This is a genomic window from Microbacterium proteolyticum (assembly GCF_029639405.1).
Classification (GTDB): Bacteria; Actinomycetota; Actinomycetes; order Actinomycetales; family Microbacteriaceae; genus Microbacterium.
Genome location: NZ_CP121274.1, coordinates 2171359 through 2278744, shown reverse-complemented (window position 1 = coordinate 2278744; position 107386 = coordinate 2171359). Strand labels below are relative to the sequence as shown.

Genomic DNA, 107386 nt, shown 5'->3' with positions numbered 1-107386 from the left:
GCGCCCGATGACGTCGGTGAGCGTCGGACCCGCGATGAGCTCCATCGCGAGGTACGTGGGCGTCGACGACAGACGGGCGTCGTACAGGGTGACCAGGGACGGATGCGACAACGAGGCGAGCAGTCGGATCTCCGACCGCACGCGCGCGGCATCCGCCGGATCGGCGCCGTCGCCGATCATCACCTTCAGCGCTACGGTCCCCCCGAGGGACGTGTCGACGGCCTCGTAGACGCGCGCGTATCCTCCTGTTCCCAGCACACGGCCGAGGCGGTAGCGCCCATCGAAGAGGTCGGCGGCGGCAGGATCGGCCGGTTGCGTCGTATCGGTGTCGGTCATAGGTGTCCTCAGGGGTCGTACGCCCCCCGCGGAAGGGTCAGACGAGGTCGTCGTTCGACGACCGGGTGGTCGAACGGGTGACCTGCGCGCCGCCGACGCCCTCGGTGCGCGTCACCGTGTCGGTCTGCCGACGGCGCACGAGGAGCACCAGTCCGATGATGAAGACGACGGCCCCCGCGCCCATCATGATGTGACCGATCGTCGTGAGATCGACGTAGTCGTTCGGAAGATCCACGGCGAACGCGAGGATGGCGCCGATGACGATCAGCGCGATTCCGGCTCCGATGCTCATGACAGTCCTTTCGGGAGGGTGAGGTCAGGATGCCAGTCCCACGCCGATCGGGCGGAAGGTCTTGACAACGGCGAGCGCGGCGGTCGGAGTCGTCGTGTCACGAGAACAGGGGATGTAACGACGACAGGCGGTTGTCGGCCGGATCGGCCTGTTCTCGACGCGGCGCCTGTTCTCGGCGCGGCGGCGGTCCGCGGCGGTCGAGACGCCACCGAAACACGAAGGCTCCGACCCTCGCGAGCGAGTGATCGGAGCCTTACCGGTGGTGCCCCCGACAGGAATCGAACCTGCGACCTTTGGTACCGGAACTCAACGCCTGATCTACACTGATCAGACAGAACGTGATCAGACCGCGTGATTCCGCGGGAGTTGCATGGTGTCTTCGGGTATACCCGGGCACACAATGGGCACACCACAGGGCACGCTCTTGTTATCAGCACGGATCAGGCGTACCATTTCCATATGGATAACAAGGTGCTAAGGACCGTCGCTGAGATCGACGACCTGCCGACGCGTTCTGTCGTGATGGATGGTAGCGGCGAGGTGTGGCGTCGGGCCGTGACGGGCCTGTGGGACAACCTCGACACGAGCGGTGATCCGCCGCTCGAAGAGTCCGAGACCATCCTCTGGCAGTCGACAGAATCCGGCGTGAGGGTTCTCTGGCTGGGCAGTGAGGACTATAAGATCCCCCCGCCCGATGCCCTGTCTTCCCCGCCCACCGACGACGTACGCGAAGCACTGGCGCGAGTGATCTGGGAATGCGATCACCACGAACGTGCCGTCCTTGCCGATTGCCGGGGCATTGCCGAAGTGATCCTCGCTGATCCCCGGTTCGAGGTTCGTCTACGCGGGACGGTCACCGAACCGACCGAAGTCAAGCGCGCGGAGACGTCCGCAGGGTTTGCGATCTGGCGCATTCCCAACGCGGACTACACCGGGCAACCGGTGCGCACGATCACGGTGCAGGAATCATCGCTCGCCACAGAGTTCCGAGTGTGGCTCGGGTACGACGACGAGCGGCGGATGCACCTAACTGCGGATGCGGCTCGCGAGGTGCGCGAAGCTCTCACCGCGTGGCTGCGCGAGTTCGGCCTGGACGGGGTTCTCGGGTTCCTGGTGGTCGTGGAGCTGGGTATCGCCGTGGCGGTGACCCGTTGAGTGCCGACTGGCAGGTCACTGCGGCCCCGTACCGGGACGACCGGTTCCAGGTGTCCATCGAGCGGGGTCAGTTCGTCACCGGGTTCGACGTGACTCGTGCCGAAGCTGAGGGCGTCATCGAGGCGCTCCGGGACGTGCTAACCGGATCGGTGCTGTCGTCGTCGGCTTCCGGGTTCCTGTCTTCCCCGCCCGCCGACGACGTACGCGAAGCACCCGACAGCGATGTGAAGGCGCTCATGGGGCGCCTGTGGGCGGCAGCAGACAATGCGGGCATCAGTCGTGAGGCCGTCGAGTTCGAGTGGCCCGAGTGCCACAAGCCGAAGTGCCAGGGGTCGCACGGTATGCCCGACGTCGCGATGTCGTACATGAAGCGAGCGATCATGGCGGAGATCGAGGCGGAGTTGCGTTACCGCACCACCACGCGACCCGATCACGCTCCCGACTCGGACTCGCCCGAGCAGGCCGCACAGCTGAACCTGGCGATCCTCCTGAGCAAGCACAACGTGCACGACGAGGGTACGTTCGCCCGTGCTGCTGATCGGATCATCGAGGCGTATCCCGAACTGGTGCCGGTGTTCTCGGGCGAGGTTCGCCTACGCGGGACGGTCACCGAACCGACCGACGCCCAGGTAGATGCCGCCGCGCACGCCATCGCCAAAGACGATCCCGAGTACCAGAACGGCACCTACGGCATCGAGGACTACCGAAAAATGGCGCGCGCCGCACTAGAAGCCGGTCGAGGCGCCTGATGCTCTCCGGGTTTAAGGCGCGGAACCACCCGCAGCAGACGGGCGCACGCGGCGCTCTCGATGAGGTGGACGACAGGGGAACCGACCCACAGTTCGTTCGGGATCTTGAGACCAGGTACGGCGAGCCGTTTACTCTCGACGTCGCGGCGGCCCCGCACAACGCAAAGGCGGCGAGGTACTACACCCGCGCGGACGACGGTCTCGCTCAGTCGTGGGCTGGCGAACGAGTGTGGTGCAACCCTCCCTACTCAGACCTGCACGCATGGGTTTCGAAGGCATGGCAGGAATGGCCGGACACTCGCGGGATTGTGATGCTACTTCCCGCAAACCGGCCGGAACAGCGTTGGTGGCAAGAACTTGTCGAGCCATACCGCGACAAGGAGTCCTCGCCGCTCCGCACGCGCTTCCTGCCCGGGCGGATGCGATTCAGCAGGCCAGACGCCGTGATTGGCCCAAAGGGCGATCGCCCGCCATTTGGATGCGTGCTGCTGACGTGGACGGCGCCACAATTTAGTCGTCCATGTGACACCGGCACCCCGGACAAGCCGTGCGGAGGGTGTCCAGACTGCAAGCCTGGCGCTGCTGTCGACCTATTCAACGAATGGCACGGCTCGAGTGAACGGGAGTCTGGTGGCACGCGGTAAAGGCGAAGGCTCCCTCGCGTTCGATGAGGCGAAGGGGCTGTGGGTTGGTCGGCTCGAGCTTCCCCCACGCGAGAACAACCCGGACGGCACACCGAAACGTCGGCGCCGTGTGATCCGCAGTAAGGACAAGGCGAAGGTCATCCGTGAGATGAACGCCTTCCGAAAGCAGCTTGAGGAGCGCGGCGACCTCCCGACCGCGTCACAGACCACCGCCTCCTGGTTGAACTATTGGTTGCGGGAGATCGCACCGCATGAGCGTCGCCCGAAGACGATGGTGTCGTACCGGTCTGTGGTGGCAACGCATGTGATCCCGGTGATCGGTCGGACGCGCCTGGACAAGCTGACGCCGACGGATATTCGCAGGGTGACGGCGAAGATGCAGGCAGATGGTGCGTCGTCAACATCGCAGCGGAACGTGTTCAGTGTCCTGTCTGCGGCGTTGCGTCAGGCGGAACGTGAGGGTCGCATCGGCCGTAACCCGTGTGAGCTGATGGACGCGCCACGTAAGGCTGTAGCGCGCCTGGACGTGCTCACCGTGGATGAGGCGCGCCGGCTCGTGAACGCGCTCGATGGGACCGTGGAGGGTGCGCTGTGGGCGACATTCATCCTGACGGGTGCGCGGCGTGGTGAAGTGCTGGGTTTCGAGTGGGACAGCATCCACTTCGATGGTTCGCCGCGCATCGAGTTGTCGTGGCAGTTGCAGCGGCTCGGATGGTCGCACGGGTGTGAGTCGTCGCGCACCGGATACTCGTGCGGGTTCATTCGTGGGCACGCGTGCCCTGACCGGTGGCTGGATGTGCCCGCGGATTACGAGTACCGGCACCTGTCGAACGGGCTGTATTTGACACGGCCGAAGTCGAAGGCTGGGTGGCGTGTCATCCCTCTTGTCGAGCCGCTGTATTCGCTGTTGCAGTGGGTGCTGGCCAACACTCCGGGGAATGAGTGGGGACTGGTGTTCACGAACCCGGATGGCAGCCCGATCGACCCGGATAAGGCGTCGAAGGCGTGGCCTGCCGCGTTGAAGCAGGCGGGGATCAGTAAGCCGCGGGTGAGGTTGCATGATGCGCGGCACACGACGGTGGATCTGTTGTATGCGGCGAACGTTCCGGAGGATGTGATTCAGCGGATTGTGGGTCATTCGTCGCGTGCGATGTCGCGGTCGTATGCGTCGGGTGCGGATGATGCGCGTGCTCGGGATGGTATGACGCGCGTGTCCGGTCTGCTCGGGTTCCCGATGCTGCAACAGTGACTTGTGATCCGGACGGATCATGGCTAGTGTGATCGACATGGAAACGAACTCCCCCAGGCCGGTGGCGGTGACCCAAGCACTCAGAAGATGTCACGCAGACAACGGAGTCTGCGCCAACGGCAACGAACAGATGTCAACGAACGAAGGCGCTGTGATGGATCAGGGTGCAGCCAAAGTGCTCGTGATTCCCCTCTTTCATGAGGCATCCGGTCGGATCACGCGGCAGACGTGGCGCGCGACACTGGCACCACGTCTGGGTGATGAGCCGTTCGCTCGATGCGAGCACAGTCACGGCCACCGGACAACCGACGCTGCCGTCAAGTGCGGCACGGCGATGTGGCTCGCCCTGCCCGCCACCACAGGAGAGAAGGAAGCACGATGAGCGATGCAGAGACTGACGAAGCCGACGTGGACACAGAGCTTGCGTCCATGCAGGCCATCGTCGATGCGCTCGAACCCCTCAATGAGGTAGTACAGAAGCGCATCTTGCGATGGGTTGAGGCGAGGTATCCGTTCTGATGAACGCCATGCGGCCCGCAACAAGGGATGATCGGTGACATGCGCGACAAAGGAATGGCATGCTCGGCGTGCGGTACCGATTTCGGCACCTCGCGATATTGGTGGACACTCGAGATCCGCTCGTGGTTGCACGACAGACTATCTGGCCCTCTTCACGACGAGCAGGTGCGGCTGTTCCAAGAGGAACTAAGGCGGGCCGGGTGATGAGCCTGCATGAGGTCATCTACGGCGACGTGAAGCATGTGCGCGAGGTGCGCGTTCAGGCGCAGGGTCGCATCGCGTGGCGTCGCATCAAGTACGAGCTTGTCTACCGGTGGCTTGAGCCGATGGTCGCGTGGCTCGTCCGAAAGCTCGACAGGTAGGAGCGGCTTATGCATCCGGTCATATAAGCCGTCCGCTGATTACCTCGCCCCTGTGCACAGATCCGCTGATCTGGCTACGGTTCGTGTAGCCCGCGCGAATCGTATTAATTGTGTTCTATTGCAAGTGGAACCGGTCCCGGCTTGGAGTGTCACGCGGCAACTACAAGTCGGCTGCGGTTCGTGTCGGTGGTCGCGCGTATGGTCGCCGGCATGGGTTCGACGAAGGTCACGGATGGGAAGCTCGAGCAGACGCTTGCAAGGTTGGCGCCGTGCACGATTCCTCAACCGGCGTGGGGTTCGCAGCCGGTGGAGTGGTTCAAGGTTCCGCGTCCTGTGTGGGTGTGGGTTCCGTGGCGTGACAGGCCGTCTACTCGTGAGCCGGGTGTCGCTGTGGGTGCGAATGATCGGGTTGTGATCGTGGCGGTGGATGTGGGTGGTGATCATTGGGAGCCGGTTGTGTGGCGTAACGCGGTGACCATCCGAAACGACCCCTGACCGTCCCCGGCGGGGTTACCATCGAACCTTCCTGGGGAGGCTCCACCATTCGTTCCATCATCCTCACGGCCTGCGGTGCAGCGGTCGTAGTGAGCATCATCGCTCTCGATATCCACGGCCTTCTCGGCCTGATCCTCGGTGCGGGCGGTGTGCTGCTGTTCGCGTTCGCTCTGGTCCCGCTTCTGCCGTCGTCGTGGAAGGCCACGTACCTGCGGTTACTGCGCGGCACGGAGGAGGGCCGGTGCAGGTTGTGCGACATCCCCACGATCGACGGGTCCGTGTACTGCTGTGAGGAGCACGAGATCACGGACCAGCAGAGCCGCGCCTGGTGAACGACGAAACGCCCCCAGCGACCTCGGAATGAGGCGCTGGGGGCGTTTCGTTCGTGGGGCGTCAGCAGACGCGAAGTGCGGCGTCGTCGAATGCGATCACCGAACCGGTGGTGTTGTTGATGAGCTGCACCTTCGCGGCCGACATGCCGGGAAGGATTCCGAACGGCATGCGGATCGTTTGCCACCCCGACCCGGCCGTGAGAGAGAGGGTCTTCTGCACGTTAGCGGCATTCGACCCGTCAGGGTTGCCTCCGGTGTACTGCACGAGCAGGCGAGCCGTGCCGGGCGAGGTGCCGCTGATGTGCTTCACTCGGGCGGTAATCTCCATCGACCGGTATCCGTCGACCGCGCGGACGTACTGGTAGATGCCGTTCCCAATACCCGATGCCAGGGCCACCGCGTTACCGGAGGTCTCCCCCGCGGTCGACGACGATCCCGTGCCGCCTAGCCACTCAGACTGCGCCGGGGTTGTGGTGAACTTCTCGAAGCTCGCGTCACCGAACAGGTTCAGCCGGGCGCCAGGGCGGGCGAGCAGCGCGGCGGACTCCGTCATCACGTACAGCCGGCCAGCGTCGCGCTCCGCGGCGAGGTAGTCCAGCCACGCGGTGTACGTTGCCGTCGACACGCTCGAACCAGTCGACGCGTCCAGCGTGTACCCGTGCGTCAGGACCTGCATCGACGACGGCTGCGACCGCGCCTTCAGCTTCTCGATCTGGTTCGTGATGTCCGACAGGGTGTTCGTTTCCCACGTCGTGTGATGCGCGGCGTACTCCGACATCGCGGGAATCGGCCGCGGGTCGCCAGTCAGGCCCGTCATCGAGTCGAGGAGGTACGAGTCGCTGGTCTGGTAGATCGACCGCAGGTAACGCCCCTCTGGGGTGTCCAGCTTCTTCAGGCTGTCGAAGTAGTACGGGCTGTTCGGGTCCGTGCCCCACGGGCCGGGGGCGATGTGGTGGTCGACGATCAGACCCGCGGTCATCATCTCCTGGCGCGCGGTGTAAACCTCGTCGAGGAACGCGGCGAAGTTCGCCGGTGCGACACCGTGCGAAGTCGCCGACCGCGCGTGCACGGCAAGCTGGTGACCGTTCCGCTGCATCTCGAGGTACTGCGCGAGGGTCGTTCCGGTGCCGTCGAGCACCCGCTGCCAGATGATCGCGAACGTGCCGACGAGACCGCGGGCAGTCATGAGCGTGGCCATCGTGTAGTCCGGCGTGCTGGAGTCGTCCACGCGGAGGGAGACGACGGGCTTGTCTGCATAGTGCAGATTCACCCGACCCGAGCGGGGGGTGAATCGCTGGTAGTTCGCGTCAATGCCCGCCTGTAGGGGAGAACCAAGCGTGGTCACCGCCGACCCCATCGCGGCGGCGAGATTCGCAAGGGTGACCGCAGGAACGTCGAGGAGGCCCATGTCAGCTCACCACAATCTGCGGAACGTTCGTGACGGCGCCGGCCGTGTTCCGCGTGACCGTCGGCTGCGTGAAGGTCTTGGTGACGGGCGAGCCGTACGTGATCTTGTATGAATCGACAGCACCAGGGAACGCCGTAGACAGCACCAGAGCAGTAAAAGTGCCAGGGGTCCCATCCGGCCAGACGACGGCAGCCGACGTGACCGCCTGATTCGAGTCTCGAGTGATACTGCCAGCAATCAGCAGGTCCGGGTTCTTCGCGGCAGCGGTGAGCGATACGAATGTGGACTTAAGGGTGGCATCCGACAGGCGGCCGGCGATGGTCGCGCTGACCGCATCGACACCATCCGCGGACGCCTTGACGCCATCTTCGATGTGAGTGAGGCGGACCGCGTTCAGAGGCTTAGACGCGTCGTTGTTCACCCACGACTGGGTTACATAACCGATAGGCATTCAGGGGTTCCCTTCATGGGCGTGGGTGTAGCGCGGGTACGTGAAGGCGGCGACAGTCCAGAACAGGACCGCCGCCGCCAGAAGAATGCGGATCACTCGTTGTGAGCGCCCGTGCCGGGGAAGATGTCGGTGTGCGGGTCACCAGACCCCGCAGGGTCTGCCGGCGCGACATACACGGGCTGACGGGGCACACCCAGCAGCCACCCGAACTTCGGCGCCACATACTGCTCGAGCAGGCGAACAGCGACGTAGTACACGCCCTGGAACGCGCCCGTGATCACAAGCGTCAGAGCACCCTCGAACTGAGGGTCCAGGTTGATGCCCTGAGTCACCGCCCAACCAATCACCGCGCCGACGATGATCGGCGACAGAGTTCGGACGATGGAATCGAACAGAGCCTTCATGGTTCCCTCCCGGGGAATGAGAAAGACCCCGGGGTGTCCGGGGTCAGGTGTCGGTGCGACGGGTTCGACGTGTTCGCCCGTCCGTGTCTTCGAGGTCGTCGATGCGGTCCTCTTGCGCGATCGAACGCCGCATCAGAAACGCCACGTCACGCTGGATCGTGCCGATGAGCTCAAGCGCCCGGTCGAGTTTCTTCGCGTTCTCGTCGTGCTTCTCGTCCAGGTCATCCCTCAGCAGCATCGGTGTGCCGTCAGGCTTCTTGTGGTCGTTCGCGACCTGATCCTGAACAGCCTTCATTCGGGCAGCGATCTGAGACCCGAACCGCCAGATGACCAGGCCGACAACCACCAGCGCGCTGATCACGATGACCAGGATGCCGATGATGATCAGCCCGCCCTCAGTGATGCCACCCGTGATCGGGATCGTCACGTTGTCACCGGCGGAAAGCCAGCGGGTCATGCGCCCTTCGACAGACGCTCGCGTGCCCGACGGTCCTGCTCATCAGCGACGGCCGAAGCGATCGCGGCGAGGTCAACGTCACCCGCATCAGCGAGTGGACGGTCACCGCCGTTGTCGAGCTTCCCGATCGCCTGCAGGATCCCCACCTTCGGGTCGAGGATCAGGTTGCGAACCTCGGACGCGATGTTCGCCGCGTTCCCAGCCCGCTCGCTCGCCTCAACCGCAGCCACCGCGACACCGTGGTTCGGGTCACCGACAGCGTTCTGCAAGCCAGCAAGAATGTTCTCGATGTTCTTGGCTCGCGCCCGGTCATCTTCACTGAACATGTCGTCCTCCTCGAACGGCTTCACGCTGATACCAGCGAAACCGCCAGCATCGAAAAATGGTTCAGGGTCCAACGTCCCCGACGTGCCGAACACGTAGCGTTGCGTCGGCCACAGCGTCATGTGGACGTGAGCGCCACCGGTCTCGGCGACGTTCCACGACCAGTCCTCTTCGCCGTACCCCGAGGCACCGGAATACGCGACGGTCTGACCCCGACTGACCCGGTCGCCGATCTTCACAACCCGGCGCGACAGGTGCAGGTAGCGGACGCGGCGGCCGTCGTCGAGGTCGATCGTGACGTACCGGCCGGTGGCGGGTGCGATCGAGTCGCCCGTGTCCACGACACGGCCCGCCGCCGCCGCAAGAACAGGTGTGCCGATCGGGCAGAACATGTCGATGCCCGGCTCCGTCGACGGAGGATTGCGCCGCTTGTGCGCCGCCCACGACGTCGACCGGGTGTACGGGACAGGTGCTTGATAACCCATGCGAAACCCCTCCCCGCTTACGGGTACGCGACCCAGAAGAACTCGACCGGGTTACCAGCGAGCGGGCTGCCACCGTTCCACACGACAACGGTGAACGTCGTCGAGTTCGCCCCGACATAACCAATCTTGCGAGTCGAGTCAGCGCCCGTCCCATTCGACTTGTCCGTGATGATCACCGCCGACGGGATCACACCCAGACCATGCGCCACCGTCACCGTTCCCGTGCTCGACGTGCCCTGAGCGGTCAGCCCGTAACGCGGCTCAGCAGGCTTGAAACCCGTACCGTTATGCCGCTTCAGAATGTTCTCGGTCGTGTCGTACGCGGACAGACCCTTCCGCTGATACGGGTAACCGGCGATGTACGCCGTCGAGCCGACAATCATGTTGCCCACCTCGGCCGCATAATCCGCAGCCTCCTGCGGATCCTGCTTGATATCCGGGGCATCCGCGTCACGAAACAGGGGCTTCCCCGTCGTCGAATCCTTCGCGTAAGACGTCATGTCACACCTTTCACATGGTCCCCGCGAACCGCAGAGCACCAGACCAAGAATCGAAACGGACCGCCTGCCACCGGTTGTAGCCACCACCCGGCGCCCACACCCCGATACCGCCGACGTTGTCCCGCAACCAGTTGCCCCACCACTGCGGCAACTCCACCCACCCGGAACGCGCCGGCATCGGGTAACCGTCATGAATGTCCGGGAAACCACCCGGGATAGACCCGTAGTTGTGCAGACCGATCGACGCGTTACCCAGCGACTCCACCAACGACAAGTTGATCTCGATGCGGGTCACGTTCGCGTCACGCAGCGTCTCCCGGATGCGGTTCTCATACGTCCAAATACCGCGGTTGTTGTTCGACGCCCACGGTTCCGGCCCCCACCACGACGTCTGAAACCGGCCCGAGTTCGCCGCCTTCACCACCAGCTCACGGAACGGTTGCGGCACATTCCCCGCCTCCGGGGGTGTCTCCGGTGCGTCCTGCCCCGTGATCGCGCCCTCGATGATCCCCGTCTGCCAGTTCACCGTCACCGTGTCACCCAGCGTCGGCGTATACCCGGCACGGATGAACAGCAGGTAGTCGACACCATCGACCTGCACCGTCGCCCGAGGGGTCCCCGCACCAGTGATCACACCCACCGGGTTCAACGCCCGCGCAGGCCCCGACACGACAGGGAAACCGTCACGCCACTCCACCTGAACCGTCATCCCCGCCACCGGAGGAACCCAACCCACGTTCGCGACACGGATCGTCGACAGCCCGACGTTCACCACCGCGTACGCACCCTCCATCCGCACGAACACGGCCGTCTCCGACCGCACCGACGGGATAGACGCGGCAACACGCGCGATCTGCTCACCCAGGCTCACAGTGCACGCCTCACCGACAGGGTCACGTTCATCAACGCCGAATCACCCAACGTCACCTTCACCACACGCCCCACCAGCGGGCGAACCCACCCCTCAAGCGACACCACATCCCCCACCTCGATCAGCGGGTTGATGTGACACTGGATCGGCACGTCATACACCTGAGCGCCCGTCGACAACGCCAGAATCGCCTGCACCGCCGACTCCGCAGCCTCCTGCGTCTTCACAAACGGGGACGAGTAGTAGCGGGTCGTCTCGAGGTACAGCGAATCGGGCCGCAGATCACCAGCCTCAACCTCAGCGATCGCGTAGATCGGGTTACGGTCGTCATCCTCGAACTGGCCGACGACGACGTTGTACACCGTGTCCGTGTCGATCTCATTGCCGACATCGAGGACCGTGCCCCGCTCCCCCAGGTGCAACGACGCCACCGGTTCGCCCTGCTCATCCGGCACCAGAACCCACGCGCCCGCACTGTTCACCACAGCCGTCGCCGACATCTGATCAGCAAGCTTCTGCACCGCATCCAAACGGCCGCCCTGCTTCGCCTCCCACGTCGGATTCCCCGAAATCGCCGCATCCGGCACCGACTCCAACACAGGCATACCCGTGATACGACGCAACTCCCGGTAACACGAATCGGTCTGCGGCGGCTGCTCCGGGAAACGAAACCCGCGACGCCGCACATCCTCAGCCAGAGAAGCAAACCCGATCTTCACCCGCGACGACACCACACGCGACACACCATCCACGTCAGCCGTGTAATCACGCGCCTCAGGGACCGTCACCACCCGGAACAAGCCCAGGCTCACACGCTCCCGGAACCCGCCCGCACTGACCTCCATCACCAGCTCCACGCGCGCACGGAACGGCGACAGAACACCCTTCGTTCCCTCCGGCGATAGCGACTCGCCCGAAACGGACGGGTACACCACCACACCAGACCCAGACGTGCCCACCGCCGAATCAAGGTCGCTCTCCAGCGACCACGACTCAAACGCCAGATCCGTGGCGACCCGGTCGGTCCCATGGAACACATTCACCAGGACACGCCGCGTGAAAGAACCCGCCAGCGCATCCAACAGATCATCCGTGTGCTGACGCATACCCCACCCGTTCCTGTTACGCCGACGCGGCCCCTGCGAGGTCGTAGCGGCGGTTCAGATCGATCGCCCGCGCGTGCTGCGAATTCAGCAACGCCGCAGACGCAAAAGACACGTTGATATCCGCCGCCGTCAGCAACGGAACAAACAACCCAGGAACCGGCGGGTCAACCTCGTCACCCTGCATCTTCTGGATCGTGTTCTGCCCACCCCAACGGACATCCACACCCACCTCCTCAATGTTCAACACACCAAGGAACAGCGGTTGCGGCACCCTCAGCCGCGCATCATCCACACCCAGACGGACGCACACCACCGGCGTCAAGTCACGGTCCGGTGTGCCAATCAGCGCCTGCACACGATCAGCCGTGTCCAAATCAGACGCGACCACATCGAACACCAGCCCAGTGACACCCTGACGCGGCTCAGTGGCTTTGTCAACGTCTTGTGGCCCAGGGGGGACGGCCTGATTTGGCCCATCCAAGATGGTGTCTTCTGAAGGGCTGTGTTCGTCAGGCTGGATGGTGCGCGTTGCCGGATCGAGTTTGCAGTATCGCGCGGAGGACATTGATCACGTCGTCGTGGTCCGTGTTCGTGGCGGCGGCTTCGTCGACGAGTTCGCGGATTCGCCGGATCACCGATTGAGGCAGCACTGCGGCGGAGTCTGCCACGCGCGTCCCGGCCGCGGTCCGGGTGACGACGAGTCCATCCTGCTCGAGCATCTTGTAGGCCTTCGCCGCGGTGCCCTGCGCGACTTTGAGGTCTGCGGCGGTCTGGCGCACCGTGGGAAGCCGCTCGTTCGCGCCCAATTGGCCTGAGACGATGAGCCCGCGAAGCTGCCGGTAGATGTCGATCGCTGGGTTGCTCTCTTCGGGTGTGGTGACGACGACGTGCGATGTCATCGCGTTGCCTCCAGGGTCGCCGGTGTCTCGGTCGGAGCCGATGGTTGGCGGGTCGCTGGGCGGCGTCGCAGGCCACTGCCAGCGACGAGGAGTAGCAGCACGAACCCGGTGATCTCGAGAATGGGAGCGCACCATCCCGCGGCGACGGCGAGCTCGGCGTATCGCCAGGCGGCGTCGTAGGGGTTGTCCCCGTTCTGCCCCGTGACGGTCAGGTGGGAAACCGATCCCGAGTTTGCGATGAAACGCCAGGCGCCGGCGAGTGTGAGAAGAACCGCCGCCGTTGTCACGCGTGTGACGTTGCGCGCGGCCTCTCGACGCGCAGCCCGCTCGGCGATGAGGGTCTCGGTGTGGAGGTATGGGCGCGCCGCATTGCGATCGAACGCGGACCAGGCGACGGCGAGCAGGGCACCCAGGCTGGTGAGCACCGGCAGCCCGTAGGTCCACCCGTAGAAGGGCAGACGGATCGGGTCGATCGTGCTTTCGTTGGGGATGGGAATGACGAGCCAGACGTATTGGCCCTGCACGTTGGGTGACGATGCGAGACCGGCAGCAACGGTCGTCACCACGAGGATCAGAGCCGTGAGCCCCAGGCTGATGAGCGCGAACCGGGAGCTGAAGCTCACCCAGCTTCGACGTTCGGCCGAAATCACGGGAACCTCCGCCGGGGTCGTCCCCCTCGTCACGATGAAAGCGAGGACGATGCCGAGACCGATGATGGCGCACGCGATCGGGGTGGTGAATCGCCACCAATGAAGACGATCCGCACCAGTGAGGATGTAGCCGCGGATCACGTAGTCAACGAAGAAAAAGACGAGCACCCCGGCCGCGGCCCATCCAATCGCACGCCGCTCGGGTGCGTATCGCGCTCGAACTGATCGCGGCTCTGCGGTAAGCGGCCGTGCAGCAGCAGAAGCCCGTGACGTGTAGAGACCTATACCTGCCGCAAGGACCAATGCCACGAAGAACGAGACTGCAGGTAGCGAGAACGCTCCTGCGATCAACTGGGCTGGGTCGAACATGCGCGCACCGCTCATCAACATCACTCATCCAATCTCTTGTGCCACTTGTCTATCACAAGTTGTACCAGATGAGGAGCACAAGATCTGGATGCTGGCGGCCGTCTGGACCGCTAGCGCGCTGGCGTCTTCCTGGTGTGGTTGAGTCGATATGAGTCGGTCCCGGTCTCGATGATGGTGCCGTGGAAGGTGAGTCGGTCGACGATCGCCGCGCAGAGTCTCGGGTCGGTGAATGTCTTCGTCCATCCGCTGAAGGCTTCGTTGGTCGCGATCGCCACGGATGCCTTCTCTTCTCTCTCGGTGAGGACTTGGAACAGGAGTTCGGCGCCTCTGCGATCGAGTTCCATGTAGCCGAGTTCATCGATCAAGAGCAGGTCGACGCGACCGTAGCGGGCGATGGTGCGGTTCAGTTGCATATCGTCGGCGGCTTCGACGAGCTCGTTCACGAGCCGGGTCGCGAGCGTGTATCGGACCCGGTAGCCCTTTTCGGCTGCGGCGGTGCCGAGCCCGATCAGGAGATGCGACTTGCCGGTGCCGGAGTCGCCGATGAGGCAGAGGGGTTCCCCGCGGCGGATCCAGTCGCCTTGCGCGAGGGTGTGGATGGTGGCGGGGTTGATGTTCGGGTTCGCGTCGTAGTCGAAGTCGCCCAACCATTTCTGCCGCGGGAAGCCGGCGTTCTGGACCCGGCGCGTGATGGAGCGGCGGTCCCGGTCGTCGACCTCGGCGAGGAGCAGCTCGGCGAGGTAGCCGAGGTAGGACAGTTGCTCCCGTTTCGCGGTCTGCGTCGCCTCTTCCATCACCGCCCGGATCGTCGGCAGCCGGAGCCGTCGGCAGGCGGAGTCGACGGCGGCCGCGGCGGCTTCCTCAGTCAGGCCGCGGCGGTGGCGGAGCGTGGTCGTAACGTTCGTGAGGGTCGGACTCATGCGCCGGAGGCTCCTTCACTCATGGATGCGGTAACCGCGTGTTTCGCGGCTCTCTTGGTCAGCAATGCGTCGTAGCCGGCGACGGACGGGAGGGGCCGGTTGTCTTGCGGGAGGCCGGCGATGACCGCGGCCGGGTCGGTGAGACGACGTTGCGTGAGCGACACCACCTTCGGCAACGTCGGCGCCTCGATGAGCGCGATGTCATTTTTCTCGAGCTGGGCCGCCGCGAGGCGCGCTTCCACGGCGACGACGTCGGCAGTGACCGCGCCGACGGTGAGCGCGGCACTGATTCCAGCGAGCACCGCCGGGGTCGGCATAGTGCGGTGCAGCAGGAGCACGTCGATGAGCTCTCTCGTGCCGGCTGCATCACCGTTGACCTTCCTCGATTCCGCCCAGAACCCCTCATGCAGCCCAGTGAACGCGCCCGTGTTGCGGGCGTGGGCGAGGGCGGTGGAGCCGCCGAGAGCGCCGGGCTTGTGCTGGAGCACCTCGAGGTAGTGATCGAGCTGGACGGATTGCCCGTAGCGTTCGATGACCCGCTCATGCCGGGCCACGACCTGCCGGCCGTCGAATACGACGAGCTCAGACGCGCGCAGCGAGACGCGGAGTTTGCGGCCGATGAGCCGGACCGGGACGGAGTACTTCGCCTGCCGCACCGTCACCAGCCCGGACCTGTCGACCCGCGGGTAGAGCTCCAGGCCCGGGTCGAACCGATCCCTCGGCAGCTGCGCGAGATGCTCCCGATCGGAGGAGAGGTCCTGGGCGACAGTGCTGATCTTCTGCCCGATCCGCCGTCTCTCATCCCGCAGATCCCATTCACGGATCCGGGCGTTGAGCTCGGCGAGGGACGCGACGACGGGCATGGGTGAGAGCCAGGTGCGGCGGAACCTGCCAACCTCGCCCTCGATGCCGCCCTTCTCGTGCGCCCCGTTGATCCCGGGCTCGCAGTAGAACGCGTCGAACCCGTAATGCGATCGGAACAACGCCCACCGTGTGGTCTCTACCCGCGCCCGGCCGGAGAGAACCTGCGTGACTGCGGGTGAGAGGTTGTCGTACTTGATCTGCAGCGTTGGGACACCGCCGAGTTCCTCGAACGCGTCGATATGGCCTTCCAGGAACGCCTCCAACGCCTGCGTCGGGTAGACGCGGTGCACGGCACGCCCCGAGTGGGAGAGGCGGAACGCGAACATGTAGCACTTTGTCTTCACCCCAGCGAGGATCACCCACAGCTCCCCGAAATCGACCTCCGCCTCAGCGCCGGGCGCGTGTTCCTGCGGGACCATCGCTCGCGACACCCCGCTGGTGCCAAGGATCTCCGGCCGCCGCCACCGCACGTAGTCACGCACCGTCGGGTAGCCGACATCGGCGCCGTGCTCGTCCAGGAGCCGGTGCCAGATCCGGGTCGCGGTCTGCCGCTGCTTCCGCGGCGCGTCGATGTCCTGCCGCAGCATCCCGTCGATAAGCTCCCGCACCCCATCGAGCTTCGGCGCTGCCCGGACCGGGGTCTTCCGCGCCGGCGGCTCTGCGGACTCCAACGCCTGACGGACCGTGCGTCGATGCACTCGGAACCGTTTCGCCAGCGCGTTGATCGACAACCCCTCGACCCGCGCCGCACGACGAATCTCGGCGAACTCTTCCACCCTCGACCTCACAGGCCCCTCCTCGCTCGATACCGAACGAGGACACCCTCAGCCCTGGGCCAAATCAGACCGACAACGACACCCCGGCAGCCGACGAGCTGGGCCAAATCAAAGCGACAAGCCTGGGCCAGCTAAGCGTGACAGAGCCAGCTCAGCCAACATCACACCCACACGTCGACCACGCGGGCGCGACACCACACCAGCCGCAGGGCTCGAGATCGACTCACCCGTCGTCGGGTACAGCTCTACCGGGACAGCACCCTGCGGAAACAGCGGGTTGTGCAGCCACGTCGACTGCACGATCAGACCCGTACCCGCCACGAACTCGCCGGGCACCAGCGAATCCGACGGCGCCAGAACCTCACCCGGCGGCAAACCCTCAATCACATCACCGAGAGTGCCCACATCTGTGAACCCCAACGAGATCCCATCTGCATCGAACATCTCAGCCCGATACGACAACAGCGTGTTAAACGGCGCCTCAAAATCGATGCGGGTGAGAGCGCCAGCCGTGGCCGCATTCACGGCACCACGAACCTGACGCTCCCGCCCGAACGCCGACCGGTACACCGTCACCGTCTCCGTGCCAGCAGCGAACTCCTCAAACAACACCTCAACACGAGGCGCCGGGTCAGCATCCACATACCCAGTCAGAACCGGTGCAGCAACCATCAGCGATTCACCTTCCCGCGCGACAAAGCACGCGAATCCGCCTCCTGCGCCGCAACAATCTGCCCGCGAATCACGCCCACGAGACCATCACCGAGATCCAAAGACCCGCTGATCTGCGCGCCCACGATCGACACCGACGGGGCAGCAGCAGTCGCACCAAGACGCCGACCCGTCTCCTGCCAAATACCGATGTTCTCGGCGCGCTTATCTGGCTTCGGGGAGATGTACGCCTCCCACGGAAGCGTCTTCTCCGCGAACTTGTGGATCTCAGCGCCACCGCGGTAGATCCCCGACGGGAACCCACCGTTGACGAACGCCCGCACGCCGTTGCTGTAGAACCCGCCCGACTCGTTACCGTTCGCATTCAGATACGCCTGCGCCTGAGCCGTGTACCGCGCCGCAGACGCGGCAGCAGCGCGGTTGCCGCCCGACGAATCCAGGAACATCTCGGCCCGGATCTGCACACCGTTCCACCGGTTCAGGAAGTCCGACACCTGCTGGTTGGCCGTCGCCGTATCGGCGATCACCTTCCACTGCGTCTCGGACGGAATCCGGTAGATCTGATCCGCAAGGCCCTGCGCCTGTTCGGCGTTCATGCCAAGGTCCGTCGCGCGATCAATGAGCGCCTGACGCCCATCCTCAAGACTCTTCTTGTAAGCGGCAGTGTTCCCATCCAGCGCGAACTGCTTCTCAGCGGCGTCCTGCGCCTGAGAAGCCAGATCCACAAGCATGGCCGTGTTGTCGCGCCCCGCCTGCGTGCTCGTGTCCATCGTGAGCGCGTAACCATCGGCTCCATCACGGGCCTTCTGGATCGTCTCATCGACCTTCGCCAGCGCATCCTGGTAGTCCAGGTTCGCGGACACAGCATCCTGACCGACACCGTTCGCCTCGTTGACCGAATCAATCAGCTTGCGGATCTGATCATCGAGCGCGGAAGCCTTATCCGCCGTCTCCTGGTACGCCTTGGCGGCATCCTGTGACGAACTCTTGCTACCGTCCGTCGCCTTCGAGTTCTCACCCATAGCAGCGGCCAGCAGGTAGGTGTCGTCCGCGGTGATGCCAGCAGCCGTAGCCTGATCGAGCAGCATGTCCCGATACGCCGGCATGTTCTTCAACAGCTCAAGAGCCTGCGCGTCGTTCAGCTTGTATTGCTCACGGAGCGAAGCGAACGACGCCTGAGCGCGCGGCATGTCCGTAGACGCCACCTTCGCCAACGCGTCACCGTACTGCTTGATCGAATCGAGACCACCGATCTCGTTCCGGCTCAAGTCCAGCCAGTCATTCGTTGAAGCAGCCGCCCGATCCAACAGGCCCGGAAGATCCTTCAACTGGTCGGCATAGTTGCCCCACAGGGCAGTCTCGAGTCCCCCGCGCTGAAAAGCCGCCTGGAACGCATCGACCGACTTCGTGGACGCGGCGATCTTGTTCTGCAGCTCAGCCTGGACCGGCTGACCGTCCTCGATCGCTTTGTTGAACCCGATGGTCGCCGCGGTGGCCACAGCCAGCGCAACACCCCACGGCCCACCCAGGAACCGAACCAGACCTCGAAGCCCACCAGCCACCTTCCCCCCGGAGAGGTTCAGGGTTTCCATCGCGTTCTTGAACTCTGCGATCTTTGGCACCGCGAGCAGCATCCCGCCGCCCAGGAGGGCAACACCCGCGATCAGGGCAACCACGCCGAGAGTCGTCTGCTGCAACCAGTCGGGCAGATCATTGAACCCATCAACGAGATTCGCGAGGCCCTGCACAAGCGAACGCAGCGGACCGTTAGCGCCCTCACCCATCGTGATGAACGCGGTCTCGAGCGCACCGTGCAGCTTCTCCACGTCACCGGAAAGGTTGTTGAGCTTCGTCGCCGCCGTCTCGGCCGCGTAACCCTGATCGTCAACCTCGGACGTCCACTTGCGGATACCAGCGGTGCCCTCGTCGAACAGCACGTTCGCGCCACGGATGGCGTCCTGACCGAAGATCATGGCCAGGCTCGTGTTGCGCTGCTCCTGCGTCAAACCGCCCAGAGACTTCTGCAACTGGCCGGCCAGGTTCGCCATACCCACGAAGTTGCCGCCCGCGTCATACGCGTTGATCCCGAGATCCTTCATCAGCGCGGCGGACTCATCAGTCGGGTTCGCCAGACGCAGCAGCATCGTGCGGAACGACGTACCCGCATCAGACCCGAGCAGGCCAGCCTGAGCGAACGCCGCCAGCGTGCCCGTCGTCTCCTCAACCGAGATGCCGAACTGCGACGCCACAAGACCGCCCTGGTTGAGCGCCTGAGCCATGTCGGTGACATCGCCCATCGCCTTGCCAGCACCGGCGGCGAGAAGGTCGGCTACGTGCGACGCGTCCTTGCCCTCGAGCTTGAACTGCTGCAACGTCGTCGCGGCAATGCCGGACGCCTCAGCGACACCCAGCCCACCAGCGGCGGCAAGGTTCAGGGCACCAGTGAGACCACCGCCGAGGATGTCCTTCGCGGACACACCCGCCTTAGCCATCTCCTCGATCGCGTTCGCCGCCTCCGAGGCAGAGAACACCGTCGACTGGCCCGCGTCGATAGCGGCCTGACGCAGCTCGCCCAGGTTGTTCCGAGCATCCTCACCCGTCGCCGCGACCGCCGACATGGCCTTGTCGAACTGAGCAAACGAGTTGATCGCTACGCCAACACCGGCAGCGAGAGCAGCACCCATGCCGAGCGCGGCACCACCGAGCAGGTTCAGGGATTCCTTAACCTGAGCCAGCTTCTCGCCCTCAGTACCAACGGCCCGAGTGGCGTTGGCCGCCTCGAGCATGTTCGCTTTGTACTCGGCGATCTTGGCCCGGAGAGTGATCGATACAACCCGATCCGCCATAGCAACCTCCGGGTCATGTCGGTATGCTTCAGCGCATGAAGCGGTTCGCGTTCGTCGTCTACGTGCTCTTTGGCGCGCTTGCGGCGATCTGCGGCGTCGGCGCACTCGGCGCCCTAGTGTTCGGCGCGTGGCCACTCGGCATCGCCGCAGCCGTAGCCGCGGGGATCCTGTGGGTCATGTCTCGGTCGGTGGGGAACCCGTACCGGCAGAACGCTTGACCTGCCACAGCAGCGATTCCGGATCCGGCAGGACCTCGCCAGCGTCCTTGCGCTTCGCGTACATCTCCTGCGCCATGTTCAACTTCTCTTGGGCGAAATCTGTGGTCGGCAGGGGAACGACCCAGTCATATTGATGGGCAGGGTCAATCGCCTCGTCCAGCGGGATGCCATGCTTGCCGCGCGGGCGATGCTCCTCGAGATGGGAGGCGAACCACGCCGCGCGATCCGCGTCACTGAACTCGGGTTCCCGCACGGTCACCCAACCGGTGACCTGACCGTTGGCGTCGCGAATGACTGTCGTTACTTCTGCCGGCTCCCACCCTTGGAAGCGGCGCGGCGAGACGCCCGATTGCCGGGAGATGTCTGCAACAGCGCCGCCCGAGCTTTTCCCAGCTCCGCGAGACGGTTGATCGCGTCCTGAACGTTCACCTGCCAGATACCGAGAGCCAGCAGGTTACGGCCGACACCATCGAGCACCTCATACAGCTCGGCCCACGTCTCGACGTCGACCGGCTCACCGTCCACGGTGACGTGCTCGAGCGGGTAGTTCAGAGTCACCGCACGCTCGTTGTAACCGATCGTGAAATCAGACACCACGTCCTCGCGGGCCGGGTACTCAGCCACAAGCGCCTGCCACGCGTCGCCCCGCAGCTTCTCAAACGTGACGTCAGCACCCGACTCCCCCAGAGGAATCGTCTTTGTCACCGTCGGCTGTGGGCCTTCAGCCTTCGCGCGCTCCTGCGCGATCAGCTTCTTAAGATCCATGTTCTCCACCTGATCCACCTGTGGAGGGAACCTGTCGGGCGGGCAGGTGGAACCCGCCCGACAGGAGTCGATTACGCCGCGACCGCGACGTCGCGCTGCACGGTGCCAGTCACGAACAGCTTCTGCATGCGCTGAAGCAGCGTGTTCGCGGTCGGCGCGACCTTCCGCTGCACGCCCGCGCGAATCGGGATCACGTCGACCTTCTGGCCGGCGGCGGGTGCCGTCTCATTCGGAACACCGAGGCGGTGCACGATGAAGCCCGTCACACCCTCCGTCAGCGCGGTCTGCGCGGGAGTGTCCGAAACGTACTGAACCTCGAGCGTGTCCGACACGGTTCCAGCGAGCTCGAGAACCTGCTTGAGCGTGTAGCGCCCATCGGTGATGACGTTCTCCGTGGTCTCGTGACGGAAACCATCCGGCACCAGCGAGTACGTCAGCGCCTTCACGGTGCCCGCGTTCAGCTCGGCAGCCGTCGGCGCTCCGGGGTTTGCGATGGCCGGGACGAACAGCACCAGGCCGCGTCCGTCAGATGCCTGTCCAGCAGGCACGGCTTCAAGAGCCATAGTCCCTCCAAAAGGGGTTCATGCCCCTGGACAGGGGCTAGTGATGCCGCCGGTCGACGGCACGCGTTAACGACGAACGCCACCACCAAAGGCAGGGGCGTTACAGTCGGGAAACTTCTACTTGCGGGGCTTCACCGGCTCCACATAAACGGGCGGGAAGGATTCGTCATCTATGCCCTTACCCACGCGGGAATACACGTCACGGTTTGCCTCGTACTCAGCGAGCGAGACACTGAAAACGTGCTGCGGGTCTGTCTTCACCGCCGACTTCACACGAACAAACGGCATCATGCGCTCCTTGAGGTGAAAACGAACGTGGCGTCGATGTAGAACAAACGCGCCGACTTGTCGAACTGCATACCCGCACGATCATTCGCCGTACGATCGACCCGGATCGGATCACACACGCGACCCGGAATCGTCAACACACGAAACAACATGTGCTCGAGCGCGGCATCCAGCAGGAGCAGCACAGCATCAGCCGTCGTGCCCACAAAGCGCACATCGAACTCGCACAACTCAGCAGAGTTCGCCGTCTGCGGCGCCGTGTACCGCTTGTCATCAAGCTCGGGAAGGTACGGAATCGTGACCGCATAGTTGTCGCGGACAAGCTCGCCCGCATCCGTTACGCGAACGGCAGTGAACACCCGGTTGTTCAGCACGGACGGAACGGCAAGTTCAGCCTTGAAGGCGTTGAATTCAGCCCTCATTCGATGGCCTCCCGCGTCGCGTCGAACAAGGCGATCTCAATGCCCTTGATGAAGTCTTGCTCATTGTCGCGCAGAGAATCACGCGCAGCATGCTGCGGCCGAGAACGAACATTCCCCCCGCCGTCCTCGACGAGACCGAACGAACCTGAATCACCGATTGTCGGGCCGATCTCAACCTCAATGAGGCCAGCGGGAGTCTTCACCTCGTAGTCGATGTCGGCCGAATACTTTCGCAGACCCGTGCGGTTCGCGCGCTTACGCCAATCCCGCTTGATATCGAACGCCGTCTTCTGCAGCGCCTTCTTGATCAGTGGTTGCGCCTTAGCAGGCGCCTCGGATAGGTCAGCAGCAAGCACCCGAAGCTCAGAGAAGTCATCAGCCACCGCACACCCCCTACGACAACTCGGTCACGGGGTAACGATGCGCCGTCGACTGCCCCAACGTCGCCACACCATCCACCGTGTACGACCGACCCACCAACGCCGGATCCGACGAAGAAGCCGTCACCGTAATCACCGTGCCCTCAGGCAACGTCACATTCACATACGGCCACACACCAACCGACGGCAACTCACCCTCACCAGGCGTCACCGTCGCAGGCTGCGTAGGAATCGACACCACAACCTGCTGAGTCGTCACCAACTGCGACGCACCCACAGCGTTCTGCACCGCATTCGCCGTGTACTTCACACGCGCAGGACCGACATACAACGGGTCACCCACCAGGACACGCGTTGGATCACCCGTCACCTCATCCACACCATCCGTGAACCGACCAGCCGTGATCGACTCCGTCATACGAGACACGGCCGCGGCGCGACCAAAACTCAGGACACCGCTCATGTGGACGGCACCCACCGATCCGGCGTCTCCCACCAACCCACAACAGGCTTACGGGAACCATTCACCGTCCACGCCCCATCCGACTCGCCGTCACCAGCGCCCAGAAGCGCCAACTCGGCGTCCGTCAGATACAGCGCACCCGTCGAGGTCGCCGAGTCGAGACGATAACGGTAGTCGTCGATCTGCTCCTCGAGCTTCCCTTCCGGGTTCCGCAGCACGCGCAGCACAACAGCGCACTGCACCTGCACCACAAGCGCCTTGAACGCGGCGTCTGCGATGCGGTCAGCGGCAGACGGGCGCTGCGAGAGGATGAGATTCCACGCATCCTCAAGCAGCACAACGCCGACCGTCTGCTCCTGTTCGGAGAGGGGACGCAACGACCTGTTCGTCAGGTCTTGCAACACGGCAGGACTGGACATTGCGTCCCCCTCTCGTCAGGGTCAGGAGATGGTCGCGTTGGTGATCTTGCGGAAACGGGCCAGGTCGCGGACGACGAAGCCGATCTCCACCTCGACCAGGACAGCGAACATGTTCTGCTGCCACAGGTTGATCACGTTCGGAACGGTGACCGTGCCCGAACCGCCGCCACCGACAGCGACCGACGTGGTCCCATCGACGATCGACGCCTGGTTGGAGATGTCGACCTTGATGCCCTCGACCGTTCCCCAGTACGCCGAGTCCCACTCGCCAGCGAAACCGATGGTGGCGGGAGTGCCGGCGGCGTAGACACCATTCGAGTAGTAAACCTGCTCGCCGAGGAGGTTGCCGACCGGCGAACCTGCCTGGATGTCGTTGAACAGCAGCGGGCGACCCACCGTGTCGACCTGTCCGAGGAGGAGGCCCTTGGCCTGCGAGGACAGCGCCCAGCCGTCGAGCGTGCCACCGGCCGCAGCGATGTCGGTGTATGCCTTCACGAGGCCGCTGTACGTGTTCTTCTTCACGTCGGTCGCGTGCGGGCCGATCGGGACGGCCGTCGCACCACCGAGGGTGTCGAAGTTCGAACCAGGAGCCGAAGAACCGAACACGGTCGAGTCGAACTTGCGCGCGATCGCGTTCGGGAGGCGGCGACGCAGCTCGTCGTACACAGCGGGAAGGTCACGACGGAACTCGTTCGAGAACGGCTCGATCACGGCCAGCTTGTACGGGGTGAGCTGCTTCTTGTCGAGAGTCGCACGCGAAACAGGCTTCGCCGCGGTCTCAGCCACCCAGTCCGCCGAAGCGTCACCGGTGATGATGGGGATGGTCAGGCCAGAACCGGGAACCCGGATCTGACGAGCGAGCCGCATGACAGCGGACTCCTCCTGGACGCCCGACCAGATCTCAGTCGAGATCTCCTTCGGGAGCAGAGATGCGGCGTTCGTAGTGCCGCGAGAGAGATCAACCATGAGGTTGTCCTTTCAGGGTCAAAGTTTCTTGGCCGCGAAATCTGCGAACAGATCCGCGGTGGATGGCTTGCCCGCACCGCCGCCGGCACCCTGTGACGGGTCGGCCTTCGGGAAAGGGCTGTCGGAGCCAATGAGCTTGAGAACCTTCTGCGCCTTCGCTTCCAGGTCTTCCTCCGTCGAACCGACCACGAACTCGTGGTAGTCGGCGGGGATTTGGTGGCGTGCGATGACACTCAGGCGAAGCGTCTCGGCCTTAACGGAGTCCCGTTCGCGTTCGGCTTCCGCCGCCCGCTGCTGAGCCTTCTCAAGGTCGGACTTGCTGGCCGCGTCAAGCTCATCGAACTTGCTCGCCTTGGCCTTCAAGTCGCCGTAATCGGCGTACTTCGCCTTCTCTCGGGAAACCCGCTCCGCGATGATGCGGTTGAGTTCCTCCTGCGATGCGGGGGGCGTCCACCCGCTGTTGTTGCCGCCGTTCTCGTCGCCCGAAGGCGCGTTCTCGTCGCTCATTTTGCGTCTCCTGTGTCCGCGCATTGACCGCTGCGCGTAGGCGTAGCCCCAGACGGGGAAGATGATGGTTAGCCGACGAAGATGCCCTTGGAGCGGTAGAACGCGTCCGCTTCTTGCCGGTCTGATTCCTGCTGCCGGAAAAGTTCGCGCGGCTGAGCCGGCGAGGTGAGATAGCCGGCGTCACGCAGCAGAACGCGGCGCATTTCGACGTCGTCCGTCAAGTCGACGATCGTCTCGGGCATGAGACGTGGCCGCTGCACTCCGTTGAGGCGCTTTCCAAGGCGTGTCTTTCCCTCGACCGTTGCGTAGCCAAGGACAGGAGTGCCGTCAGCGTTGCGTCCGATAACAGAGCGCTGAATACGGGCCGGGCCATACTGGACGACCCGATCGAGACGTACCCGAGTGGACCCACGTCGGGCATTCACGACCTTGATAGGGTCGGCGCCAGCGTGGATCGCCTCCGCACCAGACTTCGTGTACACCCGTTCCTGCTCGGCGGGGCTGAGTGACCAGAAGTGATCCATTGGGCTGGCGTGTAGACCATCCGGGATACTCATCCCCTTCACGGGGACTGTCGAGCACCTGCAAGCCGGGTGACGCTGGAAGTTCGACCTGTACCGGTCAGAACCGGCCAAGATCGCGCACCTCGAGCACGCGCCCGGGTTCACCAGGCGCACGTAGCGGACGTACCCCTTGCCAGTTGCCGCGGCAACACTCGATGAACGCTCGACATCGGCGACCGCCGTCTTGACCAGCAGCGTCAGGTACGTCCCGCCGGCCATCATTGCGTCAGCAAGAGACGCGCCACCCGCAAGCGCCTGCTTCGCGGTGATGATCCCGCCACGTAGGGACTGCGCCAACGCAACACCGGACCCCGTTACGCCTGCGAAAGCACGAGGGTTCAACAGGTCGCCAGTCAGGCCATCAGCGCGAGCCGTTCGGTTCGTGAACGCCCCAACCGTGCCCGCGTTCGCGACGGTCGCAGCGGAAACCGCAGCCTCGACGGTCGGAGACACGGCATCCCAAGAACCATCAAGGTCAGCCGCATCAACCCGACGCCACAACCGAACAGACAAGTTCGCAGCCCGATCAGAACGTGCAATCGCCGCCGCCTGAGTAGCCTGCGCGTCCTCCGCGACACCCACGATCAGACCCCCTGAACGAAGTTCTGCACCCCAGCCGTCATCGCAGACTCAAGATCACCCTTGCGGCGCTCACGCATCTGCTCAATCGCCACCGGAGTCTCCCCCATGCGTTCCTGAGCCGTCTCCCAATCGATCAGACCCGCCTGGTAGCGCTTCACGATCGCGTCAGTCACCTGAGCCACCGTCGGCGTACCAGCGTCACGCCAGATCGTCTCGAGCTTGCGTGCCTCATCCGACCAAGCACCGGTCTTGAACCGGTACACAAGACGCTGCACCGACTCCCACGAGTGACCGAACGACGTCTGCTTGCGCTCCGCGTTCTTGATCAGCCGGGTCTCCCCCGCGCGCTGACCCTCAGCAGACGGGGGATTCTGCGTGTTCAGGCCGTAGTAGTCCGGCGGGAGGCCTCCCACAGACGACGCCTGACGCGCATACACGTTCACGATCGTCTCGATGTTGCGCATCTCCGCAGCATCGAACTGGAACGTCTTAGCGTCCTTGTTCGCCAAAGCCCAGACGGAGCCGAAATACGTCTGCCACGCGGACAGTTGCTCGCCGTTCTGGTCAATGAAATCGCCCTTAGTGGCACCCAGGACGCCACGAGCCGGCGCAACCATCGTCTCCTGCAGCAACTGCGCATTCGTGATCGCACGAGACGCCGAAGCGGCAATCGGGATGATGTCCGTCATCTCCGAAACACCCTCAAGGATGCTGTCGCGGCGACGCGTGGACCGGTTCCGGTTCACCATCGCCACAACAGGCACAGCACCCAGGTTGTGAAAGTCTGGCTCAAACTCATCGACCCAGTAGCCGTTCTGGTTACGAATCAGCCACCGCGTGACATTTTCGCGGTACCACGTCAAACGCTGATCGTCGCCATCCTTCGCGTCATACGAACGAATAGCAGACGTAATCCGGTGCGTGCGCGGGTCACGAAGAGCGATCATCTCCCGAGGAGACTCCACCGTGATAAGTGGAAAGTCGCGGTCCTTATCGTTCGTGCCAACGCACACATACGACCGCTCAAGGGCCAGCGCATCAACATGAGCGAACGTCTGCCGCTCATCCATGTTGTTGTACTGCCAAACATCCCACAGGTACGGATCCGGCTTCCCGTCACCAGCACGGAAGCCCTGCACATCCAAGCGACGCTCAACCGCATCCACGGTCACCCGCGGCCAATTCAAGATCACCGAAAACTGCTCAAGCTCCGGCGGAATCGACAAACCCAACTGCTCGAGCTTTTGCACACCCTCATAGATGTCGTTCAGCTCATCAGTGTGCCGACGGGCACGCAGGAGCGTATCCCGCATATTCGTCAGCATCGACAGTTCCGTCACAGAGAGGTCAGCCAAGGTATCCCCCTCATCGGAACACAATCACACGGTTATCGGACGGCGCGCCGAGGGCTGCGCCAGATGTTCGCACGTGAGCGAACGTCGCCAAAGTCACTGCAACAAGAGGGGTTATGTCGGTCGTGTCGCGCCGATGCCAACCCCACAGGCCGGACTCACCTAGCGGACGCTTACGAGCCGACTCAAGAGCCGCACGCAGGCCCGACTGCCCCTCGTGAACAATCCGCTTTTCGTCCACGGCAGCCTTGAATGCGCCGCACGCCTGCCCGTACTGGGTTGTCGTAACAACATCGACCTCAACGCCGCGCTCCGCGAAAGCTGGAAGCAATGAACCGGCGGGGCTGATCGCGTCCAGCGTGATCGACGTAGGCGACCACTTGTCACGCAGCTCCTCCACGCGGTCGACGACCCAACCAGTACCGCGGCGCCGGTCAACGACCGTGCAGAACAATCGGCCGTCAGCGGCGGCGCCCGCTACTGCGATGCTTGTGAAGCTCGAGTCCGGGTTCACGTCAATAGCGAAAGCAACAGGATCAAACGGCTGCACCCCGACCTCGACAAGCGAGTCCCAGACCTCGAGATCGACGACACTCGCGCCCTCGTTCTCGTCCAGGATTCCCAGACGTTCGCGCGCAAACGCGACCTCGGACATGCCGGCGCGTTCCTTCTGCATGTACTCAAGCGAAGGAACTTTGCGCCGCGACGAAGCTCCCGGATTTGCCTGCAACCGGGCGGCCGGGTCGTCAAGATCCGCCTTCGGATCAGCGCTGTACTCGATGTAGCAAAGGTTGGGATCCTTGTCGGGCTGCGGTTCATCGCGATGCTCCGGCTCGCGGCGTCCCCGCCGCATCACCCGCCGCAGAACAATGCCGTACTGGTCGCCTCGCGGCGCCGATGAGGCATAGATCACAGACGGGTTTGGTCGCGCCGACAAGGCCGGGAGCGAAGCCGCCACCGTCTCCTCGGGAAGGTGATAGGCCTCGTCGTACCCGAGCCGATCGCACGAGAAACCGCGGCCGGAACCGCTCGATCGCGCCAAGAATCGCTGGCGAGCGCCATTCAGCAGCTCGATACCTTCTTCGCCGTGGGCTGTCGAAACACGCTTGACCTTCTTACGCAGCCAGTCCGTGTTCTCCACCCAAAACAGCAAGCGCCGGAATGCCTCCTGCGCCGTCTTGAACTCATGGGCCGTGTGGATGGCCAAGAAGTCGCGCTGCGCCGACGAGAAAAGGAACAGGTCGGACAGTTGCACGATCTCGAAGATCGTGCCCTTCCCGTTCTGTCGAGGCACGATGACCGCAGACTCGAAAGAGGCCCATTTGCCAGCATCATCCTCGCCGAGGATGTCGTATACCGCAGCCGCCTGCCAGTCATCCGGCTCGAGACCGACCGATTCCGCAAGCTCAACAGCCTCAACGCCAGACGTGAACGAGTATTCAGGAACCGACCTAACCCGCGGCGGAACGGCGAGCTGCTCGCTTAGCTGCAAGGTCATCGCTCACATCCCCAGTCGCAACCGGCTTAGCGGACACTTCACTCATCAGAGCCCGCAACTCCTTCGCCGTCGAAGCGTTCGGAGAATCGTCCATGGCAGCCGCCAGAGCAAACGCCGTCTCGCGCTTCCACCCCGGGAGAGAGACGCCTTCAAGCTCACGCTTCACCTCATCCAGGACGGCCACAGAAGACCTCCTAGAGGGTCGGATTTTGCGTGGGGAGAGAAGGGTCGCCTCCCCGGTGGTCCACCGCGTCGAGGGGGGCCTGACCTCGGCCCCCACCCCTATGCGGCGAGGGCATGGGTCGACATGACGAGGTGCTTGTAGCGCTCGTCGTCGGGTGCCCATGCGGTGTGAACTGGGTCGAGGTGCCGCCGCTCCCTGTCGAGTGCCCACTCGTGGAGCAGCAGGTCTCGCTTGTCTGAGTTGCAGCGTTTGCATGAAGGCAGGAGGTTGGTCGTGTTGTTGGCGCCGCCCTTGCTGAGGGGTATGACGTGTTCTGCTTCGATGTTCGTCATCGGTACGGACAACCTGCAATATGCGCAGCACTTATCGAACTTGAGCCAGAGCTTGACTATGTCTGCCCATGAGTATGTCCCGGGCGATCCGGCTTGTGTTCCTCTGCGCTTAGTCTGCTTGAACTTCGTCCCACATCTAGAAGTACAGAATCTTGAGCGCACAGTCTTGCGCGTAAACTCTTCGCCGCACCACCCACACTCGAGGGTTTCCGGCATGGGCGGGTACCATTTCTCGCTTCTGCCGTACCAGCGCGCCCAGTGATCTTTGGGTAGCACGCAATCAGTAGGCCCGAATCGGAAATGGTCTCGGCACAGTAGTGAGCAGAAGGTGTTGGAGTAGCGCGCTTGACGCTTCTCTTTCTCGCATTCGGCTCCGCACTCGTCGCACGGCACGAGGACTTTGGGATGGCGGTTCGGGTTTGCCTGGTTGTAGTGGGTCTTACAGAGTCCCTTGGCTACGTGCTTCCGGTCGCATCCGTCGATAGTGCAGGTACGCATTGATGCTCCCCATGTCGGTGGGTACGAGAAATGCCCGCCACGACGGGGATCAATCCGTCTGCGGGCTCTCACCCCCGACAGGGTGAGCAGTGTGTTACCAGCGGCGCGTTGTCGGGTAGTCGCCTCGTGAGGCGTTGCCGCGGGATGAGTTACAGCCGTGGGTAGTGCGCCGGCTTGAAGTTGGCGCGGCGCACTGCATCACCACCGAGTGAGGTGGGTGTCACGTGGTCGACGCTGAATGACATCGGCGTGCGCGGTTCGGCGTCGTATTGGATCGGCCCTCGGGCGTTGTGGCAGATCCAGCAGGGTGCGCTCCTGCGCGCACATTCAGCTTTGAATGCTGCGGCCTCGCGGTTCCATGGTCGCCCTTTGGCGGGCATTAGGGCCGCCCGGTGAAAAGGTCGCGTACCCATTGCCAGAGCCTGCGTCGTCGCATGCGGCGCCAGACTCGTTTGACTGCGGCGATTTCGTCTGGTGTGAGGTCGCCCCAGTCCATCAGCGCGCCTCGGTCGGCATGGATGGGCCGGTGTAGTCGGGTTCGGTGAACTCGCGACCGTCGAGTGAGTGGTGGATGATGTGCCAGCCGATTGACCCGTCGTCGCTTTCAACGGGCTCTGTCGATGGCCCGCACTGGCAGTCCTCGCCGTCCGTGTTGTGTTCGATCAGGTCGTTGACCGGGTACGTGTGGACCGTCGACATGCCTCGTCCTTAGTTTTTGCCGAGTTCGTAGTTGCGGGTGAAGGGTGGGAGGTCGTCGAATCCTTCGCAGCATTGCGCGGCGGCGAGTACGGATTGGTAGGTGTATCCGCAGCCAGCGCATTCGTAGCCGTCAGTCATCGGAAGCGATCTCTTTCGCCGTTTCGAGCGCGCCACCTTTGCCGCCGATGGTGACGATGCCTTGGGATGCGAATCGTTCGAGCCACCGGATCACGACTTGCGCTTCCTCAATCGTCGTCATCGTCGTCGCCCCAGGTGGTGGTTTCGCGGCCGTATTGGAGGAGGCCGATGGTGACGTGGATGGGTTGGCCGGTTTTGCCTTCGAGCCAGTAGCGGGTTGTTCCGGTGCCGATGTTTTCGACGCTGGTGGTGGCTGCGATGAGTGCCCAGTCGGTGACGAGTCCGCCTTCGGTGACGTCGGTTATGTGGGCTTCGAGGGCTTTGTAGAGCGCGGCTTTGGTTGCGTCGCTCACTGTTGCTCCTCGTCGTCGCTGAGGTATTCGCTTACGACGTCGCAGCAGATGCCCCAGGTTGGTTCGCCGCAGATCCCGCAGCGTGGCATCAATCCGTTTCGGGGATCCATTCCGCGCCATTCAGGTTCGGTGCGATGCGGCGGTTCACTCCGTCGGTAATGATGTGCACGGGGTCGCCATTCGACCAGTGTCCGCGCAGTTCTTGCTCGCTCATGCTCATGCCTTCCCGTTTCCGAACAGCCACCAGAGGAGTGCGGGGATGCGTGGTCTGGTGTAGATGGTGGCGGTGATGCCGAGGATGAATGCGAGTGTGGGGTAGATCACACAGCCGACGTTGTGGGTTTTATGCCGCATCAGTCTTCGCCGACTTTGCATTCGGTGGGCAGATCCCATGCGCCTTCTTCGGTTGCGGGTTCGGTCCAGTCGACGCGGCGGCGTGGTTCGAGTACGGCTTCTACCCCGAACGTGTCCCGTTCTTTTTGTACGGCAAGGAGATTACGTGCGAGCCATCGCGTGGGCGTCTCGGTCGCCTCGCTGAGTGCAGCGGCCTCTAGTGCATCCTGGTTCGGCTCTCCGGTTTTCCGCGTTGAATGCGTCATTGCCCGGTCCTTACCCTCCAACTCGAAGAGGCTTACGAACGCGCCACGCACCGGAAGCCATTGCCAGCGTCGGAACAGCCCACGACGCCGTACGAGCCAATAGCGGCCATCACCGATAGATGCTCGGCGCTTTGCTGAGTGCGTTTCGGTGCGCCCAGCGTGGCCGGGAATGTCAGGCCGCGTTTCCTTGATCATGACGGGGACTACGGTCGTGCGAGCCATCACCCCTCCAACGCGTGTAGCATGGGATTCGCCATACCCCCCACGCCTCTCACGGAAGCGCACTTGGGGGGTTTTCTCATTCGAGCGTGTATGACAGGTCGAAGATGATTGCCCCGGCCGCTTGTAGGGCCGGGGTGTGGTGTTTGCCGTGGTGAATGCACCAGGACAGTTCGCCGCCGTTTGCGAGTTCGACGAAGATGTACGCCCGCGCCGAGCATTGGTCACATGAGACGTATTCGTCCATGCGCGCACCTTTGCTTCGGTGTTGACCACACTTACGCCGGTTAGCCGTCTGCGTGCGCGGTATTCGGGTGTGCTCGGTGCGTTCGTCCGGACGCGGCCCGAGCAGCCCTACCCCACCGTCGCAACGGGAGGATTCATGCGGCACGGTTGAGCTTCCAGACGCGCCACTCCATAACCGACTTGTTCGACTTCGACAGGTTGCATGCGACACACGCTGGGACAATGTTCGATATGCCAGTTACGCCGCCTCGCGAAACGGGCCAGACGTGGTCTAGATGCATGCCTGCGGTGAGAGATCCGCCGCAGTATGCGCACGCGTTGCGAAACCTGCTGAGAAGGCGCCGCATGTCACGGTCGGTTTGGGCGTACCGGACCGAGTCGCGCCGCTTTTTGGTGTGCTCGCGGACGCACGCGCGGCATACAACTTGGCGCCATACGGACGGCCGGAAGTCTTGATCGCACTCGAGGCAGACCTTGACGGGGTGCTTGTGGTGCGGGTCGCCGTGGCTTCTCTTGCGCTTGAAGTGCCGCTGACACAAACCACCCGTTGCTATGACGCGGGAGCAGTTATCGATCGTGCATCGGGGGCCGTTGTCCGTCCGCCACTGAGAGTAGTGGCGTCCGCATAGGCCGCGCGCGTCGCTGACGCCAAGCGCCTTTTCGCAGCCATCTTTAGCGCACCTCAGGCCGGCGTTCTTGCCGCGGGTGGGCTCCAGGTTCCCGAACTGCCGCCAGTGTCGGTAGTGAGACTGGCATAGACCTTGCGCGGCGTGCCCGTCTAGCGTCTTTGGGCAGCCGGGGAACCGGCATGGCTTGCCGGAGTTCCGATGGCGCAACGGGGTGAACTCGGCGCCTCGCCATTGCTGGCTGTAGTGGCCGCGGCACAGACCCTTGAGGGTGGCCGCGCGGTCGCAGTAGTCGAGCTTGCAGGTAGGCTGAGTCACAGCCGATCTCCTTCTAGCCAAGGTGATTCGGTCAGGCCCGGCGAGTGTTGGTAGCACTCGTTCGGGCCGTTCTCATTCTATCGCCTCGGGCGTCAAACTCCCCGGACTAGGGACATACGCTCGGGCTCGATGGAGAGTCGCGAGTATCCGCCGCAGCTCGTGCACTTGCGCATCGAGTAGGAAAGGACGTTGGCGATGTAGCGACGCCCAGACGGTACGGTTTCGTTCCCACAGCGGTTACAGACGGTGAGCTTGTCTTTGCCATCCACGAACAGGTGCGGGTGGGTCTTCATGTGCGGTCGGAGGGCGTCGAACAGACCTTGGGTGGCGATGACGTCGCCGGCACAGTAGTCGGTGAGTCGCTGCTGGTCTTCGACGGATCCGGCGACTGCGCGGTCCATCGCGTCACGGTCGTACGCGTCGGTCTTGGCGGGTATGCCGAGAATCTGACAGAGCGCGTCGAGGCCCTTGAATGGTGCACCCGACTTGAATTCGCGGCGCATGACCTTGAGCGTGTCGATGGTCTTGAATGGCGGCAGTGGGGGCAGGTTCGGCTTGTGCTTGTGTCCGATGCGCGGGATGTAAAAGTCACCGAGCAGCCACGGCACATCGGCTCCATCGACGTTGTGACCCACGATGATGTCCGCAGATGCCATGAGCGCATGCACGCGCTTGAGGAATGTTCCGCGCCCGCCACGGCCCCATTCGGCGAGGCGGATCACTTCATTGTCGTGATACCACTTGGCGCAGACGATCGTCGTGCGCGGTTCACGGATCACCGTTTCGTGGTGAATGTACCGTTTCTGCAGATCCTTGCGGTCCCACCAAGCCTGTTGCGTGATGCCGGATACTCGCTCGACGTCGAGGATCAGTATCCGGTTTCGGACGGCTGGGTTGATCGTGAACTTGCGTTCAGCGAGTGCCATGTGTGCGCCGCCACTCTGCAATGGTGTCTTTGTTGGCCGGGTAGCCGGTGAAGTTGTCGTCGGGGTCGTCGTCGCGGATCATCTGTGCGATGCGGGCGTTGGGGATCGTCGTGTCTTCGAGCCAACCGTGCACGATGAGGTAGTTTTCGGGGGCGAGTCCGTCGAGCCAGGTTTGGAACTTCGACTTGGGTTCGGTTCTTGCGTACCGTTCTGCGAGAGCCACCGGTGTTACGTCCGTTCGAGTCAGCCAACGAAGCCATCATTCAGTTGTGAAGAGTTGCCCCAGGCCGTCGTACGCGCTACATCGGCCGCTCTCCCGCGCATGGTCGGGATCACTTGGGGTCTTTGGATGTGGTGCTATTTGTCTCTTCCAACTCCTTCGGAGGCGCCCAATTACGGAAGACCCGGCGTCACCACTCCGGACTGGTCTCTTTTTCAATGTGGAGCTGCGCGGAGTCGAACCGCGTGTATCCGACCGAACGCGTCTATTGCGGCGCATCGCCACGACTGGATCGCTCGTGCCGGGCTTTCCTGTCAGCCCCGTGTGCGCCTCAGCCGTTCCTGGCTCGCACGTTTGACGCGGTTAGGCCTGCACTCGGCCATGCGTGTTTGTTCGGTGCACCCTCGCCGGTGCACCGTTTTCGGCCGCGATTGGTCGGCCTTCCTGCGACCCGCCACACGCCCCGCATTCATCGCAGGATCGGACGGGGAGGTCTTATGCGCGCGTTCTTTGGCCGCACAACTCCGGCGTCGAGGGGGAACGCGCAAGCCTCGCCTGTGGGTGGTTCTGCGTTCCACACTCGCTCTGGCAGCTTCAGGAAGGGCAGGTGGTCACGCGATGCGTGCCTCGTGCGGGTTGTTGGAAGCGTGCGGCGGGTGGAACGAAGCATGTTCCGGGGATGACGAAAGCCCCCCACGTGATGTGGAGGGCTTTGTCATGGAACCTGGATAGGCGTAAGCCTACCAGAAGGGTGCGAACGAGTCACGCACCGAATCCGCGGCTACGAATCGCCTCGCCTCCACGCCGAGAATGGATGGCCGCACTGATTGGCTGACCACACGATCCATTCGCGCCCGCAGTGGCCGCACTGCCAGATCGTTCCGTCCGCGTACCACTCGGCGGGAGGCATGCCATCGCACTGGCCTCGCTCACATCCCGCCGGCATTCTCGGCTCGGAGGTGACTGGCCCGCCCATCACAGGCCACCATCCGCGTGGTTGGTGTTCTCAATGTCGGATGCTCGGAAGTACGTGTGCACGTTCCCGTCCCCCGCTCTCAATCTCGCGACCGGCGTCAACCGGCCTTCCTTGACCCACTTCTGCACGGCCCGGACGGTCACCCCTGCCTGTTTCGCGGCTTGCTTGACGTCCAGCAGCGGGTCGAACCACTCCCGCACCGGCAACGCAACCTCCGCGTCCGGTTCGTCGTCGGGGAACACGTACCGGTGCGGTTCCGGCTTGTCCTCGAGACCCCACCGGTCCATCACGTCCTGCACCGACCATGACTCACGCGTCCCATCCGGTGCAGGCTTATGACGGTCGAGGATAAGTTCGCTAAGCCACTCGACACCCGAGTCCTGATTCGCCAACCAGTCGACGTCGGCGCCGATGACCTGTTCGACGGCCATGATCGCGTCGAGGTGGTCCGCGTCGATCACATGCGGCGGGTGAGCAGGCCTCGTGCGCTGATTCTCCCCACCATCACGCCTCGTCCGCGGATCCGTCTTCGAACGCACACGCTCGAGCAGTTCCGGTGCGTCCGACACGAGCCGGCGTGCACGACCCAGGCACCCCGCGCAGATTAACGCACCGTCCGCAGCCTCACGCACCACACACCCACGGCATTCGGTGTCGGTGCATGCGGCCCAGTGCTTCGGGGTGCGTGTGCCATCCTCCGCGACATCGAACGTCCGGCAACCACGCAGGCACTCACGCGCGCCCGTCACTTGCCGTCCCACCCAACACTCTTCGACCCACCCGGGAACGAGATAACCACCTTGCCGTCGTCGATCGTCCACGTCAGCTCCTCAGCGTCCCCGTTCCAGTCGATCGCCTTCGACGTCATGTTCTGAGCGGCGGCGACAAGTTCACCGACGTTCCCCGGGCTGACATGCGCCTCGAAGAACTCCCGCTCGGTCTCCCAGTAGCTCGTCATTTGCTCCACGCTTTCCGTTCGGCCCGGGTGAGAACATCCGCGCACGACCTGCACAGCGCCGTCGAACGCCGAGCCTCACGCGGCACACCACACCTCGGGCACGGCTTGTACGACGTGATGCGCTCCTCAGAACGGGATCGGCTCAGCAATGCCATCACCGCCCCACGTGCCCTGTGCCGGCGGGGTCGACCACGAACCATCCGACGAGACCGGCGCCGACTGACGCTGACCACCCGATGACGACGCGGCACGAGTCACCACAGCCGTCGCGTGACGCAGAGACGGCCCGATCTCATCAACCTCAAGCTCGAGCGTCGTCTTCGTCGCACCCTCACGGTCCTGGTACGAACGCTGCTTGAGCCGCCCGGTCGCGATGACACGGGAACCCTTCGTCAGCGAACCGGCGACGTGCTCGGCGAACTCCCGCCACACACTCGCCCGCAAGAACAGCGGGTCGCCGTCCTTCCACTCGTTCGCCTGGCGATCGAACGTGCGAGGAGTCGACGCGATGGTGAAGTTCGCCACCGGAAGGCCGTTCTGCGTGTAACGCAGCTCGGGATCCGCGGTCAGGTTGCCAATGACGGTCAGGGTCGTTTCGCCGGTCATGCCGACACCTCCTCGATCGTCACGACGTCCTCGAAGTTGACGGTCAGGCCGTCGTCATGCGTGCCAGTGATGAGGGCCGAAGACAGCCACTTGGTGCGCTCGAAGTAGAGCGTCACCGACCGACCACGGTGCGTGATCTGCTCGAGCTTGTCCGTGACCGTGCTGGTGATCAGATCCTTCTTCCACGTGACCGACACCTTCCGGCCGACGTGTTCGCTGGTGAGGTTTCCGGCCTCGATGGTCGTGCTCATTTCTGGTTCTCCTTGGTAGGGGTTTCGGTTGTAGATCTGGAAGCCGGGGCGGTCATGCAGCCCACCCCAGCCGTGAAAGACGACGCGACATCTGCCCGTACTGGCCCGCCTGAGACTTCGACCACGCGGGCACATCCGGGAACCAACGACGGATCGTCTGCTCCGTCACGCCGACCGTGTTCGCCGCTTCCCGAAGCGACGCGCCCTGCTCGATCAGGTCGAGCGCGGTCTGACGGTCAGTGTCGGGGTGACGCGTCTGCCGCTCCTGCTTCAGCCGGCCGGATGCTTGACGCCAACGGGTGACAGTGCGTTCATTCACATGCAGCTCGGCGGCGATCATTCGCGCCGACCAACCCATGTCATCCAGTTCGATGAAGCGCTCGTAGTTGCCGCTCATGCGCTTAGTCCGTTCTCGTCGGCCGCGCACCGATCGCAAGGAAGCGGGTACTCGGCGTGGATCTCGCAGGTCTTCTCTCGGCGGGGCGTCGGGGTCGGCTGTGTGCGCTGTTCCTTCTCCCAGGCGGTACGTGCTCGCCGGTAGTCGCCGCATGCTCGGCAGGGTTGGTCGGTGCCGTTGGGGTGGCTGGGGCAGTACAGGGGGGGCGCGTCAGCGTTCTCCCCTCCTTTCCTTCCTTTCCCTTCCCCTCCCTTCCCTTCCCTCTGAGTTCGTGAATTCCCGCCGTAACTCGCGTGAGTTTCTGCGAGTTCCTGCGAGTCGAGGTGAGCGCACACGGGGCAGCGCGACGTCCAGCGGGTGTCGATGCGCTGGTGGTCACCGAATCTCGGGATGACCAGGAACCCGCGACCGTCCTCGAGAGACATGCGACGCACCCTCCCGGCCTGCACGAGCTGTTGGATCAGGTCGGCGCCGTCGATCGGGTCGGCCGGCATGATCTTGAGCTTGAGGCCGAACGGGTCGTCGGACAGGTGCCCACGGTCGCACGCGTGGTTCCACATGCCGATGTAGAACAGCCGGGTCTCGTACGGCAGCGAGATGATCGCCCCGTCCGTCCAGAACTCCGGCTTAATGGTTCGAATTCTCGGCATCGACGTACACCTCCCCGTCGCGCCAGAAGATCTCTAGGTACTCCGTGATCTCGCCTTCGGGACCATCTGCGCGGAACGCTTCTGAGCGCCTGTTGAAGATCGGTCGGCCGTCCCTGATGGCGCGCGCCTCCTCCGCGGTCGCCTGTTCTCTGGTCGCATACTGGATGACGTATCCGTCATATGCGATCGGCCACCATCCGGCATACTTCTTGTGCTCGCGCATCCGCTTGAATACGTTTGCCGACATGCCGACGTAGAGCAGGCGATGCTGTTCGTCGCATACGTGGTAGACGTCGGTAGGCATGTGGCGCAGGAATCTACGAACCATTACGCACCCCCTTCTCCTTGTGGCAGTCGCATTCCTCGTTCCGGCCGCACCAGGAGAAGGGCAGCCAACAGCAGGAGGGTTTGCAGGGTGTGCGGGGTTTGTCTCGCGGCTGCGTTTCGGGTGCCCACATCACTGGTGCACCTCGCAAAAGTCATCGCAGTCGCCACCCCATGGGTTGAATCCGACCATCCATCCGTGGTCTCGAGCCGCGCGGATTCGGAGTTCGTAGATCGATTCCCGGTCGCGTTGGTGGATGGTTTGCGTGCATCCGGTGGTGTCGCAGGTGATGCACCCGGAACCCGTACTCATGCGGCACCTCGCGAGATGAGAGGTATCGGTCCAACTCGAGGCCATCCGCGGCGCTGACGTCGGTTCGCCACATCCGGCGCGTTCACATCCATTCAGCGATCGCTTCGCGCACTTCGGCGTCGGTCGGCACAAACGGGTCGATCACCTCACATCACCACCCAGCAGCACTGCGAGGTCGGCGAGCGTCATGAAGACGACTTGTTCGGCGGGGTTGGTGGTGCCGCGTCGTTTGGCGACGACGACGGACATGACCGCGTCGTCGTTGCCGCGTTCGATTTCGGCTTCTTTGAGCCAGGGTCCGACCTTGTACTGTCCGCCGTAGTTCTTCGTTTCGATCACGAGACGTCCGCCGAGGGGTGTGCGAACGCCGGTTACGTCGCCTCGATCGTTGGCCCCGTTCTTTGCCCTGCGTTCGATGCGGTCGTCACCCAGGACGGCGGCGAGGTAGCGGACGATGCTGGTTTCGTGGTCGGTGCCGGCTTTCTTGGCGCTGGATCTGTTGCGTCTGGTCCGTTTGGTGCTGGCATCATGAGTGGTGCTCATGGTTCTGGTTCCTTTTGGTAGGGGTTTCGGGGCTGTTGGGTGGGGCTGGTTCGTGTTGGCGCACGAACCAGCCCGTCTCACGAGAGCTAGAGGAGTGAGTAGCCTTTCGTCCAACGCACGGCGCTGATGACCGCGTGCTGCCATGTAGAGCGGTACATTCCCTGCTCCCGGTACCGGCCGTGTTCGTCGATGGTCAGCCGGCGAGTCTTAAACGCAGCCCACAAGCCGCATCCGCAGCGGCACTTGGCGACGTACAGCTTCTGGCGTTGCGTGGTCATGATTCGTTCCTTCCGTTCGTCTTGGCCCATTCGTCGGCTCGCGCGCACCATTCCCGGTATGCGGCGGGTTCGAAGTAGCGGGATGGTTGCCGTTCAACCTCGATCGAGTAACGGCGCCGGCTCTCACCCACAGTCGTCACGAGCCAGACCCCCGTCCGCTCGGACGGGTAACCGCTCGACCGATCTCGAACGTGTGGAGCCCGTCGTGCAGTGGCTCGCGGAAGCATCCGGCCGTCTGTTCCGGGTTCACCGCATCGCACAGGCCGTGCGAGTCGAGACATCCGAAGTTGCCGCACACGTCGCACGCATTGCAGGTGTGCATGGTCGCGTAGGTGGTCGGGATGACCTTCACGGGCGCGGTCATGACGCACTCCCGTCCGGGTGGTTGGTGGCTTCGATCACGTGTACCCATTCCTGTCGTGTGACTTTCGCAAATGACACGTGCCCGGAGTCGAGGAACACGTGGAGGATGTCGCGGAGGTTGGCGTGTTGCGGCTTGATGTGCGACACGACGCCCTCAACACCGTGGTCGATGATCCGGTCGCCGACACGCACCCATTCGACGGGGATGAAACCGGGGACCAGACCACCCAACACACGCCAATCGATCGCCGTGATCTCATCCACCGCCTCGTCGAAGCATGTGCAGCGCCCGTACACGTCGGGGTGAGTGCACCGCCACGAGTGGATGCCGTCGTCGTACTTGTCTGGTTCGTTCGTGATGCCCAGCGAGAGGAGCGCATCGGCTACTTCGGCCCGGGCTGCTTGCGTGCTCATGCCGTCACCCCCGTTCCCGAGGTCAGTGCGGCTTTCCGTGCGTCCTTGACCTGGATCAGCTCGGGCAGGTTCGACTTGCCCTGTCGTGTCACCTGTTCCCACGCGGCTTTCAACGCGTCGAGAGTGTCGGCGGATTGCAGGAGTTCGATGAGCGGGTCAGCCTTGAGCGGTTCGACGGTGAATACGTCCCGCTTGCCCCGTGTCACCTGCAAGGCGACGCGCAACGGTCCATCGATGTGCGACGCGTGCGACAGTCGAATGTCGCCAATCTCAACGCCGCCCCACTTCACCTTGGGATCGCCGAACAGCGTGACCTTGCGGCCGGGGTAGACGCTGGCGTCGCTTCCCCAGCACGCCACCAACAGGCGGCGGACGGTCTTTGCTGGCCTCCACGGTCTGTCGGCTTCGATGAACACGACCTCGATCGGCTGCTCGTCGGACGGACCTTTGCGAACCTCCTGAACGGTCAGTGTCTTGGGTCCGCCGAGGAAGTCTTCGTAGTCGAGCTGCGCCGACTTCGGTGCGAGGGTTTCGGAGATGTCCAATTTCAGATCCTGATCTCATCGAGTTCGGGGCGGCGTTCGGTTGCCGGGTAGCCTTCGGATGCCCGGTGGAATCGGTCGACGATGACGCCGACTTCGGTTTCGAATCGTTCGGCTGTCGCGGCGATCGCTGCGTGCCAGGCGGGGTCGGGGTAGACGCGCTTGACGTACAGGGGCAGGCCGGCGCTGTAGCTCACGTAGTCGATCCATCTGCGGCCGGTGACGAACAGCGCCGCCTGTACCTGGGCCATGTTGGTGGTCGGTACCTTGTCGCTGAGGAAGGCGAGGATCTGACCGTTGGCGCGGCGGCTCTTGATCTCGATGAGACCGTCATCGCCGACGAGACCATCCGGCGAGTATCCGATCCGGTACGTGTCTTCCTCGCGGATCACGAACCCGACTTCGGTGACGGGTGCGTAGTGTTCGGCGTACTTCTCGCGGGCGAACGGCCCGTCGTCAGTGCCCCTCTGCATATCGAAGGAGGGGTGGACGTATTCGACGTGTCCCGTGATGCGCTCGGCGGCGAGGGTCATGATGACGCCGCGTGAGGTGTCGTTGTCTGCGGGCTTGAGCGTGGACGGGGTGATCATTTTTCCGATGACGGATGCGGTGAGGATGCCACGTCTCGCCTCGAGCCATTCGTCGGATCCCTGCACGAGATCCGGGAAAGTGCGGAGTGTCATGACTCGTCACCGTCCAGCCACTTCTGGATCTTCGGGAGCGCCGACTGGTACAGATACTCGGTGTCAGCAGACCCGTCGAACTTGCGGCGGAACGAGCCGACCTGAATGGTCACCTCGTAGTCGCTCTCGGATGTCCACTCGGAATAGCCCACCTCGGTTTCGCGCTCGATGAAGTGCACCGCTCCGGATTCCCCAGTTCTTGCGCGGATGAGGTCGGCGAGGTGTCCAGTGATCAGGTAGTCGCTGTACCGGTCCGGAGGTGGCCACGATCCTTCGTCGTCTTCGTCGGCGGAGGGGTCGGGCCATGAGTTGACGAGTTTTGATTGGGTTGCTTCGGTCATGTCAGTCGTTCTCCTGGAATTCATAGGTGCAGGTGGGGCAGATTCCCTCGATGTCGAGGAGTCCCCAGACGTTGCAGCGGGGGCAGCGTGTCCAGAACGTCGGGTCGCCGGATTTGAGGGGCCAGTAGATCGAGCCGGCACCCTTCCGCAGCTCGGCCAACAGCTCACCCGCGGGCATGTTGTCGATGTCGTGTTGCAGGTTCAGGACGTACTCGATGCCGGCCCACCAGGACGCACGGTGGTACTGCTTCGCTGTTGTGCCGAGCCCGTTCGTGTGGCCGCTGGAGTGCCACATGGCGTCTTCGTGGCGCTGTTGTGCGCGTCCGTGGTCTTCACGGATGCGGGTCATGTCCGCTCTCGGCGCGGTCATTTCTCCACCTCGGCGCAGAGTTGACGGGCGAGTTCGTCCCGTTCGTCCGCGATACGAAGCAGCAGGTCGAGGTCTTCACGACGGACGGAGGCGACGGGAGCCAGATCGCGGCCCTTCATCCACGCGCGAATGTTAGCGAGTCTGCGGGCGTCGCTCTCGGCGCTCACGACCGGGCCTCCCAATCAGGATCAATGACCTTGCCGCATGTGCCGCATACGAGTCCCTCCGGACGGACCAGCGCTTCGCGGTCCTCGCAAGAGCAGTCGTCGGGAGCCTGCACCTCGGGTCCCTGCACACTCGCTCGGTGGGCCTCGTCGTACGCGGCGTTCATCCGACCCGCCTCGCGCACGACGGCCATGGTCTCGGCGTCGAAGTGACGTTCGCTCCTCTCGCCAACCACGGCCCCGCACACGTAGCAGTGTCCGCACTCGTTCGTCCCGCGCCCGTGCTTGCACACGTACTCCGGGTCAATCTTGGCGAGAGCGACAGGGAAGGTGGCGTGCCCCAAACTCACCACGAGGCCGACACGGCCCTTCTTCGCCTTCGGCATCCACATGCGCTGAGGCCACCCGAGGTAGGTGTCCACGAGGCATAGCGCGTCGCCGTCCGCGTCGATGACCCACTCGCCGGGGGTAAGGGCGTCCAGTCCCTCGACGGTCTTGATCACGTTCTCATCGGTCATGTCGTGCTCCTGTTCGCAGGCTCGTAGTTCATCCCGTGCCCCTCGCGTCCGCACGACGGGTGCGTCAGGCCATCGCCATGCCACTCCGCGAAGCCGGTGTGCTGCTCAGGGCACCACTCGCACGGTTCGGTGACCGTCCCGCGTAAGCGAACCTCGAACCGGGAGAACAGTTCGGACGCGAGCAGGTCCGCGTCCTGCACGCCGTCGACATTGACGCCTCCGGTGTGCAGCAGGAACCGCACCGCTTCGCGTACGTCGTCGGCGGGCGGGGAAGGCAGGGTGGCGAGAGCGTCGGCGTCGTGCGCGGCCAGCCACTGATCGAACTGCCGCCCGGCGTACTCGACATCGGCTGCGGTCGGCATCTTCGCGATCGAACCGTCCTCGAAGTATGCGGTCGGGCCATGAGAGTAGTGACGACGCACATACTCGGTATTCACCCGGGTCGGGCTTGACGTGCTCATGACTTCCCCTGCTTCCGGTAGATGCGCGCGCCGATGGTGATGCACGCGGCGGTGACGAATGCGACACACGCGAGGACGGCCGCAACATCGACGTGTCCCCGCATGATCGCGACGGTTGTGAGTGCGCCACCGAGGAGGAGCGCGTACAGGACGGTCTTGCCGGCGTCGTTCACCACGGGATCACCGCCGCACCGATGAGCAGGCTGAGTGCGGGGATGAACGCGGCTTCGGCGAGACGTTGCGTGATGTTGCGGTTGAGACGGAGCGCGGTCACGGCGGCCTCGTGTGCAGCCTTCGCAGCCTTGGGTTCCGGGATCGGGTCGAGGATGTTCACGACGCCACCACCAGTCGCTCAGACTTCACATGCCTGTCGTAGATGACGATGGATCCTGCTACCGCAACGTTCATCGATTGCGGCTGAGGGGTCGGTATTTCGATAAGCGCGTGGCACATGTCCCGCACGTGAGACGGGAGCCCAGCGTCTTCGGCACCGAGTAGATACGCCGCTCGCTCGGGGTGCTGGAACCTGTCAACACGTTGCCCGCGCGGATCAAGCTCGACACCCACGAGCGGGCAGGAGTCGGGAAGGTGGTTGACTGCATCGTCGATCGTCTCGAAGTGAAACAGTGGGATGTGTCGGGGAGTTCGCGGGGTGTCGCTTGCTTGCGGGCGGTATCGCCTGCCGACTGTGAACACGTACGCCGCGTCGTACAGGTACGCAGTTCTCAGCAGAGAACCGACATTTGCTTCCGTCTTCGGGCGGTAGATTCCGACCGCAAAGAATCCACGGTGATTTCGAGATTGTTCGCTGCGGGTCACGACGCCACCGCCTCTCCCAGAGCCGGGATGACGACGTACTCGCGTGCCACACGTGCCGTTGCGACGAACTCGATCACGCCGAGATCGCCGACCGCGAACAGCCGCGACTGTGCATCCTCGACGAGTTCCGTTGACGGAGCGTCGAACAGGTCGGCGTACTTCTCGACCGTCGCACGATCCTTCACGGGGAACATAAACCGGATACCAGCGTCGTCGCCCAGGTTCTCGGCGATCCAGGGGTTCTCGCGGACCAGTTCGGTGAATCCGCGGAGTGCGACGATGATGGCGTCCACGGTTCGGTTGACGGGTACTCTGTTGTTGGTGGGCATCTGTACTGCCCTCCTTCCTTTACGGTCCGCCCCTGGCTGCAATCCGGGGGCGGGTCTGTGTATGGGGTCAGGCGCGATCGGAAGCGTCTTCGTCAAAGCCGACGGGCACGTACTCGCGCCACGGGTGAGCCTCGCGGAGCGCGCGCAGGTTCCACTTGGCGGTCTCGACATCATGGAAGTAATGAGTCCACGTATCGCCCTCTGGGTAACCCTCGATGATCGCGAACTGCGTCATCACGCGACCTCGAAGCTGTCGATGTACGCGTCCAGGTCGGCGACGTCGATGAGGATGTCTCGCCCGTTCTTGCGCGCCGGGATGGTGTTGTTCCGCACGGCGTTCGCGATCTTGTAGTACGAGATGCCGCAGTACTCCGCGGCTTCTTCACGCGTGTACATGCGCTTGCTGGGGGCGGTCATCGTGCCGCCGCCTCGAGCAGGTTGGTGTCGGTTGCTGCGGAGAGCTTTCTCAGCTCTGCGAGGGTCCAGGAGCCGTCACGGAGACGGCGGTCGAGGGTGGTGTAGGGGATGCCGGATGCTGATGCAGCGGCTCGGATGGAGGGGAAGTTGTCCTCGATCGCGGTTCTGACTGCGTCAGTAACCGGGTCTGTGATCTGATCCATGCAGAGCACACTACGCCTGCTCTCTACAGAGCACAACCCAAATGGGCTGAAATGGCTACCATGATCTGTATGGAGAAGAGCAAGCTGAACGACGCCGACAAGGCGTACGCCAAAGCGGTAGGTGCCGCGCTCAAGGTCGAGAAGGACCGAACGAAGCTCACCTTCGACGACCTCGCCGAGATCTCCGGCGTCCCCCGTGCGACGGTTTCACGCACCCTCTACGGCACCGGCGACTCGAAGATCTCAGACATTCGCCGTATCGCTGAGGCTCTTGATGTGCCGCTGTCGAAGATCTGGGCAGCGGCCGACAAGGCGACCGGGAAGAAGTAGCGAACCCTACTGAGCTACGGCGTTCGCCTCTACCCCGTAGGTGGCTTCGTCGTCGGCGCCGAAGATCGACGCGTACATCTCCCCCGGTGTCACTCCCACGGCTCGGGCGGCGCGGATCAGTTCGGTCAAGGTTGAATCGTCGTTGATTCTGGTCACAGTGTCCCCCTGCTGTGCTGTCCCCTCGGGCGAGGGATGACGGTTGTTTCTGGTGTTACCCAGGGCGAGACGGCTAACTGTACGTGACTGCACGGACATAGAACAGATGTTCGATCGAAAGTGAACTGTTCTATGTGCTGGCTATGTGCGAAAGGGCGGTAATGGTGTATGGCGGGCCAGGATTGGCGAAAATGGTTGGCTGAGACAACAAAGGGCGAGTCTCACCAGTCCATCTCACGCAGGATCGGCCTCGGCGCGACAACCGTGGGTAGGTGGGTGCGCGCCGGTCAGATCCCCGCCGACGGTGCAATATTGATCGCTCGTGCGTACGGTGCAGACCCCGTGTTGGCCTTGTTGCGCACGGGCTGGTTGCACGAGACGGACTTCACCGAGGGCGGGTTGCGTAGCGCCGTGTCTGTCGCGCCGTCGAGCTTCCTGACCGAGGAGCTGCATCTACGCGCGCAACGGCTGGGAGACGACAAGCCGGCGTTGTGATCAGTGTGGATCACGGGTAGTGTGATCTGTATGGGAATGCCCGGGGAGTGCGTGAACACTCGACCCGGGCCTGCCGACCATATCGACTCAACCGAATGGAGGGCTGCCATGCAGTCTACCGAAACCCTGTCCACACATGAGCAAGGGGCGCGCAACTAATGGGCCGCGAGGTTCGCCGCGTTCCGGCGAACTTCGATTGGCCTCTCGACAAGGTCTGGGAGGGTTTCATGATGCCTGAGTGGCTTCGCGCGGACTCGTGCCCAGACTGCGAGCACGGCCTGTCCGCCGATGGCAAGCGACTCCAAGACGAGTGGTATGGATACCGCCCGTTCGACCCGGCCAGCACGGGCTCATCGCCCTACACCGTCGAGACACCGGCCGTGCGTGCCTTCGCAGAGCGGAACGTCGAGCGTTCACCGGAGTTTTACGGTTCCGGCGAGAGTGTGATCGTCCGCGAGGCCGAGCGCCTGCTGGCCCACTGGAACAAGCAGTGGATGCACCACCTCTCGCAGCAGGACGTCGACACACTCGTGGCCGAGGACCGCCTGTGGGAGTTAACACGCGTCTTCGTTCCCGGGTCCGGCTGGCAGGACCGAGAGGAGCCCTACCACCCGACCGCCGCCGAGGTGAACGCGTGGTCCCTGGGCGGCTTCGGGCACGACTCGATCAACGCTCACATCGTCATCCGCGCGCGGTGCGAGCGCGAAGGGCTGACGTACGTATGCGGCACGTGTGGCGGTTCCGCCAGCCGCGAGCGGTTCGTGGGCCAAGGGGCGATCGCTGAAGCCTGGAGCGCGATCGAACCGCCGACCGGCGAGTGGTGGCAGATCTGGGAAACAGTCAGCGAGGGTTCGCCCATCACCCCCGCCTACGAGAGCGCCGAGGATCTCGCCCGCCACTACGCGATCAAGAATCACGGGGATGTCGCGGCTACCCTGGCGTGGATCACCGGGGATGGGTGGGCGCCATCCGGCATCGCGCAGGGCGGGGCATTCCACTCCGCCGATCAGATCATCACCCAGGCGCACGGCGACTGACACTCGACGACGAAACGCCCCGGCTGACCATGATGGTCGCCGGGGCGTTCTACGTGTGCCCCCGGCAGGGATCGAACCTGCGGCCCTCGCCACCGGAAGACGATGCTCTATCCACTGAGCTACGGAGGCAAAACACATTGGGCACCAGTTGGGGTACTCCGTGTTTGGTTTTTCTGCGTGTTTCCGCCATAGTACAGGCATGAACGTTGGTACCGGAAACCAACGCTCTATCCCCTGAGCTACGGAGGCGGACCGGTCAAGGTTAGCATCGTGGCAGACGCGCCCCCGACCGGGGAGACGGGGTCACTCGTCGCCGATGACCCCGATGCCGGTGGCCTGGTGGTCGGCGTCCGGGTCGTCGCCGGAGGGCGCCTTCGACTGCTCGTCCACGTCGTTCGTCTGGCTGGGCGCCACCGTCTGGTCGTCGCCGAGGTCCTCGGAGTCGTCGGCCGGGCCGGTGTTCTGCGGATCGCTCATGGTCGTTCCCTTCGTTGGCGGATCCCCAGCGTCGCAGGGTCGGCCGCACGGGCGCAGAGGCTTGACCCGCCGGTGGAAGACCGTTCAGCGACCGCCGCGCACCCACCCGCGGAGTCGGTCGGCGATCGGGCGGACCAACGACACGCGGCGCCCCGCGGCGGTGACGGTCAGCCGGTCGCCGTCGATCACGGCCTCACCGCGCACGGAGGCCGCGCCGACCGCGACGTAGGTCCGCAACAGCATCGCCGCCTCCGCGCGCGTGGAGGTGGCGTCGTCGAGGCGCGCGCGGTGCCCGGAATGCACGCGCACCGAGAACCACCGGGTGCCCGGGGTCGAGACGATCGCCCACCGTTCCCCCGCCGACAGCCGAACGAACGCCTCTCCCTCGGACAGCCCCGTCTCCGGAGACAGGTCGGCGTACTCCGCGACCAGTTCTTCCAGAGCCGTCAGTGCCTCGGCGGCCGTGACGAAGTCCTCTCGCCCGGCGCTCAGCCCGCCCCACTCGAACTTGCGGTCGCGGGTCATGGCATCCCCCGAGAGTCGACGGTGATCGGCATGACGCGAGCGTAACCTCCGCCGCACCCCGGAGGACGCGGTCGTGCCCCTACGATGAGCGGCATGCTGACCTCCTCGCCGAACACCATCTTCGACCAGACGTCGATCTTCGCGCTGAACACCACCAACTCGCTCATCGGGCTGGCGATCTACGTCCTCGCGGTCGTCGCGCTGTGGCGCATCTTCACGAAGGCCGGATACCCGGGCTGGCTCGCCATCATCCCGATCGTCAACGCGATCTTCCTCGTGAAGATCGCCGGGTTCTCGGGCTGGATGTCGCTGCTCTACCTGATCCCGATCGTGAACATCGTCTTCCACATCATCGTCGCCATCCGCCTCGGGCGGGCCTTCGGCCACGGCGGGTTCTTCTCGTTCTTCCTCCTGGTGGTGTTCTGGGTCATCGGCTACCTCATCGTCGGTTTCAGCGACGACAAGTACCGTCCCGAGCGCATCTGAGCGCCCGGCGTCACCCGGCGGCCGCCGCCTTCTCCCGCGCTGACGCGCGCAGTCCCGCCGCCAAACGTGCTGCCCGGGCGACGGTCAGCCCGGGCGCGTAGCAACGCATCAGAGCGAGTCCGACGGCCGGGAGCTGCGCGGGGTCGGGGTACACCATCCACATCGGGGCGAACTCCGGCTGGAACTTCTTCTTGAAGTTCGCCAGCGACCGGAAGCCGTACGCGGGCTCCAGCAGGACGCTCAGCTGACGGAGGAAGCGCTCGACGGCATCCGACTCGGCATCCACCTCGTCCCGGTGGAAAGCGAGGGGCGAACCTGACAGGCTCAGCACGGCGCACCCCTCGCCGCGAAGGCGTTCGACCACGGCGCCGATGACGAACTCCATCACGCCGTTCATCGCGTCGTGCCGGCGACGCATGACGTCCAGGGCATATCCCTGCACGAGGGATGCCGCATACACGGGGATCCAGCTCGTCACCGCGACCACGCGGTGCTGCGCGTCGCGCGCGATCATGAGGCGGACCGCGGGGTCGGTCATCTGCTCGACGCCGCCGAGGGTGAACTCCATCTCGGGGATGGTCTTGTCCGCGACCCACGCCTCCGAGATCTCGCGGATCTGCGCCCGGTCCCGGAACGAGAGCTCGGACCACCGGGTCCATTCCGCCCGCACGCCCTCCCGTGCGGCGCGGTGGGTGGCGGTGCGCACATCCTGTCGCTTCTTGCCCGCGGGGGTCCAGGTCGCCGGGTCGAGGCGGGCTTCCTCGGCCACCTGGGTCCTTCTCCACCCGAGCTCGTCGAGGGTGGCGCTCTCGGCGTCGTCGACGCTGTAGAAGACCGGTGTCCAGCCGCGTTCGCCGCAGAAATCCACGAACGCGCGGGCGACCCCCGGATCGGTGCGATCACGGCCGAACGCGCCGCCGAGCGTCACCGCGATGCGGCCGCGGACGCGGTAGGCGATCGCGGCGTCGACGCCGGGGGCGAACCAGTAGGCATTGCCGGTCCACGTCGTCATGAACGACAGCGCCCCGCCACCGCCCCGTTCGAGCACCGCGCGCGCCCGTGCGCGATCACCCGCATGCGCCGCCGACCCCGGGCTCAGGACGAACCGCACGGAGGCGACGACGCAGACGGCCCAGAAGACCGCGGACGGCAGGTACCAGAGCGCCTGCGCCCACCCCGTCACGGGAACGAAGGCGATCGACTCGCTCGGCAGGAGCGACGGAGGGACCAGCCGCAGGACGGTGGCGCGGAGCACGGCCCCGGCCCCGGGCTCAGGGCTGAAGTGGTGCGAGAACGCCATCGTCCCGACGAGCGACGTGACGAAGGTGCCGACACCGGCGAGACCGACGGTCCCCAGGAACAGCGACCGTGCCCCGGGAGCCGATCCGATCCGCGCGGCCCGGCGGAAGACGAAGAGCGTCACCGCGACCGCGAGCGGCACGAGCGCCCCCACCGCCACCCCGACCAGGATCTGCCACACCGCCGACGCGGCATCCGCGTCGCGAGTGACCGCGAGCGCCGCCAGCGTGTCGGGCTCGGTGACGGCGAAGACGTACATCATTCCCGCGAACACCAGCAGGTTCACCGCGATCGCGATGCCCAGCGCGCCCCGGCGCCCACGGAGGATGCCCCAGGATGCCACGAGCAGCACCGCCAGCGGGAGCGCGGCGATCCATCCGGCGTTCGCCTGCAGCGGGCCGGTCGACCATCCCGCCGGGGAGCACGCGAGGAGCTCCGACCCCACGACGCACACCTGTCCGTCCACCACGGTGAGCGGGTCGTAGGACAGCCACCCGTAGACGGACAGCAGACCCGCCCCGCTCCCCCACAACGTCGCGACCACCGGGCCGACGGCGGTCACCGCGGTCAGCGCGGCCAGGAGGACGCGCGTCTCGTGGTGCGAGCTGCGGTGGACGCGCAGCGTGACCGGGCGACCGCCGAGGAGAAGGCCCAGCGCGAGGCCGACCGGGAGGGCGAGGAGCGTGTACAGGTCGCTCGCCGACGCCGAGTACAGGAACAGGGTGAGGGCGATCACGGCGCTCGCCCACCGCACGCGCCGGCGCCACAGCGCGCCGACGAAGCCGCTCGCGGTCATCGCGACGACCAGGAGCGCCGCGATCGGGGGCGCTCCCGTGAACACCTCCGAGTTCAGCGGCAGGCCCGGAAGGACGGCGCTCTCGACCGCGCCGATCAGCAATCCCGCCACGGACGTCGCCAGACCGCCGCCCATGAAGGCCACGAGCAGGCGACGGGCACCCAGGACACGCTCGGCGAGACCGCCACCGACGAGGACGGCGACGAGGACGATCGGCAGCAGCACCGGTTGATCGACCGTGAACAGACTCCGCACCAACTCCCGGACGTCGAACGGCCCGTCGCCGAGCAGGACGCTGCCGCGGAACTGCACGAGACTGACCAGCAGGATGACGGCTGCGAGCGCGGCACTGGCCCGTGGCATCCGGATGATCCGTCGCGGAGAGGGCGGCGCGCCCGCGGGCGAGGACGCCGACGCGCGGGACGTCGAGGGCGTCGCGATGACGGGCGGGGGCGAGGCGACGGCGGTCGGCGGCATGGGGCTCCGATCGGGTGAGCGTCGATCGAGGGAGGACGATCCGACGACTCATCGTCTCTTCGGCACCGGGCCGGCGTCATCCGCCCCGGGGTGTATCCGCCCCCGCTGAGCGGCGGGGGCCTGTCGACGGGAGCGTCAGGAGGAGCGGAACACGTCGACGCCCGGCGCGCGATCGGTCGCGGCGGCCAGAAGCGCGACGACGCCCAGCCCGAGCGTGGGCGCGAGGGCACTGACCCACCCGATCAAACCCACCGCCACGAGGACCGCCTGGTCCGCACCCGCGGCGCCGAGAGCGACCCACACGACCTGCACGAGCACGGCACCGCCCACGCTGATCCCGAGCGCCCACATCGGAGCCCAGCGCCAGCGCGCAGGCACGGCGCCCAGGCGCGCGATCTGGGTCGCTGCGATCAGGCCGGCGGCGATCGACACGGCCGCCCCCGTCCAGCTCACGGCGAAGGCCTGCCACTCCGTCGACGGCTCGGACGACACGACCTGCACCGGAGCGAGGTTGTAGGAGAGGTTCACGACGAGCGGCGCGAGGGCCAGCACGATCAGAGCGGTCAGTCCCAGCGGCCGCCGCGCGACAACGCTCCCGGCCCTGCGGAACCCGAAGGCGAACACCAGGATGCCGAGGGCCCACACGACATCGATCAGGGTCTGGGTCACCACCGGCGAGCCGACCATCTGCGCGCCCCCGAGGCGCAGGACACCGCACACCGCGAGCAGGATTCCCCCGACACGCCACGTCGCGCTCCGCTTCCCCATGTCCTCCACCCTACGGGGAGCGTCGGGGAGCGTTCGAGGCGTGCGTCAGGCCTGCGTGGGCTGGTCGAAGTCCCAGTCCACGGGTTCGTCCTCGTCCGATGAGACCGGCTCCACCACGCGCAACGCCGATCGCGGGAACAGCCGGTGGTTACGGAGATCCTCCGACCACGCCGCGAAGTCGGGCTCCTCGCCCGCCCATTCCACCGGAGCCGACAGCACGTCGTTGCCGACGCCGATGACGAGTTCCGCCTGCGCGACCTTCTTGTCCTCCGTGACGATCGGGATGCTCACGGCCTCGGCCTGACCCTCCTTCGCCACCGCGGCGGTCAGCTCCACGAGGGACGACGCCACATCATCGGTGGTGATCACGGTCTCGCCGGCGTAGGTCACACATCTCATGCGTCCAGCGTCGTCGTTCGCGTCGCCTCGTCGAGGCGGGTTGCGCGAGGCGAGGCGAGTGGGATACGCACCCGTCAATCGCGGCGCTGTGCGGAGCGGAACATCGCGGCATCGAGCTCGAACCACACCGCGCGCACGGTGTCGAACTCGGCGAACCGCTCGGGAGCCGGTTCGTCGAGGCTGAGGCGGTATCCGCGTGGGAGGTCATCCACGTGCTGTCCGTCGCGCGGTCCGCCGACGAGCACGTAGATCACGGCGAAGCTGCGGATCCGGCGTCGACGGCGACTCCGTCGACCGCGTCGCTCATGCGGTGCAGGAAGTCCACGACGACCGCGGACTCCTCGGCCGACATCTCGATCACGGCCGAGAGCATGCGGTCGTGCATGTTGCCGAGGGTCTGACGCACCTCGGCGTGGGCACGGTCGGTCGCCTGGATGAAGATGCTGCGACGGTCGTCGGGATTGGCCGTCCGCGTGATGTGCCCCGATCGCTCGAGGCGGTCGAGGATCGCCGTCGTCGACGCGGTGGAGAGGCCGAGGTAGCGAGTGAGCTCACCGGGACGCACCCGGCGGTTGGGCTCCCGCAGCAGATAACGCAGGACGAGCAGTTCGTTCTCGCCCATCGACATGGATTCGCGCGTGCGCCGACGCATCGCGAGTTCCGCCGCCCGGTAGACGCGCAGCGCCTCGAGCACGGCCTTGCTCCGAACCCGGCGGTCGGCGGGCTCGCCTCCGTACCAGTAGGTGCCCGAGTCACGGTCTCCGCCAGGAGAGAGGCTCTGCGACACCGCACGCATGTCCGTCATGGTGTACGCCCCTTGCTGTCGATCCCGTCATAGTACAACGAAACAAATAGTTCGACAAACTAGTTACTAAGCGAGTATGTTCTTCATGCAGCTAAACCAACGAAGGGAGTCCCCCATGGGTCACCTCTACTACGGCACGACGCCCGAGCCCATCCGCATCCCGGATCGCCTCCTGTCGCACCTCAAGGTGGTCGTCGCCACCAAGCTCCGCCGCAGCGAAAGCTTCACCGTGAGCTGGACCCACGTCGACGGCGCCCCCGGTCGTTCCACCCTGTGGCTGCAGCCGGCGATCCCCCTGCGCTTCGTCTTCGACAGCGCGGAACCGGAGCAGCTGAACGCTCAGACGCTCAAGGACATGGCGGACATGGCCAACTCCTCGGCCGGCCTCATGGTCGCCCTCGACGCCGAGATCCCCGCGACGGCCGCGCCGGTGCGCACTTCCGCCCCTGCACCCCGCCGGTCGACGCTGCGAACGGCGGCCTGAGGATGGAGACACGCATGACGACGGTCGTCGCTCCGCGCACGGGCGTGCGGGTTCTCTGGGCCAAGGTCGACTCCGGCTTCTGGGTCGCACACCGCGGCGGCGAGTATTTCGGGTGTGTGGACAGCGTGTCCGGGGGGTTCGTCTCGCGGGACGCTCACGGAGTCCCGATCGGTCGCTACGACACGCTCGACGGCGCCAAGGCGTCGCTGCGATCGACCACCGACCCGGTCAACACGGCGCGACGGCTCCGCGCCGAGCGCGCCACCGTCGTCCTGGCCACCGCCGCCGGCAGCGCCGCGCTCGCCTTCGCCCTCACCGCCGGCGCGCTCGCGCCGTACCTGTGATTGCCGCACCGGTCGTCGACCTCCGCGACGAGGCCGACGACGTCGAGGATGCCGCTCGCGCCGAGTTCGCGGAACGCTACGGCGTCTCCCCCATCTGATGCGACCCGGTCTCGACGCCACGCGCGACCTCTGCTCCACCACCCCCTGGACACCGCGCCGCACGTGTGGCACCGTCGCGCAAGTCGCCGATCTCCGGCGCTGACGAGGGGAGTCTCCATGACCGACCACACCGCATCCGATCGTCCCGAGGACGACGCCGCGCCCGACACCGGATCCTCCGGCGCCGGATCGGAATCACCGGAAGAGGGCGCTGCGGCCCAGCACGACGCCGACGACGCAGCGGACACCGACGCCTCGCCCACGGGCGAGATCGGCTGACCCGCCGCCGCACGGCCCGGCCGCGTAGACGCTGCCTCCGCCCGCGCCCGCCTAGGCGGTTGCGAGCTGGTCGGGGCGCGGGGCGAGGTCGGGGCGCAGGCGCGTGCCGAACTCGTGGCGGAGCGCGCTGAGCGCCGCCTGCCACCCGGCGAGGCCGTGCACACCGGGTCCGGGACTCGTCGAGGACGAGCACAGGTAGACCCCCGGGATCGGAGTGCGCCACGGTTCGGGGCTGTACACGGGACGCCCGACCAGCTGCAGCAGCGACGGCGCACCGGCCGAGATGTCACCGCCCGGGAAGTTGGGGTTCCACGACGCGATGTCGACGGCGGTGCGCGAGGACGTCGCGAGGACCGTGTCGCGGAAGCCCGGCGCGAAGCGCTCGATCTGCGCGACGACCGCCGCCTCGCGGTCGGCCGTGTTGCCGGCCGGCACGTGCGTGTACGCCCACAGCACATGACGCCCCTCGGGCGCGCGCGTCGCGTCGAACAGCGACGGCTGCGACACCAGAACGTACGGGGCGTCCGGGAGCTCTCCCCGCACGACCGCGTTCTCCGCGGCAGCGATCTCCGATCGCGTCCCGCCGACGTGCACCGTTCCCGCCAGCGCGACGTCCGGGTCGGCCCACGGCACGGGCTCCGACAGGGCGAAGTCGATCTTCGCCACTCCCCCGCCATAGCGGAACCGCTCGAGCGCGCGGCGGTAGCCGGCCGGCATCCGTTCTCCGGCGAGGCCCACCAGGGCGCGCGGCGTGATGTCCAGGAGAACAGCCCGTGCGGCCGGAAGCTGACGGAGGTCGGTGATGTCGACGCCCGTGTTGACGACACCGCCGTGCGCACGGAGGTCGGCGACCATGGCGTCGGCGATCGCCTGACTGCCCCCGACGGGGATCGGCCATCCGCGGCCGTGCGCGTAGGTCTGCAGCACCAGGCCGGCACCCCCGGCCGGGAGGCTCGGCTGCGCGAGGATCGAGTGCGCGGACACCCCGGAGATCAGCGCGGGCGCGACCTCCTCGCGGAATCGCGCGTTCCACCAGGGCCCACCCTGTTCGAGCGAGCGGATGGCGAAGAGGAAGGCCGCGAGGGGATCGCCCGGGATGCGGAGCAGGGCGTTGCCGGTGAAGTCGGCGATTCCGCGGAGGTGCGCGACGAGCGGTCCCATGAGGCGGGCGTAGGCCGCCCCGTCGCGGCCGATGGCCTCCGCCGCGCGGTTCAGGTCGCGGTAGGCGAGGCCCGCTCGCCCGCCGTCCAGCGGGTGGGCGAACGAGACCTCCGGGACGACCAACGGCACGCGTCGCTCCAGACCGAACTCCCGGAAGAACCACGACTCGAGAGCGAGCGGATGCACCGCCGATCCGAGGTCGTGGTGGAAGCCGGGCAGCGTGAGCTCGCCGGTCGATGACGCGCCGCCGAGCGACGCCTGCCGCTCGTACAGGGCCACCGACAGACCGGACCGCGCGAGGGTGACGGCGGCCGCGAGGCCGTTGGGCCCCGATCCGACCACGATCGCGTCGTATCGCTCGCTCATCGCCGGACCGGTTCCTTCTCGGCGGTGGAGGCATGGCCGATGGCGGCCGCTCCCCCGGTGGTCCCCGGCGCGCCGCCCTCGGCGAGGTAGGCGAGACGGTGCAGGGTCTCGGCGTTGCGCCAGCGCGTGATGGCGTCGAACACCACGTCGGGGAGGAGCGTGGTGGGCCCGGTCACGGGCTCCTCCTGGAGTCGGACGACGCACGCATCGCCGCGCGGCTTGACGTCGACGGCCACGCGCGCGATGCCGATCGGTCCGCCGTGCGGCTCGAGCACCGCGCGTCGAGGCGGATCCCAGACGCGCATCACCGTCGTGTCGTTGACGAGCGCGGGCCACGAGCCGAAGGAGTGGTGGAGTTCGGCCCCCTCGTTCGGCCACTCGTCCGACACGTCGCGCATGCGCGACGCCCCTACCACCCACAGCGGATACAGCCAGCCGTTCGCGAGCACACGGAAGACGTCGTCGGGCGTGCAGTGCAGCAGTCGCACGTTGCGGGCCATCGGGGAGCACCTCCTGGTCGTCGGCCGGGGGGTGTTCGGCCGGGGCCCGGACTCCCGACCGGATGCCGACAACGCTACGGGTCGCCGCCCCCGCCGGTCACGGTGGTTGCGCAGGCGCACCGCGACCATTAGGCGCACCCGGCCCGCCGGTCAGGCCGCGACGTCGGAAGGGAGCACGACCCAGGCCCGCGTCCCCCCGGCGGGCGACCGCTCGAGTCCGATGTGTCCGCCGTGGGCGTGCGCGATCCGCCGGCAGGTCGCCAACCCGATGCCCAACCCCGGGACCTCCGCGTCGTGTCCGCGCTGCATCGGCTCGAACATGCGGTCGCGGAGCGCCGGGTCGACCGCGTCGCCGTTGTCGTCCACCAGGAGGCGCCACCCGTCCGGCAGCTCCTGCACGGTGACGAAGACGCGCGGCTCGCGGCCCGCCGCGACCGTGAATTTCACGGCGTTCGCGATGAGGTTCTGCAGGAGGACGCGCAGAAGCGTGTCGTCGGCGCGGATGAGCATCGACGCGTCGACGACGACCTCGGCGCCCGCACCCACCACCGCACCGTCCAGGTCCTCCAGCACCTCGTCGACGATCTCGCCGACGTCGACGTTGCCGAAGCGCGGCCGCGCTCCCCCCATGCGGGCGAAGTCGAGCAGATCGGTCACCATCGAGGTCATCCTCGAGGCCGCGGCCTCGGCGCGCGCGAGAGAGCGCGACGCTCGCGGGGCGTCGATCATCTCGGGGCTGTCCGCCGCGAGCTCCAGGAACCCCGACAGCGCGGTCAGCGGGTTGCGCAGATCGTGGCTCACCTGGGTCGCGAACTGCTCGAGCCGCGTGTTCGACTCCGCGAGACCGCGGGTGAGGCGCCGGAGCTCGAGGACGTCGATGACCTGGTGCGCCAGCAGGTCGAGCGCGCGCGCGTCGGCATCCGTCAGGTCACCGACCTCGTCGTCGAACACGCACAGCGTGCCGATCGCGACGCCCGACGGGGTGATGAGCGGACTGGACGCGTAGAAGCGCACGGAGGCGATCACGCCGGTGACGAACGCGTTGTCGCGGAACCGCGGGTCTTCGCGCGCATCGGGCACGACCACGCGGCCCGGGTCGATGAGCACCGCGGCGCACATCGAGTCCTCGACGGAACAGGATGCCGCCTGCACTCCCACGGCGGCGACCTGGTGCTGGGCGCGGTCGTCGATGATGTTGATGACGGCGGTCGACACGCCGCAGATGGTCGCCGCCAACTCGACCAGCCCCTGGAGATCCGGTTCGGGCAGCGCCCCGACGATGCGGTACTGGTCGATGGCTTCGCGGCGCGTCACCTCGTGGGCTGTGGACACGGCATCCCCTCGCGATCGGCTCCCCGCACGAGCCTATCCCTGCCGCTACACCCTGGCGCCGCGGATCGGTAGGCCCTCGCGGGACACCCGCACACCGCGAACGCTGGACCCATGACTCTCCCCACCCCTGAACCCATGGACCCGCCCACCGCCCCCGGCACGCCGGACCTCCCCACCATCCCGGGGGAACCGTCGCCCGACTTCCCGGCAGAACCCCTGGCCCCGACCCCGGACGAGCCGACGGTGCCTCTCCCGCCCGAGCCCTCCCCCGACCCCTCCGGGGCCGACGAGGTCGACGGACCGACGGGGACCGCCGAGCTCGAGGCGGACAACGACGTCGAACAGGACGTGGTGGATGCCGTCGACCCGGGCGGCCGTCCCGACTGAGGTCGCCGCGACCGGACGACGAAGGGGCGGGCACACGTGTGCCCGCCCCTTCGTCATGCCCGTGGGATCACGGGTTGCCGCGCGTCCACAGCAGCAGGATCGCCACGGCCTGCAGGACCAGGCATCCGACGAGGATCGCGGTGCGACGGCGGGGGGTCGACGACAGCCGATCGTCGCCGAGGATCGGCGCCATCGGCATGAGCAGGCGGAACGTGCTCTGCTGCGGGAGGAAGACGGCGAAGATGTACACGCCGTAGCTGAAGGTGTAGGCGACGACCATGAGGCCGAGGCGGCGCACGGGACGCGACCACAACAGGGCGGCGAACGCCACGATCAGGGCGACGACCAGGATGATGCCCACCACACCGAGGTGGGTGCCCGCCTGACGGAACCACGGGGTGAACGGCATGAAGTCGTCGTTGCCGACGTAGTCCAGCCACCAGCCCAGCTCGGTACGGATGTACGCGTTCTTGGTTCCGGTGACGTCCTGGGCGATGTGGCTCCACGACAGACCCGCAACCGCGATGGTGAGCCCGGTCGCCATGAGGGACGCCCACTCGCGCACGGGGAAGGGATCGACCCGCCGGCGGAAGAACCGCACCAGGAACAGGATGCCGAGAGCGAGGCCGAAGGCCAGCACGCCGGGGCGCGTGTACGCCGCGATCAGCCCGAGCGGCAGGATCCACAGGTACTTCCGCTGGATGGCCAGGAGCATGCCGCTGAACACCAGCAGCATGAACAGGCCCTCGCTGTAGCCGAGCGCGAAGAGGAACGACATCGGCGCGAACGAGAAGAACACGACGGACCACCACGCGGCGCGCGGCTTCGTGACGGTGCGCATCAGGCGGAACAGCACCCACGTGGCGCCCAGGCTCGCGGCGAGGCTGATCAGGACGGCGACCGGCTGCCACCCGAGCCCCGTCGCCCCCGAGAGGGTGCGCACGAGGAACGGGAAGACGGGGAGGAACGCCCAGTTGTTGGGAAGGATGTCGCCCGACACGTTCATCGGCAGCGACATCGGATAGCCCTGCGCCGCGATCTGACCGTAGCGGTCGGCATCCCAGCCGGTGAGGTAGTCGAAGAAGGTCCCGAGCCGCTCGCTGTCGGGTCCGAAGCCCCAGCGCGCCGCCTTCGCGATCGAGTAGAAACCCCAGAGCAGGCCGAAGTTCACCACGCGCGCGATCGCCCACAGCAGCAGCACGCGCGTGAACGCGCCGCGCTCGATCGGCTCGACGCCCTGCGGGGCGCGCAGCACATCCTCGCCGTAGCGGCGCAGGGCCTGCCCGAGACGGGAGTCGAGCACACGACGTCCACCCGCACGCAGCGGCGCGAGGCGATCGTCGGTGGGGGCGGGTCGTACCGTGGGGACCAGCTCGCTCGGCGGTGCGCTCACTCGGAACCTTTCACACAGGGAGGAAGTGGGCTGCTGACGACGGTGTCCGGCCCGGACAAGTGCATTCGCCCAGAGCGTACCGGATGCATGCGAACGGCCTTCACGGTTGACATTCAGGAAATGCCCTGATCAGTGGGTGTCACTGACGATCTTCAGGCCCACCACGCAGCCGACGAGACCCAGGATCAGCAGGATCTTCACCACCGATACCGGCTCCGCTCCCCCGACCATGGCGACGACCACGGTGAGCGCCGCTCCGATCCCGACCCAGACCGCGTACGCCGTCCCCGTCGGGATCTCTCTCATCGCCCACGCGAGCCCGCCCATGCTGGCCACCAGCGCGACGGCGAACACGACGCTCGGCCAGAGCTTGGTGAAGCCCTCCGACCGGCCGAGCGCTGTGGCCCACACCGCTTCCAGGACGCCGGAGACGGCCAGAACGATCCACGACATGACGAACTCCTCGGCCAGTCTTGTCGCAGTCCGGGTACTGATCCCTCGTCCGGTGGTGCCGTTCGCACGCGTTCCACACGGTAGCAATCGCCCCTGAGCAGCGGCCGTGCACGGCATCCGTCCGTCCGGTCAGACGAGGAAGATCGACACCAGGCCGGGGTTGTGGGCGTGGACGAGAACGCCGAAGACGACGGCGTCGAAGAGCAGGTGCACGGTGACGATGTACCAGAGCGAGCGCGTGCGCAGGAAGAGGAAGCCCTGCACGAGCGCGAACGGGATCGTCAACACGGGTCCCCACGCCTGATAGCCGAGCTCCCACAGGAACGAGACGAAGACGATCGCCTGCAGCAGGTTCGCCGTCAGGTCGGGAAGGTGGCGCCGCAGCAGCACGAACACCGTGCACACGAAGAACAACTCGTCCCAGATTCCCACCGCCCCGACACCGACGAACAGTCGACCGATCAGCTCCGGAGTGTCCACGACGGGCCAGTTCATGTAGACGCCCGAGGTCACGAAGTAGAGCGGCAGGATCAGCCATCCCAGCACGATCACGCCCGCGAGCCAGGCCCACTGCCACCACGCCCATCGCCCACCGCCGCGCCAGGGGAACCGGATCGCCCGATCCCGGAAGAGGAACCGCGAGAGGACGTAGGGCAGGACGACAGCCCCGCCGAGGCCGAGTGTGAATCGCACGAAGGCGGCGTCGTCGAGCTCGGCGTGGAGGGGGATGAGACTCACGACGAACTGACCGAGCGCCACCAGGAAGACGTCGCGGGCGAGGCTCGGGACGGGCGCCGAACGCGGTGCCGGAACGATCGGCGTCCCCGCGCGGAGGTCGACCAGGACCGCGGATGCCACGGCGACCGCCAGCACGATCCAGCCGAGCCACACGACCTGAGCGACGAACAGCACGGGCGCGGCCAGGCACACCAGCGCCGCCGGCACGAGCGCGGGCGTCCACGTGCGGCGGACGCGCTCGGGTGCGGCGGCGTGGGCGGTCATGGCGTGGCGCGGGTGTAGGTGAGGTCGCGGATGTCGCGACCGACGCGGATGCCCTTGCGCTCGAAGGCGGTCAGGACGCGACCGTCGAACCGCTCGGCCCACTCCCCCGCGAAAGCCCGTTCGAAGGCGGGCGCGGCGTCGAGCACGGCGCGCATCTGATCGGCGTAGTCCTGCCAGTCGGTGGCGAGGCGGAGGGTCCCCCCGGGCCGCAGCGCCTGCGCGGCGACGCGCGCGAACTCGGGCGCGACGAGTCGACGCTTGGTGTGCTTCTTCTTGTGCCAGGGATCGGGGAAGAACACCCACAGCTCGTCGACGGATGCCGCCGGCAGCAGGTGCTCCAGCACCTCGGGGGCGTTGGCCTCGACCAGACGCAGGTTGCGGACGCCGGCGCGGTCCGCATCGAGCATGGTGCGCGCGAGTCCCGCGGAGAACACCTCCACGGCGAGGAAATCTGCGTCGGGATGCGCGGCGGCCGCCGACACGATCTGGTGGCCCTGGCCCGAGCCGATCTCGACGATCAGCGGCGCGCGACGCCCGTAGACCTCGGCCGGGTCGACCGCCGTTCCGGGCCGGACGCTGGTGGCCGCGGCATCCCGCTCCACCGACAGCAGGTAGAACGGCGACAGCTCGGCCCACGCGCGGTCCTGCGCCTCGGACATCCGCCCGCTGCGCCGGACGAACGACACCGGGCGATCTCGGTAGACGGGGGTCTCCATGGCATCCAGGGTAGGCGAGCCGTCCTCGGGCTCGCTCTGCCCGTCACGCGACTGGTCGCGGGGCTTCCGGCCGCTCACGGGACGGTCACGAAGTCGATCAGTTCCTCGACGCGGCCGAGCAGGGCCGGTTCGAGGTCGCGGAAGGTCGTCACGCGCGACAGGATGTGCTGCCACGCGCGGGCGAGGTCGGCCTGCTCCTCGGCCGGCCAGCCGAGCGCGCGGCAGACGCCGACCTTCCATTCGACGTCGCGCGGCACCTGGGGCCACGCCGCGATCCCGAGCGCACGCGGTGTGACGCACTGCCAGACGTCGACGAAGGGATGGCCGACGATCCGGACGTGGGCGCCGTGGCGGCCCCGCGCGATCTTCTCGGCGATCCGCGACTCCTTCGAGTGCGGCACGAGGTGGTCGACGAGAACGCCGTATCGACGCTCGGCCGTCGGGGGCTCGGCATCCAGGGTCTGTTCGAGAAGGTCGACGCCCTCGAGGAACTCGACGACGACGCCCTCGGCGCGGAGGTCGGCCCCCCACACCTTCTCGACCAGTTCGGCGTCGTGCTTGCCCTCGACGAGGATGCGGCTCGCCCGCGCCGTACGGGCCCGCTGGTCGGGAGCGGCGAACGACCCGGACGCCGTCCGGGTGCGACCCTTCGGCGCCGCCGCGGGCGCGACGAGCACGACGGGCTCGCCGTCGACGAGGAACCCGCCCCCGAGAGGGAACAGGCGGCATCGGCCGAGGCGGTCCTCGAGCTCGACGTGCATGCCGTCGAGGCGGGTCACCGCTCCGCAGAATCCGTCGCCGGCGACCTCGACGACGAGATCGACGGATGCCGCGACCTCGGCCGCCTTCTTGCGCCCGGCGTCGCGCCAGCCGCGGGCGAGCACATCGGTGCCGTAGCGATCGTCCATGGGGGTACCTCCGAACGCCCGAGCCTATGCGCCGCGCGCGTGCGCTCAGGGCGGACGCGCCGAGCCTTCCCGCGTGTCCGGGGGCCTTTATAGAGTGGGGGCCTCAGCGCCGAAGGGGTATGCATGCGAAAGCCGAAGACGGCTGCGATCATGGCGGGTCTCGTAGTCGCGGCGGTGTCCGTCCTCGGTCTGGCGGCACCGGTGTGGGCCGTGCCGCCCCCGCCGCTCGGATCGAGCTACGTGCTCGACCAGGCCGACGTGCTGACCAACGCGCAAGAGGCCGAGGTGCAATCGCGACTGCTGCGACTCTCGGAGCAGACCGGGCTCGACCTGTGGGTCGTCTTCGTCGACGACTTCACCGAGCCGACCTCGGCCGCGGACTGGGCCAATGAGACCGCCAACCGCAACAGCCTCGGCCCCCACCAGTACCTCCTCGCGGTATCGGTCGACGGTCGCGCCTACTACCTCTCGGGCGATGTCGACGACGGGACGCTGACCGCCGATCAACTGGCCGCGATCGAGCAGGAGCGCGTGCAGCCCGCGCTGTCGGCGGGCGACTGGGCCGGAGCCGCCGACGCTGCGGCCACCGGGATCACGGCCGCGGCGCAGGGCACGAAGCCCACTCCGCCCACCCCGGCCGGAGGGGGACCGGACATCGCGCTCATCGCGCTCGTGGTGTTCCTCGTGCTCGCGCTCGGCGGCGGACTGCTGTGGCTGTGGCTGCGCCGTCGACGCTCCGCCACCGCCGGTGCGCCGGCGGCGGGTGAAAGCCTCGACGACCTCTCGCGCCGCGCCGGATCGGCGCTCGTCGCCACCGACGACGCGATCAAAGCCAGCGAGCAGGAACTCGGGTTCGCGCGCGCCCAGTTCGGCGACGAAGCCGCCACTCCGTTCGCCGAGGCGCTCGCACAGGCGAAAGCCGACCTCGACCGCGCTTTCACCATCTCGCAGCAGCTCGACGACGATGTGCCCGAGACCCCGGAACAGCGACGGGCAGGCTACGTCGAGATCCTGCGCCTGTGCGCGACGGCGGACGAGTCGCTGGATGCCAGGGCCGCCGCGTTCGATCAGCTCCGCGCCCTCGAATCCGACGCCCCCGGGGCCGTGGCCCGGGCCCGTGAGCGGCACACCGCCGCGACCGCGGCGGTGGACGGGACCGCACGCGATCTCGCGGCCCTCCGCGAACGCTACGCCGACGAGGCGCTCGCCACCGTGGCCGACAACGCGGCGCAGGCGCGCGACCGGCTCGACCTCGCCGCCCGGCAGTTCTCGACGGCGGATCAGGCGATCGCCTCGGGATCCACCGGGGAGGCCGCCGTCGCGATCCGCGGCGGCGAAGCCGCGGTCGCCCAGGCCGAAGGTCTGGAGAAAGCCGTCGCCTCGCTGGCCGCCGACCTCTCGACCGCCGAGCGCCGTGCCGCCGACCTCATCGCCGAGATCGAGGGCGACCTCGTCGCCGCGGCAGCCCTGCCCGATCCCGACGGGCGCATCGCGGGCGCCGTCGCCACCGCGCGCGCCCATCTCGACGCCGGGCGCGCCGCCCTCGCTCCCCCGCGCACCGCACCCCTCCGCGCACTCGCCGCGCTCGAGCAGGGCAACACCGCGATCGACGCGGTCCTCAGCGCCGCGCACGACGAGGCCGAGAGGCGCCGCCGCGCCTCCTCGCAGCTGGACAGCGTCCTCGTGCAGGCGCGCGCCCAGGTCTCGGCGACGGAGGACTTCATCTCCGCGCGCCGCGGCGCGGTCGGACCGACCGCACGCACCCGACTGGCCGAGGCCGGCGCCGCCCTCGTCCAGGCCGAGCAGCTGCGCGCGGCCGACCCCGCATCCGCCCTCCAGGCCGCTCAGCGCGCCGCCGACCTCGCCGGCCAGGCCTCCTCGCTCGCCCAGAACGACGTCGGAGCCTTCGCCGGGAACCGCGGCGGGGGCGGCGGCGGCGACATGATGGGCGCGATCCTCGGGGGCATCGCCGTCAACGCGATCCTCGGCGGGGGCTCGCGCTCGCGCGGAGGGTTCGGCGGCGGCGGGCTCGGCGGCCTCGGCGGCATGCTCGGAGGAATGGGCGGACTCGGGGGCGGCGGGGGCGGCGGCTCGCGCTCCGGCGGGTCCCGAGGCCGCTCGGGCGGATCCTCGGCGGGATCGCGTTCGCGACGCGGAGGGGGCCGCTTCTGACGCCCCGCACCCGGCCCGCGACGGCCGTCACAGAAAACTCGTAGAAATCGGCACCAGACTCGACAGGGTCGCCTCAGGAAGGAAATCCCGCATGGCCAAGCAGTCCATCTTCGGTCGGATCTCGACCCTCGTCCGCGCGAACATCAATGCGCTCCTCGACCAGGCCGAGGACCCGCAGAAGATGCTCGATCAGCTCGTCCGCGACTACTCCAACTCGATCGCCGACGCCGAGTCCGCGATCGCCGAGACCATCGGCAACCTGCGCCTGCTCGAGCGCGACCACCAGGAAGACGTCCAGGCCGCGGCGGAGTGGGGCAACAAGGCCCTCGCCGCCAGCCGCAAGGGCGACGAACTGCGCGCCGCCGGCAACGTCGGCGAGGCCGACAAGTTCGACAACCTCGCCAAGATCGCGCTGCAGCGGCAGATCACCGCCGAAAGCGAAGCCAAGGCCGCCGAGCCCACCATCGCCTCGCAGACCGAGGTCGTCGACAAGCTCAAGGACGGCCTGAACGGCATGAAGACCAAGCTCGAGCAGCTGAGGTCCAAGCGCAGCGAGCTGCTCGCCCGCGCCAAGGTCGCCGAAGCCCAGAACAAGGTCCACGACGCGGTCAAGTCGATCGACGTCCTCGACCCGACCAGCGAGCTCGGTCGTTTCGAAGACAAGATCCGTCGCGAGGAGGCTCTCGCCGCCGGCAAGCAGGAGCTGGCGGCGTCGAGCATCGACGCGCAGTTCAACGCGCTCGAAGACGTGGGCGAGCTGACCGAGGTCGAGGCGCGCCTGGCCGCGCTCAAGACCGGCGGCCCCCAGCGCGCCGCGATCGACGCCCCGAGCCCCGACCTCTGATCGACCCGGGAGCGCACCGGCCCCGCGGGCGGTGCGCTCCCCTACCCGACAGGCATGTCATGACGCGTTTCGTCATCGCCCCGCAGTGGCAGGGATCGTCGTCGTCCCGCGCGATGCAACTCATCGACGGCGCCGAAGCGATCGCGGGCGACCTGCCCCGAGCGGCCACGATCGCCCTCGACGCCCCCACCGAGGCGGGCGACGCGCAGGGGACCGCGGTGCTGCGAGCGAGCGCTCTCGCGCGCATGCGCGAGCGCATCTCCGACGCCGTCGCGTCGGCGGCACCCGGCGAGCACGCCGTCACCGTCGGGGGCGACTGCGGTGTCGCGCTCGGCGCGGTGTCCGCGGTCGCCGGCGACGACCTCGCGATCGTCTGGATCGACGCGCACGCCGACCTCAACACCCCCGAGTCCTCGCCGAGCGGGGCCTTCCACGGCATGGTCCTGCGCGCGATCCTCGGCGACGGCGTCGACCCTCTCCGACTCGACCCCGGCATCCCTTCGTCCCGTGTCGTGCTCGCCGCCACCCGTTCTCTGGATGCCGAGGAGCAACGGTTCATCGACGAGCACGGCATCCGCGTGATCCCGGCATCCGCGCTATCCGATCCCGATGCCCTCGCCGAAGCGGTCGTGTCGACCGGCGCCGCGCGCGTCCACGTGCACGTCGACCTCGATGCGCTGGACCCCTCCGAGATCACGGGGGTGTCCTTCGCCGAGCCCTTCGGTGCGGCCGCAGCCGACGTCGCAGCATCCATCCGCCGGCTGCGCGAACGGGTGCCCCTCGCGGGTGCCACGATCACCGAGTTCTCGCCCTCGTCGCCCGCGGCGGCCGTCGACGACCTCGGGACGATCCTGCGCCTGGTCGGAGCGCTCGCGTGAGCCCGCTCCCCCGCCCGCCGGCGGGCTGGCGCGAACGCGCCGACCGGGCGGTCGCCCGGGGCCGCCGGATCGACCGCCTCATCCCGCCGGTGCTCCTGGACTCGCCGATCAGCCGTGCCGGATTCTGGTACGGCCGCACGGTGGGCTGGGTGTGGGGGTCGCTGTGGAGCACGGGCCGCATCGAGCGCCGGAACGGGCTCTGGGTGTTCCGCGGGCTCCCGCCGTGGGCGTTCCCGCGCGGCGGCGTGTGCGTGGGCGACTGCTTCCTCACCGGCGACGTCCCGCCCACCGACGCCGTCCTCGGGCACGAAGCCGTCCACGTGCGCCAGTGGCGCCGCTACGGCTTCCTCATGCCGCTGCTGTACTTCCTCGCGGGCCGCGACCCGCTGCGCAACCGATTCGAGATCGAGGCCGGCCTCGTCGAGGGGAACTACGTCCCGCGCGGAGCGTGACCGCCGCCTCAGCGGGCACGTGACCGCCGCCTCAGCGGGCGGTGGTGATCCCGAAGCGCTCGGGCGTGTGGATGGCCGCCGCCTCCACGCCGTGGCGCGAGGTCAGTTCGTCGACGATCTCGGCGGTGCCGAGGTAGCCGCCCAGCAGGAAGATGCGCGTGGCGTCGTCGTCGCAGCACAGCATCTCGCCGGCCCACCCGGCGACCGCGCGCGTCAGGGCCTCGCCCGGCGCACACGCGCGACCGGTGCCGGGAGCACCGCCGCGCCGGGAGCGGTCGAGCCACGTCACCGTCATCCGGGCGGGAGCGGCGATCGGCGTGATCCACGACGCGTCGGGAACCTCGACGAAGAGGCGTCCGGTGGAGCAGATCGGCAACGTCGACAGCAATGCCTCCAGCTCGGCGAGGGAGGTCTCGTCGGCCGTGATGAGGTGCTGCACGCGCGTGTGGCGCGAGGCGCGGCAGGCGGCGTCGTTGTGCTCGGCGGGCGTGGACATGATGGCATCCACTATACCCGCGATGAAGGGTTGCCTAACCTGTGTAGCGGCCCAGGATGAGCCGAGCATCACTCGATCAGGGCCGCCCGCAGACGATCGAGCTCAGCGTCGGTGAGGCCGTGGGACAGGAGGAAGCCGGCCGGCGAGCCGTACTCCGTGTCGAGCCGTTCGAGCAGGCCGCGCATCACGGGGGCCGGCGAGCGGGTGGCGAGCTCCTCCGCGTGCCGGTTCTCGGGGTGCAGCGCCCGGATGCCGGCGAGCACCTGGCGGTTTCGCTCGGCGGGGAGCAGCCCCTCGGTGCGCGCGTAGTCGTCGATCACGGCGTCACGGTCGACCCCCGCTGCGGCGAGCGCGATCGCGACGGTGACTCCCGTGCGGTCCTTCCCGACGGTGCAGTGGATGAGGACGGGCTGGGTGTCGATGATCCCCCGCACCGCCTCGACGATGCGCGCGGCCGAGCCCTCGACCAGTTCGGCGTACAGCTCGCCGAGGCTGACGTCGCGCTCGAAGAACGACTCCACCGACCCGAGGAAGAGCGGAACGCGCTGCACCTCGAGGTCGAGTCCGTCGATGCGGCTCGGCGCGTAGTGCACCTCGGCATCGTCGCGGAGGTCGATGATGCGGCGCAGCCCCAGGTCGTCCATCGCGCGCAGGCCGTCGTCGTCGACGTGCACGAGGTTGCCCGACCGGTAGAGCACCCCGGGGCGGCTGCGCCCGGCACCGGCGGGCAGACCGCCGACATCGCGGAAGTTGGTCGCACCCGACACGAGCGAGCTCATGCGGCGCCTCCGTGGTCGTGTCCGGCCGTGGCCGGCGGCGGGGCGCCGTCGCCCGGCGTCGCCCCCGAGCCGCGGGGAGGCACCGGATAGCGTCCGGCGATCGCCACGCGGTTGAACGCGTTGATGGCGACCAGGATCCAGCTGAGGGCGACGTACTCGTCCTGGCTCAGGATGCCGCCCGCACGGTCGTAGACCTCGTCGGCGATGCCCTCCTCGTGGATGAACGTGAACGACTCGGTCAGCTCCAGCGCCGCACGCTCGCGTTCGTCGAAGACGCCGGACTCGCGCCAGGTCGCGATCTGCGCGATGACATCGGCATCGACCCCGGCCTTGACCGCCCCGTCCACGTGCACGCGGACGCAGTAGGCGCAGCCGTTGAGCTGAGAAGCGTGGATCTGCACGATCTCGCGCAGGCGCGCATCGATCCCGGCAGCGGCCGCGATCCCGCCCACGACCTTCGAGAAGGACCGCAGCGCGGCGTACGCCTCGGGAGCACTCTTCGACAGGTGCACGCGTCGTTCTTCGCCCATGGCGACAGCCTACGGCCGACCCCGGATGCCGGGTCGGGCGGGGCGGCATGTGACCGTCGGAGTCCGCCCGCTGGCGACCCCGAGGCGGCCGGTGACAGGCTGGCGTCATGCCCGAGACCGACGAGTTCTCCTTCCTGCCCGCTCAGGCCGCCGCCGCCGGCGTCGACGTCCCGCGCGTCGAGCGCGTCGGACTGACCCTCCCGGACGGACGCGCGCTCAGCGGCGTGCGCTGGGGCGAGGGATCCCCCCGCGTGACGCTCCTGCACGGGGCGGGGTTGAACGCCCACACCTGGGACACCACGCTGCTGCACCTGGGGGTCCCGGCGCTCGCACTCGACCTCGCCGGCCACGGGGACTCGTCGTGGCGGGAGGACGCGGCGTACGTGGGCCGAGTCCTCGCACCCGACGTCGCCACCGCTCTCGAGACGTGGACGGACGGGCCGCAGGTCCTCGTCGGGCACTCGCTGGGCGGCCTCACGGCCGCGGCCCTCGCGGCATCCCGCCCCGACCTCGTGGACACGGTCGTGATCGTCGACATCACGCCCGGGATCGACCCGAGCGGCGGCCCGGCGCAGCTGCGCGCCTTCTTCGCGGGTCCGACCGACTGGGCGAGCCGCGACGAACTGGTCGACAAGGCCCTGGCGTTCGGCCTGGGCGGCGCGCGTCCCGCCGCCGAGCGCGGGGTGTTCCTCAACACCCGGGTCCGCCCCGACGGTCGCATCGAGTGGAAGCACCACTTCGCCCACCTCGCCGCTGCCGCCGCCGCGGCGGGGGCGGACACGGCGACGCCGGATGCTGTGCGCGCGGTGCTCGCGTCGACCGGGTGGGACGACATCGCCGCCGTCCGCGCGCCGATCGTGTTCGTCCGCGCGGATCGCGGCTTCGTCAGTGCCGACGACGCGGACGAGCTCGTCCGTCGCGCCTCGGATGCGCGGGTACGGGTCGTCCCGACGGCGCACAACGTGCAGGAGGAAGACCCCGCGGGCCTCGCCTCGCTCCTGCGCGAGACCCTCGCGGCGGCGTGACGCCCCACGGCCGGGCGGCGTCGCCCGATGTCATGGTCGGCGTCGCGCGCGCCGGGTGAAAGTAGGCTTTCCTCACCCCACTCCACGGCAGCACCGCACCCGGATGCCGTGGGCCTTGCGAAAGGACAACCCCGCAATGCTGCGCCGAACCGCCGTCGCCACGAGCGCGCTCCTCCTCGGAGCACTCCTGTTCACCTCGTGCACCGGCACATCGACCACGCCCGGCCCGACCGGCGCGCCCGACCCGAACGCCACGCTGACCGTCGGCCTCTCCCTCGAACCGTCGAACCTCGACATCCGGCGCACCAGCGGCGCCGCCCTCGAGCAGGCGCTCATCGACAACGTCTACCAGGGCCTCGTGACCCGCAACGGCGACGACGGCAACGCCATCGTCCCCGAACTCGCCACCGACTGGACCATCTCCCCCGACGGGCTCACCTACACCTTCACGCTCCGCCAGGGCGTCACGTTCCACGACGGCACCGCGATGACCGCCGACGACGTCGTGTCCTCGCTGCAGACCGCCAAGGACGACGCCACCATCCAGAACAGCGCCGACCTGGCCGGAGTGGCATCCATCTCCTCGCCCGACCCGACCACGGTCGTCGTGACGCTCAGCCAGCCGAACATCGACTTCCTGTTCGCCCTCACGGGCCGCGCGGGTCTGATCTTCAAGAACAACGACACGACGAACTTCGAGACGACGACCAACGGGACCGGCCCCTTCACCGTGTCGGCGTGGAACACGGGCCAGAGTCTCACCCTCGCCCGCAACGACTCCTACTGGGGCGACAAGGCCGGCGTGGCCGAGGTCGTGATCGACTACATCCCCGATCGCACCGCCGCGGTCAACGCCGCCGTCAACGGCGATCTCGACGCGGCGCTCGAGGTCGATCCGGAGCTGCAGGGGCAGATCACCGGCACGGGCCGCTTCCAGATCGAGTCGGGCCTGACCACCGACAAGGGCACGCTCGCGTTCAACAACGCCCGCGCACCCCTGAACGACCAGCGCGTCCGCGAAGCGTTGCGCCTGGCGATCGACCACCAGGCGCTCATCGACACCCTCGGCGGAGGGCAGCCGCTGTACGGCCCGATCCCGCCCCTCGACCCGGGGTACGAAGACCTCTCCGGCAGCATCTCGTACAACCCCGACCGCGCGCGCGAACTCCTCGCCGAGGCCGGAGCGGAGAACCTGACCCTCACCCTCACCATCCCGAGCGTGTACCCGTCCTCGATCGCCACGTTCCTCGTATCGTCCTTCGCCGATGTGGGGGTGACGCTGAAGGTCTCGTCGGTGGACTTCCCGACCTGGCTGACGAACGTCTACACCAACCACGACTACGACCTCAGCTTCGTCCGGCACGTGGAGGCGCGCGATTTCGGCAACTTCGCCAACCCGTCGTACTACTTCGGCTACGACAACCCGAAGGTGCAGAGCCTGTACGCGCAGTCCCTCGCGACCACCGACGAGCAGCAGTCTTCCGACTACCTCGCCGAGGCCGCGCGCATCGTCTCCGACGAGGATGCCGCCGACTGGCTGTTCCTCTCGACCCCGCTCACGGCCGTCGCGAACAACGTCGCGAACTTCCCGAAGAACTCCCTCAACGTGCGCCTGCCGCTGGCCGGTGTGACGGTCTCGTCGGAGTGATCCGCTACACGCTGACACGGCTGGGCCTTCTCGTTCTGGGCCTGGCCGTGTCGAGCGTGCTGATCTTCGCCTCCCTGCGTGTGCTGCCGGGTGACGTCGCCCTGCTCATCGGCGGCACGCAGGCCTCGCCGGAGCAGATCGCGGCCCTGCGCGAGAGCCTCGGGCTGACCCGACCGCTGTGGCAGCAGTATTTCGACTGGATCGGCGGGGTCCTGCGCGGCGACCTCGGCACGTCCCTGGTCACGGGCGTCCCCGTGGCGACCGAGCTGGCCGACAAGGCGCGGGTCACGGTTCCGCTGGCCGCGATGTCGCTGACGGTCGCCCTGGCGATCGGTCTGCCGTTCGGCGTGCTGTCGGCGCTCCGACGCGGTCGGGCCGACGGGACCGCGCTGAGCGTCGGGGCACAGGCCCTCGCCGCCGTCCCCGTGGTGTGGGCGGGCATGATGCTCGTCGTCGTGTTCGCCGTGTGGCTCGGTTGGCTCCCCCCGCAGGGCTTCCCGCGCGGGGGGTGGCACGATCCGTCGGCCGCGTTCCGGGCGCTCGTGCTCCCCGCCGTCACCATCGGCGTCGTCGAGGGTGCCATGCTCCTGCGATTCGTCCGGAGCGCCACCCTGCAGGCCGTGGGGCAGGACTACGTCCGCACGGCGGCCGCGAAGGGTCTCACCCGCACACGGGCGCTCCTCTCTCACGGGCTCCCCAACGTCGGCCTCTCGGTCGTCACCGTCCTGGGGCTGCAGATCGCCGGCATCATCGTCGGTGCGGTCGTGATCGAGCAGCTGTTCACCCTCCCCGGGATCGGTCGGATGCTGGTCGCCGACGTCTCCGCCCGGGACCTCCCGAAGGTCCAGGGCGAACTGCTCGCCCTCACCGGCTTCGTGCTCGTCGTCGGGTTCCTGGTCGATCTGGTGCACCGCTTCCTGGACCCCCGCCAGAGGGAGGCCGCGTGAGCGCCCTGCGCCGGTTGTGGAGCATCGGCACGGGACGCTTCGGCATCCTGGTCGTCGTCGTCATCGCGCTCACGGCGCTCGTGTCGCTGTTCTGGACGCCGTTCGATCCCGCGAGCGTCGACGCCCGCGCACGCTGGAGCGACCCGTCGTGGCCGCACCTCCTCGGCACGGACGGGAACGGCCGCGACATCCTGAGCCTGCTCATGGCGGGCGCCCGCACGACCGTCGTCGTCGCCGTAAGCGCGGGGATCGTCGCCTCGCTGCTCGGGCTCGTTCTCGCGGCGCTCGGGGCCCTGACGACGCGCTGGGTGCGCGAGAGCGTCGCGGTGCTCGTCGACATCCTCGTCGCCTTCCCGGTGCTGATCATCGCCATGATGATCAGCGCGGTCTGGGGCGGCTCGCTCGCCGTCGTGATCTGGTCGGTCGGCATCGGCTTCGGCGTGAACATCGCCCGCGTGACCCGGCCGGAACTCCGGCGGGTGCTGCAGAGCGACTTCGTCGTGGCGGGTCGGGCGAGCGGCCTGACCCCCGTGCAGAACCTCGTGCGCCACCTGCTCCCCAACGTGGCGCCGGTGTTCATCGTGCAGCTGTCGTGGGGCATGGCCGTGGCGGTCCTCGCGGAGGCGGGTCTGTCGTACCTCGGGTTCGGCGCCCCGATCACGCAACCCTCTTGGGGCGTGCTCCTCGGCGATCTGCAGGCCTACATCTCCGTCCACCCCCTCGCCGTGGTGTGGCCGGGCCTGGCGATCACGGTCACGGTGCTGGGCCTGAATCTCCTCGGCGACGCGCTTCGCGAGGCCGCCGATCCCACGCTCGCCGAGCGCACCCCCCGCGCACGCACGCACCTGCCGGAGGTGGTCGCGTGAGCCTCGAGGTCGACGATCTGCGCATCGAGATCGGCGGACGCACGGTCGTCGACGGCGTGAGCTTCGCCGTTCCCGACGGCGGCCGCGTCGGCCTCATCGGCGAATCCGGCTCGGGCAAATCGCTGACCGCCCTTGCCGTGCTCGGCCTGCTCCCGGATGCCGCGACCGCCACGGGCAGCATCCGGTGGAACGGCCGCGAGATCCTCGGACTCCCCGACCGCGAGCTCGCACGCCTGCGCGGCGACGACATCGGCATCGTCTTCCAGGAACCGCGGACCGCCCTGAACCCCATCCGAACCGTCGGTCGACAGATCGGCGAGTCCATCCGCATCCACGAGGGCGTCCCGCGACGCGAGGCGCTGCGTCGGGCCGTGGCGGAGGCGGAGCGCGTCGCCCTCCCCGACCCCGCGCGCATCGTCGGGCGCTACCCGCATCAGCTCTCGGGCGGCCAACGCCAGCGCGTGGCGATCGCGATGGCGCTCGCGTGCCGCCCGCAGCTGTTGATCGCCGATGAGCCGACCACCGCCCTCGACGTGACGATCCAGGCCGGCATCCTGACCCTCCTGCGATCCCTGGTCCAGGATGCCGGGATGTCGCTGATCTTCATCACCCACGACCTCGCGGTCCTCGCGCAGGTCGCGACGCACGCGGTGGTCCTCGAGCACGGGCGCGTCGTCGAGCAGGGTGCCGTCGAGGATCTGCTGCGCTCACCCTCCTCCCCCGTGACCCAGGCGCTGCTGCGGGACGCGACCGCGACGCTGTGGCATCCGGAGATCGGTCGCGACGAGGGGGACGCATCGTGAACGACGTGATCGTGCACGCCCGGGGCCTCTCCCGCACGTACCTGACCCCACGCTCCCGCGGGTTCGGCGGCCCCGAGCGCACCGCGGGACTGCAGGACGTCGACCTCTCGGTCCGCATGGGCTCCGCCGTCGGGATCATCGGCGAATCGGGGTCGGGGAAGTCCACGCTCGTGCGACTGCTGCTCGGGTTGGACTCGCCGACCTCCGGCACCGTCGAGGTCGAGGGACGCGCCGTCGACGCCCGCGGCTCGGCCCGGTCGCTGCACTGGCTGCGGCGCAGCACCGGGATCGTGTTCCAGGATCCGTACGCGTCGCTGGATCCGCGGATGAGCGTCGGGCGCATCGTCGGCGAGCCGCTGTGGGCGCTCGGGATCGAGGGCGACCGGCGCGCGCGGGTGCGTAACGTGCTCGCGCAGGTCGGCCTGGACCCGGATGCCGCCGACCGCTTCCCGCATCAATTCTCGGGCGGTCAGCGTCAGCGGATCGCACTGGCGCGCGCGATCGTGCACCGCCCCCGCATCCTCGTCGGCGACGAGCCGCTGTCGGCCCTCGACGTCACGGTGCGCGCGCAGATCCTGCGGCTCCTCGCCGACCTCCGCGCCGAGCAGCAGCTCACCCTCGTGCTCGTCTCGCACGACATCGGGGTCGTCCAGAACGTGTGCGACGAGGTCGTGGTCATGAAGGACGGGCGGGTCGTCGAGCAGGGACCGACCGAGAAGGTGCTCCTGCAACCCCAGGCCGCGTACACGCGGCAACTGCTGGCCTCGGTGCCGACGCTCCCCGGCGCCCCCGCTTAGCGGCACCGGGGAGGGAACGGCGGCACTAGGGTGAGCGCATGAAGCGCCTCCTGTGCATCGGTTCGGTGTGCGCGCTCGCCCTGACGGGCGCCGGCTGCGCGCCGGCCGACATCGACGACGCCGCGGCTCAGGACTGGCTGGCGCAGGTCGCGGCCGAGCGGGCGGATGCCCGAGGGCTGCTCGGCTCGGGTTGGGGAGTCACCGGGACCGGGGCGGTGGCGGTGGGCGGCAGCCGGGAAGGGATCACCCTCGCGTCGGAGCAGCCGATGACCCTGAGCGCCGCCGAGATCCGCTGTTTCGGTGGGGGAACGGCGTCCGTCGAGATCGAGGTCAACGCCGAGACCTCCGGTCGCGGCGTGCAGACCGACGTCGCGTGCGACGAACAGCCCCACCGCGTCGAGCTCGGCGAGGGCGGCACTCCCCTCCCCGGCGTCACGTCCGTCCGGATCGACGTGCGCTCCGCACCGGTGACGACCTTCTACGCCGAGGCGTACACCTGACGTTCTCCACAAGGGATTTCCCGTGTCGGTGGCCCGCGTTAGCCTCGCCCCATGACCCCCGGCATCGTTCCCCCCTTCCTCCTCGATCGGCTCGCCTCGACCGACGATCCGCGCCTCGCGCGCGCGGCCGCCGCGGCGCGCAAGACCCTCACCGTTCCGCGCCCGGCGCGCCACGTCCGCACGCGCCTGCGCCTCTCGATCGACGAAGGGGCGCTCGTGGCCGAGGCCGTCCCCGCGCCCGACCGGGTGATCTCCGACGCCGGGAACACCGAACGGCTGCCCGGCCGCCGCGTCCGGACCGAAGACGACGACCCCACCGGCGACCGGTCCGTCGATGAGGCGTACGACGGGCTGGGCGCGACGTTCGACTTCTTCTGGGACGCCTTCGCGCGCGACGGCATCGACGGAGCGGGCGGTTCGCTGCTGGCGACCGTCCACTTCGGCGAGGACTACGACAACGCGTTCTGGAACGGCGAGCGCATGGTCTTCGGCGACGGCGACGGCGACGTGTTCATCGGGTTCACCCGGTCGCTCAGCGTCATCGCGCACGAGTTGGGTCACGGGGTGACCGAGGCCGCCGGGGGCCTGGAGTACCAGGGGCAGTCGGGTGCGCTGAACGAATCGCTGTCCGACGTGTTCGGTGCGTTGGCCGAACAGCACGCGCTCGGCCAGACGGCCGACGAGGCCACGTGGCTCGTCGGCGCGGGCATCTTCACGGATGCCGTCCAGGGCACGGCCCTGCGCTCGATGTCGGCGCCGGGCACCGCCTACGATGACGACGTGCTCGGCAAAGACCCGCAACCGGGTCACATGCGCGACTACGTCGAGACCTCCGACGACAACGGCGGCGTGCACATCAACTCCGGCATCCCGAACCGCGCGTTCTTCCTCGTCGCCACGCGGCTGGGCGGGTTCGCGTGGGAGCGGGCGGGACTCGTCTGGTACCGCACCCTCACCTCGGGGACTCTGTCCCCGACGGCCGACTTCGCCGCGTTCGCCGCGGCCACGCGCGCCACCGCGGCCGCGGAGTACGGTGAGAAGTCGGAGGAGGTCGACGCCGTCCGCGCCGCGTGGGCCGGGGTGGGCGTCGCAGAGGATGCCACAGCGTGAGGCCGCGGACGACCGGTTGGTCATCGTCGTGGTGCGCTCGGGCGGTATCGCCGGTCTGACGAAGCAGTGGCGCACCGAGCCCGAGCCTGACCGCCGACCGCAATGGCGGAAGCTCGTGGAGAAGTGTCCGTGGGACGCGTCGCCGTCGGCCCCGAGTGGCGCCGACCGGTTCCAGTGGCGCATCGAGGTTCTCGAGGGAGACTCCGCCGTGCACCGCGCGCAATTGACCGACGGGCAGGTGGCGGGTCCGTGGCGCGCGCTCGTCGACGAGGTACGACAGTCCGCGGCGCCGTCGCGCCCGCGCTGACGGGATCGCGCCGACAGGCCGGAGCCGCGCGTCAGCCGAAGAGCTTCCGCTTCTTCTTCTTCGACGGGATGCTCTTCTGCAGGTACACCACGCCGAGCCAGCGCCCGAACTTGAAACCGACCCGCCCCATCCGGCCGACCTCGGTGAACCCGAGCTTCTCGTGCAGCGCGATCGATGCCTCCGCGCCCTTGTCGCTGATCGCCGCGACCATCTCGCGGATGCCCTTCTCCGCGCACGCGTCGATGAGCGCCTCGAGGAGGGCGCGCCCGAGCCCCTTGCCGGAGGCCGCCTGGCCCAGATAGATCGAGTTCTCGACGGTGTACCGGTAGGCCGACTTGGACTGCCACGGCTGCACGAGCGCATAGCCGAGGATCTGCCCGCTGGGCGCCTGGGCGACGAGGAACGGCAGATCGATCTGCTGCAGCTTCGCGAACTTCTCGCGCCACTTCGCGATGGTCCACGGCTTCTCGTCGAACGTCACGACGGAGTTGCGGACGTAATAGTTATAGATCTCGCGGATGTCGGGGATGTCGCCCTCGGTCGCCGGGCGGATCTCGTACGAGAACGGCCGCTCGGGCTCGGGGGCCCGCCGCAGATGCATCGGCATCCGACGGCGGCTCTTCTCGTACTCCTCTTCCAGCACGGACGCCACTCTACGGGGACGCCGGTTTCCGGCGCGTAACCGCACCGGGGCCCCGGCCGGACGACGGCGAGGCACCCGGGGCCGGGAGCGGACCCGTCGGCGGCTCAGGCGGGCAGACGCCAATCGACGGCGGCCGCGCCCTGCTCCTCGAGCAGCGCGTTCACGCGCGAGAACGGACGGGAGCCGAAGAACCCGCGACTCGCCGACAGCGGCGACGGGTGCGCGGAAGTGACGATGGCGGTCTCGCCGAGCAGCGGGGCGAGGTTCGTGGCATCCCTCCCCCACAGCACCGCGACGAGGGGCGTCCCGCGCGCGACGAGGCTGCGGATGGCGTGCTCGGTGACGCGTTCCCATCCCCAGCCGCGGTGCGAGGCGGGAGCGCCCGGGGCGACGGTGAGCACCCTGTTCAGCAGCATGACGCCCTGCTCGGCCCACGGCGACAGGTCGCCGTGAGGAGCGGGCGGGATGCCGAGATCGTCCGCCAGCTCGCGGTAGATGTTGGACAGGCTCCGCGGCAGGGGGCGCACGTGCGGGTCCACGGCGAAGGACAACCCGATCGGGTGGCCCGGTGTCGGGTACGGGTCCTGGCCGACGATGAGCACGCGTACCGCGTCGATCGGGGTGCGGAAGGCCCGCAGCACGAGGTCGCCCGCGGGGAGGTAGGGCTGACCCTCCGTCCGCAGCCGCTCACCGATCGCGGCGATGTCGCCCGCCACCGGCGCGAGCGGTTCCACCCACGACGCATCGATGAAGCCCGCGGCGGCGAGATCGGCGAGCGACTTCGCCGTCACGCGGCGTCTTCCTCGTGCACCGAGCCTTGGAACGACCACGGGAAGTCGATCCAGAGCGAGGTGTCCTTCCACGAGTAGTCCGGGGCGATGATCGTCGTGGGCTTCGTGTAGATCACGGCGGAGCGCGCGTCGGCTCCGTGGTGGTCGAGCAGCTTCACCGCGAGGTCGAGCGTGCGACCGCTGTCGGCGACGTCGTCGACGAGCAGGACCCGCCGCCCCTGCAGGTAGGACAGGTCGAGCGCGGGGGGCAGCACCTCGGGGGCGTCGAGCACGGTGCCGATGCCGGTGTAGAACTCGACGTTCAGCGCGCCGCAGTTCTTCACGCCCAGGCCGTAGGCGATCGCGCCTCCCGGCAGCAGTCCTCCGCGGGCGATCGCGACGACCACCTCGGGGTGGAATCCGTCGGCGACGATCGCGCGGGAGATGTCGCGCGTCGCGTCCCCGAAATCGTCCCAGGTCAGTCGCTCGCGCTCGCCGGTCGTCTCCGCCACGCGGATCCCCTCTCTTCGTGTGCCTTTCACCCTAGGGTGTCTCCCGGATGCCGCCCCACGCGGTGCTAGCCTCGCGCCATGTCGCGCGTCTCGGGCGCGGTCGGCCGGGTGCGCGGGTCCGCACTCGGGGTGACCGCGGGACTCATCGGGTGGTTCGTGCTGGTCGAGCTCGCCAGCGGCATCCTGCAGGGGTACTACGTGCCGTTGCTGCCCGACATCGTCGTGCACCTCGGCATCCGGGATGCCGACGTCAACTGGTTCGAGGCGGCGCAACTGCTGCTCTCCGCGCTGGTGCTGCCCATCCTCGCCAAGCTCGGCGACGTGTTCGGGCACAAGCGCATCCTGCTCGGCTCGGCGATCGCCACGGCGGCCGCGAGCTGGTGGCTCGTGTTCGCCGACTCCTTCCCGACGTTCCTCCTCGCGTGGGCGCTCCAGGGTTTCTACGTCGTGTGGCTCCCGTTGGAGATCGCCCTCATCTTCGATCGCGGCCGCCGGCAGAGCCGTGGCGTCTCGCAGACCCGTCGGGCAGCGGGGCTGCTCGTCGTCGGCCTCCAGGTCGGCGCCATCGCGGGCGCCCTCGCCGCCGGACGCCTGTTCGCCGCCACCGGTGGCGATCTGCGTCTGGCCCTCACGGTCCCCGCGATCGCGGTCACCCTGGTGTGCGTCGTGATCTGGTTCGGTGTGCCGGAGTCGGAGCGGATGCCGGGATCCCGCCGCCTGGACATCGGCGGGTTCGTCCTCCTCGCCGCCGCACTGCTGTGTCTGACGGGCGCACTGTCGTTCGTGCGTCTCCCGGCGGGCCCGGGGCCCGCGGTCATCGTCCCGCTGCTCGTGATCGGCGCGGCTCTGCTCGTCGTGTTCGCGCGCTACGAGCTCCGCCGCCCCGACCCGGCGGTCGACATCCGCGTGCTGCGCCGGCCGGAGATGTGGCCGGTCCAGGTCACGTCGTTCCTCGTGGGCATCAGTCTGCTCGGCGCTCAGGGGCCCCTCGCGACCTACGCCGGCACCGATCCCTCGCTCGGCTACGGGCTGGGCCTGGATGCCACCGACCGTTCCAACGTCATCGGCGTGTACCTCGTCTCCCTGATCGTCGGCGCGATCCTGTTCGCCGTCACGTCCCGACGCGCGAGTCCCCGTGCGGTCCTCATCGGCGCCGCCGCGCTCGTGGGCGTCGGGTACCTGCTCCTGGTCCCCCTCCACACCGAGCTGTGGGAGGTGCTCCTGTGCCTCACGATCGCCGGCCTCGGCTCGGGCGCACTCGTCGCCGCGATGCCCGCCGCGGCCGCGGCGGCCGCTCCGCGGGGGCAGACGGGTGTGGCATCCGCGCTGACGAACACGACCAAGACCATCGGCGGCACGATGTCGTCCGCAGTGTTCGGGGTGGTCCTCGCCGGTGGCGCGGGCGCGGCGGTCGCGGCGACGGCCGCGCCGCTCGCCGGCTACATCACGGTGTGGTCGATCTGCGCGGCGGGCGGATTCGTCGCGGCGGTGCTGCTGCTGTTCGTCCCGAAGGTCGCGTTCGCCGACACCGCCGAGGCGGAGGCGGCGGCCGGCGCCGCCCGCGGCGACGTCGCCTGAGCCGCCCGCTCAGTCCCGCGCGTCGCGGACGCGCAACGGTCCGCGCGCGAGAAGGTGCTGCGCGGACTGGGCCACGGGACGCACCGTCACCAGGTCGAGGTTGACGTGGCCGGGCGCGTCGACGGCGTACGCGATGACGTCCGCGACGTCCTCCGCCAGCAGTGGAGCCTCGACGCCCTCGTACAGCTTGTCGGCGCCGGACTGGTCTCCGCCCAGGCGGTTGAGGGTGAACTCCTCAGTGCGGACCATGCCCGGCGCGATCTCGATGACTCGCAGAGGCTCACCGTTCAGCTCCTGACGGAGGGCGGCCACGAGCATCGACTCGCCCGCCTTGGCGGCGTTGTAGCCGGCGCCGCCGGGGTACGCCGTCTGCGCCGCCGTCGACGTGACGAACAGGAGGTCGGCGTGTCCGACGCGTTCGGCCGCCCGCCGCAGAAGCGGGAGGAGGGATGCCACGAGCCGCTGAGACGACAGGACGTTCGCCTCGAACATCCACCGCCACTGCTCGGGGTCGCCGTCCTCGACGCGATCGGTGCCGCGCGCGCCGCCGGCGACGTGGACGAGCGCGTCGACACCACCGGTCTCCTCGAGCCACGCGGCGAGGGTCGCCACCGCGTCGCCGTCGGTGAGGTCGGCGACGTGCGCCACGACCCCGGTCTCGGCCTCGAGGGCGGTGAGACGCTCGGCCCGGCGGGCGACGCCGACCACGTCCCATCCGCGCGCGCGCAGCTCCCGCGCCGTCGCCTCACCGATCCCCGAACTGGCCCCGGTCACCACCGCACGTCTCGTCATGGCATCCACGCTACCGGCGGGCGGCGAGAGCGGTCGCGACGGACGTTACGGCGCGTGTCCGCCCTGTTGTCGGGGCGACCGGGCGTCCGTACGCTCGCTGCAGGCCGTGGCACCCGTCGCGGTCTCCGAAGATTTGAGGAGCAGCCGTGTCCGCACCCGAGAACTGGCGTTTCGAGACCAAGCAGATCCACACCGGGGCGCAGCCCGACCCGGTGACGAAGGCTCGCGCGACGCCGATCTACCAGACCACGTCGTACGTGTTCGACAACGCCGACCACGCCGCGAACCTGTTCGCGCTGGCCGAGTTCGGAAACATCTACACCCGCATCCAGAACCCCACGCAGGACGTCGTCGAGCAGCGCATCGCCGCGCTGGAGGGGGGCACCGGAGCCCTCCTGGTCGCGAGCGGTCAGGCGGCGGAGACGTTCGCGGTGCTCAACATCGCGCAGGCGGGCGACCACATCGTCTCGTCGAGCTCGATCTACGGCGGCACGTACAACCTCTTCAAGTACACCCTCGCCAAGCTCGGCATCGAGACGACGTTCGTCGAGAACCAGGACGACCCCGAGGCGTGGCGCGCGGCCGTCCGCCCGAACACGAAGCTCTTCTTCGCCGAGACCATCGGCAACCCGAAGATCAACGTGCTCGACATCCGCACAGTGGCCGACGTCGCGCACGAGAGCGGTGTGCCGCTCATCGTCGACAACACCATCGCGACGCCGTACCTCATCCGCCCCTTCGAGCACGGTGCCGACATCGTCATCCACTCGGCGACGAAGTTCATCGGCGGTCACGGCACGACCATCGGCGGCGTCATCGTCGACGGCGGCACGTTCGCGTGGTCCGAGAACGTGGACAAGTTCCCCGGCCTCACCGAGCCCGACCCGTCGTACCACGGCGCTTCGTACACGACGGCCGTCGGCGACGGCCTCGCCTACATCATCAAGGCGCGCGTGCAGCTGCTCCGCGACCTGGGTGCCGCCATCTCGCCGCACAGCGCGTGGCTGCTCATCCAGGGCCTCGAGACGCTGTCGCTGCGCATCGAGCGCCACGTGCAGAACGCGCAGGAGATCGCCGAGTGGCTCGAGGCGCACGACGACGTCGCGAGCGTGAACTACTCGGGGCTCCCCACCTCGCCCTGGTACGCCGCGGCCAACAACTACGCCCCCAAGGGCGTCGGTGCGGTGCTGTCGTTCGAGCTCAAGGGCGGTGTGGAGGCCGGCCGCGAGTTCGTCAACTCGCTCGACCTGTTCAGCCACCTCGCGAACATCGGCGACGTGCGCTCGCTCGTCATCCACCCCGCCTCGACCACGCACTCCCAGCTCACCCCCGAGCAGCAGCTCACCTCGGGTGTGACGCCGGGCCTCGTGCGCCTGTCGGTGGGTCTGGAGAACATCGACGACCTCAAGGCCGACCTCGACCAGGCCCTCGCCGCCGCGCGGCGTCTGTCCGAGGCCGCTCGCGCCTGACCCGCTCGTCCGCGACGCCCCGCCCCGGTCCGCCGGGTCGGGGCGTCGTCGCGTTCGTTTCGCGACCACGGGCGTGAGGGGTCAATATCTGTCGCTTCCGGGTGCCCGAAGCGACAGATAGTGACCCCTCACGCGGAAGAACCCGGCGTCAGACGCGCTGCCGCGGGCGGAGGCTGCCGAGACCGCCGTCCACCCCCAGCACCTGGCCGGTGATCCAGGCGTTGGCCGGGTCGAGAAGAAACTCCACCGCGCGTGCGACGTCGTCGGGCTCACCGAGCCGGCCGAGAGGGTGCATCGCCTCGGACACCTTGCGCGACGTCTCACTCGCCGTGAGGCCCTCGGTCAGCCGCGTCTGCACCAGTCCCGGCGCGACGGCGTTGATGCGCAGGTCGCGCGCGGCGTAGCTCGCCGCCGCCGAGAGAGTCAGGCCGATGACCCCGGCCTTCGCTGCCGCGATGGCGTCGTGGTTCGACAGTCCCGCCAGCGCCGCGGCCGACGACGTGAGGACGACGGACCCTCCGCGGAGGTGCTTCCCCGCCGCCCGCACTGCCGCGAAGGACGTCGTGAGCGAGGCGGCGACGATGTCGTCGTACTGCTCCCGCGAGGTCAGGTGCGCGGGCTTCAGCAGCATCGAGCCCGCGAACACCGCGATGCCGTCGAGCTCCCCCGCGTCGGACACGACCCGGTCGACGGCGTCGAAGTCGGTGGCATCCAGGATCATGTCGGGCTCGATCACCGACGTGTCGCGGGCGGTGGTGATCACGCGGTGGCCGGCGTCGCGCAGACGCCGGGCGGTTGCGGCGCCGATGTCGCTCGAGGCCGCGATGAGGAGGAAGTTCGCCATGCTCCGATCCTCGCCGCCGACGCCATCCCCGCGCCGGGGCTGGACAACGACGTCAGACGCCGGTGAGCGCCGTGATGAGCTGGTCGTTCTCCGCGAGCCAACCGGGGTCGCCCTCCCAGAGTTCCGCCAGCTCCCCCTCGGGTGATGTCGCGACGGCGATCGCCGACACCGCGAGCGCCACGACCTCGGCAGACGGCCGCGGGACACGGGCGAGGAAGGGCATGACCTCGTCCGAGAAGACCGGTCCGTCGACGCGGCCGAGGCCGCGGGCGACGACGTCTCCGGCGGCGATCGCGATCGCCGCCTGGTCCGCCTCGAGTTCCGACGGCGCGGCCTCGACCGCGATGCGCAGCGCGTCGCTGACGACATCCCAGCTCTCGGCGTCTTCGAGCTCGAAAGCCCAGTCCGCGGCGTTGTCGTTGTCGAACGGCTTCGTGCCCCATGTCCCCATGCTGTGCATGCTAGACCGCGCCCCCGACATCGCCGTAACAGTCCCTCCGGCCACGCCCCGACCCGGGAGAATGGATGCCATGGACTGGCAGATCTCCGAAGACACGGTGCCCTCGGCGCCGATCACGGAGGCCGATGCGCGGTCCCTCCTCGGCCGACCGCCGACCACCGGCGCGTGGCGCGACGGCGACCCGGTCGGCGACCGGCGCTTCGCCGCGTTCGGTGAGTTCCGCACCGAGAACGGCGAACGCCTCCCCGGCTTCCGCCTGACCTACGAGACGTGGGGCGAACTCTCCCCCGCGCGCGACAACGCGGTCCTGATCCTCCACGCCCTCACCGGCGACAGCCACGTCCGCGGCTCCGCGGGTCCGGGACACCCCACCGCCGGCTGGTGGGGCGATCTCGTGGGCCCGGGCGCCGCGATCGACACCGACCGCTGGTTCGTGATCGCGCCGAACATGCTGGGCGGATGCCAGGGGTCGACGGGACCGGCCAGCATCGCGCCCGACGGCTACGAGTGGGCCGCGCGCTTCCCGTACCTCACGATCCGCGATCAGGTGGGCGCGCAGGCGCTGCTGGCCGACGCGCTGGGGATCGACCGCTGGGCGGCGGTCGTCGGCGGCTCGATGGGCGGGATGCACGCCCTGGAGTGGGCGGTCGGGCACCCCGACCGGGTCGAGCGCGCCGCCATCCTGTCGTCGCCGCCGATCACGACCGCCGACCAGATCGCGCTCAACACCGTCCAGGCCGACACGATCCGGATGGACCCGCGCTTCGCGGGAGGGGCGTTCTACGACGCCGCCGACGGCGACGGGCCGCACCGCGGGCTCGCTCTCGCCCGCCGCATGGCGATGCTGAGCTACCGCAGCCCGACCGAGCTGAACCAGCGGTTCCAGCGGTCGTGGCAGTCCGGTGTCAGCCCCCTGGGCCGCGGCGGGCGCTTCGCGGTGGAGTCGTACCTCGACTTCCACGGCAACAAGTTCACCCGCCGCTTCGACGCCAACAGCTACCTGACGCTCGTGGAGGCCATGAACTCCCACGACGTGGGCCGCGACCGCGACGGCGTCGAGGACGCGCTGCGACGGGTGACGGCGACGACCCTCGTGCTCGGGGTCGACACCGACCGGCTCTTCCCGGTGGACGGGCAGCACCGCATCGCCCGCGGCATCCCGAACACCCTCGACGGGGATCAGGCGGTGGTGCTCACGAGCGACTTCGGCCACGACGGGTTCCTCATCGAGACCGCGGCCGTCGACCACCACCTGCGGCGGTTGTTCGCCGTCTGACCCGGATGCCGGTTCCCGCGGCGCCACACCCGGGGTCGGCCGCGCGGAACCGGGGCGGCCGCTGAGTGTCCAAGACACGCCGACGCGAGCCCGCGGCATCCGCGTGTCCTGGACACTGAAGAGGGAACGCGAGCCGCGCGGAACCGGTGCGTTCGTCGAGTGTCCAAGACACGCGGACGCGCGCCCGCGGAATCCGTGTGTCCTGGACACTGAGATCCGAGCGCGCGCGTCGGATACGGCGGCGGACGCGTGCGACCGCGGGGATCAGCCCTGCGTCGGGATCGAACCGGTGATCGCGGTGGTCGCGGCCTCGGCGGCCGACATCCGGTGGGCGGGATGGTGTCCGCTACGATCCTCGACACGGTAGGCGACGACCGCGACGACGAGACCCGCGAGGGCCAGCACCGCGCCCACCCAGGCCGGAGCGACCAGCCCGAGGCCTGCGGCGATGACCAGCCCGCCGAGGAGCGCACCCAGGCTGTTGCCCATGTTCAACGCCGAGTGGTTCAGCGCCGCGGCGATGGACTGGTTGTCCTCCGCGACGTCCATGAGCCGCGTCTGGATCGCGGGGCTGAGCGCCGCACCGCAGAAGGCCACCAGGAACGCGAACAGCGCGAGGCTGAAGATCCAGCCGGCGGTCAGGGCCAGACCGATGGATGCCGCGGCCAAGGCGATGAGCCCGACGTGCAACCAGAATCGCAGGTCTTTGTCGGCGAGGCTGCCGCCCACGATGTTGCCGATCGTCATCCCGATGCCCACCAGCACCAGGACGACCGACACCACCCACTCGGGCTGACCCGCGACGTCGGTGATCATGGGCGCGATGTAGCTGTACATCGCGAAGAAGCCGCCGAACCCGATCGCGCCGATGCCGAGCGCGAACCAGACCTGACCCAGGCGGAAGACCCGCAGCTCGTCGCGGAGGCGGCGTCCGGGCAGCCCCGGGTGGGCGGGCACGAAGAACGCGATGCAGACGGTGGCGAGCAGGAAGATGCCGGCCACGACGGCGAACGCGGCGCGCCAGCCGACCTGCTGGCCCAGCAGCGTGCCCAGCGGCACGCCGACGACGTTCGCGATGGTGAGCCCGGTGAGGACGAACGCGACGCCCTTCGCGCGATTGCCGGGGCCGAGCGCGTCGGCGGCGACGAGCGCACCGATGCCGAAGTAGGCGCCGTGCGGGAGACCCGCGAGGAACCGGGATGCCGCGACCAGCTCGAACGTCGGCGCGATCACGGTCAGCAGGGTGAAGAACGCGAGGGCCGCGGCGAGCACGATCATCACCCGGTGCCGCGGGAACCGGGCCACCGATCCCGCGATCGTCGGCGCACCGACGACCACGCCCAGGGCGTACAGCGACACGAGCCAGCCCGCCTGGGCGATGGCGTCGTCGGGGGAAGCGGCCCAGGCCGACGGGAGGAGGTCGCGCGCGATGTTGGGCAGCAGGCCCATCACGACGAACTCGGTCATGCCGATGCCGAAGCTGCCGATGGCGAGAGAAAGGAGCGCCCGCTTCGCCGCACCCTTCGAGGTCGTCGAAGAGGTCACCCGCTGATGCTAGTGGCCCGTACCCGGCGGTGTCGAATCGATTCGGCGCCCCGCGTGTCGGACCCTCACTCCCAGCGATAAACGCGATCCGCGACCAGAAACGGCGGGAGAGCGCGTTTCTGGTCGGGAATCGCGTTTATCGGGATGCCACGGCCGGACGCGGCGGCCGGACGCCGCGCGCGACGCGAGACGCCACGGCGAGACGCCGGGCCGCGCCGGACGCGGGATGCCGGGCGGACGCGGCGCCGCACTCAGCCCGCGTCGTCGATCGCGCGCTCGAGGCGCTCGATCTTGCCGTCGATCTCGCCCGTGCGGCCGGGGCGGATGTCGGCCTTCAGCACCAACGAGACGCGCGAGCCGTACGGCAGCACGGCATCCGTCGCACGCTTGACGACGTCGAAGACCTCGTCCCACTCCCCCTCGATCTCGGTGAACATCGAGGTCGTGCGGTGGGGCAGCCCCGACGCGCGGACGACGGCCACCGCGGCGGCGACGGCGTCGTGGACGGATCCGTCGGCGTTCTCCGCCGAAGCGGTACCGACACCGGACGGGGCGACAGAGAACGCGATGAGCATGGTCCGAGCCTAGGTCGTCGTCTGCCGTGCCGGCACGGAACGTCGACCGAGCACCCACTCGCGCAGGTCTGCGGGGCGCGCGACGCGGTGCGTGGGCGCCCGCAGGACGCGGACGATGGCCCAGACCATCAGCACCAGGCCGAGCAGGTTCCGCAGCTCCAGCAGGAACACCGGGAAGGGCGCCGGGTGGGTGGCCATGAGCCCGTCGTACACCAGCGGGTACACCCACTGCGTCACCCCCGCGATCGCGAGGGTCAGGGCGGCGAAGCCGTACCACCGGCGCCGGTCGAGCAACAGACCGATCACCACCGGCGGGAACAGCCAGACGTAGTACTGGGGCGAGCCGACCTTGTTGAGCGCGATGAAGGCGGTGACCAGCGCGAGCGCCAGCGGCGGGAAGACGCGGAGGAAGGTCGCGCCGAGCCACATCTTGCGGGCGCCGACGATCAGCACCGCCAGCATGACCAGCAACATGATCGGCGTCATCGCGGCGATGACGACGTCGGCGCCGGGGCCGGTCACCTGGAAAGTGAGGACGCCGCCGTCGTAGTAGACCTCGGAGCCGGGCACGTAGAACGCGGCGAGGAACATGTAGAGCCCGCCGACGGGGGCTTCCATCTGGATGCCGCGGGAGGTCTGGTCCCCGACGAAGCCGAAGACGTAGGGCGCACCGCCGAGAGCGACGACCGGGATGATCGTCGCGAGCGACACGGCGACCGCTCCCCACACGAGGGCGAGGCGTCGGCGGATGGCGACGAAACCGGCGGCCAGGATCGCCGCGGGCCACACCTTCATCCAGATCGCGACCGACAGGAGCACGGATGCCACGAACGGCCGCCGCACGAGCCAGAGCGCGCCGAGGATCGCGAACGGCACGGTGATGCCGTCGATGCGGTAGAGCCCGACCGGCCCGATGAGGAGGATCGCGGCGAGCCAGAACCAGGCGGCGAGGACGCGGCCGCGCGAACGACCGGATCCGACCAACACCACGAAGGCGACCAGGTTGAACAGCGACACCGTGATCGCCCAGGCCGGCGTGTACCCCACGGCCCACGCGAACACCCACGCGAACGTCATCGGCAGGAAGGCGAGCTGCGGGTAGATCCACTTCTCGGTGATCCCCGGCCACGCCCACGCGTCCGACCGCGTGCAGGAGGAGACGTCGATGCCGCCGAAGAGGGCGCAGCGCGACCACGGTTCGTACACCAGATACACGTCACCCATGGGCTCGTTGGGCTGCTGATAGCCCAGGATCCCCACCGTGACGTGGACGGCGACGAACGCCAGCAACAGAACGACGACACGCCTCACCACCGGATCATCCTAAGCGGGCGTCCCTGAGCGACCTCGACGAGCGGATGCCGTCGACCGCCCGCGGACGCGGCGTCCCGGCCCCCGCGGCGGGCAACCGTTATGGGATCGAGTCCGTCAGGGAGCGACGAGCAGGCCCGCGACCACCGCGGGCAGCGCTTCCGCGACGTCGAGCGCCGCGATCGGCCCGCCGGCCCCGCCCCGACCCGTGGCCGCGACCGTTCCCGCCGTGCCGTGCAACCACGCCGCGGTCGCCGCGCACGCCGCGAGGTCGTCGAGCGAGGTGCGTCCCGCGGCGCTCGCCCCCGCCACCACCGCCCCGAGGACCCCGCCGAGGACGTCGCCCGTGCCCGCGGTCGCGAGCCAGGGCTTGCCCGTCGCGATGCGCCGCACCCACCCGCCCGGCGCCGCGACGATCGTCACGGCCCCCTTCGAGAGCACGACCCCGCGCAGGACCTCCGCCGTCTCCACCGCCGCCCGCTCGCGCGCCTCTTCGTCCGCGGCCGCCTCCGCGGCGAGCCCGAGCGTCTCGCGCAGTCGTGCCAGCTCGCGCGCGTGCGGGGTCACGATCACCGGGGCCGACGCGGCGGGCACCAGGTCCAGGGCTCCCGCATCCGCCACGACGGGCACCTCGCCCGAGAGGATGCCGCGCAGCGCCGCCGTCTCCGCGGCGTCGCGCTCGGCGGCATCCGTGCCCGATCCGATGACCCAGGCCTGCACGCGGCCGTCGGCCGTCACGGTCTCGGGCCGTCGCTGCAGCACGAGGTCCTGCGCCCGCGCGGGTCCGAGGTAGCGCACCATGCCCGTCCCCGTGCGCCACGCGGCTTCGACACCGAGCACGGCGGCACCCGGGTACCGCGTCGATCCGGTACGCAGTCCCACGACCCCGCGGGAATACTTGTCGTCGGCGTCCGTTGGCCTCCGAAGTGTGCGGGCCGCATCGTGCCCCGTCCAGTCCCTCGCCGTCATGGCGTCACCCTAGAACGAGAGAGGCCGACGTGAGCACCCTCTTCACGCCCCTGACCGTCCGCGGTATCGACATGCGCAACCGCCTGTGGGTCTCGCCCATGTGCCAGTACAGCGCCGTCGACGGCATCCCGAACGACTGGCACCACGTGCATCTCGCGCAGTTCGCCGCCGGGGGCGCCGGCCTCGTGATCGCCGAGGCCACCGCCGTCTCGCCGGAGGCCCGCATCTCCCCCGACGACGTCGGACTGTGGAACGACGCCCAGGTCGAGGCCTGGACGCCGATCGTGGCCGCGATCCGGGCACGGGGCGCCGTCCCGGGCGTGCAGCTCGGCCACGCGGGGCGCAAGGCCTCGACGACGTCGCCGCTGACCGGCGGCCGCGGGTCCGTGCCGACGGAGGACGGCGGCTGGGAGACCGTCGCCCCCTCGGCGATCGCGTACCCCGGTTTCGCCGAGCCGCGAGAACTCGACGCCGCGGGCATCGAGAAGGTCGTCGCCGATTTCGCGGATGCCGCCCGCCGGGCCGTCGCGGCCGGCTTCGAGGTCCTCGAGGTGCACGCCGCCCACGGCTACCTGCTGCACCAGTTCCTGTCGCCGCTGAGCAACCACCGCGCCGACGAGTACGGGGGGTCGTTCGACGGACGCGTGCGCCTGCTCGAGCGCGTGACCGCGGCCGTGCGCGCCGCCGCCCCCGACGCGGCGCTGTTCGTCCGGTTCTCGGGCACGGATGCCGCCGACGGCGGCTGGGACATCGACGACACCGTCCGCGCCGCTGAGCGCGTCGCCGCCGCGGGCGCCGACCTCATCGACGTCTCCAGCGGCGGACTGGTGCCGCACCAGAGCATCCAGCCAGGCCCCGGATACCAGGTGCCCCTCGCCGAGAAGGTGCGTCGCGAGACCGGCATCCTCGTCGCCGCCGTCGGCATGATCGACGACGCGCACCTGGCGGAGTCGGTCGTCGCCGAGGGGCGCGCCGACGCGGTGCTCTCCGCGCGCGAGTGGCTGCGCGACCCGCACTACGCCCTCCGCGCGGCGGTCGAGCTCGGCGCCGAGCTTCCCGCGCCGGCCCAGTACCTGCGCGCCTACTGAGCGCGCAACCTCAGCGACCCGCGCATCCTCCGTCGCGACCCGTCACGGGGCGCTGAGGAGGGGCGGATCGCGGAGTTCGTGCGAGGGACCCCGGATGCCACTCCCCGCCGTCAGACGAACCGACGGCGGGCCGTGGCATCCTGCACTTCGCCCACGAGCTCTTCGATGACGTCCTCGAGGAACAGCACCGCGCGCACCTCGCCGGCCTCGTCGCGCACCTGGGCGAGGTGACGACCGGAGCGGCGCATGAGGGCCAGCGCGTCCTCGAGATCGGTCGACTCCAGAACCGACACCATGTGGTGGATGCGCTTGGTCGGGATCGGCCGTGCCATGTCGGCCTCGTCGTCGGGCCCCTCCGCCACCCGCAGGACGTCCTTGAGGTGGACGTACCCGGTCGGATGCCCGTGCGCGTCGACGATCACGTACCGCGAGTACCCGTGGACCGCCACCGCCCGCTCGATCTCGGCGGGGGTGGTCGTCTCGGGGAGTGTGACGAGATCGGCCATCGGCACGGCGATGTCCGCCGCTTTCTTCTCGGTGAACTCCACCACGGCGGTCACCGTGCCGGCCGCGTCGTCGAGGACCCCCTCGCGGCGGGACTGGTTCACGATCGTCGCGACCTCGTCGAGGGTGAAGGTGGAGGCCGCCTCGTCCTTCGGCTCGACGCGGAAGAGCCGCACGATGTGGTTCGCGGTCCAGTTGAGCGCCACGATGACGGGGTAGAACGCCTTCGACACCGCCACGAGCGGCGGGGCGAGCATCAGTACGGCCCGGTCGGGCAGCGAGAACGCGAGGTTCTTCGGCACCATCTCGCCGAAGACGACGTGCAGGTACGACACCACCAGCAGCGCCACGACGAACCCGGCGACGTCGACCGCCGTCTCGGAGAGCCCCGTCAGCCCGAGCGGCCCGGCGAGGAGGTGATGGATCGCGGGTTCCGACACGTTCAGGATCAGCAGCGAGCAGATCGTGATCCCGAGCTGGCAGGTCGCGAGCATCAGCGTCGCGTGCTCCATGGCGTACAGCGCGGTCTTCGCCGACCGCGACCCGCGCTCGGCGAGCGGCTCGACCTGCGAGCGTCGGGCGGAGATCACGGCGAACTCGGAGCCGACGAAGAAGGCGTTGGCGGCCAGCAGGACCACCAGCCAGGCGATTCCGGCCCAGTCGCTCATCGCTGGTCACCCCCCTTGGCCGCGCGGACGAGGTCGGCGACCCCCTCCTCGGACGGGGCGGGGGTGAACTGCACCCGGTCGACGCGACGACCGTCCATGCGGTGGACGGTGAGGACGCCGTCCTCGACCTCGACGGTGTCCCCCACCTTCGGGATGCGTTCGAGCTCGGCCATCAGGAATCCGCCCACGGTGTCGTAGACCTCTCCCTCGGGGACGCGCACGCCGGCGCGGTCGAGAAGCTCGTCGGGGCGCAGGTCGCCCGGGAAGGTGAGGGATGCCGCGGTGCGCACGACACCGGCCCGGGATCGATCGTGCTCGTCCAGGACCTCTCCGACGATTTCTTCCACCAGGTCTTCCAGCGTCACCACACCCGCGGTGCCGCCGTACTCGTCGACGACGATCGCCATCTGGTAGCCGCGCGAACGCAGCTCGGAGACGAGGGTGTCGAGGTGGACGGTCTCGGGGACCCGGAGCGGCTCGGTGGCGAGGGCGGCGACGGGGACGTCGCCGCGTCGGTCGCGGGGCACCCCGACGGCCGCCTTCAGGTGCACGACGCCGATGATGTCGTCCATCGACTCGTCGTAGACGGGGAAGCGGCTGTGCCCGGTCCGGCGCGCGAGCTGGATGACGGCGTCGGTGGGCTCACCGGCGGCGAGCGCGTGCACGCTCGGTCGCGGGGTCATGACGTCGGCCGCGCTCAACCGGGCGAAGGTGAGGCTCCGGTCCAGGAGCGAGGCGGTGTCCTTCTCGAGCATGCCGGCGCTGGCGGAGCGGCGGACGAGGCTCGAGAGCTCCTCCGCCGTCCGCGCACCGGACAGCTCCTCCTTGGGCTCCACCCCCACCGCGCGCAGCACGCCGTTGGCGCTGCCGTTGAGGACGGCGACCGCGGGGCGGAACACCGTGGTGAAGGCCACCTGGAACGGCATGACGAGCTTGGCCGCCTGACGCGGGACCGCGAGGGCGAAGTTCTTGGGGACGAGCTCTCCCAGGATCATCGACAGGATCGTGGCGATGGCGATGCCGAGCACGGCCGAGACCGGCACGACGACCGCCTCGGGGATCGACCACGAGAGGAAGACGGGGCGCAGCAGGTTCGAGATCGCCGGTTCCATCGTGTAACCGGTGAGCAGCGTCGTGAGGGTGATGCCCAGCTGGGCGCTCGAGAGGTGGGTCGAGGTGATCCGCAGCGCGTCGATCGTCAGCGACAGTCGCGTCTCGCCCGCCGCGCGGCGCGATTCGAGATCGGCGCGGTCCAGATTGACCAGCGCGAATTCGCTCGCGACGAAGAGTCCCGTGCCCACCGTGAGAAGCAGCCCCACGCCCAACATGACGTAATCCATCACGCGTCACCCCCGCTCGGCGCGGGAGAGGGTCGTCGGGGCTCGGGTCTACAACTGGGAGGGTCGTCCATCGTGCCCCCGATTCTAGGGCCTCGCACGCCCGCCGGCACCGGGCCGACGGCATCCGTTCCGACCCTCCAGGATGGGGGCATGGATGCCACCCTTTCGACGCAGCAGCGCGCCGCAGCCGCCGAGGACGCGGTCATCTCGGCGTACGTGCACCGGTACGGGCCCGTCGCGTGGGGTCATGCGGCGACGGACGGCGACGGCGCCCGCACCTGGCACTACTGGTGGCATGCCCATCTGGTCCATGTGCTGGCCGAGGCCGAGCGGCACCGCCCGTCGGCCGCCCGACGACGACTGATCGGCGACCTCCTGCGCGGTATCACCGTGCGCACGGCCGGGACCTGGATCACCCCGTTCTACGACGACATCGCGTGGATGGGACTCGCGCTCGCCGAGACCCGCCCTCACGGTCGTGCCCGCGCGCGCATCGCGCGACTGCTCGCCGGGGCGTTCGACCCCGCCGTCGGGGCGCTGCCGTGGCGCACGCGCAGCGTCCTCTACAACGCCCCCGCGAACGGACCGGCCGCCATGGTGCTCGCGCCCAGCCGTCACCGCGCCCTCGCCGAGCGGATGACGGCGTGGATGACTGCGGTCCTCGACGATCCCGCGACGGGGCTCGTCCGCGACGGCATCGAGCACGGCGGCGTGCGTCCCGACCTGTGGACGTACAACCAGGGCGTCGCGATCGGGGCCGCCCTCGCCCTCGGCGACGGCACCCGCGCCAGCACCGTCCTGGAGGCCGTGGACCGGTGGTGCGCCGCCGAGGAGGGCCTGTTCCCCGCGGCCGGGGGCGGCGACGGCGGCCTGTTCGCCGGCATCCTGGCCCGCTACCTCGGGGTGGCCGCCTCCCGGATGGACGGCGAGGACGCGGACCGCGCGCGCCGCCTCCTCCGCCGCAACGCCGATGCGCTGTGGGCGATGCGCCGCGACGGGGCATTCCCGGCCGATCCGCGCCGACCCGCGCTCCCGACGGGCGATGACCGGGATCTCTCCGTCCAGCTGGGCGCGTGGATCACGCTCGAGGCCGACGTCACGGCGTCGGCGTCGGTCACCAGCTGACCGGCAGGGCCTTGCCCTCCTCGTAGCCGGCGGCCGACTGCAGTCCGACCCGGGCACGGTCGTGGAACTGGGCGACCGTCGCCGCTCCCGCGTAGGTGAAGGACGATCGCACCCCGGAGGTGATCATGTCGAGCAGGTCCTCCACCCCGGGCCGCTGCGGGTCGAGGTAGATGCGCGACGAGGAGATCCCCTCGGCGAAGAGCTCCTTGCGGGCGCGTTCGAACGGATCGAGGCCACCGAACCGCCCCTGCACGGCCTTGGTCGAAGCCATGCCCCAGGACTCCTTGTAGATCCGCCCATCGGCATCCCGCAGCAGTTCCCCGGGCGACTCGATCGTCCCGGCGAACCACGAGCCGATCATGACGGATGCCGCGCCCGCGGCGAGCGCGAGGGCGACATCGCGCGGATAGCGCACCCCGCCGTCCGCCCACACGTGCGCCCCGGCCGCCCGCGCGGCCTCGGCCGTTTCGAGCACGGCGGAGAACTGGGGCCGCCCGACCGCGGTCATCATGCGCGTGGTGCACATCGCCCCGGGGCCCACGCCGACCTTGAGGATCGATGCTCCCGCCGCGGTCAGGTCGCGCACGCCGTCGGCGGTGACGATGTTGCCGGCCGCGATCGGGATGCCGAGGTCGAGGGCCGCGACCTCGCGGAGCGCGCGCAGCATCTGCTCCTGGTGGCCGTGCGCGGTGTCGACGACGAGGACGTCGACACCGGCCGCGGCGAGCGCGCGAGCCTTCCCGGCGACGTCGCCGTTGATCCCCACCGCGGCCGCGACGATGAGCCGGCCGTCGGCGTCGACCGCCGGACGGTAGACGGAAGCGCGCAGGGCGCTGCGCGCCGAGAGCGTTCCGACGACGCGATCGCCGTCGATGACCGGGACGATGTCCACGGCCGCTTCGCTGATGAGCGCGAACACGGCCCGCGGATCGCCCACCTCGCCGACGCCGACCGCGGGGGCGTCGTGCCGCGCGATGTCGCCGAGGGTGGCATCCGGGAGGGCCGTCGCCAGGCGCGGAGCGGGAACGATGCCGTGCACGCGCGAGATGTCGATCGCGCCGTCCGGGCGCACCTCGGCCACCACGATGCCGCGCCCGGCGATGGGCGGAAGGATGCGGCGGGCATCGGCGACGGTCGCCTCGGGCGGGAGGACGAGCGGGGTGTCCCAGGCCACCGGTTGCGCCTTCACCCGGCCGACGGCGGCGACCAGGTCGGGGAGCGCCAGGTCCTGCGGCAGCACGCCGAGACCACCGCGTCGCGCGAGCGTCGCCGCGAGCCGTGGTCCGGTCACCGAGTTCATGTTCGACGCGACCAGGGGAAGAGTCGCCCCGCTCCCGTCCCCCGGCGCGAGGTCCACGGCGAGGCGGCTGCCCACCTCGGAATGGCGCGGGACCAGGAAGACGTCCGAGTAGGTGAGATCGACATCGGGCTGTGCACCGGAGAACTCCATGGCATCCACCTCACCACATCCGATCAATGGCAAGACCCCGGAAGGAGCCAGGAATCCTCGGCTAGGCTGGAACGAGTGCGCAACGAAGACGACTGCGTGCATCCACAGGAATCTTCATCGAGGAAAGCAGGCGATCGACTGTGTCGAGCCAGGTGACGGGCGTCGGTACTTCGAGCGAGGGCGAGTTCGGCGCGAACGAGTGGCTCGTAGACGAGCTCTACGAACAGTTCAAGGTCGACAAGCACTCCGTAGACAAGGCCTGGTGGCCGATCCTGGAGGCGTACCACCCGGTCGTCGACGGATCCGCCGCAGCCGCCCCGCCGCCCGCGGCGGCACCGACGGAGCCCAAGCCCGTGACCGCGCCGATCCCGGTGGTCGGGCAGGCGCCCGTGGCCCGCACCACGGCCAAGCCCGCCGCACCGAAGCCGATCCCCGCGCAGGCCCCGAACGCGGTACCGTCCGCGGGCTCGGAGAGCACCGAGGAAGACCGCGTCACCGTCCTCAAGGGCATGCCGAAGGCCCTCGCGAGCAACATGGACGACTCGCTCACGGTTCCCACCGCGACGAGCGTGCGCACGATCCCGGCGAAGCTGATGATCGACAACCGCATCGTCATCAACAACCACATGTCCCGCACCCGTGGCGGCAAGGTCAGCTTCACGCACCTCATCGGCTGGGCGCTCATCCAGGCGCTCAAGGAGTTCCCGAGCCAGAACGTCTACTACGCCGAGATCGACGGGAAGCCCTCGGTCGTGGCTCCCGCGCACATCAACCTGGGCATCGCGATCGACATGCCCAAGCCCGACGGCACGCGCGCGCTCCTGGTCCCCAGCATCAAGCGCGCCGACACGCTGTCGTTCGGCGAGTTCCTCGCGTCCTACGAAGACCTCGTGCGTCGCGCCCGCTCGAACAAGCTCACCCCCGGTGACTTCCAGGGCACGACGATCTCCCTCACCAACCCCGGCGGCATCGGCACCGTGCACTCGGTCCCCCGCCTCATGCGCGGGCAGGGTGCGATCATCGGCGCCGGAGCGCTGGAGTACCCCGCGGAGTTCCAGGGCGCGAGCGAGAAGACGCTCAATGAACTGGCCATCGGCAAGACCATCACGCTCACCAGCACCTACGACCACCGTGTCATCCAGGGCGCCGGCTCGGGCGAGTTCCTGAAGAAGGTCCACGAGCTGCTGATCGGTCAGCGCGGCTTCTACGACGACATCTTCGCGGCGCTGCGCATCCCGTACGCCCCGATCCACTGGGCCGCCGACATCAGCGTCGACCTGTCCGAGCGGATCGACAAGAGCGCACGCGTGCAGGAGCTCATCAACTCGTACCGCGTCCGCGGCCACCTCATGGCCGACATCGACCCGCTCGAGTACGTCCAGCGCACCCACCCCGACCTCGAGATCGAATCGCACGGCCTCACCTTCTGGGACCTGGACCGCGAGTTCGTCACCGGTGGGCTCGGCGCCAAGCGCGTGGCGAAGCTCCGCGACATCCTCGGCGTGCTGCGCGACTCCTACTGCCGCACGCTCGGCGTCGAGTACATGCACATCCAGGACCCCGGCCAGCGCCAGTGGTTCCAGCGCAACGTCGAGGTGAAGTACACCAAGCCCGGCCACGACGAACAGCTGCGCATCCTGTCGAAGCTGAACCAGGCCGAGGCCTTCGAGACGTTCCTGCAGACGAAGTTCGTCGGCCAGAAGCGCTTCAGCCTCGAAGGTGGCGAGTCCCTCATCCCGCTGCTCGACCAGATCCTGCAGGGCGCCGCCTCCGCGGGCATGGACGGTGCGGCGATCGGCATGGCGCACCGCGGCCGGCTGAACGTGCTCACCAACATCGCCGGCAAGACCTACGGCCAGGTGTTCCGCGAGTTCGAGGGCGCCGTCGCCGTCGGCAGCAAGCGCGGCTCGGGCGACGTGAAGTACCACCTCGGCACCGAGGGGACCTTCGTCGGCGACGCCGGCGACGAGCTCCCCGTCTACCTCGCCGCGAACCCCTCGCACCTCGAGACCGTCGACGGCGTGCTCGAGGGCATCGTCCGCGCGAAGCAAGACCGCAAGCCCATCGGCACGTTCTCGTGGCTGCCGATCCTCGTGCACGGCGACGCCGCCTTCGCCGGTCAGGGCGTGGTCGTCGAGACGCTGCAGATGTCGCAGCTGCGCGGTTACCGCACCGGCGGCACGATCCACGTCGTGGTGAACAACCAGGTCGGCTTCACGACCACCCCGACCGATGCCCGCACGTCGGTGTACGCCACCGACGTCGCGAAGACCATCCAGGCTCCGATCCTGCATGTCAACGGCGACGACCCCGAGGCCGTCGTCCGCGCCGCCGACCTGGCGTTCCTCTATCGCGAGGAGTTCCACCGCGACATCGTCATCGACCTCGTCTGCTACCGCCGCCGCGGCCACAACGAGGGCGACGACCCCTCGATGACGCAGCCGCTGATGACGAACCTCATCGAGGCGAAGCGCTCGGTGCGGCGTCTGTACACCGAGTCGCTCGTCGGTCGTGGCGACATCACCGAAGACGAGTACGAGCAGGCGAAGCAGGACTTCCAGAACCGCCTCGAGGTCGCCTTCGCCGACACGCACGCCGCCGAGACCGGGGCCAACCCGGTCGTCACGGCCGACGCGTCCGACGAGCCGGTCGTGGGCGCACCCGAGACCACGGGCGTCTCTCGCGAGGTCGTCCACCACATCGGCGACGCCTTCGTCAACAAGCCCGACGGCTTCACGGTGCACAACAAGCTGCAGCAGCTGCTCGACAAGCGTTTCGACATGAGCCGCAACGGCAACATCGACTGGGCCTTCGGCGAGCTGCTCGCCTTCGGTTCAGTGCTGATGGAGGGCACCCCGGTGCGCTTCGCCGGGCAGGACTCGCGACGTGGCACGTTCGTGCAGCGCCACGCGGTGCTGCACGACCGCGACAACGGCCAGGAATGGCTGCCGCTGGCCAACCTCAGCGAGAACCAGGGACGCTTCTGGATCTACGACTCGCTGCTCAGCGAATACGCGGCGATGGCCTTCGAGTACGGCTACTCGGTCGAGCGCGCCGACGCCCTGGTGCTGTGGGAGGCGCAGTTCGGCGACTTCGCCAACGGCGCCCAGTCGGTCATCGACGAGTTCATCTCGTCGGCCGATCAGAAGTGGGCCCAGCAGTCGAGCGTGGTCCTGCTCCTCCCCCACGGCTACGAGGGTCAGGGGCCCGACCACTCGTCCGCGCGCATCGAGCGCTACCTGCAGATGTGCGCGCAGGACAACATGATCGTGGCGCGTCCGTCGACGCCGGCATCGTACTTCCACCTCCTGCGCCGCCAGGCGTACCAGCGCCCCCGCCGTCCGCTCATCGTCTTCACTCCGAAGGCGATGCTGCGACTGCGCGGCGCGACGAGCCCCGTCGAGGACTTCCTCGAGGGCAAGTTCGAGCCGGTGCTGGCCGACGACCGCGGCCTGGACGGCGGCGCCGTGAAGCGCGTGCTCCTGCACGCCGGGAAGATCCACTGGGATCTGCGGGCCGAACTCGACAAGAACCCGAACCCCGAGATCGCGCTCGTGCGTCTCGAGCAGTACTACCCGGCGCCCGTTGAGGAACTGAACAAGGTCCTCGAGCGCTACCCGAACGCCGAGCTGGTGTGGGTGCAGGACGAGCCGGAGAACCAGGGCGCGTGGCCGTTCATCGCGCTCGAGGTCGCCGATCAGCTGGGCGGGCGCGGCATCCGTGTCATCTCGCGCGCTTCCGCAGCGTCGACGGCGACGGGGTCGCCCAAGGTGCACGCGAACGAGCACGCCGAGATCATGAAGGCGGCGCTCGCGCGCTGACGCGGTACGACGGAGGGGCCCGGTCATTGCGACCGGGCCCCTCCGTCGTACAGGATCGGGTGCGGAAGGGCCTCAGGATGCCGGGGCGGCGAGCCCGAGAACCGGAGCCAGTGCCGGGATCGCGTAGGCCAGGCTGCCGTCGAGGGCCTCGCCGGTGTGCCCGGCTCCGTTGACGATGTGGGTGAGGACCGTGAATCCCGCCGCTTGCGCCGCCTGGGAGTTCGCGAGCTGGCCCGGACCATAGGTGGTGTCGAGGCTGCCCCACGTGAAGACGGCGGTGTGCCCGGCGTACGTGCCCGGCGCCGCAGCCGCCATGATGACCGACGGCTTGTTCGCCTGGAAGGCGGCGGCGTCGCCGCCGTACACGTCCGCCACGGTCTGGTCCACATGTTCCGAACCGGGGAACTCATTCCCCATGACGTCGAGCATCTGCCCCCACGTCTCGGGATACTTCGTGCCGTACACGGCCGCGCAGGAGCCGCCGTTGGAGAAGCCGCCGATGATCCAGTACTTGTGGTCCTTGACGATGTTGAGGTTCTGCTCCGCCCATTGCGGAACCAGCTGGTTGATGTACGTCGCGACGGCACCGTACTTGCTCGAGTCGACGCACGCGGGGTCGCGGTCGGGGGCGGTGAGCTGATCGACGACGATCGCGATGGGAGCGAGACCCTTGTTCGTCGCCGCGAACGCGTCGAGTGCCTTCGCGAGCGAGGTCGGGTCGGGTGATCCGGGCTGCCCCATCATGAACACCAGGAGCGGCAATGCCGGCGGATTCGCGACCTGGGCCGCGGGGGGAAGGTAGAGCGAGGCGTCCCGCGCCGCGTACTGTCCCGTCGGGATCCTGGTGCTGCCGGTGAGGGCGCTGACCGTCCCCTTCGCGGGCATGTCGGCGGGCGGTTCCCAGGTCTGGTAGAGGGTCGCGGGGTCCCCCGCCGCGGCTTCCTGTTGCGGGAGGGATGCCGGGTCGAGAGCCTGCACGCCGAGGATGGCGGCGAGGTTGTGCGTCACCCCGTAGGACGCATTCACGCCCAGCGCCGCGGCCAGCAGGGCCGCGAGGACGGTGACGACACCGCCGATCCGGCGCACCCACGGCCGGCGGCAGATCCCAACGACGCCTACCGCAGCCGCGGCGACACCGCCGGCGGCCCAGAAGTCGGCACCGGCGGGCAAGGGCCCCTGGAAGACGTCGAAGTGCTCCAGCACGCGGGCCACGACGTACATCACGACCCCGGCGCCCAGACCGACGAGGATCGTCCGGAGGATCCGTCGGGGCGGCCACAGGACGACGACGAGGACGCCGAGCGCGGCCACGACGACGCAGATGACGAGCAGCGGCGAGTCGATGAGCTCGAACGACAGGAAGAAACGGTTCATCGGCGACCTCCCCAGGCCGAGCGGGCGAGGGCCACGATCTCCCGACGTGACGCATCGGGCAGGTAGGCCCGTCCGACCGCCGCCCCGATCGCCGGGAGATGCAGCGGATCGCGGTACGCGAGCGTCAGCTCCCGGTACCGGGGACGGAACTTGCCCTTGAACCGGAAGAGCGAGGCGAAGCCGTAGGCGGGTTCCAGCACCTCCGCGAGCCAGCGCAGCAACGCGCGCAGCGCCGACGGGTCACCGTCCGCGGCCGCGTCCGGAGCCTCGGCGAGCGGTGCGCCGGACAGGCTGAGAACGGACGCGCCCTCCTCCTGCAGCTGCAGCGCTGCTTTGGCGATGAGGAACTCCATCATCCCGTTCGGGCCGTCCGTCCGCCGCCGCATGAAGTCGAGCGTCCAGCCGGTGACCGCGCCGTCGGTCCAGCTCGGCATCCAGCTCGTGACGGCCTCGATGCGACCGTCCGGGCCGACCGCGAGCAGCAGACGGACATCCCGGTCGCGCAGCTCGTCGAGCGACCCCAGGGTGAAACCCATCTCGGGGAGGGCGCGGTCGGCGACCCACTCCTCGTCGATCGCGACGACCTGCGAGGCCTGCAGGACGGTGAGCTCGCGCCATCGGGTCCACACCGCGGTGTAGCCCTCGCGCTCCGCCCGCGTGAGCGGCTGCCGGACCTTCTGCCAGGCTTTGCCGGCGAACGAGAGGTCGGCCAGATCCATCACGGTCTCCACACCGACGGGCACATGACGCCACCCGAGGGCCTCGAGGTCGGCGGCGGTGTCCTCGTGCACGCTGTAGAACGCCGGTATCCAGCCGTGTTCGACGCAGAAGTCGGAGAACGCCCGCAGCGCCTCCGGTCGTCGGCCCTCGGGCGCGAGCGGGTCCGCCACCGCCAGCGCCACGTCGCCCACCAGCCGGTACGCCACCGCGCAGTCCCGGTCGTCTGAGTACCAGTGCCGGTTGCCGGCCCAGGTGCCGAGGAATCCGAGGGTGTCGCTCCCCCGCCGCAGAAGCTCGCGGTAGACGCGCGCGTCACCGGCGTCGGGGCGCTGCACGCGGCGGAACAGCCAGAGGATCGCGGCGATCACGACGGCCCAGAAGAGCACGCCCACCCATTGGTAGGCGAAGAGCGCCGGCCCGTGGTGCGGGAAGTTCGCCGCCCCCGCGGGGTTGGTGTAGGCCGGTGGCAGGAACCGCCGGAGGGTGAGGACCACGAGATCGCCCACCGAGGGGTCGCGTTCGAAGGATCGGCGGCCCAACGCCTCGACGGCGAAGAACGTCGTCGCGCACGCGACGAAGGCCACACCGATGACGACGGCCACGGTGCGGGCCGCGCGTCGCGTCGCCCGTACCGGGAAACGGCCCCGTGCGGCCACGAGGACCGCGGCGAGCACGAGCGGGATGACCACCGTCGCCACCGCCCACAGCACGTACTCGGCGCCGCTGCCGTCGACCCAGGGGTCGATGAGCAGGCGACCGTCGAGCAACGAGATCACCGGGATGACGGCGGAGGCCACGAGGGTGAACACCGCGAGGAAGAGGGCGGAACGACGCCCGAGCCGCAGTCCCCACGCGGCCACGAGCATGAGCACGAGGGGGGTCACGGCCAGGAGGGCCGGACCGAGCCCGCGGGTCATCAGGAGGGCCAGCTGCTCGTCGCACACGGACGACGACACCCGGGCGCATCGCGCCAGCAGTTCGTCGTCGTACTGCGTGTACGCGTCGACGACGAGCGACAGAGGACCGCGTCCCCCGCCGCTGATGAGCGCGACGAGCGGCCCGCTGCCGACGACGGCGACGACCAGCGCGAGCAGGGTCCGCGTCTCGCGCGTGGAGCTGCGATGCCAGGCGCGGCGCTCGCGGCCTCGGGCCAGTACCTCGCCGACGCCGAGACCGATCACGGCGGCGCTCAGGCGGTACCACGAATCGGCGTCGCCGGCGTACAGCGCGAACAGCGCGAGGGCGGCGAAGCCCACGAGGCGCACGCGCCGGCGCCACAGCGTCGGCGCGAAGGCCGTCGCGGCCATCACGACGCCGGCGATCGGGGTCGTCGGGTCGAGGACGGGCACCTCGGCGGCCACGACCGGTCGGAGGTCGGTCACGGCCCAGGCGGCCGCGTGGAAGCCGATGCCCGTCAGCAGCCCAGCGAGCCCCAGGACGCCGAGGAGCACCGCCGTCCGACGCGAACCGAGCAACCGCTCCGCATACGCCAGCACCGAGATGGCGAGCGCCGCGGACACGACCGCGTCGACCGTGGAGTCGGGGATCACGAGGGCCGTCACCAGCGTCCACCACCGCCCCGCGGCGAAGGTCGCGAGGGGTCCGGCGCCCCAGATCGAGGCGTCCTCTCCCCAGAGGGTGCCGGTGAGAGCGGCGGTCGAGAGGATCACGACCACCAGCGCGACCGAGACCGGGTGCGTCGCGACGAAGCGACGAGCCGCCCGCGACAGCGCGGCGAGCCTTTCGCGGGCACGCCACGCGCGCCGCGGGGCGGCGGGGGCGGGTGCGGCGTCGGACATCGGCGGGATGCTACTCGGCGACTCTGTGGACGACACTCAGTACCAGATGTCCAGGAGCGGCGCCGCGGCCGGTGCGAACGCCCCGTCCACCGCGCCGAGGTGCGCGGCGTCCCCGTGCACGAGTCCCGCCGTGGAGAGCTCGGTCGCGCGCACGCCCCCGAGGAGCAGAGACGCGAGGGAGCCCACAGGCATCCGCACGTCCGGCTCGGCGTCGCTGCGCTCGACGGCGGCCTCCCCCGAGTCGTCGACGCGGACGCGCCACGCGCCGTCGGCGAACCCGAGCGGGTCGCTCACACCGAAGACCAGGTCGAGCGGGCCGGAATAGCGACGGGATGCCAGTGCGCCCGGCACATCGAGGACCCGCAGCCAGTGGTGGTCGGTGAGCGTCGCGGTGACCGCGCGGCGGTCGGAGACCATCCACTGCACCGGCGGCACCGCCGGCTGGAGCTCGGCGGTCACGCGGCCGACCAGATCGTGTTCGAGAGCGAAGCGCCAGAGCGCGGCGAGCGCCTCGTCGCCGTCGGCGAAGAGCGCCCGGATCTGGAGCTCGTGCTCCGTGTACTCCTCGCGCTCGGCGATCGTGTAGACCAGGATGCCGCGCTCCACCCCCTCGGGATCGCGGTACGCCACGGCACGGACCTTCTTGGCATCCGGCGCCTCCGGGGTGAGGCCCGCGATGCCGCGCCACCGCCCTTCCCAACCGGGGACGGCACCGGGGCGGCGCACCCGCATCCGCTCGTGCACGGCGGTGAGGCGCTCCGGCAGGCTCTCGCGCGGGACGAAGTCGAGACGGCCGGGGGCGACCGGACCCGTCCACCGCGCGCGACGCGTGTCGACGACCACGTGGGACGCCCAGGCGGCCGGGGAGAAGCCCCAGCGCCCGTAGATCGTGGCCTCGGTCACCGTGAGCCCCGCGAGCGCGTAGCCGGCGGCTGCCGCGGTCCGCAGCTCGCCCGTGAGCATCGCCGTCGCGATCCCGCGGCGACGATGGGTGGGGGCGACCGTGACGGCGCTGATCGACCAGATCGGCAGGGTGCGTTCCGGCGACACCGTCAGCTCGCTGATCCAGGAGTCCACGGTCGCGACCGGAGCGTCCGGCTGCTCACCGGCGCGGTCGAACACCCCCGTCAGTCGTCGGGCCCGAAGCGCCGAACGAGAACTCTCGATCTGCTCGGGCGTCGGCTCTTCACCGAGGAACCCGCGCGCCACGGACGTCAGGAACGGCGGGAAACCGTCTCCGTCCGCGTCGACGAGGGCGTACTCGAGCCCGGTCCGGGCCAGCGCCGCCGAGGATTCGGCATCCAGAGGAAGTGTCGAGGTCTGCGATGGGGCCATGCCCCCAGCCTACGGAGGGCGGCGCCCCGGCGCCGGACGACGCGGGATCAGTGGGTGGCTTGCACCGAACGGAGGCGGGCCAGCACCTGATCGCGCAGCTCGTCGGGCGCCGTCTCCTTGCACGCCCGTGCCACGACCTCGGTCAGCGTGCGTGCCACGAGCGCCTCGTCCTGGCACCCGGGGCAGTTCTCGAGGTGCTCACGGATGTCGTTGTGCTCGGTCTTGCACACCTCGTTGCGGAGGTACTCCTCGAGGTCGCGTCGTGCCTGCTCGCAGCCGCAGTCGCTCATTTCTTCACTCCCGTCGCGGCCTGGATGCCGCGCTCCTTCGCGTAGTCCGACAGCAGGTCGCGCAGCAGCCGCCTGCCGCGGTGCAGACGGCTCATGACCGTGCCGATCGGTGTCTTCATGATGTCGGCGATCTCCTGGTAGGCGAAGCCCTCGACGTCGGCGAGGTACACCGCCATCCGGAAATCCTCGGGGATCGACTGCAGCGCGTCCTTGACGACGGACGCGGGCATGTGGTCGATCGCTTCGGCCTCGGCCGAGCGGGCGCTCGTGGCCGTGGTGGACTCGGCTCCGCCGAGCTGCCAGTCCTCGAGGTCGTCGATGGCGCTCTGGTACGGCTCGCGCTGCTTCTTGCGATACGTGTTGATGTACGTGTTCGTCAGGATGCGGTACAGCCACGCCTTGAGGTTGGTGCCCTGCGTGAACGACGACCACGATCCGAAGGCCTTGACGAAGGTCTCCTGCACGAGGTCGGCCGCATCGGCCGGGTTGCGCGTCATACGCATCGCCGCCGCATAGAGCTGGTCCATGAAGGGCAGCGCCTGCTGTTCGAACTGCGCGCGAGGCTCCGTCGCATCTGCCGTGTCATCCATCGACGGCAAGTCTACGTCGAGGGTATGTTCGGGCCATCGCAGCGCCGGGCGCTCGAGAAGTGCGGTCACGTGTCGTCCCCTTTCAGTAGGGTAGAAACCGATGAGCGACCACGGGTATTCCCCCCTTTCCCCGACCGCCGCGCCGCGCGGCGAATGGGGTGCGCCCGTGGCGCGCACCGCGGTGGATGCCACGGTCACGGTGCCCGGGTCGAAGTCCCTCACCAACCGCGAACTGGTGCTCGCGGCCCTCGCCGACGGCCCGGGCGTGCTGCACGCCCCCCTGCACTCCGACGACTCCGCCCGCATGATCGACGCCCTGCGGACGCTCGGCGTCGGGATCGAGGAGGTCGACGAGGGTTCCCCGTTCGGCCCCGACCTGCGGGTCACCCCGCCGTCCTCCTTCACGGGCGCCGCGACCGTCGACTGCGGCCAGGCCGGCACCGTCATGCGGTTCGTGACGCCGGTGGCCGGACTCGCGCGCGGCGACGTCTTCGTCACGGCCCACGAAAGCGCACTGCACCGCCCCATGGGCGCCATGGTCTCCGCCCTCCGCGAGGTGGGCGTCGACATCGACGACGGCGGCAGCTGGACCCTCCCCTTCACCGTCCGCGGACACGGGCACGTCCGCGGCGGAGAGGTCGAGATCGACGCCAGCCAGTCGAGCCAGTTCGTGTCGGGGCTGCTCCTGGCCGCCCCCCGTTTCGACGTCGGACTCCACCTGCGCCACGTCGGATCACGGCTGCCGAGCATCCCTCACATCGACATGACGGTGGAGTCCCTCGCGCACCGCGGCGTCCACGTCGAACGCCCCGCGGTCGGCGAATGGATCGTGCCGGCCGGACCGATCCGCGCGAAGGACGTCGCGATCGAGCCCGACCTCTCCAACGCGGCGCCGTTCCTGGCCGCGGCCATGGTCACCGGCGGCTCCGTGTCCGTGACGGGGTGGCCCGCCCACAGCACCCAGCCGGGTGCGCTGCTCCCCGAGATCCTGAGCGAGATGGGCGCACACGTCAGCCGCCGCGGTGGCACGCTCACCGTGACGGCGGGCGACACCATCCTGGGCGCCGAACTCGACCTCTCGGCAGCCGGAGAACTGGCCCCGACGATCTTCGGCCTCGCGGCCTTCGCCGACGGCCCGACGACGCTCCACGGCATCGGGCACATCCGCGGGCACGAGACCGACCGGATCGCAGCCCTCGTCGGCAACCTCCGCGGGATCGGCGGCGAGGCGCACGAGCTCGAGGACGGCATCCGCATCGTGCCCGTCCCGCTCGGCGGCGGCGGGTGGAAGGCGCACCACGACCACCGCATGGCCACCACCGGCGCCCTGATCGGTCTGCGCGTCCCCGGCGTCGTCATCGACGACATCGGCACGACCGCGAAGACCCTGCCGCAGTTCGCGGCCCTCTGGCAGACGATGCTGGGCCCGGATGCCACGGACTGACGCGTGAGCTGGCTCGACGACGCAGCCGACGACGACGATCTCGAGTTCGACGAGTCGTCGGTCCGGG

At 68.2% G+C, this 107386-nt stretch carries 138 protein-coding genes, 1 tRNA gene and 1 riboswitch (2 of these 140 running past the window's edge); of the genes, 37 read left to right on the top strand and 102 right to left on the bottom strand.

Going from position 1 to position 107386, the window contains the following annotated elements; genetic code table 11:
- Window positions 1–336: the start of a serine/threonine-protein kinase gene (locus tag P8R59_RS11480; RefSeq protein WP_278101185.1), read on the bottom strand. The gene continues 801 nt to the left of window position 1, outside the view; 336 of the gene's 1137 nt are visible here — the first part of the coding sequence; its start codon is at window positions 334–336; its stop codon lies beyond the left edge, outside the window.
- Between the two features lie 37 nt (window positions 337–373).
- Window positions 374–628 (bottom strand): DUF6458 family protein, encoded by a 255-nt coding sequence (locus tag P8R59_RS11475; RefSeq protein ID WP_278101184.1) that lies wholly within the window; start codon window positions 626–628, stop codon window positions 374–376.
- Window positions 629–1087: 459 nt separating this feature from the next.
- On the opposite strand from P8R59_RS11475, the gene P8R59_RS11470 reads away from it, so the two are divergent.
- From P8R59_RS11470 to P8R59_RS11440, 8 genes are all read left to right on the top strand, one after another.
- Window positions 1088–1783: a hypothetical protein gene (locus P8R59_RS11470; RefSeq protein ID WP_278101183.1), complete on the top strand. Its 696-nt coding sequence runs from the start codon at window positions 1088–1090 to the stop codon at window positions 1781–1783.
- Window positions 1780–2532, top strand: coding sequence for a hypothetical protein (locus tag P8R59_RS11465; protein WP_278101182.1), 753 nt, complete (start codon window positions 1780–1782; stop codon window positions 2530–2532). The genes P8R59_RS11470 and P8R59_RS11465 overlap by 4 nt, the downstream gene beginning before the upstream one ends.
- Window positions 2532–3176 (top strand): DNA N-6-adenine-methyltransferase, encoded by a 645-nt coding sequence (locus tag P8R59_RS19260; RefSeq protein WP_431606855.1) that lies wholly within the window; start codon window positions 2532–2534, stop codon window positions 3174–3176. Before P8R59_RS11465 ends, P8R59_RS19260 begins: the two co-directional genes overlap by 1 nt.
- The gene (locus P8R59_RS11460) at window positions 3163–4425 is read left to right on the top strand and encodes a tyrosine-type recombinase/integrase (RefSeq protein WP_278101181.1); all 1263 of its coding nucleotides are present in this window, start codon (window positions 3163–3165) and stop codon (window positions 4423–4425) included. The genes P8R59_RS19260 and P8R59_RS11460 overlap by 14 nt, the downstream gene beginning before the upstream one ends.
- A 37-nt stretch (window positions 4426–4462) precedes the next feature.
- Entirely contained in the window at window positions 4463–4807 is a 345-nt protein-coding gene (locus P8R59_RS11455; protein WP_278101180.1) for a hypothetical protein, read from the top strand.
- Window positions 4804–4944 (top strand): hypothetical protein, encoded by a 141-nt coding sequence (locus tag P8R59_RS11450; RefSeq protein ID WP_278101179.1) that lies wholly within the window; start codon window positions 4804–4806, stop codon window positions 4942–4944. Before P8R59_RS11455 ends, P8R59_RS11450 begins: the two co-directional genes overlap by 4 nt.
- A gap of 200 nt (window positions 4945–5144) precedes the next feature.
- Window positions 5145–5306, top strand: a complete 162-nt coding sequence (locus P8R59_RS11445; protein ID WP_278101178.1) for a hypothetical protein — start codon at window positions 5145–5147, stop codon at window positions 5304–5306.
- 584 nt (window positions 5307–5890) lie between these two features.
- Window positions 5891–6133, top strand: a complete 243-nt coding sequence (locus tag P8R59_RS11440; protein WP_278101177.1) for a hypothetical protein — start codon at window positions 5891–5893, stop codon at window positions 6131–6133.
- A 61-nt stretch (window positions 6134–6194) separates the two neighbouring features.
- Here P8R59_RS11440 and P8R59_RS11435 read toward each other — a convergent pair whose 3' ends face one another.
- From P8R59_RS11435 to P8R59_RS11135, 62 genes are all read right to left on the bottom strand, one after another.
- Window positions 6195–7541 (bottom strand): hypothetical protein, encoded by a 1347-nt coding sequence (locus P8R59_RS11435; protein ID WP_278101176.1) that lies wholly within the window; start codon window positions 7539–7541, stop codon window positions 6195–6197.
- Between the two features lies 1 nt (window position 7542).
- On the bottom strand, window positions 7543–7962 hold the full coding sequence (locus P8R59_RS11430) for a hypothetical protein (protein ID WP_278101175.1): 420 nt from the start codon (window positions 7960–7962) through the stop codon (window positions 7543–7545).
- Window positions 7963–8084: 122 nt separating this feature from the next.
- A complete protein-coding gene (locus P8R59_RS11425) occupies window positions 8085–8396 on the bottom strand; it encodes a hypothetical protein (RefSeq protein ID WP_278101174.1) in 312 nt (103 codons plus the stop codon).
- Window positions 8397–8439: 43 nt separating this feature from the next.
- Window positions 8440–8853 (bottom strand): hypothetical protein, encoded by a 414-nt coding sequence (locus P8R59_RS11420; RefSeq protein WP_278101173.1) that lies wholly within the window; start codon window positions 8851–8853, stop codon window positions 8440–8442.
- Window positions 8850–9662 carry a M23 family metallopeptidase gene (locus P8R59_RS11415; RefSeq protein WP_347404904.1) on the bottom strand — a complete coding sequence of 271 codons (813 nt, stop codon included), beginning with the start codon at window positions 9660–9662 and terminating at the stop codon, window positions 8850–8852. Before P8R59_RS11415 ends, P8R59_RS11420 begins: the two co-directional genes overlap by 4 nt.
- Window positions 9663–9679: 17 nt before the next feature.
- Window positions 9680–10162, bottom strand: a complete 483-nt coding sequence (locus P8R59_RS11410) for a hypothetical protein (RefSeq protein WP_278101171.1) — start codon at window positions 10160–10162, stop codon at window positions 9680–9682.
- 10 nt (window positions 10163–10172) lie between these two features.
- The gene (locus P8R59_RS11405) at window positions 10173–11033 is read right to left on the bottom strand and encodes a hypothetical protein (protein WP_278101170.1); all 861 of its coding nucleotides are present in this window, start codon (window positions 11031–11033) and stop codon (window positions 10173–10175) included.
- Window positions 11030–12139 carry a hypothetical protein gene (locus P8R59_RS11400; RefSeq protein ID WP_278101169.1) on the bottom strand — a complete coding sequence of 370 codons (1110 nt, stop codon included), beginning with the start codon at window positions 12137–12139 and terminating at the stop codon, window positions 11030–11032. The genes P8R59_RS11405 and P8R59_RS11400 overlap by 4 nt, the downstream gene beginning before the upstream one ends.
- A gap of 16 nt (window positions 12140–12155) precedes the next feature.
- Window positions 12156–12536: a hypothetical protein gene (locus P8R59_RS11395; protein WP_278101168.1), complete on the bottom strand. Its 381-nt coding sequence runs from the start codon at window positions 12534–12536 to the stop codon at window positions 12156–12158.
- 112 nt (window positions 12537–12648) lie between these two features.
- Window positions 12649–13038: a GntR family transcriptional regulator gene (locus P8R59_RS11390; protein ID WP_278100878.1), complete on the bottom strand. Its 390-nt coding sequence runs from the start codon at window positions 13036–13038 to the stop codon at window positions 12649–12651.
- Complete coding sequence (locus P8R59_RS11385) at window positions 13035–13856, bottom strand: hypothetical protein (RefSeq protein ID WP_278100877.1); 822 nt, start codon at window positions 13854–13856, stop codon at window positions 13035–13037. Before P8R59_RS11385 ends, P8R59_RS11390 begins: the two co-directional genes overlap by 4 nt.
- Before the next feature lie 311 nt (window positions 13857–14167).
- Window positions 14168–14977, bottom strand: coding sequence for an IS21-like element helper ATPase IstB (istB, locus tag P8R59_RS11380; protein ID WP_278100876.1), 810 nt, complete (start codon window positions 14975–14977; stop codon window positions 14168–14170).
- A complete protein-coding gene (istA, locus tag P8R59_RS11375; RefSeq protein ID WP_278100875.1) occupies window positions 14974–16629 on the bottom strand; it encodes an IS21 family transposase in 1656 nt (551 codons plus the stop codon). Before istA ends, istB begins: the two co-directional genes overlap by 4 nt.
- Before the next feature lie 96 nt (window positions 16630–16725).
- The gene (locus P8R59_RS11370; RefSeq protein WP_278101167.1) at window positions 16726–17289 is read right to left on the bottom strand and encodes a hypothetical protein; all 564 of its coding nucleotides are present in this window, start codon (window positions 17287–17289) and stop codon (window positions 16726–16728) included.
- The gene (locus tag P8R59_RS11365) at window positions 17289–20135 is read right to left on the bottom strand and encodes a phage tail tape measure protein (protein ID WP_278101166.1); all 2847 of its coding nucleotides are present in this window, start codon (window positions 20133–20135) and stop codon (window positions 17289–17291) included. The genes P8R59_RS11370 and P8R59_RS11365 overlap by 1 nt, the downstream gene beginning before the upstream one ends.
- Before the next feature lie 174 nt (window positions 20136–20309).
- A complete protein-coding gene (locus P8R59_RS11360) occupies window positions 20310–20612 on the bottom strand; it encodes a hypothetical protein (protein ID WP_278101165.1) in 303 nt (100 codons plus the stop codon).
- 41 nt (window positions 20613–20653) lie between these two features.
- Window positions 20654–21118, bottom strand: a complete 465-nt coding sequence (locus P8R59_RS11355; protein ID WP_278101164.1) for a hypothetical protein — start codon at window positions 21116–21118, stop codon at window positions 20654–20656.
- A 71-nt stretch (window positions 21119–21189) separates the two neighbouring features.
- Window positions 21190–21681: a hypothetical protein gene (locus tag P8R59_RS11350; RefSeq protein WP_278101163.1), complete on the bottom strand. Its 492-nt coding sequence runs from the start codon at window positions 21679–21681 to the stop codon at window positions 21190–21192.
- A 287-nt stretch (window positions 21682–21968) separates the two neighbouring features.
- Window positions 21969–22391: a hypothetical protein gene (locus tag P8R59_RS11345; protein ID WP_278101162.1), complete on the bottom strand. Its 423-nt coding sequence runs from the start codon at window positions 22389–22391 to the stop codon at window positions 21969–21971.
- Complete coding sequence (locus tag P8R59_RS11340; RefSeq protein WP_278101161.1) at window positions 22388–22774, bottom strand: HK97 gp10 family phage protein; 387 nt, start codon at window positions 22772–22774, stop codon at window positions 22388–22390. Before P8R59_RS11340 ends, P8R59_RS11345 begins: the two co-directional genes overlap by 4 nt.
- A gap of 10 nt (window positions 22775–22784) precedes the next feature.
- Window positions 22785–23234 carry a DUF6093 family protein gene (locus tag P8R59_RS11335; RefSeq protein ID WP_278101160.1) on the bottom strand — a complete coding sequence of 150 codons (450 nt, stop codon included), beginning with the start codon at window positions 23232–23234 and terminating at the stop codon, window positions 22785–22787.
- On the bottom strand, window positions 23231–23638 hold the full coding sequence (locus tag P8R59_RS11330) for a Gp19/Gp15/Gp42 family protein (RefSeq protein ID WP_278101159.1): 408 nt from the start codon (window positions 23636–23638) through the stop codon (window positions 23231–23233). The genes P8R59_RS11335 and P8R59_RS11330 overlap by 4 nt, the downstream gene beginning before the upstream one ends.
- Before the next feature lie 36 nt (window positions 23639–23674).
- On the bottom strand, window positions 23675–24619 hold the full coding sequence (locus P8R59_RS11325; RefSeq protein WP_278101158.1) for a phage major capsid protein: 945 nt from the start codon (window positions 24617–24619) through the stop codon (window positions 23675–23677).
- Window positions 24620–24637: 18 nt separating this feature from the next.
- Window positions 24638–25126, bottom strand: a complete 489-nt coding sequence (locus P8R59_RS11320) for a capsid assembly scaffolding protein Gp46 family protein (RefSeq protein WP_278101157.1) — start codon at window positions 25124–25126, stop codon at window positions 24638–24640.
- A gap of 68 nt (window positions 25127–25194) precedes the next feature.
- Entirely contained in the window at window positions 25195–26142 is a 948-nt protein-coding gene (locus P8R59_RS11315) for a hypothetical protein (protein WP_278101156.1), read from the bottom strand.
- Between the two features lie 131 nt (window positions 26143–26273).
- Complete coding sequence (locus P8R59_RS11310) at window positions 26274–27626, bottom strand: phage portal protein (protein WP_278101155.1); 1353 nt, start codon at window positions 27624–27626, stop codon at window positions 26274–26276.
- A 10-nt stretch (window positions 27627–27636) separates the two neighbouring features.
- Complete coding sequence (locus tag P8R59_RS11305; RefSeq protein WP_278101154.1) at window positions 27637–29121, bottom strand: hypothetical protein; 1485 nt, start codon at window positions 29119–29121, stop codon at window positions 27637–27639.
- Window positions 29122–29403: 282 nt separating this feature from the next.
- Window positions 29404–29853, bottom strand: coding sequence for an HNH endonuclease (locus tag P8R59_RS11300; RefSeq protein WP_278101153.1), 450 nt, complete (start codon window positions 29851–29853; stop codon window positions 29404–29406).
- A 777-nt stretch (window positions 29854–30630) separates the two neighbouring features.
- Window positions 30631–30834 (bottom strand): hypothetical protein, encoded by a 204-nt coding sequence (locus P8R59_RS11295; protein ID WP_278101152.1) that lies wholly within the window; start codon window positions 30832–30834, stop codon window positions 30631–30633.
- Between the two features lie 130 nt (window positions 30835–30964).
- Window positions 30965–31093, bottom strand: coding sequence for a hypothetical protein (locus P8R59_RS11290; protein WP_278101151.1), 129 nt, complete (start codon window positions 31091–31093; stop codon window positions 30965–30967).
- Entirely contained in the window at window positions 31080–31325 is a 246-nt protein-coding gene (locus P8R59_RS11285) for a hypothetical protein (RefSeq protein ID WP_278101150.1), read from the bottom strand. The genes P8R59_RS11290 and P8R59_RS11285 overlap by 14 nt, the downstream gene beginning before the upstream one ends.
- An 88-nt stretch (window positions 31326–31413) precedes the next feature.
- Window positions 31414–31539 carry a hypothetical protein gene (locus tag P8R59_RS11280; protein ID WP_278101149.1) on the bottom strand — a complete coding sequence of 42 codons (126 nt, stop codon included), beginning with the start codon at window positions 31537–31539 and terminating at the stop codon, window positions 31414–31416.
- Window positions 31540–31678: 139 nt separating this feature from the next.
- A complete protein-coding gene (locus tag P8R59_RS11275) occupies window positions 31679–32146 on the bottom strand; it encodes a hypothetical protein (RefSeq protein ID WP_278101148.1) in 468 nt (155 codons plus the stop codon).
- 76 nt (window positions 32147–32222) lie between these two features.
- On the bottom strand, window positions 32223–32390 hold the full coding sequence (locus P8R59_RS11270) for a DUF7455 domain-containing protein (protein WP_278101147.1): 168 nt from the start codon (window positions 32388–32390) through the stop codon (window positions 32223–32225).
- A gap of 133 nt (window positions 32391–32523) precedes the next feature.
- The gene (locus tag P8R59_RS19255) at window positions 32524–32736 is read right to left on the bottom strand and encodes an HNH endonuclease (RefSeq protein WP_431606892.1); all 213 of its coding nucleotides are present in this window, start codon (window positions 32734–32736) and stop codon (window positions 32524–32526) included.
- Window positions 32737–33425: 689 nt separating this feature from the next.
- Window positions 33426–34259, bottom strand: coding sequence for a hypothetical protein (locus P8R59_RS11265; protein ID WP_278101146.1), 834 nt, complete (start codon window positions 34257–34259; stop codon window positions 33426–33428).
- Window positions 34246–34482 carry a hypothetical protein gene (locus P8R59_RS11260; RefSeq protein ID WP_278101145.1) on the bottom strand — a complete coding sequence of 79 codons (237 nt, stop codon included), beginning with the start codon at window positions 34480–34482 and terminating at the stop codon, window positions 34246–34248. Before P8R59_RS11260 ends, P8R59_RS11265 begins: the two co-directional genes overlap by 14 nt.
- 972 nt (window positions 34483–35454) lie before the next feature.
- Entirely contained in the window at window positions 35455–35916 is a 462-nt protein-coding gene (locus P8R59_RS11255) for a helix-turn-helix domain-containing protein (protein ID WP_278101144.1), read from the bottom strand.
- Window positions 35917–36200: 284 nt separating this feature from the next.
- A complete protein-coding gene (locus P8R59_RS11250) occupies window positions 36201–36413 on the bottom strand; it encodes a hypothetical protein (protein ID WP_278101143.1) in 213 nt (70 codons plus the stop codon).
- Between the two features lie 126 nt (window positions 36414–36539).
- Window positions 36540–37019: a single-stranded DNA-binding protein gene (locus P8R59_RS11245; protein ID WP_278101142.1), complete on the bottom strand. Its 480-nt coding sequence runs from the start codon at window positions 37017–37019 to the stop codon at window positions 36540–36542.
- Window positions 37016–37270: a hypothetical protein gene (locus P8R59_RS11240; RefSeq protein WP_278101141.1), complete on the bottom strand. Its 255-nt coding sequence runs from the start codon at window positions 37268–37270 to the stop codon at window positions 37016–37018. The genes P8R59_RS11245 and P8R59_RS11240 overlap by 4 nt, the downstream gene beginning before the upstream one ends.
- A gap of 52 nt (window positions 37271–37322) precedes the next feature.
- A complete protein-coding gene (locus tag P8R59_RS11235; protein ID WP_278101140.1) occupies window positions 37323–37667 on the bottom strand; it encodes a helix-turn-helix domain-containing protein in 345 nt (114 codons plus the stop codon).
- Entirely contained in the window at window positions 37664–38317 is a 654-nt protein-coding gene (locus tag P8R59_RS11230) for a hypothetical protein (RefSeq protein ID WP_278101139.1), read from the bottom strand. Before P8R59_RS11230 ends, P8R59_RS11235 begins: the two co-directional genes overlap by 4 nt.
- A complete protein-coding gene (locus P8R59_RS11225) occupies window positions 38295–38621 on the bottom strand; it encodes a GIY-YIG nuclease family protein (RefSeq protein WP_278101138.1) in 327 nt (108 codons plus the stop codon). The genes P8R59_RS11230 and P8R59_RS11225 overlap by 23 nt, the downstream gene beginning before the upstream one ends.
- A 474-nt stretch (window positions 38622–39095) precedes the next feature.
- Complete coding sequence (locus P8R59_RS11220) at window positions 39096–39497, bottom strand: hypothetical protein (RefSeq protein ID WP_278101137.1); 402 nt, start codon at window positions 39495–39497, stop codon at window positions 39096–39098.
- Window positions 39498–39583: 86 nt separating this feature from the next.
- The gene (locus tag P8R59_RS11215) at window positions 39584–39775 is read right to left on the bottom strand and encodes a hypothetical protein (RefSeq protein ID WP_278101136.1); all 192 of its coding nucleotides are present in this window, start codon (window positions 39773–39775) and stop codon (window positions 39584–39586) included.
- Window positions 39776–39911: 136 nt separating this feature from the next.
- The gene (locus P8R59_RS11210; protein WP_278101135.1) at window positions 39912–40139 is read right to left on the bottom strand and encodes a hypothetical protein; all 228 of its coding nucleotides are present in this window, start codon (window positions 40137–40139) and stop codon (window positions 39912–39914) included.
- Complete coding sequence (locus P8R59_RS11205) at window positions 40136–40552, bottom strand: hypothetical protein (RefSeq protein ID WP_278101134.1); 417 nt, start codon at window positions 40550–40552, stop codon at window positions 40136–40138. Before P8R59_RS11205 ends, P8R59_RS11210 begins: the two co-directional genes overlap by 4 nt.
- Window positions 40549–41097 carry a hypothetical protein gene (locus P8R59_RS11200; protein ID WP_278101133.1) on the bottom strand — a complete coding sequence of 183 codons (549 nt, stop codon included), beginning with the start codon at window positions 41095–41097 and terminating at the stop codon, window positions 40549–40551. The genes P8R59_RS11205 and P8R59_RS11200 overlap by 4 nt, the downstream gene beginning before the upstream one ends.
- A gap of 2 nt (window positions 41098–41099) precedes the next feature.
- Window positions 41100–41777 carry a lambda exonuclease family protein gene (locus P8R59_RS11195; protein ID WP_278101132.1) on the bottom strand — a complete coding sequence of 226 codons (678 nt, stop codon included), beginning with the start codon at window positions 41775–41777 and terminating at the stop codon, window positions 41100–41102.
- Window positions 41774–42118 (bottom strand): hypothetical protein, encoded by a 345-nt coding sequence (locus tag P8R59_RS11190; protein ID WP_278101131.1) that lies wholly within the window; start codon window positions 42116–42118, stop codon window positions 41774–41776. Before P8R59_RS11190 ends, P8R59_RS11195 begins: the two co-directional genes overlap by 4 nt.
- Before the next feature lies 1 nt (window position 42119).
- Complete coding sequence (locus P8R59_RS11185; protein WP_278101130.1) at window positions 42120–42488, bottom strand: hypothetical protein; 369 nt, start codon at window positions 42486–42488, stop codon at window positions 42120–42122.
- The gene (locus P8R59_RS11180; RefSeq protein WP_278101129.1) at window positions 42485–42655 is read right to left on the bottom strand and encodes a hypothetical protein; all 171 of its coding nucleotides are present in this window, start codon (window positions 42653–42655) and stop codon (window positions 42485–42487) included. Before P8R59_RS11180 ends, P8R59_RS11185 begins: the two co-directional genes overlap by 4 nt.
- Window positions 42652–43170, bottom strand: coding sequence for a hypothetical protein (locus tag P8R59_RS11175; protein WP_278101128.1), 519 nt, complete (start codon window positions 43168–43170; stop codon window positions 42652–42654). Before P8R59_RS11175 ends, P8R59_RS11180 begins: the two co-directional genes overlap by 4 nt.
- On the bottom strand, window positions 43167–43631 hold the full coding sequence (locus tag P8R59_RS11170) for a hypothetical protein (RefSeq protein ID WP_278101127.1): 465 nt from the start codon (window positions 43629–43631) through the stop codon (window positions 43167–43169). The genes P8R59_RS11175 and P8R59_RS11170 overlap by 4 nt, the downstream gene beginning before the upstream one ends.
- Entirely contained in the window at window positions 43628–43807 is a 180-nt protein-coding gene (locus tag P8R59_RS11165; RefSeq protein ID WP_278101126.1) for a hypothetical protein, read from the bottom strand. Before P8R59_RS11165 ends, P8R59_RS11170 begins: the two co-directional genes overlap by 4 nt.
- Window positions 43801–43965, bottom strand: a complete 165-nt coding sequence (locus P8R59_RS11160; protein WP_278101125.1) for a hypothetical protein — start codon at window positions 43963–43965, stop codon at window positions 43801–43803. Before P8R59_RS11160 ends, P8R59_RS11165 begins: the two co-directional genes overlap by 7 nt.
- A complete protein-coding gene (locus P8R59_RS11155; protein ID WP_278101124.1) occupies window positions 43962–44450 on the bottom strand; it encodes an RNA methyltransferase in 489 nt (162 codons plus the stop codon). The genes P8R59_RS11160 and P8R59_RS11155 overlap by 4 nt, the downstream gene beginning before the upstream one ends.
- On the bottom strand, window positions 44447–44779 hold the full coding sequence (locus tag P8R59_RS11150; RefSeq protein ID WP_278101123.1) for a hypothetical protein: 333 nt from the start codon (window positions 44777–44779) through the stop codon (window positions 44447–44449). Before P8R59_RS11150 ends, P8R59_RS11155 begins: the two co-directional genes overlap by 4 nt.
- Window positions 44780–44846: 67 nt before the next feature.
- Complete coding sequence (locus P8R59_RS11145) at window positions 44847–45014, bottom strand: hypothetical protein (protein WP_278101122.1); 168 nt, start codon at window positions 45012–45014, stop codon at window positions 44847–44849.
- Window positions 45014–45196, bottom strand: a complete 183-nt coding sequence (locus tag P8R59_RS11140; RefSeq protein WP_278101121.1) for a helix-turn-helix domain-containing protein — start codon at window positions 45194–45196, stop codon at window positions 45014–45016. The genes P8R59_RS11145 and P8R59_RS11140 overlap by 1 nt, the downstream gene beginning before the upstream one ends.
- Window positions 45193–45399 carry a hypothetical protein gene (locus P8R59_RS11135; protein WP_278101120.1) on the bottom strand — a complete coding sequence of 69 codons (207 nt, stop codon included), beginning with the start codon at window positions 45397–45399 and terminating at the stop codon, window positions 45193–45195. Before P8R59_RS11135 ends, P8R59_RS11140 begins: the two co-directional genes overlap by 4 nt.
- Window positions 45400–45468: 69 nt before the next feature.
- On the opposite strand from P8R59_RS11135, the gene P8R59_RS11130 reads away from it, so the two are divergent.
- The gene (locus P8R59_RS11130) at window positions 45469–45729 is read left to right on the top strand and encodes a helix-turn-helix domain-containing protein (RefSeq protein WP_278101119.1); all 261 of its coding nucleotides are present in this window, start codon (window positions 45469–45471) and stop codon (window positions 45727–45729) included.
- Window positions 45730–45735: 6 nt separating this feature from the next.
- Here the strand turns inward: P8R59_RS11130 and P8R59_RS11125 are convergent, their stop codons facing one another.
- Window positions 45736–45858 (bottom strand): hypothetical protein, encoded by a 123-nt coding sequence (locus P8R59_RS11125; protein WP_278101118.1) that lies wholly within the window; start codon window positions 45856–45858, stop codon window positions 45736–45738.
- 303 nt (window positions 45859–46161) lie between these two features.
- On the opposite strand from P8R59_RS11125, the gene P8R59_RS11120 reads away from it, so the two are divergent.
- Both P8R59_RS11120 and P8R59_RS11115 read left to right on the top strand, forming a co-directional pair.
- Window positions 46162–46380, top strand: coding sequence for a hypothetical protein (locus P8R59_RS11120; protein ID WP_278101117.1), 219 nt, complete (start codon window positions 46162–46164; stop codon window positions 46378–46380).
- 158 nt (window positions 46381–46538) lie between these two features.
- Complete coding sequence (locus tag P8R59_RS11115) at window positions 46539–47417, top strand: hypothetical protein (RefSeq protein ID WP_278101116.1); 879 nt, start codon at window positions 46539–46541, stop codon at window positions 47415–47417.
- A 56-nt stretch (window positions 47418–47473) separates the two neighbouring features.
- On the opposite strand, the gene P8R59_RS11110 is transcribed toward P8R59_RS11115, so the two are convergent.
- The 3 genes from P8R59_RS11110 to P8R59_RS11100 form a co-directional block, all read right to left on the bottom strand.
- Window positions 47474–47546 (bottom strand) — tRNA-Arg (locus tag P8R59_RS11110).
- Window positions 47547–47720: 174 nt separating this feature from the next.
- Complete coding sequence (locus P8R59_RS11105; protein ID WP_278101115.1) at window positions 47721–47894, bottom strand: hypothetical protein; 174 nt, start codon at window positions 47892–47894, stop codon at window positions 47721–47723.
- Between the two features lie 84 nt (window positions 47895–47978).
- Window positions 47979–48419 (bottom strand): hypothetical protein, encoded by a 441-nt coding sequence (locus P8R59_RS11100; RefSeq protein WP_278101114.1) that lies wholly within the window; start codon window positions 48417–48419, stop codon window positions 47979–47981.
- A 93-nt stretch (window positions 48420–48512) separates the two neighbouring features.
- On the opposite strand from P8R59_RS11100, the gene P8R59_RS11095 reads away from it, so the two are divergent.
- The gene (locus P8R59_RS11095) at window positions 48513–48905 is read left to right on the top strand and encodes a DUF5684 domain-containing protein (protein WP_175627568.1); all 393 of its coding nucleotides are present in this window, start codon (window positions 48513–48515) and stop codon (window positions 48903–48905) included.
- 10 nt (window positions 48906–48915) lie between these two features.
- Here P8R59_RS11095 and P8R59_RS11090 read toward each other — a convergent pair whose 3' ends face one another.
- From P8R59_RS11090 to P8R59_RS11070, 5 genes are all read right to left on the bottom strand, one after another.
- Window positions 48916–51477: a bifunctional lysylphosphatidylglycerol flippase/synthetase MprF gene (locus tag P8R59_RS11090; RefSeq protein ID WP_278101113.1), complete on the bottom strand. Its 2562-nt coding sequence runs from the start codon at window positions 51475–51477 to the stop codon at window positions 48916–48918.
- A gap of 135 nt (window positions 51478–51612) precedes the next feature.
- Window positions 51613–52245, bottom strand: a complete 633-nt coding sequence (locus tag P8R59_RS11085) for a hypothetical protein (RefSeq protein ID WP_278101112.1) — start codon at window positions 52243–52245, stop codon at window positions 51613–51615.
- Between the two features lie 45 nt (window positions 52246–52290).
- Window positions 52291–52644 (bottom strand): hypothetical protein, encoded by a 354-nt coding sequence (locus P8R59_RS11080; RefSeq protein ID WP_278101111.1) that lies wholly within the window; start codon window positions 52642–52644, stop codon window positions 52291–52293.
- Window positions 52645–52718: 74 nt separating this feature from the next.
- The gene (locus P8R59_RS11075; protein WP_278101110.1) at window positions 52719–52856 is read right to left on the bottom strand and encodes a hypothetical protein; all 138 of its coding nucleotides are present in this window, start codon (window positions 52854–52856) and stop codon (window positions 52719–52721) included.
- A 38-nt stretch (window positions 52857–52894) separates the two neighbouring features.
- Window positions 52895–53449, bottom strand: coding sequence for a MarR family winged helix-turn-helix transcriptional regulator (locus P8R59_RS11070; RefSeq protein WP_341210500.1), 555 nt, complete (start codon window positions 53447–53449; stop codon window positions 52895–52897).
- Between the two features lie 115 nt (window positions 53450–53564).
- Between P8R59_RS11070 and P8R59_RS11065 the strand changes: the two genes are divergently transcribed.
- The 3 genes from P8R59_RS11065 to P8R59_RS11055 all read left to right on the top strand — a co-directional run bounded on the left by P8R59_RS11065 (window position 53565) and on the right by P8R59_RS11055 (window position 54655).
- The gene (locus P8R59_RS11065; RefSeq protein WP_278101109.1) at window positions 53565–53933 is read left to right on the top strand and encodes a hypothetical protein; all 369 of its coding nucleotides are present in this window, start codon (window positions 53565–53567) and stop codon (window positions 53931–53933) included.
- Window positions 53934–53947: 14 nt separating this feature from the next.
- Window positions 53948–54277: a hypothetical protein gene (locus P8R59_RS11060; RefSeq protein WP_077050352.1), complete on the top strand. Its 330-nt coding sequence runs from the start codon at window positions 53948–53950 to the stop codon at window positions 54275–54277.
- 216 nt (window positions 54278–54493) lie between these two features.
- Window positions 54494–54655, top strand: coding sequence for a hypothetical protein (locus tag P8R59_RS11055; RefSeq protein ID WP_160897473.1), 162 nt, complete (start codon window positions 54494–54496; stop codon window positions 54653–54655).
- A gap of 51 nt (window positions 54656–54706) precedes the next feature.
- Here P8R59_RS11055 and P8R59_RS11050 read toward each other — a convergent pair whose 3' ends face one another.
- The 3 genes from P8R59_RS11050 to P8R59_RS11040 all read right to left on the bottom strand — a co-directional run bounded on the left by P8R59_RS11050 (window position 54707) and on the right by P8R59_RS11040 (window position 58014).
- The gene (locus tag P8R59_RS11050; RefSeq protein ID WP_278101108.1) at window positions 54707–56182 is read right to left on the bottom strand and encodes a phytoene desaturase family protein; all 1476 of its coding nucleotides are present in this window, start codon (window positions 56180–56182) and stop codon (window positions 54707–54709) included.
- Entirely contained in the window at window positions 56179–56682 is a 504-nt protein-coding gene (locus tag P8R59_RS11045) for an SRPBCC family protein (protein ID WP_278101107.1), read from the bottom strand. Before P8R59_RS11045 ends, P8R59_RS11050 begins: the two co-directional genes overlap by 4 nt.
- 150 nt (window positions 56683–56832) lie before the next feature.
- On the bottom strand, window positions 56833–58014 hold the full coding sequence (locus P8R59_RS11040; RefSeq protein WP_278101106.1) for a sensor histidine kinase: 1182 nt from the start codon (window positions 58012–58014) through the stop codon (window positions 56833–56835).
- 111 nt (window positions 58015–58125) lie between these two features.
- On the opposite strand from P8R59_RS11040, the gene P8R59_RS11035 reads away from it, so the two are divergent.
- The gene (locus tag P8R59_RS11035; RefSeq protein WP_278101105.1) at window positions 58126–58401 is read left to right on the top strand and encodes a hypothetical protein; all 276 of its coding nucleotides are present in this window, start codon (window positions 58126–58128) and stop codon (window positions 58399–58401) included.
- A gap of 67 nt (window positions 58402–58468) precedes the next feature.
- Here P8R59_RS11035 and P8R59_RS11030 read toward each other — a convergent pair whose 3' ends face one another.
- From P8R59_RS11030 to P8R59_RS11010, 5 genes are all read right to left on the bottom strand, one after another.
- Window positions 58469–59794, bottom strand: a complete 1326-nt coding sequence (locus P8R59_RS11030) for a mannosyltransferase family protein (protein WP_278101104.1) — start codon at window positions 59792–59794, stop codon at window positions 58469–58471.
- 129 nt (window positions 59795–59923) lie between these two features.
- Complete coding sequence (locus tag P8R59_RS11025; RefSeq protein ID WP_077050357.1) at window positions 59924–60247, bottom strand: DMT family transporter; 324 nt, start codon at window positions 60245–60247, stop codon at window positions 59924–59926.
- 9 nt (window positions 60248–60256) lie between these two features.
- A riboswitch (guanidine-III (ykkC-III) riboswitch) is annotated at window positions 60257–60320 on the bottom strand.
- Between the two features lie 56 nt (window positions 60321–60376).
- Window positions 60377–61249 (bottom strand): CPBP family intramembrane glutamic endopeptidase, encoded by an 873-nt coding sequence (locus tag P8R59_RS11020; RefSeq protein WP_278101103.1) that lies wholly within the window; start codon window positions 61247–61249, stop codon window positions 60377–60379.
- Window positions 61246–61965 (bottom strand): tRNA (guanosine(46)-N7)-methyltransferase TrmB, encoded by a 720-nt coding sequence (trmB, locus tag P8R59_RS11015; protein WP_278101102.1) that lies wholly within the window; start codon window positions 61963–61965, stop codon window positions 61246–61248. Before trmB ends, P8R59_RS11020 begins: the two co-directional genes overlap by 4 nt.
- A gap of 74 nt (window positions 61966–62039) precedes the next feature.
- The gene (locus P8R59_RS11010; protein WP_278101101.1) at window positions 62040–62873 is read right to left on the bottom strand and encodes a DUF3097 domain-containing protein; all 834 of its coding nucleotides are present in this window, start codon (window positions 62871–62873) and stop codon (window positions 62040–62042) included.
- A 123-nt stretch (window positions 62874–62996) separates the two neighbouring features.
- On the opposite strand from P8R59_RS11010, the gene P8R59_RS11005 reads away from it, so the two are divergent.
- The 4 genes from P8R59_RS11005 to P8R59_RS10990 all read left to right on the top strand — a co-directional run bounded on the left by P8R59_RS11005 (window position 62997) and on the right by P8R59_RS10990 (window position 67219).
- Window positions 62997–65045: a TPM domain-containing protein gene (locus P8R59_RS11005; protein ID WP_278101100.1), complete on the top strand. Its 2049-nt coding sequence runs from the start codon at window positions 62997–62999 to the stop codon at window positions 65043–65045.
- A 91-nt stretch (window positions 65046–65136) separates the two neighbouring features.
- On the top strand, window positions 65137–65889 hold the full coding sequence (locus tag P8R59_RS11000; RefSeq protein WP_278101099.1) for a PspA/IM30 family protein: 753 nt from the start codon (window positions 65137–65139) through the stop codon (window positions 65887–65889).
- A 59-nt stretch (window positions 65890–65948) separates the two neighbouring features.
- Window positions 65949–66767: an arginase family protein gene (locus P8R59_RS10995; RefSeq protein ID WP_278101098.1), complete on the top strand. Its 819-nt coding sequence runs from the start codon at window positions 65949–65951 to the stop codon at window positions 66765–66767.
- Window positions 66764–67219, top strand: coding sequence for a Fe-S oxidoreductase (locus tag P8R59_RS10990; protein WP_278101097.1), 456 nt, complete (start codon window positions 66764–66766; stop codon window positions 67217–67219). Before P8R59_RS10995 ends, P8R59_RS10990 begins: the two co-directional genes overlap by 4 nt.
- A 31-nt stretch (window positions 67220–67250) precedes the next feature.
- On the opposite strand, the gene P8R59_RS10985 is transcribed toward P8R59_RS10990, so the two are convergent.
- The 3 genes from P8R59_RS10985 to P8R59_RS10975 all read right to left on the bottom strand — a co-directional run bounded on the left by P8R59_RS10985 (window position 67251) and on the right by P8R59_RS10975 (window position 69024).
- The gene (locus P8R59_RS10985) at window positions 67251–67715 is read right to left on the bottom strand and encodes an SIP domain-containing protein (RefSeq protein WP_278101096.1); all 465 of its coding nucleotides are present in this window, start codon (window positions 67713–67715) and stop codon (window positions 67251–67253) included.
- A 68-nt stretch (window positions 67716–67783) separates the two neighbouring features.
- Complete coding sequence (locus P8R59_RS10980; RefSeq protein WP_278101095.1) at window positions 67784–68494, bottom strand: tyrosine-protein phosphatase; 711 nt, start codon at window positions 68492–68494, stop codon at window positions 67784–67786.
- Window positions 68491–69024, bottom strand: a complete 534-nt coding sequence (locus P8R59_RS10975; protein ID WP_278101094.1) for a carboxymuconolactone decarboxylase family protein — start codon at window positions 69022–69024, stop codon at window positions 68491–68493. Before P8R59_RS10975 ends, P8R59_RS10980 begins: the two co-directional genes overlap by 4 nt.
- A 107-nt stretch (window positions 69025–69131) precedes the next feature.
- On the opposite strand from P8R59_RS10975, the gene P8R59_RS10970 reads away from it, so the two are divergent.
- From P8R59_RS10970 to P8R59_RS10930, 9 genes are all read left to right on the top strand, one after another.
- Window positions 69132–70049: an alpha/beta fold hydrolase gene (locus tag P8R59_RS10970; RefSeq protein WP_278101093.1), complete on the top strand. Its 918-nt coding sequence runs from the start codon at window positions 69132–69134 to the stop codon at window positions 70047–70049.
- A 136-nt stretch (window positions 70050–70185) separates the two neighbouring features.
- Entirely contained in the window at window positions 70186–71697 is a 1512-nt protein-coding gene (locus P8R59_RS10965; RefSeq protein WP_278101092.1) for an ABC transporter substrate-binding protein, read from the top strand.
- Window positions 71694–72644, top strand: coding sequence for an ABC transporter permease (locus tag P8R59_RS10960; protein WP_278101091.1), 951 nt, complete (start codon window positions 71694–71696; stop codon window positions 72642–72644). Before P8R59_RS10965 ends, P8R59_RS10960 begins: the two co-directional genes overlap by 4 nt.
- Window positions 72641–73510, top strand: coding sequence for an ABC transporter permease (locus P8R59_RS10955; protein WP_278101090.1), 870 nt, complete (start codon window positions 72641–72643; stop codon window positions 73508–73510). The genes P8R59_RS10960 and P8R59_RS10955 overlap by 4 nt, the downstream gene beginning before the upstream one ends.
- The gene (locus P8R59_RS10950; protein ID WP_278101089.1) at window positions 73507–74313 is read left to right on the top strand and encodes an ATP-binding cassette domain-containing protein; all 807 of its coding nucleotides are present in this window, start codon (window positions 73507–73509) and stop codon (window positions 74311–74313) included. The genes P8R59_RS10955 and P8R59_RS10950 overlap by 4 nt, the downstream gene beginning before the upstream one ends.
- Window positions 74307–75110, top strand: coding sequence for an ABC transporter ATP-binding protein (locus tag P8R59_RS10945; protein WP_431606891.1), 804 nt, complete (start codon window positions 74307–74309; stop codon window positions 75108–75110). Before P8R59_RS10950 ends, P8R59_RS10945 begins: the two co-directional genes overlap by 7 nt.
- Before the next feature lie 38 nt (window positions 75111–75148).
- Window positions 75149–75610, top strand: coding sequence for a hypothetical protein (locus P8R59_RS10940; RefSeq protein ID WP_278101087.1), 462 nt, complete (start codon window positions 75149–75151; stop codon window positions 75608–75610).
- 51 nt (window positions 75611–75661) lie between these two features.
- Window positions 75662–76720, top strand: coding sequence for a M4 family metallopeptidase (locus P8R59_RS10935; protein ID WP_278101086.1), 1059 nt, complete (start codon window positions 75662–75664; stop codon window positions 76718–76720).
- Window positions 76707–77027 carry a protealysin inhibitor emfourin gene (locus P8R59_RS10930; protein WP_278101085.1) on the top strand — a complete coding sequence of 107 codons (321 nt, stop codon included), beginning with the start codon at window positions 76707–76709 and terminating at the stop codon, window positions 77025–77027. Before P8R59_RS10935 ends, P8R59_RS10930 begins: the two co-directional genes overlap by 14 nt.
- 31 nt (window positions 77028–77058) lie before the next feature.
- On the opposite strand, the gene P8R59_RS10925 is transcribed toward P8R59_RS10930, so the two are convergent.
- The 3 genes from P8R59_RS10925 to P8R59_RS10915 all read right to left on the bottom strand — a co-directional run bounded on the left by P8R59_RS10925 (window position 77059) and on the right by P8R59_RS10915 (window position 78952).
- Window positions 77059–77670 carry a GNAT family N-acetyltransferase gene (locus tag P8R59_RS10925; RefSeq protein ID WP_278101084.1) on the bottom strand — a complete coding sequence of 204 codons (612 nt, stop codon included), beginning with the start codon at window positions 77668–77670 and terminating at the stop codon, window positions 77059–77061.
- A gap of 104 nt (window positions 77671–77774) precedes the next feature.
- On the bottom strand, window positions 77775–78461 hold the full coding sequence (locus P8R59_RS10920) for a uracil-DNA glycosylase (RefSeq protein ID WP_278101083.1): 687 nt from the start codon (window positions 78459–78461) through the stop codon (window positions 77775–77777).
- On the bottom strand, window positions 78458–78952 hold the full coding sequence (locus P8R59_RS10915; RefSeq protein ID WP_278101082.1) for a phosphoribosyltransferase: 495 nt from the start codon (window positions 78950–78952) through the stop codon (window positions 78458–78460). Before P8R59_RS10915 ends, P8R59_RS10920 begins: the two co-directional genes overlap by 4 nt.
- Window positions 78953–79030: 78 nt before the next feature.
- Between P8R59_RS10915 and P8R59_RS10910 the strand changes: the two genes are divergently transcribed.
- The gene (locus tag P8R59_RS10910; RefSeq protein WP_077050376.1) at window positions 79031–80530 is read left to right on the top strand and encodes an MFS transporter; all 1500 of its coding nucleotides are present in this window, start codon (window positions 79031–79033) and stop codon (window positions 80528–80530) included.
- Between the two features lie 9 nt (window positions 80531–80539).
- On the opposite strand, the gene P8R59_RS10905 is transcribed toward P8R59_RS10910, so the two are convergent.
- Window positions 80540–81322, bottom strand: a complete 783-nt coding sequence (locus P8R59_RS10905; protein WP_278101081.1) for an SDR family oxidoreductase — start codon at window positions 81320–81322, stop codon at window positions 80540–80542.
- Between the two features lie 146 nt (window positions 81323–81468).
- Between P8R59_RS10905 and P8R59_RS10900 the strand changes: the two genes are divergently transcribed.
- Window positions 81469–82791 (top strand): bifunctional o-acetylhomoserine/o-acetylserine sulfhydrylase, encoded by a 1323-nt coding sequence (locus P8R59_RS10900; protein ID WP_278101080.1) that lies wholly within the window; start codon window positions 81469–81471, stop codon window positions 82789–82791.
- 148 nt (window positions 82792–82939) lie between these two features.
- Here the strand turns inward: P8R59_RS10900 and P8R59_RS10895 are convergent, their stop codons facing one another.
- Together P8R59_RS10895 and P8R59_RS10890 are read right to left on the bottom strand one after the other, a co-directional pair.
- Window positions 82940–83635 carry an SDR family NAD(P)-dependent oxidoreductase gene (locus tag P8R59_RS10895; RefSeq protein ID WP_278101079.1) on the bottom strand — a complete coding sequence of 232 codons (696 nt, stop codon included), beginning with the start codon at window positions 83633–83635 and terminating at the stop codon, window positions 82940–82942.
- Between the two features lie 52 nt (window positions 83636–83687).
- Complete coding sequence (locus P8R59_RS10890; protein WP_278101078.1) at window positions 83688–84086, bottom strand: DUF4259 domain-containing protein; 399 nt, start codon at window positions 84084–84086, stop codon at window positions 83688–83690.
- A gap of 79 nt (window positions 84087–84165) precedes the next feature.
- Here P8R59_RS10890 and metX point away from each other — a divergent pair, with 79 nt between their 5' ends.
- A complete protein-coding gene (gene metX, locus P8R59_RS10885) occupies window positions 84166–85371 on the top strand; it encodes a homoserine O-acetyltransferase MetX (RefSeq protein WP_278101077.1) in 1206 nt (401 codons plus the stop codon).
- Window positions 85372–85635: 264 nt separating this feature from the next.
- On the opposite strand, the gene P8R59_RS10880 is transcribed toward metX, so the two are convergent.
- The 4 genes from P8R59_RS10880 to P8R59_RS10865 all read right to left on the bottom strand — a co-directional run bounded on the left by P8R59_RS10880 (window position 85636) and on the right by P8R59_RS10865 (window position 89771).
- Entirely contained in the window at window positions 85636–86916 is a 1281-nt protein-coding gene (locus tag P8R59_RS10880; RefSeq protein WP_278101076.1) for an MFS transporter, read from the bottom strand.
- Between the two features lie 251 nt (window positions 86917–87167).
- Window positions 87168–87491 (bottom strand): thiamine-binding protein, encoded by a 324-nt coding sequence (locus P8R59_RS10875; protein WP_077050382.1) that lies wholly within the window; start codon window positions 87489–87491, stop codon window positions 87168–87170.
- Between the two features lie 9 nt (window positions 87492–87500).
- Window positions 87501–88805 (bottom strand): glycosyltransferase family 87 protein, encoded by a 1305-nt coding sequence (locus P8R59_RS10870; protein WP_278101075.1) that lies wholly within the window; start codon window positions 88803–88805, stop codon window positions 87501–87503.
- A 114-nt stretch (window positions 88806–88919) separates the two neighbouring features.
- Window positions 88920–89771 (bottom strand): ADP-dependent NAD(P)H-hydrate dehydratase, encoded by an 852-nt coding sequence (locus tag P8R59_RS10865; protein ID WP_278101074.1) that lies wholly within the window; start codon window positions 89769–89771, stop codon window positions 88920–88922.
- A 29-nt stretch (window positions 89772–89800) separates the two neighbouring features.
- Here P8R59_RS10865 and P8R59_RS10860 point away from each other — a divergent pair, with 29 nt between their 5' ends.
- On the top strand, window positions 89801–90859 hold the full coding sequence (locus P8R59_RS10860; RefSeq protein ID WP_278101073.1) for an NADH:flavin oxidoreductase/NADH oxidase: 1059 nt from the start codon (window positions 89801–89803) through the stop codon (window positions 90857–90859).
- Window positions 90860–90969: 110 nt separating this feature from the next.
- On the opposite strand, the gene P8R59_RS10855 is transcribed toward P8R59_RS10860, so the two are convergent.
- Window positions 90970–92031 (bottom strand): hemolysin family protein, encoded by a 1062-nt coding sequence (locus P8R59_RS10855; protein WP_077050386.1) that lies wholly within the window; start codon window positions 92029–92031, stop codon window positions 90970–90972.
- Entirely contained in the window at window positions 92028–93371 is a 1344-nt protein-coding gene (locus P8R59_RS10850) for a hemolysin family protein (RefSeq protein WP_278101072.1), read from the bottom strand. Before P8R59_RS10850 ends, P8R59_RS10855 begins: the two co-directional genes overlap by 4 nt.
- A 150-nt stretch (window positions 93372–93521) precedes the next feature.
- Here P8R59_RS10850 and P8R59_RS10845 point away from each other — a divergent pair, with 150 nt between their 5' ends.
- Window positions 93522–94496, top strand: coding sequence for a glycoside hydrolase family 76 protein (locus tag P8R59_RS10845; RefSeq protein ID WP_278101071.1), 975 nt, complete (start codon window positions 93522–93524; stop codon window positions 94494–94496).
- On the opposite strand, the gene P8R59_RS10840 is transcribed toward P8R59_RS10845, so the two are convergent.
- Window positions 94486–95946 (bottom strand): GuaB1 family IMP dehydrogenase-related protein, encoded by a 1461-nt coding sequence (locus P8R59_RS10840; RefSeq protein ID WP_278101070.1) that lies wholly within the window; start codon window positions 95944–95946, stop codon window positions 94486–94488. The genes P8R59_RS10845 and P8R59_RS10840 overlap by 11 nt on opposite strands.
- A 140-nt stretch (window positions 95947–96086) precedes the next feature.
- Here P8R59_RS10840 and P8R59_RS10835 point away from each other — a divergent pair, with 140 nt between their 5' ends.
- A complete protein-coding gene (locus tag P8R59_RS10835) occupies window positions 96087–99767 on the top strand; it encodes a multifunctional oxoglutarate decarboxylase/oxoglutarate dehydrogenase thiamine pyrophosphate-binding subunit/dihydrolipoyllysine-residue succinyltransferase subunit (protein ID WP_278101069.1) in 3681 nt (1226 codons plus the stop codon).
- 72 nt (window positions 99768–99839) lie between these two features.
- On the opposite strand, the gene P8R59_RS10830 is transcribed toward P8R59_RS10835, so the two are convergent.
- The 5 genes from P8R59_RS10830 to P8R59_RS10810 are packed head-to-tail and all read right to left on the bottom strand — an operon-like array spanning window position 99840 to window position 105875.
- A complete protein-coding gene (locus tag P8R59_RS10830) occupies window positions 99840–101141 on the bottom strand; it encodes an alpha/beta hydrolase (RefSeq protein ID WP_278101068.1) in 1302 nt (433 codons plus the stop codon).
- Window positions 101138–103660, bottom strand: a complete 2523-nt coding sequence (locus tag P8R59_RS10825; protein WP_278101067.1) for a bifunctional lysylphosphatidylglycerol flippase/synthetase MprF — start codon at window positions 103658–103660, stop codon at window positions 101138–101140. The genes P8R59_RS10830 and P8R59_RS10825 overlap by 4 nt, the downstream gene beginning before the upstream one ends.
- A 36-nt stretch (window positions 103661–103696) precedes the next feature.
- A complete protein-coding gene (locus P8R59_RS10820) occupies window positions 103697–104995 on the bottom strand; it encodes a GNAT family N-acetyltransferase (protein WP_278101066.1) in 1299 nt (432 codons plus the stop codon).
- 47 nt (window positions 104996–105042) lie between these two features.
- Window positions 105043–105285: a zf-HC2 domain-containing protein gene (locus P8R59_RS10815; protein WP_077050394.1), complete on the bottom strand. Its 243-nt coding sequence runs from the start codon at window positions 105283–105285 to the stop codon at window positions 105043–105045.
- Window positions 105282–105875: a sigma-70 family RNA polymerase sigma factor gene (locus P8R59_RS10810; RefSeq protein WP_077050395.1), complete on the bottom strand. Its 594-nt coding sequence runs from the start codon at window positions 105873–105875 to the stop codon at window positions 105282–105284. Before P8R59_RS10810 ends, P8R59_RS10815 begins: the two co-directional genes overlap by 4 nt.
- Window positions 105876–105975: 100 nt before the next feature.
- Between P8R59_RS10810 and aroA the strand changes: the two genes are divergently transcribed.
- Both aroA and rsgA read left to right on the top strand, forming a co-directional pair.
- Window positions 105976–107319, top strand: a complete 1344-nt coding sequence (gene aroA, locus P8R59_RS10805; protein ID WP_278101065.1) for a 3-phosphoshikimate 1-carboxyvinyltransferase — start codon at window positions 105976–105978, stop codon at window positions 107317–107319.
- A 3-nt stretch (window positions 107320–107322) separates the two neighbouring features.
- Window positions 107323–107386, top strand: the beginning of a protein-coding gene (gene rsgA / locus P8R59_RS10800) for a ribosome small subunit-dependent GTPase A (RefSeq protein ID WP_278101064.1). The gene runs 998 nt beyond the window's last position; the window shows 64 of its 1062 coding nt (coding positions 1–64); the start codon lies at window positions 107323–107325; its stop codon lies off the right edge, out of view.

Bases quoted from the DNA above. Each gene is read 5' to 3' on its own strand.
- P8R59_RS11400 (WP_278101169.1), bottom strand. From the start codon at position 12,139: ATGCGTCAGCACACGGATGATCTGTTGGATGCGCTGGCGGGTTCTTTC.
- P8R59_RS11005 (WP_278101100.1), top strand. From the start codon at position 62,997: ATGCGAAAGCCGAAGACGGCTGCGATCATGGCGGGTCTCGTAGTCGCG.
- P8R59_RS19255 (WP_431606892.1), bottom strand. From the start codon at position 32,736: ATGCGGCGCCTTCTCAGCAGGTTTCGCAACGCGTGCGCATACTGCGGC.
- P8R59_RS19260 (WP_431606855.1), top strand. From the start codon at position 2,532: ATGCTCTCCGGGTTTAAGGCGCGGAACCACCCGCAGCAGACGGGCGCA.
- P8R59_RS10910 (WP_077050376.1), top strand. From the start codon at position 79,031: ATGTCGCGCGTCTCGGGCGCGGTCGGCCGGGTGCGCGGGTCCGCACTC.
- P8R59_RS11090 (WP_278101113.1), bottom strand. From the start codon at position 51,477: ATGCCGCCGACCGCCGTCGCCTCGCCCCCGCCCGTCATCGCGACGCCC.
- P8R59_RS11235 (WP_278101140.1), bottom strand. From the start codon at position 37,667: ATGAGCGGCAACTACGAGCGCTTCATCGAACTGGATGACATGGGTTGG.
- P8R59_RS11150 (WP_278101123.1), bottom strand. From the start codon at position 44,779: ATGCCCACCAACAACAGAGTACCCGTCAACCGAACCGTGGACGCCATC.
- P8R59_RS11130 (WP_278101119.1), top strand. From the start codon at position 45,469: ATGGAGAAGAGCAAGCTGAACGACGCCGACAAGGCGTACGCCAAAGCG.
- P8R59_RS11410 (WP_278101171.1), bottom strand. From the start codon at position 10,162: ATGACGTCTTACGCGAAGGATTCGACGACGGGGAAGCCCCTGTTTCGT.
- P8R59_RS10940 (WP_278101087.1), top strand. From the start codon at position 75,149: ATGAAGCGCCTCCTGTGCATCGGTTCGGTGTGCGCGCTCGCCCTGACG.
- P8R59_RS11425 (WP_278101174.1), bottom strand. From the start codon at position 8,396: ATGAAGGCTCTGTTCGATTCCATCGTCCGAACTCTGTCGCCGATCATC.
- P8R59_RS11450 (WP_278101179.1), top strand. From the start codon at position 4,804: ATGAGCGATGCAGAGACTGACGAAGCCGACGTGGACACAGAGCTTGCG.
- P8R59_RS11175 (WP_278101128.1), bottom strand. From the start codon at position 43,170: ATGACCGATGAGAACGTGATCAAGACCGTCGAGGGACTGGACGCCCTT.
- P8R59_RS11080 (WP_278101111.1), bottom strand. From the start codon at position 52,644: ATGAGATGTGTGACCTACGCCGGCGAGACCGTGATCACCACCGATGAT.
- P8R59_RS11475 (WP_278101184.1), bottom strand. From the start codon at position 628: ATGAGCATCGGAGCCGGAATCGCGCTGATCGTCATCGGCGCCATCCTC.
- P8R59_RS11245 (WP_278101142.1), bottom strand. From the start codon at position 37,019: ATGACCGGCGAAACGACCCTGACCGTCATTGGCAACCTGACCGCGGAT.
- P8R59_RS10830 (WP_278101068.1), bottom strand. From the start codon at position 101,141: ATGAACCGTTTCTTCCTGTCGTTCGAGCTCATCGACTCGCCGCTGCTC.
- P8R59_RS11060 (WP_077050352.1), top strand. From the start codon at position 53,948: ATGACGACGGTCGTCGCTCCGCGCACGGGCGTGCGGGTTCTCTGGGCC.
- P8R59_RS11225 (WP_278101138.1), bottom strand. From the start codon at position 38,621: ATGCCTACCGACGTCTACCACGTATGCGACGAACAGCATCGCCTGCTC.
- P8R59_RS11415 (WP_347404904.1), bottom strand. From the start codon at position 9,662: ATGGGTTATCAAGCACCTGTCCCGTACACCCGGTCGACGTCGTGGGCG.
- P8R59_RS11350 (WP_278101163.1), bottom strand. From the start codon at position 21,681: ATGGCTCTTGAAGCCGTGCCTGCTGGACAGGCATCTGACGGACGCGGC.
- metX (WP_278101077.1), top strand. From the start codon at position 84,166: ATGGACTGGCAGATCTCCGAAGACACGGTGCCCTCGGCGCCGATCACG.
- P8R59_RS11300 (WP_278101153.1), bottom strand. From the start codon at position 29,853: ATGCCGGAAACCCTCGAGTGTGGGTGGTGCGGCGAAGAGTTTACGCGC.
- P8R59_RS10965 (WP_278101092.1), top strand. From the start codon at position 70,186: ATGCTGCGCCGAACCGCCGTCGCCACGAGCGCGCTCCTCCTCGGAGCA.
- P8R59_RS11215 (WP_278101136.1), bottom strand. From the start codon at position 39,775: ATGACCACGCAACGCCAGAAGCTGTACGTCGCCAAGTGCCGCTGCGGA.
- P8R59_RS11240 (WP_278101141.1), bottom strand. From the start codon at position 37,270: ATGAGCACGACCATCGAGGCCGGAAACCTCACCAGCGAACACGTCGGC.
- P8R59_RS11185 (WP_278101130.1), bottom strand. From the start codon at position 42,488: ATGACCGCGCCGAGAGCGGACATGACCCGCATCCGTGAAGACCACGGA.
- P8R59_RS11275 (WP_278101148.1), bottom strand. From the start codon at position 32,146: ATGGCTCGCACGACCGTAGTCCCCGTCATGATCAAGGAAACGCGGCCT.
- P8R59_RS11195 (WP_278101132.1), bottom strand. From the start codon at position 41,777: ATGACACTCCGCACTTTCCCGGATCTCGTGCAGGGATCCGACGAATGG.
- P8R59_RS11325 (WP_278101158.1), bottom strand. From the start codon at position 24,619: ATGGTTGATCTCTCTCGCGGCACTACGAACGCCGCATCTCTGCTCCCG.
- P8R59_RS11105 (WP_278101115.1), bottom strand. From the start codon at position 47,894: ATGAGCGATCCGCAGAACACCGGCCCGGCCGACGACTCCGAGGACCTC.
- P8R59_RS11220 (WP_278101137.1), bottom strand. From the start codon at position 39,497: ATGAGCACCACTCATGATGCCAGCACCAAACGGACCAGACGCAACAGA.
- P8R59_RS10995 (WP_278101098.1), top strand. From the start codon at position 65,949: ATGACGCGTTTCGTCATCGCCCCGCAGTGGCAGGGATCGTCGTCGTCC.
- P8R59_RS11230 (WP_278101139.1), bottom strand. From the start codon at position 38,317: ATGCCGAGAATTCGAACCATTAAGCCGGAGTTCTGGACGGACGGGGCG.
- P8R59_RS10895 (WP_278101079.1), bottom strand. From the start codon at position 83,635: ATGGCGAACTTCCTCCTCATCGCGGCCTCGAGCGACATCGGCGCCGCA.
- P8R59_RS11145 (WP_278101122.1), bottom strand. From the start codon at position 45,014: ATGACGCAGTTCGCGATCATCGAGGGTTACCCAGAGGGCGATACGTGG.
- P8R59_RS11205 (WP_278101134.1), bottom strand. From the start codon at position 40,552: ATGAGCACGCAAGCAGCCCGGGCCGAAGTAGCCGATGCGCTCCTCTCG.
- P8R59_RS11115 (WP_278101116.1), top strand. From the start codon at position 46,539: ATGGGCCGCGAGGTTCGCCGCGTTCCGGCGAACTTCGATTGGCCTCTC.
- P8R59_RS11305 (WP_278101154.1), bottom strand. From the start codon at position 29,121: ATGACCTTGCAGCTAAGCGAGCAGCTCGCCGTTCCGCCGCGGGTTAGG.
- P8R59_RS11070 (WP_341210500.1), bottom strand. From the start codon at position 53,449: ATGACGGACATGCGTGCGGTGTCGCAGAGCCTCTCTCCTGGCGGAGAC.
- P8R59_RS11290 (WP_278101151.1), bottom strand. From the start codon at position 31,093: ATGACGACGATTGAGGAAGCGCAAGTCGTGATCCGGTGGCTCGAACGA.
- P8R59_RS11095 (WP_175627568.1), top strand. From the start codon at position 48,513: ATGCTGACCTCCTCGCCGAACACCATCTTCGACCAGACGTCGATCTTC.
- P8R59_RS11025 (WP_077050357.1), bottom strand. From the start codon at position 60,247: ATGTCGTGGATCGTTCTGGCCGTCTCCGGCGTCCTGGAAGCGGTGTGG.
- P8R59_RS11270 (WP_278101147.1), bottom strand. From the start codon at position 32,390: ATGGACGAATACGTCTCATGTGACCAATGCTCGGCGCGGGCGTACATC.
- P8R59_RS11370 (WP_278101167.1), bottom strand. From the start codon at position 17,289: ATGGTTGCTGCACCGGTTCTGACTGGGTATGTGGATGCTGACCCGGCG.
- P8R59_RS11455 (WP_278101180.1), top strand. From the start codon at position 4,463: ATGGAAACGAACTCCCCCAGGCCGGTGGCGGTGACCCAAGCACTCAGA.
- P8R59_RS10825 (WP_278101067.1), bottom strand. From the start codon at position 103,660: ATGTCCGACGCCGCACCCGCCCCCGCCGCCCCGCGGCGCGCGTGGCGT.
- P8R59_RS10905 (WP_278101081.1), bottom strand. From the start codon at position 81,322: ATGACGAGACGTGCGGTGGTGACCGGGGCCAGTTCGGGGATCGGTGAG.
- P8R59_RS11190 (WP_278101131.1), bottom strand. From the start codon at position 42,118: ATGACCGAAGCAACCCAATCAAAACTCGTCAACTCATGGCCCGACCCC.
- P8R59_RS11035 (WP_278101105.1), top strand. From the start codon at position 58,126: ATGACTCTCCCCACCCCTGAACCCATGGACCCGCCCACCGCCCCCGGC.
- P8R59_RS10840 (WP_278101070.1), bottom strand. From the start codon at position 95,946: ATGGAGTTCTCCGGTGCACAGCCCGATGTCGATCTCACCTACTCGGAC.
- P8R59_RS11010 (WP_278101101.1), bottom strand. From the start codon at position 62,873: ATGGACGATCGCTACGGCACCGATGTGCTCGCCCGCGGCTGGCGCGAC.
- P8R59_RS11000 (WP_278101099.1), top strand. From the start codon at position 65,137: ATGGCCAAGCAGTCCATCTTCGGTCGGATCTCGACCCTCGTCCGCGCG.
- P8R59_RS10850 (WP_278101072.1), bottom strand. From the start codon at position 93,371: ATGGATTACGTCATGTTGGGCGTGGGGCTGCTTCTCACGGTGGGCACG.
- P8R59_RS11140 (WP_278101121.1), bottom strand. From the start codon at position 45,196: ATGACCGCCCCCAGCAAGCGCATGTACACGCGTGAAGAAGCCGCGGAG.
- P8R59_RS11420 (WP_278101173.1), bottom strand. From the start codon at position 8,853: ATGACCCGCTGGCTTTCCGCCGGTGACAACGTGACGATCCCGATCACG.
- P8R59_RS11470 (WP_278101183.1), top strand. From the start codon at position 1,088: ATGGATAACAAGGTGCTAAGGACCGTCGCTGAGATCGACGACCTGCCG.
- P8R59_RS11055 (WP_160897473.1), top strand. From the start codon at position 54,494: ATGACCGACCACACCGCATCCGATCGTCCCGAGGACGACGCCGCGCCC.
- P8R59_RS11280 (WP_278101149.1), bottom strand. From the start codon at position 31,539: ATGAGCGAGCAAGAACTGCGCGGACACTGGTCGAATGGCGACCCCGTG.
- P8R59_RS10815 (WP_077050394.1), bottom strand. From the start codon at position 105,285: ATGAGCGACTGCGGCTGCGAGCAGGCACGACGCGACCTCGAGGAGTAC.
- P8R59_RS10855 (WP_077050386.1), bottom strand. From the start codon at position 92,031: ATGAGCGACTGGGCCGGAATCGCCTGGCTGGTGGTCCTGCTGGCCGCC.
- P8R59_RS11295 (WP_278101152.1), bottom strand. From the start codon at position 30,834: ATGTCGACGGTCCACACGTACCCGGTCAACGACCTGATCGAACACAAC.
- P8R59_RS10975 (WP_278101094.1), bottom strand. From the start codon at position 69,024: ATGGGCGAAGAACGACGCGTGCACCTGTCGAAGAGTGCTCCCGAGGCG.
- P8R59_RS11065 (WP_278101109.1), top strand. From the start codon at position 53,565: ATGGGTCACCTCTACTACGGCACGACGCCCGAGCCCATCCGCATCCCG.
- trmB (WP_278101102.1), bottom strand. From the start codon at position 61,965: ATGGAGACCCCCGTCTACCGAGATCGCCCGGTGTCGTTCGTCCGGCGC.
- P8R59_RS10865 (WP_278101074.1), bottom strand. From the start codon at position 89,771: ATGACGGCGAGGGACTGGACGGGGCACGATGCGGCCCGCACACTTCGG.
- P8R59_RS11335 (WP_278101160.1), bottom strand. From the start codon at position 23,234: ATGAGCGGTGTCCTGAGTTTTGGTCGCGCCGCGGCCGTGTCTCGTATG.
- istB (WP_278100876.1), bottom strand. From the start codon at position 14,977: ATGAGTCCGACCCTCACGAACGTTACGACCACGCTCCGCCACCGCCGC.
- P8R59_RS10985 (WP_278101096.1), bottom strand. From the start codon at position 67,715: ATGTCCACGCCCGCCGAGCACAACGACGCCGCCTGCCGCGCCTCGCGC.
- P8R59_RS10970 (WP_278101093.1), top strand. From the start codon at position 69,132: ATGCCCGAGACCGACGAGTTCTCCTTCCTGCCCGCTCAGGCCGCCGCC.
- P8R59_RS11345 (WP_278101162.1), bottom strand. From the start codon at position 22,391: ATGAGGGCTGAATTCAACGCCTTCAAGGCTGAACTTGCCGTTCCGTCC.
- P8R59_RS11365 (WP_278101166.1), bottom strand. From the start codon at position 20,135: ATGGCGGATCGGGTTGTATCGATCACTCTCCGGGCCAAGATCGCCGAG.
- P8R59_RS10820 (WP_278101066.1), bottom strand. From the start codon at position 104,995: ATGGCCCCATCGCAGACCTCGACACTTCCTCTGGATGCCGAATCCTCG.
- P8R59_RS11135 (WP_278101120.1), bottom strand. From the start codon at position 45,399: ATGGATCAGATCACAGACCCGGTTACTGACGCAGTCAGAACCGCGATC.
- P8R59_RS10935 (WP_278101086.1), top strand. From the start codon at position 75,662: ATGACCCCCGGCATCGTTCCCCCCTTCCTCCTCGATCGGCTCGCCTCG.
- P8R59_RS11355 (WP_278101164.1), bottom strand. From the start codon at position 21,118: ATGGATCTTAAGAAGCTGATCGCGCAGGAGCGCGCGAAGGCTGAAGGC.
- P8R59_RS10810 (WP_077050395.1), bottom strand. From the start codon at position 105,875: ATGGATGACACGGCAGATGCGACGGAGCCTCGCGCGCAGTTCGAACAG.
- P8R59_RS10845 (WP_278101071.1), top strand. From the start codon at position 93,522: ATGGATGCCACCCTTTCGACGCAGCAGCGCGCCGCAGCCGCCGAGGAC.
- P8R59_RS11085 (WP_278101112.1), bottom strand. From the start codon at position 52,245: ATGGGGAAGCGGAGCGCGACGTGGCGTGTCGGGGGAATCCTGCTCGCG.
- P8R59_RS11045 (WP_278101107.1), bottom strand. From the start codon at position 56,682: ATGGCCCGCAACGTGCGACTGCTGCACTGCACGCCCGACGACGTCTTC.
- P8R59_RS11250 (WP_278101143.1), bottom strand. From the start codon at position 36,413: ATGACGAGCTACTGGGAGACCGAGCGGGAGTTCTTCGAGGCGCATGTC.
- P8R59_RS11100 (WP_278101114.1), bottom strand. From the start codon at position 48,419: ATGACCCGCGACCGCAAGTTCGAGTGGGGCGGGCTGAGCGCCGGGCGA.
- P8R59_RS11435 (WP_278101176.1), bottom strand. From the start codon at position 7,541: ATGGGCCTCCTCGACGTTCCTGCGGTCACCCTTGCGAATCTCGCCGCC.
- P8R59_RS10890 (WP_278101078.1), bottom strand. From the start codon at position 84,086: ATGGGGACATGGGGCACGAAGCCGTTCGACAACGACAACGCCGCGGAC.
- P8R59_RS11265 (WP_278101146.1), bottom strand. From the start codon at position 34,259: ATGGCACTCGCTGAACGCAAGTTCACGATCAACCCAGCCGTCCGAAAC.
- P8R59_RS11050 (WP_278101108.1), bottom strand. From the start codon at position 56,182: ATGAGCGAGCGATACGACGCGATCGTGGTCGGATCGGGGCCCAACGGC.
- P8R59_RS11170 (WP_278101127.1), bottom strand. From the start codon at position 43,631: ATGAGCACGTCAAGCCCGACCCGGGTGAATACCGAGTATGTGCGTCGT.
- aroA (WP_278101065.1), top strand. From the start codon at position 105,976: ATGAGCGACCACGGGTATTCCCCCCTTTCCCCGACCGCCGCGCCGCGC.
- P8R59_RS11320 (WP_278101157.1), bottom strand. From the start codon at position 25,126: ATGAGCGACGAGAACGCGCCTTCGGGCGACGAGAACGGCGGCAACAAC.
- P8R59_RS11020 (WP_278101103.1), bottom strand. From the start codon at position 61,249: ATGACCGCCCACGCCGCCGCACCCGAGCGCGTCCGCCGCACGTGGACG.
- P8R59_RS11210 (WP_278101135.1), bottom strand. From the start codon at position 40,139: ATGACCGCGCCCGTGAAGGTCATCCCGACCACCTACGCGACCATGCAC.
- P8R59_RS11390 (WP_278100878.1), bottom strand. From the start codon at position 13,038: ATGACATCGCACGTCGTCGTCACCACACCCGAAGAGAGCAACCCAGCG.
- P8R59_RS10980 (WP_278101095.1), bottom strand. From the start codon at position 68,494: ATGAGCTCGCTCGTGTCGGGTGCGACCAACTTCCGCGATGTCGGCGGT.
- P8R59_RS10930 (WP_278101085.1), top strand. From the start codon at position 76,707: ATGCCACAGCGTGAGGCCGCGGACGACCGGTTGGTCATCGTCGTGGTG.
- P8R59_RS10875 (WP_077050382.1), bottom strand. From the start codon at position 87,491: ATGCTCATCGCGTTCTCTGTCGCCCCGTCCGGTGTCGGTACCGCTTCG.